Here is a 115,343-nt window from a genome sequence, read left to right as displayed (position 1 = left end):
ACTGATGAATAATTGCTTTTTGTGTTTGAACTAATTCATCTTTTGTAATTTTTCCTTTTTTCATTTCTTCTTGTTGTTCTATAATAATGGATTTTGCTTGTTCATACTTTTCTGGTGCGATTCCACTAAATACAAACAATAGGCCTTTATTACTTTCAAATCGTGATGCAGCATAATAGGCAAGAGAATGTTTTTCACGCACGTTCATAAAGAGTTTGGAATGAGGAAATCCTCCAAAGATTCCATTAAACACTTGCAAAGCTGGGTACTCTTCGTCTTGATACGTCACATTCGTACGATAGCCTAAATGAAGTTTTCCTTGTTGGATCTTTTGTGCCTCCGTTACATGGTTAGGAGTGACTTGAACTGATTTTTCACTCCGTACAATGTCAACTTTTGGTTCGCGGTCAAAAGTGAATAATTGCTTTACATTATTTTCTACATGTGTTGCATCGATATCGCCCACGACGAATACATCAAGACGATCTTCATGAAGCATCTTTTGATAGGATTCAAACAGAGTTTTTGGTGTTACTTTCTCTAAGTCATCTAAGTAGCCATGTGCATGAATTCCAAATGGTTCCTCTTTACACATTTCATCAATCAATCTCATATTGGCATATTGCATCTTTTCATCACGAATAGACTTGATTTTATTTTCAAGTGTTTCTTTTTCTTTTGAAACAATATCTTGATCAAATACTCCATCTATTAATTTTGGGTTATTCGCTACTTCATGTAAAAAATCTAACCCTTTTTGCATTAATTGGTCTTCATCTTTAATAAACTTATCATTCGCAATGTCTAATAAAAAAGTTATGATGTGATTTTCACCTTTTTTGGTACTATTAATAGTAAATTTCGCCCCATAGAGCTCATCTAATTGAAGACGCAACTCCCTTTCAGAAGGGTATTTTTCTGTTCCCTTTTGTAATATGAAAGGTAATAAAGCTCGTTCTGTAACCTGTTCACGAGCTAAAGGTCGAGTGAACTTAAGTGCAATAGTTGCTGTTTTAAACTTTTTTGTCTCAATGGTATGCAAATGGTATGTTTCTAAATCTGTATAACGGTCATGAATCGCTTCCATAAAAAGCCTCCTCTATTATAAAAAAATTAATTAAGAGCTTGTCTGATCCTCTTGTTGTTGCTCAGATAACAATACTTTTCGAGGTTTACTTCCCTCGTAAGGTCCAACAATTCCACGGTCTTCCATTGCATCAATAAGTCTAGCGGCTCTAGTATACCCAATGCGGAACTTACGTTGCAGCATAGATACACTAGCACTTTGCATTCCAACGATTAACTGGACAGCTTCTTCGTACAAATCATCGTCAACTTCTTCTGCAGGTTCATTCGATTCACTTGGAATCATTTCCTCTTGATATTGAGCTTTTTGTTGCTCAATACAAAAGTCTACTACACGTTCAACTTCTTCATCGGATAAAAAAGCACCTTGAATCCGGGTTGGTTTAGAATCCCCTACTGGTAAAAATAACATATCCCCTTTACCAAGCAGCTTCTCCGCTCCGCCGCCATCTAAAATGGTTCGTGAGTCCGTTTGAGACGACACACTAAACGCAATTCTAGAAGGTATATTTGCCTTGATAACACCAGTAATAACATCTACAGATGGTCTTTGTGTAGCAATAATTAAATGGATGCCAGCTGCTCTCGCCATTTGTGCTAACCGAGTGATTGCATCTTCTACTTCATTTGACGCAACCATCATTAAATCAGCTAGCTCATCAATTAGAACAACAATATAAGGTAGATGTGGTTGGTTTTCTTCTTCCGATTCATTGATCCTAGAAATATACTCATTATATCCTTCTATATTTCTTGTGCCTGTATCACTGAATAATTCATATCGTCTTTCCATCTCAGAAACAATTTTCTTTAATGCTTGAGAAGCTTTTTTCGGGTCCGTCACTACAGGCGCTAATAAGTGAGGGATGCCATTATAAACATTTAATTCAACCTTCTTAGGATCAATCATCATCATCTTCACTTCGTGCGGTTTTGCACGTAATAAAATACTCGTAATGATTCCATTTACACAAACACTTTTACCACTACCTGTAGCACCAGCGATCAACATATGTGGCATCTTATTCAATTCAGCACTAATAGCATCCCCAGCTATATCTCGTCCTAAACCAAATAAAAGCTTTGCAGCTGGATTTTGTGTGTTTTGCATGACCTCTCTTAAAGAAACTTGTGCTACCTCAGAATTTGGCACTTCAATACCAATTGCAGACTTCCCTGGTATTGGCGCTTCAATACGGATGTCTCTTGCAGCTAGTGCTAATGCTAAATCATCGTGGAGGTTAACTATTTTACTAACCTTTACACCTACATCTGGATAAACTTCATATTTTGTAACAGCTGGGCCGACGTGGACTTTTGTGACTTTTGCTTTCACGCCAAAACTATGAAACGTTTGTTCTAATTTCTTCACAGTTGTTTGTATTTGTGATTTTTCGTGTTGTTGAGAATGAGTGACAGGGTTCGCTAAAAGATTAAGAGAAGGGAGTCGGTATGATTCATTCTCCACTTCTGTCATTGGAAGTTGCTCTTCCCCACTAGATTCCGCTGCCAGTTCATTCGATTCTGTCTCAGAGATATTTTCCGTCCATTCATTTGTTTCTATTTCTTGATTTGTACCAGCATTATTCTGAAAATCTTCAATTACTGGTTCAATTGGTTCTGGAGATATAGTCTCTGTGTATACTTGTTCCTCGTCTTGCCATGAAGAGCTTTCGTTACTTTCATTAGCCTGCTTAGCTTCTTTTTTAGACAGTCTATTCTCTTTCCATTGATCAAATCGTTCTTTCCACTTTGAAAAGATCCCGCCCAAACCGTTTGATAAAGATTTATCTAATATGAGCATTGTTCCAATGGTTACACCAAACAAAGCTAAAATCTTTGCACCAGCTGAAGATAACAGATAAAAGCTACTTCCGAATAAAACAGCTCCAGTCATCCCAGCACCAATCGCAGGATACTCTAATAAACCGCTTTGGTAATTGTCAAAGTAGTCCCACGTGATCCCAAAAATGGATCGATTATCTGTTTGCCTAACAATATCTTCAAAAACCTGTACGTGTGTAAAAAGTAATACAGATGCTGCAAAGATATAAAAGCCAATCCATCTCCAGGAACGAAAAGCTGGCCAGTCCCTTTTAATCATTAAATGCAATCCTAATGCAAAAATGAATAGACTAGCTACGATATACCAAAATCCAAAAAGCCATTGTAAAACACTGGTCAGTAAATTTGGTATGAACCCATCACCAATTGGCTGGATCCCACTAGAAAAAATTGCTAATAAAATAAACAATAAACCGATTACTTCAAAACGTAGTAACGGATTGCCTGATTTGTTCTTCTGTTTTTTTGTCGTTTTTCTCTTATTTGATTTTCGTTTTTTAGTCGCCATTTAATCACCCCAAAATAAGTGAAGCAGCCAGTAAGCGGCTGCTTTTACTCCAATATTATTATAGCATAGCAATCGGAGCTTTTGGTTAGATTACATATAATAAATTGTTCCTGGTTGTAAATGATTTTTCAAATAATCATTCGGATTCGTCGATGCAATCTGTTCAATGACAAATGCATTTGCTGATTGATCCTTATATAGTTTGACCGAAGCTTGATCAACCTGGACCCAAGAAGATTCGGTAATTTCTTCTTCAAATATTTCTTCTTCAGATAAAGGAGTGTAAAGTATCATGATTAATGCTCCTCCTTAGTCGGTTTTTCTTTAATTAATTCATTAAGCTTGAACATTGCTTCCTTCACGCCACCTACTGCATCTATTAATCCAGAGTCCACCGCTTCTTTCCCAACAACATTGGTACCTATATCTCTAGTCAAGTTACCCCTTGCAAACATTAAATCCTTAAATTTCTCCTCTGAAACATTAGAGTGACTAGTTACAAAATTAATAACACGGTCTTGCATTTTATCCATGTACTCAAACGTCTGAGGTACTCCAATCACAAGCCCTGTCAAACGTATAGGGTGAATGGTCATAGTAGCAGTTTCTGTAATAAATGCGTAGTTAGCGCTTACTGCTATAGGTACCCCGATGGAATGCCCTCCACCCAGCACAATCGACACAGTTGGTTTTGACAATGAAGCAATCATTTCTGAAATTGCTAAACCAGCTTCTACATCTCCCCCGACTGTATTTAATAGTAAGATTACACCTTCAATTTTTGGGTTTTGCTCAATCGCAATTATTTGGGGAATAATATGTTCATACTTCGTGGTCTTATTTTTTGCAGGCAATTGTAAATGCCCTTCTATTTGACCAATAATAGGAAGGATATGAATATTTGATTCAGGGGCTTGGGGTACATTCGTTTGTCCGAGCTGTTTGATCTTCTCCATAATCGAATCATTCACTTGGTCTTGATCCTGATTAGGTTGTTCATTTTTATCTTTATCTTGATTCATGCTTACACCTACCTTTTTCCCGTAGTGTAAGCGTAAATGGTTAAGAATATACAAAAACCCGCGAGTAGTTTCGCGGGCTTGCATTTAAATTGATAATTCACTTTTTAGTACATCTAATTCCTGATGAGAAAGTGGTACTAAAGGTAATCTTACACTGCCTACATTTACTCCTAATTCGTTGAGTGCAGCTTTTACTGGTGCAGGAGAAGGAGCCATGAAGCACGCGTTCATCTTAGGTAATAACTGTCTATGAAGTTTAGATGCTTGTAACACGTCACCATTCACAAAAGATTTGGCCATTTGATTCATGTCATTTCCTAATACATGGGCTGCAACGGAGACAACACCATCAGCCCCCACAGCCATAGCTGGAAGAGTTAAACCATCATCTCCAACATAAAGACTAAAATCATCATCTGTCTTTTCAATAATTTCAGACATCATATCTAGATCTCCACTAGCATCTTTAATAGAAACGATGTTCGGAATTTTAGATAATTGAACAGTAGTCTCTACAGCCATGTTAATAACAGATCTTCCTGGAATATTATATAGCATAACAGGCAAATCAGTAGCTTGAGCTGCTGCTTCGAAATGCTTGTATAAACCTTCTGCATTTGGTTTATTGTAGTATGGTGTTACTAACATAATACCATCAATACCCGTTTTAGAAGCAGCTTTAGTTAATTCAACAGTCGATTGGGTGCTATTACTTCCCGTACCGGCAATGACAGGAATTCTTCCGTTCACTACCTTTACAACATGCTCATAAAGCTGGATTTTTTCTTCTTTTGTTAAAGTTGGTGATTCCCCGGTGGTTCCACCAATTACTAATCCTTCGGTGCCGTTATTGATTAAGTACTCTATTACATTCTCTGTTCGTTTAAAGTCCAATTCATTTTGCTCATTAAACGGCGTAACCATTGCCGTCAAAATGTGGCCGAATTTCATGATAAACGACTCCTTTCCATACTCCTAAATATTTAAAAACGCATCATGCAGTGCATTTACTGCAGCTTCTAATTGATCTTCTTTAACGAGAATCCATATCGTGGTGTGGCTATCTGCTGATTGTAAGATTTGAATGCCATGCTTTGCCAAAGCTGAAACTACTTTAGCAGCAACCCCAGGAACACCTTGAATACCTGCACCGACAGTAGAAACCTTGGCACAGTTTTCATTCGTAACAACTTTATACTGTAATGTCTCAATAATACGTACCGCTTCTTTTACCTTTTCATTAGGTACAGTGAAGGTGATTCCTTCTGTGAATATATTGAAAAAGTCTACAGAAATATGGGCTTTCGCCAATTGCTCTAAAACTTCATGGTGAACTTTTATTGGATCATTTTCAGCAAATACTTGAATTTGGGTAATACCTGCTACGTGAGCAATACCAGTTACTAGACGATCTTGGAATCCCGTATCCATTGTTGAGTTGCGTTTGGAGGTTACTAATGTCCCCAGGTCCTCCGAATAAGTAGACCTAACTCGGAGTGGGATTTTTTCTTGCATCGCAATTTCTACCGCGCGAGGATGTATGACTTTCGAGCCTTGATAAGCCATATGAACAATTTCATTATAAGTCATTATTTGTAAAGTTTTAGCGCCTTTTACGATAGTTGGATCTGCCGTTTTAATTCCATTTACATCTGTAAAAATATCGACAAAATCTGCTTGTAAAGCAGCACCTAACGCAACTGCTGACGTGTCTGATCCTCCACGCCCTAAAGTAGTAATATGACCATCTTCATCTTCCCCTTGAAAACCAGCCACGACTACAACATCATTCGTTTTAAAGTATTTTTCAACTTTTGTAGCATCCACTTTGTTTATTCTTGCATTCGTGTAATCGTTAGTAGTTAAAAAGCCAGCTTCCGAACCAGATAATGCGGTTGCTATGATTCCTTGCTTTTTTAATTCATTAGCAAATACAACAGCCGAAATAATTTCTCCACAGGACATAAGTAAATCCAGTTCGCGATTTGTAATTGCGCTTTCTGGATGTTCTACTAAATCCAATAAAGAATCGGTTGCATAAGGGGCTCCCTTTCTCCCCATTGCCGAAACCACAACAACCACTTGATTACCTTCATTAATAGCTTTTGTGACATGTTTTATTGCATATTCTCTTGAGGAGGCGTCTTTTACAGACGTACCTCCAAATTTTTGTACTAATATCCCCATGTTACACCTCTTCACTTACTCTTCCGAATCATATTCAATCAATGCTTGTGCGATTTGAACTGAGTTCCACGCAGCTCCTTTTAACAAGTTATCAGAAACAACCCATAAATGAAAACCACGTTCATAATCTAGATCTTTTCGAACTCTACCTACAAAAATATCTGTTTTACCTTCGGCTGACAAAGGAGTTGGATACCCTTGATTGACAATATCATCTTCCAACACGACTCCAGGAGCATCTTTTAACACACCCTGAATTTGAGGAACTGTCACAAAGTCCTGGTCTACTTCAATATAAATACTTTCCGCGTGTGAATAAAAGAAAGGTAGTCTCACACAGGTAGCAGATACTTTCAGTTCAGAATTATGCATGATTTTTTTCGTCTCATTAATCATCTTCATCTCTTCAAATGTATAATGATTATCTTCGAAAGTATCAATTTGAGGTAATGCATTAAAGGCAATCGGAAAATGTTTTTTCTCTGATTTTACAGGTAACACCTCACTAAATACAGTTTCTCCGTCTAACATCGCTTGTGTTTGGCTTTTCAGCTCTTCAACTGCATCGTTACCTGCACCAGATACAGATTGATAGGTTGATACAATGATACGATTTAGTCCATACTTTTGTTTTATTGGTTCTAATGCGGCCACCATTTGTATAGTGGAACAGTTAGGGTTTGCAATAATCCCTTTATGATTTTTGATATCTTCTTTATTTACTTCAGGTACAATAAGAGGTACATCCTCATACATTCGAAAAGCACTAGTATTGTCAATTACAACTGCACCACGGTCCACAGCTTCTTGAGCTAATTGCTTGGATACAGACCCTCCTGCAGAAAACAAGGCAATATCAATATTATCAAATGCATCTGGTTTTGCCTCTCTAATTGGAATCTCTGCTCCTTTATAAATAATGGTATTTCCTACGGATCTTCTAGAAGCTAACGGACGTAATTCATCAATTGGGAACTCTACGTGCTCTAACATCTGTAACATTTTTTCTCCTACTGCTCCTGTTGCTCCGACTATTGCTACGTTGTATCTTGATTTTGCTGCCATGTGATTCCCTCCATATATTCCGTTTAGATATACCGCAATTTTATCATAATTTTAAACCCTTCACATTAATTAATCATAGGATCTCAATAAAGGTTGCAACTGTCTTCCTAAAAGTGCTTCTTTAACCGTATCTATAAGAAGTGGCATATGCGCCACTAAAGAAGTTGATTTTAATACAGGATCATCTTGCCCAAACGGAACAAAGTATATATTTTTAGAATGTAATAGTTTTGCTAAATTTTCTGCGTTTAGGCCAAGAGCGTCATTTGTCGAGATAGCCAAAACCACTGGCCGTCTATTTCTTAATGTAGCTTTTGCAGCCATTAATACTGGAGAATCAGTTAAAGCATTCGCAAATTTACTAAGTGAATTCCCTGTTAATGGCGCAATCACCATGCAATCTAAAGGCTTTACTGGACCAAGAGGTTCTGCTTCAGGTATAGTCGTAATTAATTCTTGGTTAGTAATCGTTTTTATCTTTCCTATGTGATCATTTGCTTCTCCAAATTTTGAATCTGTGTGTTGTACCGTATAAGAAACAATTGGTACAACTTCTGCTCCCTCATTTACCAATTCCTCCATTACAGGAAAAGTAGCGTCATACGTACAATGTGAACCAGTCAATCCAAATCCGATGCGTTTTCCTTCTAGCTTCAAGTTTACGATCCCCTTTCTAGAATAAGTTACAAGATAATCGTTTGAATGACTTGAGCTAGGATTTTTCCTGCAGTTTGGGGCGCAACCATACCTGGTAAACCAGGAGCTAAGATTGCTTTCACACCTTTTTTCTTCGCGTATCGATAATCCACCCCACCGGGTTTAGAAGCTAAATCTAATATTAAACAACTCTTAGAAAGGTTGTGGATTACTTCTGGGGTAACAATTCTTGTAGGAATCGTATTAATCAATATATCACACTCACGAACTTCCTCACTGAGTTGCTCTAGTTGTAATGGCTTTGCTCTCGTTTCAAATATACGTGCTAAATCAGTTTCCTTTCTTGCAGCTACGGAAACATTTGCACCTAACCCTTGAAAGGCATTCACTAGAGATTTACCCACTCTACCAAAACCTAATATAGTTACATTAGCATTATGAATTGTAATTGGTGTATATTGAATTGCTAACATAACTGTACCCTCTGCAGTCGGGATTGAATTATAGATTGCAATGTCATCTCGATCAAATAATGCCACTATATTTTCATGAGTGACATCGTTTAGATATTGCGTACGAATACCAGTGAAAATTAACGTATTTTCAGGTAAATCATTTAACCACTCACTACTTACTCTTGGAGACTTTTCAGCATAATGCGCTTCTGCAAACCCGGCCTCATCTAAGCCGGTAATCGGTAATATAACTGCGTCTAATGCTTCTTGGTTTAAGTCTTCTATAGTTACATACTGGACTTCTGATTCTTTTTCTTGGTACTCCTCATAACCAACTGCAAATACGCTTGCATCACTCATCACAAGTTGATGCATCAACTCAATATACCGTGCATCTCCACCAATTACTACAATTGATTTTCCAGTTAACATATTAACACCTGCCTCAGTCATTCAACCATTACATCTTATGTGAATTGGTTTTATAGTGTGAACCGATTTTATTCCTCTTTTCTTATAATTATCATGTCCTCACCGATCACATCAATTTCATGCCACGGGATTGACTGTTCTTTCGTTCCTTTCTTAGAACCTAATAGTGTATAGTCTTGAATAATTACTTTTTCAATCTTTCCGGTTTGTTCATTAATTTCAATATCTGTTTGACCTAGTACACCTAACCTTTTCCCTAAGTCAGCATGAATTAATTCTTTACCTGATAAATCTTTGTATCGCATTTACGCACATCCTCTCTTTAACACATTATATGTTTTTCTCTAGAGTCGAATGATTGTAGTTTAAATACCACTTTGTATCAAACAAAAAGAGACTCGGACAAAAGTGTCTATAGTCATGATAAATCCGAACAATAAAATGCGGTGTGACTAACTCGCTCCTGAAATAGACTGCGCTTTCCGCGGGGAGCTGGTGAGCCTCCTCATGCTAAGCATTCCGGGGTCTCACCTAAGCTCTATTTCCCGCAGGAGTCTTCGTCTATTTCATCCGCTTTAATAACATTGTTCGGATTTACATGCTAGCACTTTAATTTGTCCCAGCCTCTTACTATGCTTAAGTTCTTATGATTCTGTTTTTTCTTCTGCATCTTCTTCTTTAAGAGCAGCTTTTCTTGAAAGGTTTACACGACCTTGATTATCGATTTCTTTTACCTTTACTAACATTTCATCACCGATATTAGCTACATCCGTAACGTTTTTCACATGACCTTCTTCTAATTCACTAATGTGAACTAGACCGTCTTTTCCACTAAATAACTCGACAAAAGCTCCAAATTTTTCAACTCGTTTAACTTTTCCAAGATAAATTTCACCAACTTCAACTTCACGAACAATATCTTGAATGATGTTACGCGCTTTATCAATTTTGTCTCGATCAGGAGAAGAAATAAAGATTTTTCCATTTTGTTCAATGTCAATTTTCACATCTGTTTCTTCAATGATTTTGTTAATCTGTTTACCACTCGGACCAATTACATCTCTTATTTTATCAGGATTGATTGTAAAGGATTCAATTTTTGGAGCATAATCAGATAACTCTTCACGCGGACTACCGATTGTTTCATTCATATGAGCTAAAATATCCATACGGCCTTTCTTCGCCTGCGTTAATGCTTCTTGAAGGATCGCTCTAGATAACCCATCAATTTTTATATCCATTTGTAATGCTGTTACACCGTTTTCAGTACCTGCTACTTTGAAATCCATATCTCCTAAGGCATCTTCCATACCTTGAATATCAGTAAGAACTGTATAATTTTCACCAGATTTCACTAGTCCCATTGCAATACCTGCAACTGGAGATTTAATAGGAACACCTGCATCCATCATTGCCATTGTACCTGCACAAATACTTGCTTGAGAAGTAGAGCCATTCGATTCAAGGATTTCTGAAACCACACGAATCGCATATGGGAATTCTTCTTCTGTTGGCAATATTGGTTCTAGCGCACGTTCACCTAATGCACCATGTCCAATTTCACGACGTCCCGGCCCTCTTACAGGTCCAGTTTCCCCCACACTATAAGAAGGGAAGTTGTAGTGTAGCATAAAGCGTTTTTGCTCAGCTAAATCTATACCATCCAATATCTGCACATCACCTAAAGGACCTAATGTACATACACTTAAAGCCTGAGTTTGTCCACGTGTAAACATAGAAGAACCATGCGTACGTGGTAATACTTTTGTTCTTGAGTTTAATGGGCGGATTTCATCTGCACCACGACCATCTGGACGAATTTTATCTTCTGTAATTAACCTTCTTACTTCGTCTTTTACAATGGTTTCAAGTACACTTTTCACTTGTTTAATCGTAGAAGCATCTACCTCTTGCTCTTCATAAGCAGCAATAACTTCATCTTTCACAGCAGCAATTGCTTCTGCACGTTCTTGTTTATCTACCGTTTGAATTGCTTCAACTAGACGATCCTTTGCAGCTTTAACAACTTCTTGTTCTAAAGTTGCTTCAGGTGTAAATAAAGTGACTTCACGTTTTTGTAATCCAACCTCAGCAACAATTTCCTCTTGAAAAGCAACCAAACGTTTAATCTCTTCATGACCAAACATGATCGCTTCTAACATAATGTCTTCTGGTACTTCACTCGCACCAGCTTCAACCATATTAACAGCGTCTTTTGTTCCTGCTACTGTTAATTCAATATCACTTTCTTTCATTTGTTCAATTGTCGGATTGATTACAAATTCATCATTCACACGACCTACATGAACGCCTGCAATAGGTCCATCAAAAGGAATATCTGAGATACATAGTGCTAAAGAAGAACCAACCATAGCAGTCACATCAGATGGACAGTCTTGATCAACACTCATTACCGTGCTCATAACTTGTACTTCATTACGGAATCCATCAGCAAACAATGGACGTATGGGACGGTCGATCAAACGGGATGTTAGAACTGCTTTGTCGCTTGGCTTACCTTCACGTTTTAAAAATCCACCTGGAATTTTACCTACAGCATATAACTTCTCTTCATAGTTTATTGTAAGTGGGAAAAAGGGTAAATCTTTTGGTTCACTTGAAGCAGTTGCTGCAACTACTACAGATGTATCACCATATCGCATCATTGCAGAACCATTTGCTTGTTTTGCTACTTCTCCAACCTCAACTGTTAACTGTCTACCAGCAACATCAAGGCTAAATGTTTTCATTTCATTTGACATTTATTAAACTACTCCTCTCAAATCTAACGGATTATGTATTCACAATAACTACATAAAATACCACTGTTTATTATTTTAATACTTTTTTATTGAAATGTAAAAAGAACTATGAATAATTTATATAGTGGCGTCAAAGGTTCAGGTCGATATAAAGGAACCGTATAGATACAAAATCTTTCTTTTGTCTTGCAATCAATGAACTTTCTTTTCATATATGGTTCGTTACTACTGACATGAAGGAATACTTAAACCAGTATATAAAGAAAAAAAGCGGGAAAAGTTCCCGCTTTTTCTGCCTTACCTATCGACGTAGACCTAAACGTTTGATTAAGTCACGATAGCGTGTAATATCGTTATTACGTAGGTAGTTAAGTAAGTTACGACGCTTACCTACCATTTTAAATAATCCACGACGTGAATGGTGATCATTTTTGTGTTCACGAAAATGATCATTTAAAGTCGTGATCTCTTCTGTAAGGATAGCTACCTGGACCTCTGGAGAACCAGTGTCATTTTCATGCGTTTTAAATTCATTAATTAATTCATTTTTACGCTCTTTTGTAATTGCCATCCTATTCACCTCCTATAAAATTTATTGTAACCCCTTTTTCCTAGCATTCGTCGGAGTCTCGCTATGCCAAGAATAAGGTTTATCACACAATGTAACGATACATGTTTTTTACTTAGATTGCAAGAGGAAAATTAGCCTATATTAAAATGACTTTTAGCTATAGCTTCATCATCCTGAATCCTTTTTATTAAAGGGTCTACACCTTCAAATTTCAGTTCTTCACGAATATATTTAACGAACTGTACTTGAATAGTATGTCCATAAATTTCTTCATCAAAATTAAATAAATGAACTTCAATAATTGGTTTGGCATGCTCATTTTCAAACGTAGGATTATATCCAACAGATGTCATCCCGTAATAGCTTTTCCCGTTTACCTCAGCAATTGTAGCATAGACACCTATTTTAGGAATTTTTTGCTGACTTGGCACATCAAGATTTGCAGTTTTATATCCAATCTCTCTGCCACGCTTATATCCCTCTACGACTTTACCTGTGATTGCGAAATTTCTACCTAACAAATTTTCTACTTCTGACAAGTCTGCTAAATCAATTTTTTCACGAATAAGCGTCGAACTAATTTTTTCAGTGCCCTCGGTGATTTTATCGACAATAGAATATGTTAGTTCGTCTTGTGTATACAGATCCATATCTTGAATTTTTCCTTTTCCTTTATGACCAAACGCAAAATCATATCCACCTACAACATGCTTCATGTTTAAATTTTTCATAAAGGAATCTACGAACTGTTGAGGTGAGAGCTTAGCTAGACTCTGATCGAATCGAACGACAATCAAATAATCAAGTGAATACTTTTCTAAAATATTTATCTTTTCTTCTAGTGGAGTTAAAATATAATCTTCTAATTGTTGACCTTTAATAATTTCTAAAGGGTGAGGGTCAAATGTCATCACACCAGATTTCAGTTGAAGTAATTTCGCTTGAGAAATAGCTTCATTTATAACTGCTTGATGACCTTTATGCACGCCATCAAAATAACCTACCGCGATACTTGAATGATCTAAATTAGGAAACTTCTCCACTTGTTCTAAATTCAAATAAATTACTTGCATTATTACACCTTCTCTATTACACCAGTACTTTTAAAGGTTTAATTAACCCTGGCTTACTTGGATGTTGTTGGTAAATTGCTAATAATTCTTGGTCTTCACTTTCCATTCTAAAAATCGGTTCTTCCTTTAGTTCTTGTGGACAATCAATCACTCGACCTTGTTGGATAAGAATATAATCTTCTTTTTCGACCACATACTTCGCAATGTGTGGTAAGGCAATAGAAGGAGACTTCAAAATGGAATCAATTTGATCATTGTTCACCAAGTTCTCTAAATCTTGTAAACTAAGCGTATCTTCAGATTCAAATGAACCTGCTTTATTACGAACTAAGCTAGACATATGTGCAGGGTATCCTATTTTTCTACCTAAGTCTACACATAATGTTCTTATATATGTTCCACTAGAGCATGTTACCTGAAGCTGAAAACGAACGTCTTCCTCATCAAGAAACTCCAATTGATCGGAAGTAACATGTAAATCATGGATCGTTACTAGTCTTTCAGGTCGCTCTACCTCAATTCCTTCTCTAGCATACTCATATAATTTCATGCCATCTACTTTCACTGCAGAATACATTGGTGGAATTTGTTTTAATTCACCAACAAACGATGCAGCATGACTGATACACTCTGAGAAACTTAAATCAGATGCTACTTTTTGTGATTTAATTATATCACCACTAGCATCTTCTGTGGTTGTTTGTTTTCCTAGACTAATTTCAGCTGTATATGTCTTAGGTTGACTTGTAATTAATTCTACAACTTTTGTCGCTTTTCCAACACAGATAGGCAATACACCTTCTACATCAGGGTCTAACGTACCTGTATGTCCGACTTTTTTTGTTTTTAACAATTGTCTTACTTGAACAACACAATCATGCGATGTCATGCCTTTTGGCTTCCAAAGTGCTATTACACCATTCATTTGTTCAACCTCCAAATACATCTAAACATATGTAATTCACATAGGAAAAGGATAGACTATGAAGCCTATCCTCCCATGTTCATTATTCATTTCTATTCAAATCATGAATAATACTCTCAATACGATTACCGTATTCAATTGCTTCATCAATTTCAAAAGAAATCTCTGGCGTTTTTCTTAATCGGATTCTATTGCCTATTTCTGATCGAATGAAACCTTTAGATTTTGCCAGTCCAACGAGTGTTTCTTCTTTTTCACGTTCACTACCGTAAATTGAAATATACACTTTTGCTTGTTGGAGATCCCCTGTAACCTTCACTTCCGTTACAGTTACAAAGCCTACTCGAGGATCTTTAATTTTACGAGAAAGAATATCACCTAATTCTTTCTTCATTTGTTCTCCAATTCGATTCGCACGTAAATTGCTCATTATTTTCACCTCGACTATTTAGAGGATTAAAGCCACTCATATTCAACAATAGTAACTTCTAAATCAGTTCTAGAATCAATTAAATCAACTGCCCGTTGCAGCGTTTTCTCGGCCATTGACTGATTCACAGCAACTACTGCCAAACCAAAGGCAGTGCGTTGCCACAAATCATGAAAATCAATTTCTGTCATACTTATATTAAACTTCTGTTGAACTTGATTTAAAGTTTGCTTGATAACCGAACGCTTTGCCTTTAAAGAATGCACATCATATATCATACACTCAACATAGACATATCCGATCATGTGCGTGCTATTTCTTCCATTACAAATGCTTCAATAATATCGCCTTCTTTAATATCGTTGAAGTTCTTAATAGTTATTCCACACTCGTAATTTTGCTGTACTTCTTTAGCATCATCTTTAAAACGCTTAAGCGTATCGATTTCGCCCTCGAATTGTACAACTCCGTTACGAATCACGCGTATTCCTGCATTTCTAGAAATTTTACCATCAATTACATAGCTACCAGCGATTGTACCAATTTTAGATACTTTAAACGTTTCTCTAACTTCAGCTTGCCCAATCACTTTTTCTTCAAATTCAGGATCAAGCATACCCTTCATAGCAGCTTCAATCTCTTCAATTGCTTTATAAATAACACGGTGAAGGCGAATGTCGATCTTCTCCTGATCGGCAGTACGCTTTGCATTATTATCTGGACGAACATTAAATCCGATAACCACAGCATTTGAAGCTGAGGCTAAGATAATGTCAGATTCCGTAATAGCTCCTACACCTGTGTGAATAATATTAATGTTAACGCCTTCTACTTCAATTTTACGAAGAGAGGTGGCAACAGCTTCGACAGAACCTTGTACGTCAGCTTTAACAATAATTTTAATTTCTTTCATTTCGCCTTGCTTAATTTGTTCAAATAAATCTTCCAAGCTAACCTTGCCTGTAGCTTCACGTTGTTCCTCAATGTCTTTTTGTTGACGTAGATCAGCAATTTGTTTTGCTTCTTTTTCGTTTTTAAAGACTAAGAAACGATCTCCTGCCTGTGGAACAGCATTAAAACCGATTACTTCTACTGGCATGGATGGTTCAGCTTCTTTTACACGTTTGCCTAAATCGTCAGACATAGCACGTACTTTACCATACGTATTACCAATTACAAGCGTATCTCCAACTTTTAGCGTACCGTTTTGAACAAGTAGAGTTGCAACACTTCCGCGTCCCTTTTCCAGTTGTGCTTCGATTACAGTACCTGAAGCTGGGCTATCAGGGTTTGCTTTTAATTCTTCTACTTCTGAAACTAGATTAATCATTTCTACTAGATCGTCGATTCCTTCTCCACTTAATGCAGATAAAGGAACAAAAATTGTTTCTCCGCCCCAATCTTCTGGGACCAATTCGTATTCTGTTAATTCTTGCATCACACGGCTAGGGTCTGCACCCTCTTTGTCGACTTTGTTTACCGCAATAATAATTGGTACTTCCGCAGCCTTTGCGTGATTAATCGCTTCTACTGTTTGAGGCATTACACCATCATCGGCAGCAACAACTAAGACGGCAATATCCGTAACTTGTGCACCACGGGAACGCATACTAGTAAATGCAGCGTGACCTGGTGTATCTAAGAAGGTTGTTTTCTTACCATTTTCATTAATTTGGTAAGCACCGATATGCTGTGTGATTCCACCAGCTTCGCCTTCTGTTACTTTCGTCTTCCGAATAGAGTCTAATAAAGTAGTTTTTCCGTGATCGACGTGTCCCATAATTGTCACAACAGCTGGACGAGTAACTAATTTAGCAGGATCTTCTTCATGCATATAGTTTTCTAAATCCGTTTTGTCAACAACCACTTCTTCTTCTACTTCTACCCCATAGTCTTCACATAATAACTCAATTGATTCATTGTCTAATTGTTGGTTAATAGTTGCCATGACACCTAATAACATCAACTTCTTAATAATTTCTGAAGAATCTTTATTTAACTTGTCTGCTAATTCTCCAACAGTTAACGAACCTTGATAAGTAATTTTCTCTGGTGTTTGTGGTTGCTTTTTAGGTCGTTGAGAGTGCTGCTGATTTTTTTGTTGCTTATTATTACTTTGTTGCTTATTGTTCTTACCTTTTTGTTGATTTCTTTGTTGGTTTTTATTTTGATTTGAGTTAGTGTTCTTATTTGAGTTATTCTGGTTTTTATTTTGATTATTTTGGTTAGTGTTTTGATTCTTGTTTTGACTTTGAGCTTTGTTACTATTTTGATTGCTATTAGTATTTTTATTCTGATTCGACTGATTATTTTTAGGTTGCTGTTTAGGCGCTTCTTTTTTTTCTTCTTTTTTACCATGGTAAAATTCATCTAATTGTCTAATCGTATTTTCACTGATCGTTGACATATGATTAGAAATTTCAATATCTAATTCTTCTAATTTCGTAATAACTTGTTTACTCGCTAAATTGTTTTGTTTGGCATATTCATATACGCGCATCTTTTTCATACATTCACCCCCGAATATTAATCCGATAGCAGTTGTTTTAATTTATTAGCAAAACCTTGGTCGGTTATGGCAACTGCAACTCTACCGTCTTTACCAATCGCCTTTGAAAGTGTATGTCGATCTTCAACAACAATATATGGCACTTGGTAACTCGTTGATTTATCTGATAATTTTTTCTTCGTATTATCAGATGCATCACTAGCAATTAATACTAGCTTTGCTTGGTTCTGCCTTACAGCTTCAACGATTGAAGATTCTCCTAGTACAAGTTTATTTGCACGTAGGGCTATTCCTAATAAATTCAAATGAGGCTTATCCTGCATCATTATTTCCTACTTTACTTTCAAGTTCATCATATAACTCATCTGGAACCTGTGTATTTAAATGACGATTTAATGCATTTGTTTTTCGTGCCTTTTTAATAACATCTAGTTCATTGTTTAAATAGGCACCGCGTCCATTCTTTTTACCGCTATCATCAACGAACACTTCTCCGTCTTTATTACGCACAATTCTAATCAATTGTTTTTTAGGAAGCATTTCGCCAGTAACGACGCACTTACGTAAAGGTTGTTTTTTCTTTGCTACCATATAAAATCCCCCTTACTCTTCGTCTAACTCCAGATCAGAGTCAGTAGAAGATGTCTCGAGTTCCCCATCATCATAAGCCTCTGACTCACTCTTGATATCGATTTTCCAACCTGTAAGCTTAGCAGCAAGCCTCGCATTTTGGCCACGCTTTCCAATAGCAAGGGATAACTGATTATCTGGGACAATTACAGTTGTAGCATGGGCTTCTTCATTCACTTTTACCTCAACTACTTTAGATGGGCTAAGAGCATTCGATATATACACGACTGGATCTTCAGAGTAATGAACGATATCGATTTTCTCTCCGTGTAATTCATCTACTACCGTTTGTACTCTTTGGCCACGTTGCCCAACACATGAACCAACTGGATCAATTTCTGGGTCTTCCGCATGTACACTGATTTTCGATCGATCACCAGCTTCGCGTGCTACAGAAATCACTTCTACAATTCCATCATAAATTTCTGGAACTTCTACTTCAAATAATCGCTTTAAAAGACCTGGGTGTGTTCTTGAAACATATACTTGAGGACCTTTACTTGTATTTTCAACTTTTGTCACAAATACTTTGATACGATCGTGAACTTCATATGTTTCATTCGGCATCAATTCATTCATTGGAAGCTTTCCTTCTACTTTTCCTAAATGAATATATAGATAACGATGGTCTTTTCGCTGAACTGTACCAATAATAATCTCTTCTAACCGGTCTGCATAGTCACTGTATATAACGCCTCGTTCCGCTTCTCTAACACGTTGAGTGACTACCTGTTTCGCAGCTTGAGCAGCAATTCGTCCGAAGTTACGTGGAGTTACTTCTTTCTCCACCACATCACCTTCTGCGTATGCAGGGTCAATCTCTCTAGCCTCTTCTAATGAAATTTCAAGATCTTCATCTTCTAGATCTTCAACAACATTAAGTCTAGCAAGAACTCTCATAGAACCATCTTTAGGATCTAAATCTACTCTAACATTCGTTTTCGAATTAAAGTTTTTCTTGTAAGCAGAAACAATTGCAGCATCTAGTGTTTCATATAATACCTCTTTGTCGATACCTTTTTCTTCAGCTAGAACTTCCATTGCTTCAAATAAATCCGTTTTCACCGTTAAAACCTCCCTTTATGAAAATGAAACCGCGATATGGGCGTTTGCAACCTTCTCGTATGGTATAACGATTTCTTTTTCTCTTGTCTTAATTTTTACTATTAAAATTACTTCATCATTCACAAAATCCTTCAAATCACCATAGAATTCTTTCTCACCGTCAATTGGTTCATACGTTTTCACGAAAATATGGGAGCCAGTGAACTTCGTAAAGTCTTCTTTCTTTTTAAGTTTACGCTCTACTCCAGGTGATGATACTTCTAAGTAGTAAGCCTGCTCGATTGGGTCTTCCTCATCTAACTTCTCACTGAGCTTCTCACTTACTTTTTCACAATCCTCAATGTCTACTCCACCATCTTTATCAACGTAGACTCGTAAAAAGTGATTTTTTCCTTCTTTCACAAACTCTACTTCTACTAATTCAAGGCTTAATTCTTCTACGATTGGTTGAACGATCTCTTCAGTTGCATGAACTATCTTTTTGCTCAACGTCAAAGCCTCCTTCTCAACATAGTTTATATAAGTATATAGTTCTTAGATGTTTTTCTATACAAGCGTTTAATTGCAATAAATTGCCCTGCTGAAAAAACCAGCAGGGTTAGGATAAAACGAAAGAGTGGGCTGCCCCACTCTTTTTTCGTAACCGTATCTTTTGCTAATCCAATTCGAAATATACCATAGAAAACCATTAAATGCAAGCCTAGGCATACTAAAATAGGGATAATTGGTTCTGATCCGGTAATCCTTCTAAACAACCTTGGACATCTAAATACTCTAGTACAGTTTTAGAAATCCTACTTCGTTCCCTCAAATCTTCTTTAGATAAGAATTCCCCGTCTTCTCTTGCCTTAACTATATTTAGTGCTGCATTCGTTCCTAATCCATCTACAGCATTAAATGGTGGAATCAGCGAGTTTCCATCAACAATGAATTTTTTCGCATCTGACTTATACAAGTCCACCCTTTGAAACGACATGCCTCGTTCACACATTTCTAACGCAAGTTCTAGTACAGTTAATAAACTTTTCTCTTTCGGCGTAGCATCATTTCCTCTTTCTATAATCGATTCAATTTTCTCTCTCAAAGAGTCGTTTCCTCTAATCATAGTAGGAAGATCAAAATCGTCTGCACGAACAGAAAAATACGCTGCATAAAACTCAATCGGATGATGGACTTTAAAATAAGCAATTCTTACAGCCATAAGAACATATGCTGCAGCGTGTGCTTTTGGAAACATATATTTTATCTTTTTACATGATTCAATGTACCAATTTGGAACACCATGCTTTTTCATTTCTTCGATCCACTCATCTTCTAATCCTTTACCTTTACGGACAAACTCCATTATTTTAAATGCTAAAGATGCTTCTAGCCCTTTATGCATTAAATAAACCATAATGTCGTCACGACAACCGATAACTTCTCCTATTTCACATACCCCATCATTAATTAGTTCTTGTGCATTACCTAACCATACATCGGTACCATGTGAAAGTCCTGAAATAATAACTAATTCTGCAAAGGAAGAAGGCTTCGTATCTTCTAACATCTGCCTTACAAATCGAGTTCCAAACTCTGGCACACCTAATGTACCAGTTTTACAAAGAATTTGTTCCGATTTCACACCTAATGGTTCAGGTCCAGCAAAGATCTTCATAACTTCAGCATCATTAGTTGGGACGTCTAGAGGATCTATACCTGTTAAGTCCTGCAGCATTCGAATAACAGTTGGATCATCATGACCTAAAATATCGAGTTTTAGTAAGTTATCATGAATCGAATGAAAGTCAAAATGAGTTGTTAACCACTCAGATTTTCTGTCATCTGCCGGAAACTGGATAGGGGTAAAATCATAAATATCTTGATCATCAGGAACTACGATTATACCACCTGGGTGTTGACCTGTTGTACGTTTCACACCCGTACACCCTTTTACCAAACGGTCTACTTCAGCTTGACGTTGGGTAATGTTATGATCTTGAGCATAACCTTTCACATACCCAAATGCAGTCTTTTCAGCTACTGTTCCAATCGTACCCGCTCTGTACACTTTATCTTCACCAAAAAGTACCTTTGTATAATTATGGGCAACCGGTTGGTAATCTCCAGAGAAGTTCAAGTCAATATCAGGAACTTTATCTCCTTTAAAACCTAAAAATGTCTCAAACGGGATATCTTGGCCATCACGTCTTAAAGGTATTTCACATGTTTCACACGTTTTCTCATCTAGATCATAACCTGAACCTACAGAGCCATCTGTGAAAAATTCATATGTTTTGCACGAAGGACAAACATAGTGCGGCGGTAGCGGGTTAACTTCTGTAATATCCATCATGGTAGCTACAAAAGAAGATCCCACGGAACCACGTGAACCTACAAGATATCCATCATCTAGTGACTTCTTAACAATTTTTTGTGAAATCAAGTAAATGACGGAGAATCCATTTTCGATGATACTACCAAGTTCACGTTCCAATCTTTTTGTTAGTAATTCAGGTAAATCATCTCCATATATACTTTTAGCTTTGTTATAGCACATATCTGTAATTTCTTGATCGGCACCTTCAATATTCGGAGTGTACAAATCATCCTTAATCGGTTGTAACGTATTAATTTGATCTGAAACCCAGTTACTATTTTGCAGTACTATTTCTTTTGCCTTGGCTTCACCTAGAAAAGCAAATGCTTCTAACATTTCGTTCGTAGTTCGGTAGTATACATCTGGTTGTGTTTGGCGATTTAGAGGATTCCCACTCTGTGAACCAATCAGGATCTTTCGGTAAATTTTTTCATGTGGATCTAAATAATGAACATTACCAGTTGCCACAACAGGCTTATCCAACTTTTCACCAATTTGAACTAGTTTTTTAATCAATTGTTTTATGTGTTCCATGGAATGTGCCGTTTCCTTCTCAATTAAGTGATAGTAATTCGAAGGTGGTTGCACCTCAATATAATCATAGAATTCAGCAACTTTTTCCGCCTCTTCTTCTGACTTCAGCGCAATCGTATCAAACAATTCTCCTTGGTCACATCCAGAACCTATCATTAAACCTTCTCGGTGTTTATTTAATTTCGATCGTGGAATTCTAGGAACCCTGTAAAAGTAATCAATATGCGACATTGATATTAACTTATATAAATTCTTTAGCCCTTCTTGGGTTTGCGCAAGTAATATCGCATGATTTGGTCGAGATCGTTTATATGCATCTCCTTCACCAACGTGACGATTTAGTTCTTGATGGTTCTCAATCCCTTTATTCAATGTGGATTTAATAAAGCTCCACATCAAGTAACCGGTTGCTTCCGCATCATATATTGCGCGGTGATGTTGTGTCAGTTCTATATTTAAATGTTTACATAATGTATTCAGTCGATGATTTTTTAAATCAGGGTATAAGAATCTAGCTAACTCAAGTGTGTCAATTACCGGATTAGTAACTTTGTCTAAATCCATTCGTTTAAAAGCAGCATTTATAAAGCCTATATCAAAACTAGCATTGTGGGCTACTAAGATGTCGTTACCCATCCAATTATTAAATGCACTCATCACTTCTTCAATTTCCGGTGCATCTCGAACCATATCATCTGTAATACCAGTTAAATCAATAGTTGTTTGACTTAGTTTTTGATGAGGGTTTGCAAATTTCTCGAAACGGTCGACAATTTCACCATCTTGTATGCGTACACCAGCTAATTCAATAATTTTATCATAGCTTGCTGATAAACCTGTCGTCTCCACGTCAAAAACGACATATGATCCAGTTGCTAGGTCTACATCCGTTTCGTTATAAGCAATAGGAACCCCATCATCGACAAGATTTGCTTCTAGACCGTAAAGAACCTTGACCCCATGTTTCTTACTTGCATTATAAGCCTCTGGAAAAGCTTGGGCCACACCATGGTCGGTAATCGCAATTGCTTGATGACCAAAGTCTGCTGCCCTCTTAACTAAATCAGGTGCAGAGACTGTCGCATCCATTAAGCTCATTGTAGTATGAGCGTGTAGTTCCACTCTTTTTTCTGATGCATCATCTGTTCTTTTACTAGCCTTTTTTTCATTTAAGTCATTACACATCATGATGAGTTCATTGGAGTAGTTATCTGTTTGAATACTGCCCCGAGCCTTCACCCACATTCCTTCTTTAACTTGAGCAAATTGTGCTTTTTGTTCATCCCCTTTAGAGAACATCTTAATCTGCAAGGAATCAGTATAATCGGTCATACTTACAATCAGCAAGTCTCTACCAGAACGTAGCTCCCTTACATCCACATCAAATACATACCCTTGGATGATCACCCTTTTTTCTTCTTCCAATATGTTATGCATCTCTAATGGCTCTTCTTGGATCATGTTCCCTATTTGTAATGGACCTTTAGGTGCGTCCACTTCATTAACTTTTTCCTTTTCAGCTTGTTCTTTAATAGCTTTTTGTACAAAGTTTTGTTCTTCCATTTTCTTTGTTTCTTGAAAACGCTGTACTTCATCCTCATCAAATGCGATGGACAATTCTATTTGGTATTGCTTTAGGCCATATTTTTGGCAAAACGTTTGAAATAACGGGTCGAGGCGCTTTTTTATCATATTTGCTTCTGCATCATTTCTAGCTTGTAACTGAACTTTCTCCCCAATTAATGAAGGCTTTTGTTCACAAATAAACGCTTTATATGCTGGTAACAAATCATCAACTGAATGGATAAATTGGTGCCAATACAAAGCAAATTGTTCTTCATCCAGTTCTGTAGAATCTGTTTCGACTTCTATTTCCACATTAGCTATGTGGCGAAAAGCATCCTGAAGCTTAGTTTCAAACACCGCTAAAGCATTAAAAGCGAATGGGTTTGAATTATGTATATGAAACTTCCACGTCTTCACTTCTTTTAGAACAGTCAGCTTGGTAAGTAATGTATTTGCAAAATGTTCCTGTACAAGCTCATCAGGTAATTGAATTTGTTGAAGTAGTAAATTCATTTTTTCCTGTTTGTTTAAATCCATACTTACTCCCCCGGTTTATAAGAAGCCCCTGCTTAATTACAAGGGCTTCTACATTTTACTTATTATTGGTTTGTTAAGAACTTTGCAAGGCTCGAAATGTGAATATCATCTTGAAACCCAGTTTTGCGGTTTTTGTACTCCACATATCCTTCTTCAGCACGCTTTCCAAGTGTCACTCGGTGAGTAACTCCTATCAGGTCACTGTCATTAAACTTTACCCCTGCACGTTCTTTTCGGTCGTCATATAGAACGTCATAACCAAGACCATGTAATTTTTCATACAGTTCGTCGGCTATTTTAACATGATCCTCTTTTTTCGCATTTAAATTTAATAAATGTAAATCAAATGGGGCAAGACTATCAGGCCATAATAAACCTTTGTCATCGTGATATTGCTCCACTACTGCAGCAAGTGTACGACTAACACCGATTCCATAACACCCCATGACAAATGAAGCTGATTTACCTTGATCATTTAAAAAGCTTGCACCTAGTCGGTCGGCGTATAGTGTACCTAATTTGAATACATGTCCAACTTCAATGCCTTTAGCGAATTGAATATTACCATTGCCATCTGGCGAAAGGTCGCCTTCTTCAATAAAACGTAAATCAGCATACTGAGAAATGGACAAATCGCGATCTGGATTCACATTTGCATAGTGATACCCATCCTCATTAGCCCCACAAGTTGCATTAACCATGGAAGCTACTGCATTATCGGCAATAACCTCTACTTCTTCAGGTACGTTGATCGGTCCTAATGATCCAAACCCTGCACCCAAAATTTCTCTCGTCTCCTGCTCAGAAGCGAGCTCTACGATTTCTGCTTCATACAGATTTTTTACTTTAATATCATTAATTTCATGATCTCCTCTTGTAACAACTAGTACAAGTTTGTCATCTACTTTAAACGTTATAGCTTTCATACCTTCTGCTAAGGAATGGTTCAATAGATCAGCAACTTCTTGCATTGTTTTAACTCCAGGAGTCTCAACTTTTTGTAGGTCCAGCTCTTCTTCTGTTTTCTTTTCATAAGAAGTAATAACTGGTGCCATTTCCACGTTAGCTGCATAATCCGATTTGTCAGAATAAGCAATGGTATCTTCTCCAACATCGGAAAGCACCATGAATTCATGGGTATCCTTTCCACCCATTGCCCCAGAATCAGCTATAACTGCACGGAAGTTTAACCCACATCGCTCAAAAATTCTAGAGTAAGCATTGTATAAGCGTGTGTAGGCTTCATCTAATGATTCAAAATCTTGATGAAAGGAATAAGCATCCTTCATTAAGAATTCTCTTCCACGTAACAACCCGAAGCGAGGACGTCTTTCGTCTCGATATTTATTTTGAATTTGATATACCGTTAACGGTAATTTTTTATAAGAGTTAACCTCATCACGAATTAAAGAAGTTACTACTTCTTCATGCGTTGCTCCTAAAGCAAAGTCTCGATCATGGCGATCTTTCAAACGCATTAATTCAAGCCCCATCGTATCCCAACGACCGGAAGTTTGCCAAAGTTCAGCAGGTTGTAAGGAAGGCATTTGAATTTCCTGCGCTCCAGCATGGTCCATTTCTTCACGTATAATATTCTCTACTTTACGTAGAACCTTTTTACCAAGTGGTAGAAAGTTATATACACCTGAAGCTAACTTTCGAATATAACCCGCTTTTAAAAGCAAACGGTGACTAGCAATCTCAGCTTCTTTTGGTTCTTCTCGCAATGTTGGTATTAACATATTACTCTGTCTCATTAATTTACTCACCTCATAAACTTAAATCAGATTACATAAAGAGTCGTTCAATATCATTCCAGGTTACTATAATCATTAGTAACATCAATAGTGCAAAGCCAATTAAATGCACAACACCTTCTTTTTGTGGATCTAATGGTTTTCCTCTTATTGCTTCTAAGCCAATAAATATTAACCTACCACCATCCAGTGCTGGTAAAGGTAATAAGTTTACAATACCTAAATTAATACTTAACATCGCAGTCCACATAAAGAAGTTATATATCCCTGTTTGTACGACGTCATCTGTTGCAGAATAAATACCCACTGGACCAGCTAAAGCATCTAAAGATAGTTGACCAGTGACTAATTGACCAACAGCATTAATGATTAAAACCGTTATGTCGTATGTTTGGGTAAATCCATGAATGAATACCTTCGAAGGATCATCTTCAAACATTCTCATTACACCAAGCCTACCAATTGTTTCACCTTGTTCTGTCACAGCCTCTGGAGTCAATGTTGTATTAATCAATTCACCATCTCGATCAATTGTTAATTCTAATGGTTCATCTGGACGTTCTTGAACATAAGTTACTAACCCAATCCAATCGTCAACAGCTTCATTATCAATAGATACAACTTCATCGCCTTCCATTAATTCAGCCTCATCAGCTGGAGACCCATCATTGATTCCACCGATTATAGCTTCATCAACCGGAACACCTTGCATAAAGCCTAATCCAATGAAGATGAAAATAGCTAATAAGAAGTTCATCATTGGGCCTGCAAATACTTGAATCCCTTTTTGTGCAGCCGTTTTAGAAGAAAACTGTCGATCATAAGGTGCGATCATCGTTTCTTTTTCGTCCATTACAAATAGAGCTTTTCTATTTACTTGGAACTTCTTTTTTTCCTCACTGTTAAGCTCATAACAATCAATGGTTAAGTCATGGTCTAAATCAACCTTCTCCACTTCCACTACTTGTGCATTGGGATGCTTATCTTTGTTGTTAACTATTATTTTGTCCACTTCATCTTGCTGATTAAATTCAAGGCCAACATGATGACCTGCCTTTAGTTCTACAATCTCAGGATCTTCACCTGCAACACGAACATATCCGCCTATCGGAAGTAGTCTTACTGTGTACAGTGTTTCATCTTTTCTATAGGAAAAGATCTTTGGACCAAACCCTATAGCAAATTCACGAGCTAACATTCCAGCTCGTTTTGCAAATATCAAATGCCCTAACTCGTGAATAAACACAAGTAGACCAAACATGAAAATAAAAGCAATTATAGTGTTCAATTCTAGCACCTTCCTTTATTTCCGCATACTTCTCACTTTATCTCTTGTAACCTCATCTACTGCTAGAATTGTGTCTAAATCAGGAGATGCAATATTTGAATGTTCTTCTAACTGTTTATAGATGATGGATTCAATATCTAAAAACTCTATTTGATCATTTAAAAATAGTTCGACTGCCACTTCATTCGCAGCATTTAATACCGTAGGCAGAGAACCTCCTTGCTGTCCAGCTTCATAAGCCATCTTCAAACAGGGGAACTGTTCAAAACTTAATTCACTAAAATTCAGTGAACCAAATGATAATAAATCTAAACTATCCGACATATTAAATGACTTGCGCTCTGGATACGTTAGAGCATATTGAATGGGAATGCGCATATCGGGTGTTCCTAGTTGAGCCATTACTCCTCGATCAACAAATTCCACCATAGAATGAATGACACTCTCTCGGTGCATCAGAACATCTATATTCTCATATGGGACATTAAATAACCAATGAGCTTCAATTACTTCTAAACCTTTGTTCATCATAGTAGCAGAATCTATTGTTATCTTTGCACCCATGCTCCAATTAGGATGGTTTAAGGCGTCCTTTTTTCTAACACCTTGCAAATCTGATCGAGAATAATCACGAAAACTTCCCCCAGAGGCAGTTATTATTAATCGTTTTATTTCATCATGACTTTCTCCCCTTAGACATTGATGAATTGCGGCATGCTCACTATCTACTGGTAATAACTCTACTCCATATTTATTTGCTTCATGCATAATGATATGGCCAGCTGTAACAAGCGTTTCTTTGTTTGCAAAAGCAATCTGTTTCTTTGCTCGTATGGCTTCTAAAGTAGGTTGAAGACCCACACTACCTAGTAAAGCATTTACAACAAGATCAACTTCATCATAGGTTACTAATTCATTTAAAGTAGACATCCCAGCATAGACTTTTGGGTTATAAGTCGTCTCTTGTTGAATTCTTTCTTTCGCATTATCGCTTTTCGTAACAATAATTTCTGGTTGCAATTCCTCGATAATAGGTAGGGCACGGTCAACTTGGGTTCCAAAAGCGAAGCCGTATAATTTAAATGTATTCGGATGCTGTTTGATTATATCAATGGTTTGTAACCCAATGGAACCAGTTCCACCTAATAGAACAATATTCTTCATATTTAAGCCCTCATTTTATATAAATTGGATAAAGTGTAAGAATGGTAACATGAAAATCATACTATCGAAACGATCAAGAACTCCTCCGTGTCCAGGTAACAATTGACCTGAGTCCTTCACTTGGTAACTTCGCTTTAGAGCTGATTCAACTAAATCACCGAGTTGTCCTAAAACAGAAGCAATAATCGCAACTATTATCACTACAAACATTGACTCATGGATTGGATAGTTCAATTGAAAAATCACTGCAATTACTACGGCACAAGCAATTCCGCCTACAAAACCTTCAACCGTTTTCTTGGGGCTGATCGCAGGCCATAATTTTCTTTTACCTGTATATTTTCCAAAGAAAAACGCGCCACTATCTGTTAACCATATGATTAATAGAATAAATAAAATATATTCTAAACCGATTTCTCTCGTTGCAAGAAAATAATAAAAACCGATCCCAACATAACCAAGAGATAATAAAATAAAAGCCGCATCTTGAAAAGTAAATTGATTTTTCACGACTACGGAATATGCTAATAATATCAAAATAAGTGCAAAAGCTATTTCAACAGGATTTGTAGGAATTGCTTCTAAAACTCTTGGCTCCATCCAATTAAAATAAAAAATCCATAAAGCTAACATACTAATTATGGCAGGAAATGAAAGAAGCGGGATGTTTTTCATACGAAACAACTCTTTTAATCCAATTGATGCTAATAATGTGATTAGCAAAAATAATGGCCAGCCACCGACAATCAGAAGCGGAATAAAAATTAATAGACCGATAATTGCTGTTATAATTCTAATGATCATTTAAAGACACATCCTATAATCCACCGAACCTTCTCTTTCGATGTTGATATTCTAAAATAGCTTCATCTAATGATGCTTCATCAAAAGCAGGCCAATATCTTTCGGTAAAATAAAACTCGGCATATGCTAACTGCCAAAGCAAGTAATTGCTAAGTCTTTTTTCCCCACTTGTACGAATCATTAATTCTGGTTCAGGAAGATCGTACGTATATAAGTATTTACTAAACAACTCTTCATCAATCTCATCAGTAGAAAGATCTCCATCTTTTACAGAAGTTGAAATTTTTTGTACAGCATCAATTAATTCTTTCCTACTTCCATAATTCAACGCAAAGTTAAGTACTAAACCAGTGTTATTCTTCGTTTTTTCTTTTGCTTGATTAACTGCTTCTTGTGTAAATTCCGGTAAAGATTCAAAATCGCCAATCGTTGTCACTCGCACATTGTTTTCTACTAATTCTGGTAAGTATTGATCTAAAAATCGAGAAGGCAACTTCAAGATAAACTCTACTTCACTTTTAGGTCGTTTCCAGTTTTCTGTGGAAAATGCGTAAAGCGTTAGAGCTTGCACATTTAAGTCAACTGCATGCTTTACTACTTTTTGAATTGTTTTCATTCCTTCACGGTGACCAGCAATTCTTGGAAGCGCTCTTTGTTTCGCCCATCTTCCATTGCCATCCATTATGATCGCTATATGTTTTGGAATATTATCATAATCCAATTCTGATTGTTTTACCTGTTGCGATTTCGACTGAAAAAGCATAGTTATCCCTCACTACCAATGTATGTGATATATAATTTATCTAGTTTATTCATTCTACAATAATCATACTTAAAAATACTAAAAAAAGATAGAAGAAAAATGAAGCTTTCGCTAATCAAGCGAAAGCTAATTCTCTTTTCTTCTATTCTACTATACTCCTGTAATTGCTTGTTCTTTTTGTTCTAAAAGTTGGTCAATTTCTTTGATGTTTTTATCTGTAGACTTTTGTACGGATTCTTGATAATTTCTAGAATCATCTTCTGTGATATCTCCAGATTTTTCTAGTTTCTTTAACTGCTCATTTGCATCTCTACGGATGTTTCTAATTTGTACACGAGCATCTTCTGCATACTTTCGTGTAATCTTAACAAGTTCTTTTCTGCGCTCTTCAGTTAACGCGGGAATATTAATACGAATAATATTTCCGTCATTGTTTGGAGTTAATCCGAGATCAGCTTTTTGAATTCCCTTTTCAATGTCACCCATCGCGGATTTATCAAATGGCGTGATAATTAACATTCTAGCTTCTGGAGCTGAAATGGTAGCTAATTGATTAAGTGGTGTGCTTGCACCATAGTAGTCCACATACACGTTGTCTAATATAGCCGGGTTAGCTCTTCCAGTTCTAACTGTAGAAAGTTGCTTAGAAAAAGCTTCTACTGCTTTCGTCATTTTTTTTTGACAATCTTTTAATACTGCTTCACTCATTCTGATTTCCTCCTAATTAATGTACCAATTTCTTCACCGGTAACTACTCTTTTAATATTACCTTCATCCATAATAGAGAATACTATTAATGCAATATCGTTGTCCATACATAAAGATGATGCTGTTGAATCCATAACACCTAAACCTTGATTTAAAACTTGTAAATAAGATAATTCATTGTATTTAAATGCCTCTTCATTTAAGGTAGGATCATCTGAATAAACGCCGTCTACATTATTTTTAGCCATCAGGATCACATCTGCTTCCACCTCTGCAGCACGTAAGGCAGCAGTAGTATCTGTAGAAAAGTATGGGTTTCCTGTTCCACCTGCAAAAATAACGACACGCTTTTTCTCTAAATGTCTCATGGCCTTCCTACGAATATAAGGTTCAGCAACTTGGCGCATTTCAATTGACGTTTGAACACGTGTTTGAACATCCAAATTCTCTAAACTATCTTGAAGCGCTAAAGAGTTCATTACAGTGGCAAGCATTCCCATATAATCCGCATTCGCTCGGTCCATACCTACTTCACTACCGACTTTTCCACGCCAAATATTTCCCCCACCAACAACAATTGCTATTTCTATTCCAAGATCGTGTATATCTTTAATCTGTTGAGCAATAGATTTAATAAATGCAGGGTCGATTCCATTTCCTTCTTTACCAGCCAATGCTTCTCCACTTAACTTCAATACAATTCTCTTATATTTAGGTGTATTCATAATTACCTCCGCAGAATATGGTGTATGTAAATAACTATTTTTGAAAATAGGGAACACGAGCAGTGTCCCCTACAGATCATTTATTTATTTCTTCACTTGACTCATTACTTCATCAGCAAAGTTTTCTTCACGCTTTTCCATACCTTCGCCAACTTCATAACGGACAAAAGTTTTCACAGATGCGCCTTTTGACTCTAAATAATTTTTAACTTTTTGATCCGGATCTTTTACGAAAGACTGATCTAAAAGACAAATTTCTTCAAAGTATTTTCCTAAGCGACCTTCAACCATTTTTTCTACAATGTTTTCAGGTTTTCCTTCATTCATTGCCTGTTGCTTAAGAACTTCACGCTCTTGTTCAACTACTTCTTGAGATACGTTATCACGAGACAAGTAAGTTGGATTGATTGCTGCTACATGCATAGCAATGTCCTTAGCCACAGCTTCATCTGAAGTACCTTCAACTAAAGATAATACACCGATTTTTCCACCCATATGCATATAAGCACCAAATGCAGCATTATCACCTTTTGTTAAGATTTCAAAACGACGAAGAGAGAGCTTCTCTCCAATCTTTGCAATGTTAGAAGTGATATACTCTTCAATTGTATCTCCTTCCCCATGAAGCTTCTGGCTTAATGCTTCTTCAACATTAGCAGGTTTTTGGTTAAGGATATGAGTTGCTAATTGATCTAGTAAGTTTTTGAACTGATCATTCTTAGCAACAAAGTCAGTTTCTGCATTCACTTCAATTATAACAGCTTCATTTCCTTTAGATACAACGTGAGCTGAACCTTCTGCAGCAATACGGTCTGCCTTTTTAGCAGCTTTAGAAATTCCTTTTTCACGAAGGTAATCAACAGCTTGATCTAAATCTCCATCTGTTTCTTGTAGAGCATTTTTACAATCCATCATTCCAGCGCCAGTTTTTTCGCGCAATTCTTTAACTAATTTAGCAGAAATAGCCATAGTAAAAGTTCCTCCTTATATTAAAACCTTGATATTAATTGCTTTAAAAAGGGTGATAAAAGGCTCACCCTCTTATCACCCGTAACCTTTTTACTCTTTCGTTGCTTCTGTTTCTTCTACAACTTCTTCAGCAACTACTTCTTCAATTACTTCACCCTGTTTAACTTCTAAGATTGCATCCGCAATACTTGTAGTGATTAACTTCACCGCACGGATCGCATCATCGTTTGCAGGAATTACATAGTCAATTTCATCTGGATCACAGTTAGTATCAACCATCGCCACGATAGGGATGTTTAACTTTTGTGCTTCCTTAACTGCAATACGTTCTTTACGAGGGTCTACGATAAACAGAACATCTGGAACGCCTGCCATTTCTTTAACCCCGCCTAAGAACTTCTCTAGACGATCTTTTTCTTTAAGAATCATTACAACTTCTTTTTTAGGAAGTACGTCAAATGTACCGTCTTCTTCCATTCTTTCAATATCTTTCAAACGATTAACACGTTTTTCGATTGTTTGGAAGTTTGTTAATGTTCCACCTAACCAACGCTGGTTAATGTAGTACATACCTGAACGAATAGCCTCTTCCTTAATCGTATCTTGTGCTTGCTTTTTAGTACCTACGAAAAGTACTTTACCACCGTCTTGAGCGACTTCTTTGATAAAGTTGAAAGCCTCGTCCACTTTCTTAACTGTTTTCTGTAAGTCAATAATGTAAATGCCGTTACGTTCTGTGAAGATATATTTACTCATCTTCGGGTTCCAACGACGTGTTTGGTGTCCAAAGTGTACACCTGCTTCTAATAGCTGCTTCATTGAAATAGCTGCCATTTTAATTCCTCCTCGATTGGTTTTATTTTTCCTCCGCTTTAACTCATCAATAAACAAAACTCATATTTAATGAGCACCTCTGTTTATCTCCTTAAGCGTGTGTATTAACACCAAAAGTAAATATACCATATGGCGCTTTTTGTATCAAGTATTATTTACTCAGTTTTTGGTTAAATTTTAAGATTAACTCAACTTCTGTCCGCCCTATATCTAAAGACTTGGCAATTTCATCAATAGTTAAACCTTGATGATGAAGCTGATGGATCTGTGAAGGGGTCGACTGTATTTCTACTTGATCTTCCATATCAAGTGTTGGGGGTTGATATGTAGTACTTTCTCGTTCGGAATATTTATCTTCATGTTCTGCTTTTATAGCTGAAGGAGCCTTCATTGAATAGGGGTTTCTTTTGTTATTCTTTTGCCTTGAAAGTTGATCAGTTTCTGTGATGTTTAATGGCTCTTCTATGGTCCGCTCATTATTAGCTTTAGAATCTAAGGAACTAGAATGTTGCTTCTTTTGCTCGATTTCACTCATCTGTTGTAAAAACTTTTTATTTTCATCTTTTAATTCCAATAAATAAGAATTAAAAATATCTTCAAACTCTTGTATTCTTCGTTCTACATGTTTCTCACCTTTTGGCTTCTCTTTAATCTTTTGATATAAAAAGAAAATAATAATGAAGGTGACACCATGTAAAATCAAATTAAATATTTCCAGTATAATCACCTGCTATCCGGAGAAATCTATTTGCTTCCCTAAGTATGGGTGGTCAATGTCTGTCTGTTTATTACCTTTATCTGTCGAAGATTCTCCTTTATCAAATAATTCATTCGAATTTGCACCGTCTTTATCAACGAGAACATTCTCAGAATTATTGGCTTCAATTACTGCTTTCCGTTTTCGATTAAGTTCATGAATGTGTTCGTCTTGTAATCTATCCTGCATTAATTGACCTCTTTGTTGTAATTGATCTTGAAGTTGGCCGGCATCTTGAGTCCGTGGAAGTGCAACCTGTAATTCAACAGCTTTCCAACTCATAAATACTCATCCTTTCCAACTTATAAAGGGACAATTGAAAAATCGCGATCACGATACACAACAGAAATATAATTGCTTTGTTTTTTGACAACATGTGTATACTTACCAGACACGATTTCAACATTTGGATACATTATACCATTAACGTTCACCTTCACAAAATCTTGAACTGGAGAATCACCCTCACTCTGCAATTGTACAAGCTGGTATTCCTCATCTAACTCAGATAATTCTAATTTTGCCTTCTCTATCGAATGTCTTTGTCTTAAGAGAGTAATTCTTTCTTTACTTGATAAATCTCTCACCTTACTCAATTGTTCTACCTTATTTCCTATAAGCTCCAACTTTTTAATCTGATCGGTAAGTTCTTTCATTCGTTCTTCTACATATGTTTTTTTCTCTAAAACTTTTTTATTTGCACCTAAATAAACAGTTGTCTTCGTACTTAACCTATTACCAATATCTTTTCCCTCTACAAGCTTTCCTGCAGAGATAGATCCACCAATAATATTACCTTTTTGGCAATACACCTTTTCTCTAGCAATAATCTGACTATGTAAAATAGAATTTTGTACAACGACATCTCTGCCAGCTTCTAAAATCCCCTGATTCACATTTCCTACATGTATATCTAAGTTCGCACGTAACCTTCCTTTACCTAATGCAGAAATGCCTTCTTTAATAAAAATAGATCCCCCAGCATCGATGTCTGCTGCTTCAACCAACCCTTTTATCGTAACATCCCCTCTAGCTTTTAATGAAAAACCATCTGGAACGTCCCCTCTAATTACAATAGAACCGTTAAAATCTATATTACCTGTCTTTAAATCTATGTCATCATTTACTTCATAAACAGGCAACACATTAATATCTTTCTCCGTGAGGCTTACCTGTCCACTATCTGTTGCATAAATCGTACGGTCTTCTGGATTATATTTCGTGTTTTCTCCTGTCTTTAACTTAACTTCTTTACCTGGTTTTGCAGGAAGCGATTCGTTATAGATATTCGTGCCAGCAGTTCCCTCTGTAGGCGGTACTATGGTTAATAATCGGTCCCCTACCTCAACTATAGGAATTTTCATCATATCTTTAAAATTAATTGAGTGCTGATAATCATCTACTCTAAATGAGGTTGCAAGGCTTACATGATATTCCACATCGCCATCTTCCCCATCGATCGGCTCACTTCCATGCGCAACTTCAACTTTTTCTTCTAATTCAGTAAAATCTCTACAAAAATAAGCTAATGATTCTTTATGTATACCGTAGATAATCTGCATTTCTTTTAAGTATTCTAAAACATTTTCAATCGTTACAATCGATTTAAGTGTATCGACATCAAACTCGTCCTCTGTCTCTGGTTTTTCTTCAGAATCCTGAGAAGGAACTAGCATCTTCCTTGCTGCGGGACTAAGCTCCAGTGATGCCTGCATTTTATTTTTATTTATATGTAAGATAATTAAGTTGTTTAATTCCATTGACATCACCTTCATATTTTATAGAAGCTAGAAAAATACATTACGTAAGTTCATTTCGTAATCGTGTGATAGCCTTGCTATGAATTTGACTGATTCTTGAAGTAGATAAATCCATAACTTCTCCAATTTCGGTTAAAGTTAATTCTTCTTTGTAAAATAAACTTAAAACCAATTGTTCTTTTTGGTTTAATATTTTCATTTTGGCCAAGATCGCCTGAATGCTCTCCTGTTTTTCGTACGACTGGTCAGGGGTTTCCATTTCCTCATCCCGTATTGTATTTCTTAAGCTTTCACGTTGTTCATCTTCTGTATCACTTGTTTTATCTTCTATTGATAAGACATTCGCAAAAAAAGTGTCTTTTACTACTTCTGCAACTTCCGTTTCGTCCATACTTAAGTATTCAGCAACTTCTTCCAGTGAAGCTTCTCGTTGTAATCTTTGCTCAAGCACTTCAAAGGCTTGTTCGATTGATTTAGACTTATCTCGAACAGACCTTGGAAGCCAGTCTTCTTTCCTTAAACCATCGATGATTGCACCACGAATTCTAAAAGAAGCATATGTATCGAATTTTAAGTCTCTAGATGTATCGAACTTCTCCAACGCATCTACTAATCCCATAAAAGCCAGACTTCTTACATCTTGTACCTCAATGTTTTTTGGTAAATGTGAATATATTCTGCTCACTTGATAATTTACTAATGGCATATAATGCTCGACCAAGAAGTTACCGGCCGCTTGATCCTTTGTTTCCTGCCATTTTTTCCAAGTGGAAGCTAAAGAGGATGAAGTTTCTTTCATTTGTAGAACCCCCATACTTATGATTCATCTTGTTGGTCTGATTGTAACATTGACCTCACTGCTTCAGCAGCTTGTTCTGAATCGATTTCATCTGACTCACTTTGACTTTTGTTGTTTTGCTGATCATTTTTATCATTCGATGTATTTTCCATATCAACGTGCTTCACTTTATATGAATCTTCTTTGTTTCGTAAACTGAAAGTCAATATTTTTCTAAATATAAACATAAAAAGAAAGGAAAAAACAAAAAATAGTAGTGCTTTTACAAGTGCATGACTGGGATCATTAATGGTAATGGATAATAAAAACACATATACACTTGTTGAAGTTGCAATTAAAATGTTCCACCAAATAGATCCAATCATTAGATGTAAGTCACGCCTTCTTTAATTGTCTTAATTTTCAGTTGAAATGAATCCAATAAAAATTCAATTGTTCTACCTTTATTCCCACCAACATCCTCTGATATAATTGGAATCTTTCTATCTTCCAATAATGACCTTACCGCTTCTGTATTTCTATTTCCAATACGCATTAGTTCATTACTGCTTTTCACGTCAAACATTTGGGCTCCTCCAGCCATTTTGGCTTTCAACCTGCTCTCTCTCGCTCCAAGCTCCGTTAAAGAATCTATAAGCAATTGGATACCAGTATCAGCAAATTTTGCGCCATTAAAACTTGTTGTTCGTGACATTGTTGAGTCCGGTAACATTACATGAACAAGCCCAGCAACTTTCTTCCTTTCATCATACAACACCAACCCTATACATGAACCTAACCCAGCGGTCATAATAGTGTTTGGATATTCTACAACATTATAATCTGCAATCCCAACCTTCGTCATGGTAGCCACGCTAGTCATTTGATTGTACCCCTAAAGATTTAAAGATTGTTTCGTATGAAGTTGGGTTTGGTAGTAAAAAGAAATGGCCAGTCATTTCTCTCTCTAATCCTTCAATATCGTGTAATACCGTTTCAATCATAATTGCTTGATCTGTTTCTGTGGAGATTTCAATTAAACCTTGAGTTAGCATAGCTCCTACCATATCTATTGCCACCGTTGGTACAGATTGTATGACTTCGAGTTGAGTAAAGTCAGATAATGCTCTTAAGTATGACCCTGTTAAAATATTACCTAACTCTAAAAAAGCAGAAGCTGCCATCTCATCATGCGATTCCAAAGATGCAGAAGGTGAATCTAACATCATCTGAATAAATAGATCAGCTTCCTCAGGCGCTATTATAAAGAACATACTACCTGGTACATCCCCATCAACTCGAACAAACACAGCAGCTTTCATATCATCTGATCCGCCAACTTCTTCCATCATTTCATCAAAAGATACGATGTTCACTACCGGTACGGTCATTTGAACCGAGCGATTTAATAATTGTGACAAAGAAGTAGCCGCATTACCTGCACCAATGTTACCGATTTCCTTTAATACATCCAATTGAATATTATTTAACTCCTGATGACTCATCACAAATCTCCCATCGATTCTTAAGAACTTTCAACTGTTTCAAGTTTACTAACTTCCTCTTTTGATAGCACTTTATCTAAGTTAAGTAAAATCAATAAACGCTTATCGATTTTCGCAACACCTCGAATATAATCCACGTCAACTGAACCTACAACTTCGGGTGGTGGCTCAATTGCCTCTACCGGTATATCTAACACATCATTTGCCCCATCAACAATCATGCCTACATCTTTATCTTCAATACTTACGATTATCATTCTTGTAGAATCAGTATAATCTGTTAATTCTAATTCAAAACGCTCTCGAAGGTCGATTATTGGAGTAACAATTCCTCGAAGGTTGATCACTCCTCTTACAAAAGTCGGGGCTTTTGGCACCCTAGTAATCTCTTGCATTCGTTCAATTGAACCAACATAAGAAACTGGTACACCATACTCTTCATCTTGTAACTTAAATACGATTACCTTTTCATTCATTACATTTTCTTCAGTCATTGCTTGTCCCTCCTATTTTATAAGTGCGTTACTATCAACAATTAAGGCGACTTCTCCATCCCCTAAGATCGTTGCTCCGGAAATTGCGAAGATGTCTGTTAAATAATTTCCTAATCCTTTTAGAACAATTTCCTGCTGACCGATAAATGAGTCGACAATTAAGCCAGCCATCTGATCGCCTTTTCTTACAATTACTATAGAATAGAATTCATCTTGCTCTTTACCGTTGGAAGGTACTTCAAAAACTTCTTTTAAATCGACTAAAGGTACAATACTACCTCTGAAGTCAATGACTCTCTTATTATGTGCTTTCATAATGTCCGTATCTTTAATAACTGCCGTTTCAATGATTGAAGATAATGGAACAGCATATGTTTCATCTTGAACGATTACTAACATAACTGAAATGATCGATAATGTAAGTGGTAATTGTATAGAGAAAGTTGTACCTTTTCCGTAGACAGAATCAATTTCAATTGACCCACCTAACGATTCAATTGTATTCTTAACAACATCTAACCCTACGCCACGACCAGATATATCAGATATTTCATCTGCTGTTGAAAATCCACTCGCTAGAATTAATTCATTCACTTGACGATCAGTTAAATTCCCAACTTGTTCACTGGTAATCACACCATTTTCTAAAGCTTTCTTAATAACTTTTTCTTGATTAATACCTTGTCCATCGTCTTTGATCTCAACAAACACATGATTACCACTGTGATAAGCTTTTAACAATAGCTGACCAGTTTCAGGTTTTCCAGCTGCTTTTCTCTCTTCAGGCATTTCGATTCCGTGATCAATCCCATTTCGAATTAAATGTACTAATGGATCACCAATTTCATCTATAACGGTACGGTCTAATTCCGTTTCAGCGCCCTCGATCTGTAAGTTTATATCTTTGCCTAACTCTCTAGTAAGTTGCCTAACCATCCGAGGGAATCGATTGAACACTTGGTCGATAGCAACCATTCGCATCGTTAGTATAATATTTTGTAGATCTCCAGAAATGCGGGACATTCTTTCCACAGTCCCTTTTAAGTCATTGTGGTCTAGCTCTTGAGAGATCTGTTCTAATCGTCCTCGATCAATTACTAACTCCTCAAAAAGGTTCATTAGTACATCTAACCGGTCAATATTTACTCTGATTGTTTTATTTCCTGCAGACTTTTTCTTCGTTCCATCTTCACTAGTCTTACTATTTTGATTAATCTCTGCTTCTTCTTCTTGAATTTCAGTTTCTTTTATAGCTTTTTGCTCAACTGTTGGCTGATCAACCATTAATTTGTTGAAGTCTTCAATCTTAACTTCAGAGACTTCGGAAACTTTCATAATCTTAGCTTCTAATTCCTCTTCTGAAATTCCTGTCACAAGTATAACTTCAAAAGACTGATCAAAGTTTTCATCTTCTAATTCACTTACACTTGGTACAGATTTAATTACTTCCCCATTTTGTTCTAATACTTCAAAAACCATATATACTCTTGCTACTTTTAACATACAGTCTTCCGATAGGGTTACTTTTATGTAGTGAACTTGTTGGCCATCTGAAGTAGCTTGGTGAATAACGGTTTCTTCAAATTGATCTACCTTCATTTGATGGTCTACAGGTGACTCAGCCAACGTAGCTGCATTGCTTTCTACCTCAGAAATAGGTTGCTCTCCTGCTTCAATAGCCTGTAATTGAGTTACAACTTTAGAAACATCTTTTTTACCCTCTCCACCATCTGCAATATCCATGATCATTTCTTCTAAATATTCAAGCGATTGTAATAAGACATCTAAAAGGCTAGTACTTACATTTACTTGCTCATGTCTGATTGCATCAAGCACATTTTCCATTTTATGAGTTAAGTCTGCTAAATCCTCATAACCCATTGTGGCTGACATCCCTTTTAAAGTATGAGCAGCTCTAAAGATCTCCTCGACAAGTGATATGTTTGTTGGCTCTTTTTCTAATTCTAATAATTTGTCATTTACAACTTGAAGATTGTCTTTACTTTCATCTATGAATACATCTAAATATTGATTAGTTTCCATATCTATTACCTCCTTCATTAGGTACAGCTTTATTGATATGATCTGCAATTCTATTTATTGATTGAATATCATTTGCTAATCCATTCTCTATAATTGCTTTTGGCATTCCATAGATGACTGCACTCTCTGAAGATTCAGCTATTACATATGTTGATGGATCTTTTTGTATTAAATTCTTCACTCCATCTTTCCCATCGCTCCCCATACCTGTTAACACACTTAAAATTTTGTTCGTTTGTTTTAATTCACTTAAAGAATTAAAGAGTTTGTTAACGGATGGTCGATGCCCATTGATAACATCTTCTTGATCAATATTTACTGCTATGGAGCGTCCTACTTGTTTAAGAGTCATATGATAGTCTCCTGGAGCTATGTATACTACACCATTTTTTGCAATTTCACCATGTACCGCTTCCTTTACTTGTACAGAGGAGAGACGATCTAAACGTTCTGCAAGGGAAGCAGTGAATTTAGCAGGCATATGTTGAACAATAAAAATTGGTGCATTAATATTTTTCGGTAAGTTACTTATAACTTGCTGTAAAGCTTTTGGCCCTCCAGTAGAAACACCGATTGCTACAACTGTCTTCAGATGGTTGAAGTTTGGTTTAACTTCATCTGTAACACGTAGTTGATGACCTTGAGTACGTGGCTTTCTCTCACTTTCCTTCAAATTTGCATTAGTAGCTGCAAGGACTTTTTGATTAATAGTTGCTTCAATTGTTTCAATATCTAATGAAATTGCCCCTGATGGCTTTTGTACAAAATCAACTGCACCTAGCTCTAATGCTTCTATCGTACTTTTGGCGCCTTCAGTCGTTAAACTAGATAACATTACTACAGGTAAGGGGTTTTGCTTCATAATCTGTTCTAGAGCTTCAAGTCCATTTAATACCGGCATTTCAATATCTAATGTTACGACATCTGGCTTCAATTTTCCTACCTTTAATAACCCGTCTTCTCCATTTCTTGCTGTTCCGACTACTTCTAACTGTTCATGTCTATTAATAATGTCACTGATTACTTTACGCATGAAAGCTGAGTCATCGATGATTAACACTTTCTTCATGTTAATCAACCTCTTTTCTTAAAGATTGATGTAAGTTTATTAATAAATGATTGATCCGATTGTGGGATCTCTTCTTTAAGTCTTAAATAATCTAACACTATTTTAAATAGGGTTTTACTTACTGCACTTCTTTGATCAAGTTCAATAAATGGCACTTGTTTTTTTACTGCTTGTGTAACAAAAGGATCATCAGGTAGTGATCCCAGTAAATGGATGTTAAAATCCAAGAATTTATTGATTACTTGTTCTAACTTTTCGTACACAGCTTTCATCTCTTGCTTTGATTCTACTCGATTTACAAGTAAGGAAAGTTTTAATGAATCGACATTTGGACTATGTATCACCATTTGCTTTATTGCAGCATACGCGTCTGTTATGGATGGAGGTTCTGTTGTGGTAACTACAAAACACTCATCTGAAGAATTGATAAATGCCATATGTTCTTCAGTCATCCCAGCACCTAAGTCAAACAAAATATAGTCGTACTTAGAGGTGACATGATCTAATTCTTGAACAAAATAATTATATTTTTCCTCGTTCATATGAAAAAAATCTGTTAATCCTGTACCTGCGGCAACATATGACAAATTATCTGGTCCTTGTTCTATAATATCAGAAATTTGCAATTTTTTCTCTAACATTGTTGTTAAGGAATGGATTGGGTGCACTCCTAAGAGAATATCAACATTTCCCATTCCTATATCTAAGTCAAAGATTAAAACTTTTTTGCCTTGTTTACAAAGACCTAATCCAAAATTCAAAGCGAAATTAGATTTCCCGACTCCCCCTTTACCACTAAAAATCGCAATGGTGTGTGCTTGGTGTTTGTTTACGGGAGGAGCATTTTCTGCATTCACATGTACGCCCTTTTTCATTTTGTTTCTTAATTGGTGAGCTTGGTCATTTACCATAATTGTTCACCAACAATCATTTTGGTGATCGATTCCGCATCCGCATCTTGGATATCTTCTGGAACATCTTGACCGAACGTTATAAAGGAAATTTCAAATTTATGTTTTTTCCAAAGATTTAAAATGGAACCATATTGAATCGTCTCATCCGCTTTTGTAAATATTACTTTCTTTACAGGGAGTTCACTAAATTTTTGGTAAATGTCATCCTGATCTTTTTCTTTAGCTGTTAAAGCTAGGACACAATATAGTTCGTCATTTGTTTCAAAATTGACAAAGGATTTAATTTGTTCCGTATATTCAGGTTTTCTAAAGTTTCTTCCAGCAGAATCTATAAAAACATGATCTTTGTCTTTAAATTTTTCTTTAGCAGCATGAAAATCTTCCGTATTATAGGCAACTTCAACAGGAATATTTAATATTTTTGCATATGTTTTAAGTTGTTCAATCGCTGCGATTCGGTACGTATCCATTGTAATAAAAGCAACACTTTTTCCTTTATTAATAGCCGCATCTGCAGCCAGTTTTGCTACAGTGGTTGTTTTCCCTACACCAGTTGGACCAAACAGATAGATATGTTTCGCTTCGAGATTAAGATCTTTAGGAACACCTGGAGTTATGAAATTTTTAATAAAAGTATGAACATGGCTACGAATATCTTCATCAGTAAGGTTTTTATTTGCTGCATAATATTTTTCTAACAGGTAATCTATTAATTCATCTTGTATATCAGAATTAATACCTTGTTTTTCACATATTTCTACAGCTAGCTGAAGATCGCTTGGTACTCCCGAACTAGAATATGGTCTTTGATTAATCTCTTGCTTTAATGATTTAATCTCGTCTAATAGGTTTTTATTAGCTGTCAGCTGTTGTGCAAACTCTTTATCTTTTGTTTTAGGAGCAGAGTGATTCGTTTCAAAGCTTTTAACTTTTGTTTGTTGACTCTTTTTTCTTTTCGGAACTGGCTGTGGATCTACGGCTGCCAAAACTTCAATTTGCTTTTTTCTAAAAAAGCCTAGTACACCCTTGGTTCTAGCTTCTTTAGAATTCAAGATGACAGCTGATTCTCCAAGTTCTTTTCTTACGTGTTTCATTACTTCAGGCATTGTGTTTGCTGTATACTTTTTAACTTTCATTAGATATTCACCACCCCTGCACTTTCTACTTCAACATCTGGTTCCAGTTCGTTATAAGATAACACGACAACGTCCGTCAGATATCTTCCAATCATTTGTTTCACATACATCCTCACTGCAGGAGAACATAGAATAACTGGAGCAGAATCTTGTCCGAAGGCTTGAGATGCTTGTTTATGAATTATTTCAATTAGTTTTTGTTGTGTTTCTGGGTCCATAGATAAGAAATTCCCATGTTCTGTTTGTTGTACGTTTTCGGCAATCTTCTTTTCTACTTGTGGAGAAAGGGTTACTACTTTCATTTTATAGTCATCAGATGAATACTGCTTCGTAAGTTGGACAGATAAAGACTGACGACAATATTCAGCTAATAAGTCCGTGTCATTGGTCATTTTTCCATAATCAGCTAATGTTTCGAAAATTATTGGAAGATTTCTTACCGAAACTTGTTCATCTAATAGTTTTGCTAATACCTTTTGAATATCTCCAATTGATAACGGTTCAGGAGTCACTTCATCAACTAGGATTGGGTATGTTTCTTTTAAATGGTCAACCAATTGCTGTGTTTCCTGTCGACCCAATAACTTACTAGCATGTTCTTTTATTATTTCCGTGATGTGAGTAGATACAACTGAAGGTGGATCTACTACTGTATATCCTGATAACTCCGCTTCATCTTTCATTTCTTCATTAATCCATTTTGCAGGTAATCCGAATGCAGGCTCTATTGTATCGATTCCTTCAATCGAATCATCATCCATACCTGGGCTCATTGCCAAATAGTGATTCATATAGAGTTCACCTTTTGCTACTTCGTTTCCTTTTATTTTTAATTGGTATTCATTCGGGTTCAATTGAATATTATCTCGAATCCTAACTACTGGTATGACAAGTCCTAGCTCTAATGCAAGCTGTCTTCGGATCATTACGATTCGGTCTAATAAATCTCCACCTTGGTTTGTGTCAGCTATAGGGATTAATGCATAACCAAATTCAAACTCAATAGGATCCATATTTAATAGCTGAACAACATTTTCTGGTGTATTGATTTCTTTTTCTTCTTCCTGCTCTTGTTCTAGATCTTGTTGATCTTCTACTTCTTTGTTTTGCATTCTAGATAAATATAAGCCCCCTACAGTCAAAACACCTGCTAATAATGAGGTTAATAGAAAGTTAATAGGTGTAAACCCAAGGAAGAATATTGTTCCAGCTGCTACATATAGCATTTGTGGATAACGAAACAGTTGTCCTGTTACATCATGGGATAAGTTTCCTTCTGCAGCTACTCTAGTTACTATAATACCTGTAGCAGTAGCTATTAATAGAGCAGGAATCTGAGATACTAATCCATCTCCCACCGTTAATCGTAAAAATACGTCTACTGTTTCAGCTGCACTTAAGCCAAATTGGGTCATTCCAATAATGAAACCAAAGATAATATTAACAAGAACAATAACAATACCAGCGATGGCATCACCTTTTACGAATTTACTGGCACCATCCATAGCACCATAAAAATCTGCTTCATTTTCAATTTTCTCTCGACGTTCTTTTGCTTGTTGTTCTGTAATCATACCAGCATTTAAATCAGCGTCTATACTCATCTGTTTACCAGGCATCGCATCTAAAGTAAATCTTGCTGCAACTTCTGAAACTCTTTCGGCACCTTTTGTAATAACTATAAATTGGATAATAACTAAAATTAAGAAAATAACAAAACCAACAAAAGGATTACCGCCAGTTACAAAATTACCAAAGGTCTCTATAACGCCACCTGCTTCAGCATCAGAAAGAATTGATCTAGTAGTTGAAACGTTTAAACCTAAGCGGAAAAGAGTCAATAGTAATAATAAAGATGGAAAAATAGCAAATTCTAACGCTTCCGTCGTATTCATTGTTACTAGAATTACGAGAAGTGCTAGTGAAATATTTGTTAGTATTAAAATGCTTAATAACCAGCCTGGAAGTGGGATTACTAACATAACAATTATTAAAATAACCCCTAACAGGACAGACAGATCTCTTGCTGACATTTTCAAACCTCATTTCATTCCTTTAAGCTTGCTTTTCCAACTTATAAACATATGCTAATACTTCCGCAACACCTTGATAGAAATCTTCAGGAATTGCCTCACCGATTTCTACTGTTTGATATAACCCACGTGCTAATTGTCTATTTTCCACTTTCATCACGCCGTGCGCCTGTGCCACATCACGAATACGAAAGGCTATGTAATCAACGCCCTTTGCAACCACATAAGGTGCATCGGATTTGGCTTCATCGTATTTAATAGCAATAGAGTAGTGAGTTGGGTTAGTAATTACTACATCAGCAGAAGGAATTTCACTCATCATTCGCTGCTGAGCCATTTGCCTTTGTCTTTCTTTCATTCGAGATTTTATTAAGGGATCTCCTTCAATGTTTTTATGTTCATCTTTCACATCATGCTTTGACATCTTTATGTTTTTTTCATGGTCATAACGCTGGTACAGATAATCAATTACAGAAATTATCATTAACATAATGGAAGCAGCTACCCCAATTAATACAGTTAGTTGGCCAAAAAATGTTATAGATTCTAAAATCGTCTTCTGTGATAACATCATTAATTCGTGTCGATGAATCCATATAATAAAAAAACAAACAGTACCTATAGAGGAAATTTTCAACATAGATTTTAAAAACTCTACTAGAGCTCTAACAGAAAATATCCTTTTAATACCTTTAATCGGGTCAACCTTTTTTAAGTCAAACTTGATTGGTTCCCCTGTGAATAGAAACCCTATCTGTAGGTAATTTGATATCAGTGCTCCAACTATTGCAACTGCCATAATAGGTAGGACAACTTTTAAACCTTCAATTGTCATTTGAAAAAAGACTTGTTGAACATTAGACTCTGTAAGATCCCAATGAATAAATTCAGTAAATGCATATGTATATATCCCCATAAGTGTTTCACCCATGAAGGAACCAAAGACAAATAAAAAGATGAATACAAAGAATAATAGAATAGCAGTATTTACATCTTGGCTTTTTGCAACTTGACCCTTTTTTCTAGAGTCAAGTCGCTTCTTTGGTGTAGCTTGCTCCGTCTTCTCTTGACCTTCATTAAAATATTGTAGATTAAGGCGTAATAGTTCCATATTATGCCCCTCCCATTATTTGCATTAAATCACGCATTGCATAAAACATATATTCAAATAATTGATTAATTAATAATGCAAAGAATCCAAATGAAATAAAGATTACTACAAAACTTACGAAAATCTTCAATGGGAGTCCAACTACAAATACGTTTACTTGTGGAACAGTTCTAGCGATCATACCTAACGCAATATCTACCAAGAATAATGTTCCTACAATTGGAATGGCCATTTGAAAGGCGATTGTAAACATGCTACCCATTGTAATCATCATAAATTCCGGAAATGAATCATCATGAATTGGGATCATATCGTTAAACTCGATGAACTGATAACTGTAAAATATTCCATCGATCAGTAAGTGATGAGCATCTGTTGCAACTAAAAACAGTAATGCAAAAATATAAAAATATTGTCCAACAATTGGACTTTGAATTCCAGTTTGCGGGTCTACCACATTCGCAATTGCAAAGCCCATTTGAAAATCGATAAACCCTCCTGCGATTTGTACAGCTGCAAGTATCACATACGCGACTAAGCCAATTAATAGCCCTACTAGTAATTCTTTTAATAACATTATTATGTATTGACCATCAATTAGTAATGGAGGAATATCTATTGAGAAATACATGATCCAAGCGAGAATCATTACAAACCCAACTCTGTGCATCATAGGGATTGTATGGTAGGAGAAAAAAGGTACAAGCATGAAAAACCCAGCTAAGCGAGCAACGATTAAAAAGAATGCAGGAACTCTAGCAAAATCAATTAATTCTAACATCGTTAACCAACTACATTCGGAATATTGTTAAATATACTAATTGTGAATTCAATCATCCTTTGAAGCATCCACGGACCTAATACGACAATCCCAACAAACACTGCAACAATCTTAGGAATAAATGCTAGTGTCTGTTCTTGTATTTGAGTGGTTGCCTGAAAGATACTAACAGTCAAACCAACAAATAAAGCTATCATTAATAATGGACCTACGACAATTAATATCGTGTATATTCCTCTTTCAGCTAATGCAATTACCATCTCTGGAGTCATTCATACCCTTCTCCCTACGCTATATATAACTTTCTAAAACGGAATGGGTAATTAAATACCACCCATCCACAATCACAAACAATAATACTTTAAACGGAAGCGAAATCATAACTGGCGGTAACATCATCATACCCATGGACATAAGTACACTTGCCACTGCCATATCAATCACCAGAAACGGAATAAATATCATAAAGCCCATTTGGAAAGCCGTTTTTAATTCGCTAATAGCAAAAGCTGGAACAAGTGAAGTGAGTGGAATGTCTTCTAAGCTTTCCGGTGACTCCACTCCAGCATAATCCATAAATAAAGCTAAGTCCTTTTGGCGTGTATGCTCTGCCATAAATTCTTTGAAAGGCATACTCGCTTCTTCATAAGCTTCTTCCAGTTCAATCTCTTCATTGAACAGAGGTTGTAATGCTTGATCATTTACTTCATAAAAAGTAGGTGCCATGATAAAAAAAGTAAGAAACAATGCTAACCCAATCAGTATTTGATTTGGAGGCATTTGCTGTGTTGCTAACGAAGTACGAACGAATGATAAGATTATAATGATCCTCGTGAAACATGTCATAAGGATCAATATACTCGGCGCTAGTGTCAAAACAGTCATTAAAATTAGTAACTGAACTGCTGTTGAAATAGATGCAGGGTCATTTTCTGAGAATAAATTTACAAAATCATTCATCGCTGCGGTCATTCCTATCTTGGTATCGTTTCATCACTCGTTCACGTGTACTCTTCATCGTCTCTAGTTCATTTTTAAATTGTCTCTTAGAATCATCATCTTGATATGGGTTACGATTTCTATTTTGAAAGTTTTGCAATAAGGACTGGAAAGTATTCTGCTGTTTCTGTTGAGGTGCTTCTGATTCTAACATCTTATCAATTGTTTCCTGATCTTCAATCTTCGATAAGAACTGAACATCATCTCCAACGCCCAATAAAAAGTATTCATTACCAACCCGTACCATTTGAGCTGATTTATTTGCGCCAAGGGAAACTCCACCTATATTTTCAAGTGCACGAGATTGTTGATAAATTCTTGTTCGTTTCTGTAAGAATTTAAGAAGAAAATATATTAAAGCAAGAACCAAAACTAACGCTATTATCATTCTCACAAAGTCTAGAAATAAAGAGCGATTCGATTCACCAATAGCCTGTTCTTCATCTTCTTCTGCAGCTGGTAATTGTTCTTCTGCATCTGATTCATCTTCCGAAGTACCAGGCTCACTTTCTTCTTCATCTTGGTCATCTTCTTCTGTATCTTCCTCAAACCAATCAGATACATTTCCGTTATTTGCCAACACTTTTCCCTCTATGGGCATTTGCCAAATACTTATGAATACTATAATCCCTATTACAAGTTTGAATACTTTCATATTTACCTATCCTAACGTAGTTTAACTTAATGCTTTACTAATCGCTTCGATTACCCGATCTGCTTGAAATGGCTTAACAATAAAGTCTTTCGCCCCAGCTTGAATTGCGTCAATTACCATTGCTTGCTGCCCCATAGCAGAACACATGATAATTTTTGCATCAGGGTGCTCCTGTAAGATCTCTTTAAGTGCTGTAATACCGTCCTTTTCAGGCATTGTAATGTCTAAAGTTACTAAGTCAGGCTTTAACTCGTTATATTGCTCTACTGCTTCCTGGCCATTTTCTGCTTCTCCGGCCACTTCGTAATCATTTTTTTCTAAAATATCCTTAATCATCATTCTCATAAAAGCTGCATCATCTACAATTAGTATTCTGTTACTCATCTTAGTTCCCCCGTATTAACGTAGTTTTTTTAGTCGTTCAGATTGGCTTAGTATATCGGATACTCTTACCCCAAAGTTTTCATCAATAACTACTACCTCACCTTTAGCTATTAACTTGTTATTGACTAATATATCAACTGGTTCTCCAGCTAATTTATCTAATTCAACAATCGAACCTGTACTAAGGTCTAATATGTCTTTAATGCTTCTTTTTGATCTACCAAGCTCTACTGATACATTTAATGGAATATCCATTAATAAATCAAGGTTTCTTTTCTCATGTGCTTGTAAGTTTGAAGGTTGCTCAAATTCTGCAAATTGAGCATTTTCTACATTCTCCGCCTCAGACTTTTGAAAATGGGAATTACCCAGTTGCTGTGGGCTTGCATTCTCTGTCCTGTTTGATGCAGAAGTTTCGGTTCGTGTCGGTTCCTTTTTGCTTGGCTCACTAGCTTGCTGAGGGGCTTCTGTTTCTTTAGGTTGAATTTGTTCTTCCTCAGCTGCCGGTTCCTCATTATTAGAATTGATTAATTCATTTACAAAAGCTTTAGTGAAATCAACTGGTAACAATTGCATTATATTTGAATCAATTAATGTTCCAACTTGTAACTGAAAGGACACCTTTGTAAACACTTGTTCATTTGGAACATAATCAACACCTTCGCCGGATGCTACGTCTAGTAATGAGATTTTTGGTGGAGAAATGTCTACTTTCTTATTAAAGACCGAGGACATACTAGTAGCTGCAGATCCCATCATTTGGTTCATTGCTTCTTGAACTGCACTTAGTTGTATTTCTCCAAGCTCGTCATTTGGTGACGTGCCATCTCCTCCAAGCATAAGGTCAGCAATAATTGCGGCATCAGCACTTCTTATCACAAACAAATTACTACCTTCAAACCCATCTGTATAATCAACAGCTACTGCCACATGCGGTGATGGAAAGTTTTCACCAAGTGCACTTTCACTTATAACAGATACAGTTGGAGTCGTTATCTCCACTTTTTGATTTAATAATGAAGACAATGCTGTTGCAGAACTTCCAAATGAAATGTTCCCCAACTCTCCGATAGCATCAATTTCTACATCAGTTAAGTATTCACTTACATCTAAGGAACTTTCATTTTTCTCATCCGTATTTGAGTTATTTGACTCGGAATGGTCTTCTTCTTGCTCATTGCTATCATTCAAAAGGGCATCAATTTCTTCTTGAGATAGCATGTCGTCATTTTTATTCATCGTCTTCCCCCCTAATTTCATCTAGGATTTGAACAGCTAGGCTTTTCTTTCTCTGACCAGGCTGGACATAGAATTTTGGTTCATCATTCACATGTAATGTTAACGGATCATCGATTTTCTGATTTAACATAATTACATCATCATTTGCTAAGTGCATAAGTTCTTCTACTGAAATAGTTGACTCACCGAGAACTGCTGTAGCTTCTACATCCACTTTGACTAGGTTCTTTGATAAATGTTCATAGTCTTCTGGATTACTTTTACTAGATTCATTTTGCATCCAATAATGTACCGATAGTTTTGAAATAATCGGTTCTAAAACCATGTGGGGAATGCAAATATTCATCATTCCACTAGTCTCACCAATAGTCGCGTTCAATGAAACAATAACAACAGTTTCATTCGGTGAGACCATTTGAATAAATTGAGGGTTAATTTCAAATTCTTCTAAAACCATATCAATATCTACCATGGAGGACCAAGCCTCTTCTAATGTTTCAAAAGCTTTTTCGAAACTCCGGGTCATAATACGCGATTCAATTTCTGTTAAATTTTCAATTTTATTTAACCCTGACCCTCTTCCTCCTAATATTCGGTCTAACATTGCATAGGCAAGACTAGGGTTTACTTCATAAAGTAATCTTCCTTCTAATGGTTCAACGGAGAATATGTTTAAAACTGTCCGCTGAGGCATAGAGCGAATAAACTCTTCATAGGGTACTTGATCTACAGAAGCTAATGAAATATTTACATAAGATCTTAATTGACTTGCAAAGAAAGATGTAAGTAACCTTGCAAAATTCTCATGTATACGTGTTAAACCACGAATCTGGTCTTTAGAAAATCGTAAAGCACGTTTAAAATCATAGTCTCTTATTTTTCGCTCTGGCTCGTCTTGTTCTTTAAGTTCTTCTGCATCCATTTCGCCACTTGAAATCGCCGAAAGTAACGCATCAATCTCTCCTTGCGAGAGTACATCTTCAGACAATGATCTCACCTCCTATCCATTTCATTTCTACTTATTGAACTGCTTTTTCAACAATATAAACATCCGTTACCATTCCTTGGTTTAAAATATCATTTAAACTGTCTTGTACTTGTTGTTTTACATACTCTAACTCATTACGAAAATCATCTTCCTGCATTACCGTCAACTCTTGAATAATACGGTCATTTAACTGAAAGAAATCACCTTGTTGTAACTCTTCGCTTGCATCATTGTTGTCTGTAACAATTCGAAATTGTATTCTTACAAAATTCCCATCAGCAAGGTCTGTCGTTATTTCTTCTGTAACAAATGAATTCTCAACCATATCTTCTACTGTACGTTCTCCTTCTTCCATATCACCCGAATCTACAAATAATAATATGACAATTGTAATGACCCCAATAATTGTTAAAGTAATTAGTGCAGTAAGCATGATTTTAATTGGTTTCGTCATTTTGTTCCACTACCTTTGCTTGCAGATCCATTAACCCAATCTGCTTATAATAATTTGTTACGAGATTAATTACTTGATCGACTGGTTCTTTTACAAAATACTTTTTTCCGTTAGAAAGGCTAATCGTTGTATCTGGTAATGCTTGAATCTTTTCTATGTACAAAGCGTTGATTACCATCACTTCATCATCTAATCTAGTCACTTCAATCATAATGAGGCGGGGCTAACCTAAGTCAGCCCCCTACCCTCCTATCGTTTTAAGTTTACTAACTCTTGCAAGATTTCATCTGAAGTTGTAATCACACGCGTGTTTGCCTGGAAACCACGTTGTGAAGTAATCATTTCTGTGAACTCTTCTGCTAAATCAACGTTAGACATTTCTAAGGCACCAGTGTATAATTCGCCACTTCCATCAGCACCTGGGGTAGTGTCTACAGCTTCCCCTGAGTTATTACTAGCTAAAAACATATTGCCGCCAGCTTTCTCAAGACCCTCAGGATTTGAGAATTGAGTGACAGTAACTTGACCTGCCTCTTGTACTGCCCCATCTTCATCAACATAGTTTACTATTCCAGTTGGGGAAATATCGAAACTTTGCGCGTCGTCAGGAATAGTTATATTCGCAACTCCGCCGTCCCCCATCAAATAATAACCAGAAGAGTTAACAATATCACCAGCTTCATCCAAGTAAAAATTACCCGCTCTAGTGTACTGAGGGTTACCTCCACCTTCTTCTGCTACTTTGAACATACCATCTCCTTCAATCGCTAAGTCTAATGGTCGGTTTGTTGTTTGTACGTTACCTTGAGTGTGGATGTTATCAATACTACCTACAGAAGTACCTAGCCCTGTTTGCATTGGATTACGTCCTCCTAATCCATTTGCAGGAGCAGCAGCACCTTGTGAAGTTTGACTCATTAAGTCAGAGAATGTAGTTCTCCCTTTTTTAAAACCAAACGTATTAACATTTGCAATATTATTAGATACCGTATCTAGTTTATTTTGAAACCCGCTCATTCCTGAAATTCCTGTATACATTGAACGTAACATAAATTTTTCATCCTTCCGGAAATTGTATTTTTACTGCTTCAATCGGTCAGCAGTATTTTGGCTTCCTCTCGGTCCAGCCAGTTTATTCTTGCATTAATATAGTTCCATTAATATTAGTAAGTAATTGATTACTAGCTTCTTCTCGATTCATTGCAGTAATAATAGTATTGTTTTTCGTACTAGCAACTAACACTGCATCATCTAAAATAATCGCAGAATCCGTTACACCTTTTTGCTTTGCTTCCATCATACGATCTTCAATCATATTCCATTTGTCTGCTGGGATTTCAATATTTCTCTCATCTAAACGTTTTTGAGCATGTTTACTAACTTTTAATTCCGTTGTCGCAGCATCTTGAAGGAATGATTGGAAGCTTTTAGTTGGTTCAGCTTGTTTCGGTTTTTGCACGGAATGCATAGGTAATGGTTGCTGGTGATGCAGTGGATTGATTTTATGATTCATCTTCTTCCACCTCTTGATCTAAGTTAACCTCACCAATCTGTATAACTTGCGATGCACTGATTTCTTTCCCATTACTTAAGGACACTAAGATATCGTCTCCTTCTTTTCTAACAGAGTCGACTCTGGCCGTACCTTCACCAATCATAGAACCTTGAGAATCTTGCTCCGCATAAGATACGCCTTGTCCAATTAAGTTCGAATATTGTAGGAAGTTAGAATAACTTTGTTGTTGCATGAAACCTTCAATATTAGAAGACATATTCATGGTTTGTTCTAACTGAGAAAAGGTTGCCATTTGTGCCACAAAATCCTTATCATCCATAGGGTCTAAGGGGTCTTGGTTCGTAAGCTGTGTCATAAGTATTTGTAGAAACGAATCACGGTCCAGCTCATTATTTCCTTCTCGTTTCTGAGTGTTATTAGCCAAAAATAAGGAATCATCAACTTTCATATAGCTTTACACCTCCTCTTGGAATAAGTAATCTTTAAAGTTTGTGCTTACCTCTTCCTGTTCATCATCCGCTAATGCTTGTTGCTCTCTGCTTTGCTCATCTTGTTTCTCTTCCTCTGCAGATTGTTGTTTTGTATAATCAGCATTTGACTGATCTACTTGTCTTTCAACTACTACCTGGTTTGGTTGAAACATATGTCTTAGTTGGTTTAAATTACTCTCTACCATTTCTTTTGCAGCATAAGACATAACACTGATCTTAACCATCGTTTGTCCATCCACCTGGGTAAACTGTAAAGACATATTACCTAGGTTAGCTGGTTTCAATTGAATGTTCAGTTGATTCGTACCATTCGTTTTTCCAAATTGAGAAGATTGAATAATTTTTTGTAACTGTTCAATCATCTGTTGCTGACTAGATTGGTTACTACTAGTTCCAACAGAAGGTCTATTGATGTGAATAGTAAACTGCTCTACTTTTGACATTTGATTAGACCATTCCCCTTGATCGGCTCTCACTTGTCCAAACGACATTTGTGAGTTTCGATCTTGTCCATTTACCTGATTCTCATTAAGAATAGAATGAATGGCTTGTCGAATTGTTTTACCATCGGTGCTTTGTCTTCCTTGTAACTGCGAAAGATTCATTTGTTCTTCTTTTACTGCACGAACTTGTTGTAATAACTGTTGCCATTTAGAATCAGCTTGTTGTTGATTTGATTGGCTTGTTTGCATCACTATAGATGCTAGCCTTGCTAAAACTGACTCTGTTTTCTGTTGCATTGAGCTATCTGTGTTTCCATTTGAATTACTTAATACATTTTGAGAAGACTGGCCTGGTAAAACAAACATTGCAATCTCTTCCGGGTTCATTTGATTACTACCTTCTGAACCCGTCTCGATCTGATTGATCAAAGATTCTGTTAGTGCTTTACCTAACACGTTTAATGTTTCATCAAGTCCTAATTCGTTTGACAAGCCCTCAAGTACACTTTCAAGCTTTTGATCATTTAGTTCAGAAAGCTCATTTAAGTTAGATATAAGTGAGTCCAACACGTCATCGGGTATAGCCTCTAACAATTCTTCCCCACTTAATTCGCTCAAAGGACCATCTGTTAATTCTTCAAGTTCACCTACTAATTCTGAAAAAATTTCTTCCAGGTTTTTCATTAATTCTTCTAATGAACCACCCTTATCAGAATCCATTAAAACGTGATTTTTCGATTCACTTGTGTTTGCAAGTAACTCTCCAAACATTGCCTTAGGACTAGTAGAACCTGGTGCAGAATTAGCTTTAGATGGTTGCATTACATTTGAACCTAACGACATAAGCATCATCGCGTTCATATTTTCACCCCCCTTCAATGAAGTAGACTTAATCTACTTCTGATCTTCGAATTAATGCGTTAGAGAAATTCGCAGCTACGCTAGATTCCATACCGCTTAAAATTTCACCACGTTGCTCGTCATTCATTTGTTCTAAGATGTCCAATGCTAATGGTTGCTCCATCTCGACAATAATAGCAGATGCTCTCTCGGCTTCCATTTCCGCATATGACCTAGCTAATCTATCTGTTGCTTCTGACCTACTAAGCCTTCCTTCTTCGTCAGCTTCGAGCTGTTGTTCTAGTACGTTTACTTGTTCAATTAATTCATCAATTTCTTGATCTTTAGAGGTTAGTTGAGACTCTAAATTATCTATGGTTGTCTGTTGATCTTGGACAGTAGCCTCATATTCAGCTACTTCCTGTTCGTTTTGCTCCTCTTCAGGATCAGTAATAAATGATGATATGACTGGCACGTTACTTCCAAAGTCCTGGGCCGCTTTGATTGGGTTTACACCCATAATCGTTGCAACTACCATCATCAATGTAATGGCAAACACAACAGGTATTACAATTACGAACAAAAACCATTGAAGCTTATTCGATTGTTTGTTTGATTTTTCATTAGCCATGTCATCACCCTTGGTTGCTACGAGCATATTGTTGAACTGAGATTTCATCTAGAAAATTAGTTTCCTTATGTAATTCCGCATCTTTCATTTCTTTCTTACGATGTTCTATCAATTTTTCATACTTCTTCACTTCTGTATGAGCAGCTTTAAGTTGTTCTTGTTTCTTTTGCATATTGGTTCGAGCTTGGTGTACTTTAAGTTGCACTTTTTCTTCTTTTGATATTAATGTAGCTTCATAATTATGAAACTGTCTTAGCATTTCAACTTGTAGCCCTTTTTTCATCTTATCTTGCTGGGAAGCAAACAACTCTTCTTTTTCTTTTAATAAATCATAAAGGTCTGTTGCTACGGACTCAAAAAAATCTTGCGCTCGATTATAAGCAACTTGATATTCTTCCATTTCATTTTTCTTTATTTGAAGTAACTTATTTAATGTTTCATACCCATTCATTTTATGAGTCACCACCATTTATTAGATTTTCTAAAGATTCAATGGATTGATTATTTGGTACTGATTCATCCATATTTTGAGAAAGAAATTGCATAATCCTTGGTTGAAATTGAATCGCTTCATCGATTTGTGGTGATGTTCCTTTTTTATATGCACCTATTTGAATTAATTCTTTATTTTCTTCATATGTACTCAGAATCGAACGTAGTCTTCCATTCGCTTGTAAGTGTTCTTTGGTAGATATTTTCTGCATTAGTCGGCTGACTGATTTTAAGATATTTATTGCAGGGTATTGTCCTTGTTCAGCTAGTTCTCTATCTAAAACAAAGTGTCCATCCAATAGTCCTCTTACAGCATCTGCTACAGGTTCATCCATATCATCCCCATCAACTAACACAGTATAAAAAGCTGTAATTGTACCTGAGACACCTGTTCCCGTTCTTTCTAATAATTGAGGTAGTAAAGCAAAAACACTTGGCGTATACCCTTTGGTAGTAGGTGGCTCCCCACTAGCCAACCCTAATTCCCTTTGAGCCATCGCTATTCTTGTTAAAGAGTCCATCATAAGATTTACATGATATCCTAAGTCTCTAAAATATTCACAAATGGCTGTAGCCGTGTAGGCCCCTTTAATTCGCTGTAAAGCAGGTTGGTCAGAAGTTGCAACAATTACGATTGACCTTTTTAACCCTTCTTCACCAAGTTCATGTTCAATAAATTCTCTTACTTCACGGCCACGTTCTCCAAGCAGGGCAACTACATTAAGATCTGCATCACTGTTTTTAGCTAACATGCCTAACAAAGTACTTTTTCCTACACCACTTCCAGCGAAAATCCCCACACGTTGACCCTTTCCAACTGTTAAACAGGTGTCAATCGCCTTGACTCCAGTCGACAATTGTTCGTGAATTGGCTCACGTTCCATCGGGTTAGGTGGCTTTCTCATCGTAGCGTAACTAGCCAACCCAGAAGGCAACTCGCTTTCATCCAGTGGCCGACCAAGACCATTTAAGACAGAACCGATTAACGATTCACTAATCTGTACTGATAAGGGTTTGTTCGTTGACTCTACTAAGCTTCCAGGGCCGATTTGGGTTGTTTGTTCGTAGGGCATTAATAATACATGTTCATTTTGAAAACCTACGACTTCTGCCTGAATGACTGTATTTCTCTTCGCTTGAGGATAAATGTAACAGACATCTCCTAAAGTTACTTCCGGTCCGTTTGATTCAATTAATAGCCCTACGTTTCTATAAACTTTACCGTATTGCTTTATTAAATCAGCTTGTTCAAGCCACTCTAGCACTTCGGTTTGTTCCATGGAAACTACCCCTTTATTAGTTGAAAAAGATGATCTTTAAGTTGTTCAATTCTCGTATCGATTCCAGTGTCGATGCGCCCAAACGTTGAATCAATAAAGCAATCATATTCTTTTAAGTCTTTTTTTGTATAAACAGAAACTGTAGCATGTTCACTCACTATTTCATTTAAAGTCTGTTTGTGTTTGGAAACCATTTCATATGTATGTGGGTGAACATAAATGCTAATTTCAGGCTGATCACTCACTTCTTCAACTGCTTCTTTGATAACATTAACAAAGAGTTCCTTATCGTTAGTTAAGTTTGAATGTATAATTTTTTCAGCTGACTTTATCGCTATTTGTAAAATTTCTTCTTCTGCTTCAACGATCTTTTCTTTAAAACTAATCTCTGTTTTTCTTACAAGTTGATTCATTTGATCAATAACCTGATCATAAGATGCTTCTCCAGCTTTTTCTCCCTTTTTAAAGCCTTCATGAAAGCCTTGCTCAATGGCTACTTGTTTCTTCTCTTTAATTTCTTCTTCAGCTTCTGAGAGTAACTTATGCTTTTCTTGTTGTGCTTCTTTTATAATATCTGTGGCTTTCGTTTGTGCTTGTTTAATTTCATCATTTAAATGAGCAAGTTTCTCTGAAGCTTGGTCGTGTTTATCCTTATCTGTACTTGAAGTGGCAGCTTGCTCTTTTTCAGCATCACTACTTTCTAAAGTCCTCACTTGAATAAATTTGTTCCCAGAAATTTTATTTCTTGAATGAAATAAATTAGACAATGATGTCGTCACCTCCACCACGTGCAATTACAATTTCGCCCATTTCTTCTAAGCGACGTATTGTACCAACAATTCTTGATTGAGCTTCCTCCACATCTTTAAGTCTTACTGGTCCCATAAACTCAATCTCATCTTGAATCGTTTCAGCCATGCGCTGGGACATGTTATTATATAAAACTTCTTTCACTTCATCACTTGCTACCTTGATAGAAAGCATGAGGTCTTCGTTTTCTGTATCACGTATAATTCTTTGAATAGCACGGTTATCAAGGGTCACGATATCTTCAAATACAAACATACGCTTCTTAATGTCTTCTGCCAATTCAGGGTCTTGAATTTCTAAATCGTCTAAAATGGTGCGTTCAGTTGAACGATCTACACTATTCAATATAGCAACAATAGATTCAATGCCACCTGTTTCGTTATAGTCTTGTGTTACTGTTGCAGATAACTTTTTCTCTAGTAAATGCTCAACTTCATTGACAACGTCTGGGGAAGCTGAATCCATAACTGCAATTCTTCTAGCAATATCAGACTGTGTATCCTCTGGTAGTTCGGACAAAATTTGTGATGCCTGTTCTGATTCTAAATAAGAAAGTACAAGCGCAATAGTTTGTGGATGCTCATTTTGTATAAAGTTATATATTTGACCCGCATCTGCTTTCCTTGCAAAATCAAAAGGTCTAACTTGCAAGGAGGTAGTTAACCGGTCGATGATTTTACTTGCCTGTCCTTCACCTAAAGCCTTTTCCAAGACTGTCTTTGCGTAGTTAATACCTCCTTGGGAAATATAGTCTTGCGCTAACGCAATTTGATGAAATTCATCCATGATGTCTTCTTTTTGTACGGAATCAACTTTTTTCACACTTGATATTTCTAATGTGAGATTTTCTATTTCTTCTTCTGTAAGATGTTTATAAACTTCAGCTGACACATCTGGTCCTAATGAGATTAGGAGGGCCGCAGCTTTCTGTTTCCCATTTAATGTGTCTCTTTTTTGTGCAGGCATTTCCTAAACCTCCCTTACTCTTCAGAAATCCATGTACGTAATAACTTTGCGAACTCTTCTGGCTTATCTTTAGCCATTTGTTCAAGCTGTTTACGTCTCACAACAGATTCTGATTGTACTTCTTCCATACTGTAATCTTCTTCATACGTTTCTACTTGTCTCACTGGTTCATCTAAACTTTCTTCATTTCTTTTTCTAAGTACAAAGAAAACGATTAGGACAATAGCGAGTACGAGTAAAGCTAACACAACATATACCCATGTAGAGATTCCACCTGATGGGGAATCGAATTCAGGTGCACCTGAAAACTCTTGGAAAACAATAGAAACATTTTCAGCCTGTTCAGCTGGCTCTGTTTCCCCAGTAACAGACGTTTGAATAATAGAAGTCAAAATAGAATCAATGTCTTCTTCGACGGCAAGTTGTTCTGCATCCGTTAAAGCAATAACTTCTCCATTTTCTTCTACAGTGTTATCAACAGCTACTTGAATTCCTACATCTCTAACTTCATAAGGGCTTTCTACAATATCTCTACGTATCCGGTTAAATTCATTATTAATCGTTTCTCGAACCATTTCATAATCAGATACTTCTTCTCCGTCCAACTCTCCCGGAAGGTCTGCAATATCAGCCTCACCATCAACCAAATTACCGCCATCAGTTCCAGTGTAAGTTTCCGTTATTCGATCAACACTTACTGGTAAACCTTCCATCGTATCCATATCTACTGGTTCAACTAACTCTTCAATTCTATTTTCTTGGGCAAAATCAATGTCAGTTGTTACCGATACAACCACTTTATTTTGACCCATCATCGTACCTAACATTTGCTGAACTCTTCTTTGAATATCTCTTTCGACGTCTTTTCTAATTTCCTGATGTTGCGCATATGTATTACTAGAACTTCCACCTGAGTTTTCCATATCATAATACTGAAAATGTTGATTCATAATCACTATGTTTTCGTTTGGTAAATTAGGTACTGCTTTAGAAACTAGGTGATACAAACTTTGGATTTGACCTTGATCAAAGTTATAACCATAATCTGTATTTAACACTATTGAAGCTGAGGATTCTTCTACCTCATCACCGACGAACACCGTTTCACTAGCTCTATTGATTAAAACATCGGCATCGGCAATCCCTTCAATATTCTGGATTAAAGTAGACAATTCAGTTTGAAGTGCACTTAGCTCAATAATCTGCCTTTCTTCATCCGTCATACCCCATGAAACATTCTCACTGAAAAATGTGTAGTCAATGTTTCCACTGTTTGGAATACCTTGAGCTGCAAAATCAACTAATAAATCATCCGACCTTGCCTCTGGAACTAGAATCGTAGTTCCCCCATCTTCAATTTCGTAGGAAACCCCTTGTGCTTGTAACTCTTCACGAAGTTGACCTGCTTCTTCATGAGAGAGATTACTATATAAAGGAACCATATTTGGTGATAATGCAATTGATGTAATTACAATTATTAATGTGATAACACCTAGGGTTCCTCCTGCTAACATTGATTTTTGGGGGTTTGTGCGGCTAGTCCAAAATTCTGTTATTCGATTTCGATATTGCTGCATTGTTTCATTCATTGTAGTCCCCCGACCTCTAACTTAAATAATCCATATAATAGAAAATACTAGATTTGCATACGCATAACTTCTCTGTATGCCTCAATTGCTTTATTCTGAATCTCAGAAGCAGTTTGAAGTGTCACACTAGCTTTTTGAGAAGTGATCATTACATCGTGCAGATCTGTTGCTTCCCCGCGAATTAATTCCTCTGTTTTCATCGAAGAATCAGCCTGTGTTTGATTCACTTCATTAATAGCATTCTTCAATTCGTTAGCGAAACTAGATTGAGCCTCACTTGCAGTTACATCTTGACTAGGTTGAACCTGATTATGTACTCCTGTTTGAAAAAAGTTTGGATTAATCGTATTCATTTATTCCCCTCCTATCGGCCAATTTCAAGTGACTTCATCAACATGCCTTTTGAAGCATTCAACGCAGTAACATTTGCTTCATACGCACGAGTAGTTGACATCATTTCAATCATCTCTTGTAATGGATCAACATTTGGCATTTGAACATAACCATCATCATTCGCATCCGGATGAGTGGGATTGTAAACTTCTTCAAAAGGTGTTTGATCTTCCACAACCTCTCGTACTCTTACACCTTCACCTGGCGCATGCGAGCGATTCATTGCTTTGTTTAAAAAGGAATTAAATGGAGCATCCTTTGACTCTTGGGATACTAACTTCCTTCTATATGGTTCCCATTCACCATCTTCATTCATCTGAGCTCTTGTAGTGTCAGCATTTGCTATGTTTGAAGAAACGACATCCATTTTAAAACGATTTGCTGTGAGTGCACTACCATTTGTATTCATTCCGTGAAAAATCGTCATATTATCTACCTCCACCTAAAGCAGTTTGTATCGAATTAAATTTGCCATTTACTCGTTCTGTTAATGCTTCATAATAAAGCTGGTTTTTTGCTAACTCATTCATCTGTTTATCCAAATCTACACTGTTACCGTTGTTGTTATATGTAATATCTCTTAATGAACTAATCGCTTTTGAACTTTGGTGATCGGAAAAAGGAATATGTTTAGGATTAGTCCTTGTTGCTTCTATATTTGCTTGAGCTTCATTAAAGAAGTCATTAAAAGAAACTGACTTTGCTTTATAACCAGGAGTATCTACATTGGCAATGTTTTGACCAATAGTTTGATTTTTTGTTGATGCGTAATCCATACCTCTTTGTAGGTTCTGAATTGTATCATCAAATAGCTTCATTACTTCACCTCCACAAATGTTAGTTCTTTTGATACAGGTTATATTACTGAAAAGTTACAAGGATTTTATTATATTATTACATAATTCTTTATTGAATGACATGTTTACTACTAAACTTTTCAGAAAAATTGTCGAATTAAATAGAATGACCTATTTTTTTATAATAAAATTGCAATAGGAAGGAAATTTAAGACTTAATTATTGAAAATATAGATTAAAATTACAATAAATTTATGGAAATAACTGAAATAGAGTTTGTTGCAAAAATAAAAATGAACTAGCATTTGCTAGTTCATTTTTTATTAACAATCCGTAATTGATATTACTTAATGTTTAGTTTCTCTAACTCCAATAAGAATTTATCATTTAGCACTTTAATGTACGTACCTTTCATTCCTAAAGAACGAGATTCGATTACTCCGGCGCTTTCAAGTTTACGTAAAGCATTTACAATAACAGAACGTGTAATTCCAACTCGATCTGCGACTTTACTAGCGACTAAAAGACCTTCTTTTCCGTCTAGTTCATTAAAAATGTGTTCAATTGCTTCTAATTCGCTATAAGATAACGAGTTAATTGCCATTTGTACAACAGCTTTACTTCTTGCTTCTTCCTCAATCTGCTCTGTTTTTTGGTGTAATATCTCCATACCAACAACAGTTGATCCGTATTCAGCTAACAATAGATCATCTTCATCAAAAGACTCTTCTATGCGACTTAATATTAACGTTCCTAATCTTTCCCCTCCACCTATAATTGGTGTTAAAGTAGTTAAACCGTCTTTAAATAGATCTTTATTCTCTACCGGGAAAGCAGTATAATCACTGTTAATATCATGATTGGCTGACGTTTCAGTAATTTTAAACAAGTTATTGGTATATTCATCTGGAAAACGTCTATCTTCTAACATTGTTTTCATTCGGTCATTTTCGATTTCTTGTTTAATAGCGAATCCTAATACCTTACCTTTACGACTTAACACAAAGATGTTTGCACCAATTACATCTCTCAAAGTTGCGGACATGTCATTAAAGTTAACTGCCTTTCCTTGTGTTTTTTGAAGCATTGCATTAATTTCTCTTGTTTTGTCTAATAAACTCATTATTCATCCTCCTAATTTTTTATAAAATATATTCTGATAAATCTTTGTTTTGTGCAATAGAAGCTAATTTATCATCTACATAAGTTTTAGTAATTTCAATGGATTCCATCGTAATGTCAGGAGCTTCAAACGAAAGCTCTTCTAATAGTTTTTCCATGATGGTATGAAGCCTTCTTGCACCAATATTATCAGTATCTTGATTGACGTTGTAAGCAATCTCAGCAATTCTTTCGATTGCCTCCGTTGTAAATGTTAGCTTTATACCTTCTGTTTCTAATAATGCTGTATACTGTTTTAAGATAGCATTTGAAGGTTCTTTAAGAATATTAATAAAGTCTTTGATTTCTAGTTTGTTGAGCTCAACTCTAATTGGGAATCTACCTTGCAACTCTGGAATTAAATCAGAAGGCTTTGCCGTGTGAAAGGCACCTGCAGCAATGAACAACATATAATCTGTTTTTACAGAACCATATTTAGTGACAACTGTAGAACCTTCGACAATTGGTAGAATGTCTCTTTGGACACCTTCTCTAGAAACATTAGCTTGTTGTTGATCTTTTCCACAAACTTTATCAATTTCATCTACGAAAATAATGCCTGACTGTTCAGCTCTTTCAACAGCTTGCTGATGGACTTCATCTTTATCTATCAATTTCTCTGCCTCTATTTGGGTTAATACTTCCCTTGCCTCTTTAACAGGCAATCGTCTTTTCTTCTTGTTCTTTGGCATAAATTGATTAAATGCGTCTTGCATATTCATTCCCATTTGTTCCATACCTGAACCTTGAAGCATATCGAACATAGAAGAAGATTGTTCCTCCACTTCAATAGATACTTTCTGTTCTTCTAACTCACCTAATTCAAGCTTTCGCTTCATTTCAGCTTTTTTATTTTGATGCTGCGTTTCTTCTTCTTTTTCATCTGATTGCTCTGTTGTGTTTTGCTGCTGATTAAACAACATTTCTAGAGGATTTTTTATCTGCTGATTTGATTTCGATTTTTTTCCAGGAACTAATAAATCAACTAAGCGATTATTTGCTTGTTTTCTTGCCTCCTCTTGAACAAGTTCAACTTTTTCCTCGCGAACCATTCTTACACTAGTTTCCACTAAATCCCTCACCATGGATTCTACATCTCTACCTACATACCCTACTTCAGTGAATTTAGTAGCTTCTACTTTTGAAAATGGGGCTCCGACAAGTTTAGCTAACCTTCTAGCTAATTCTGTTTTACCCACACCTGTTGGTCCGATCATTAAAATATTCTTTGGAACAATCTCATCTCTAATTGTCTCAGGAATTTGCATCCTTCTATATCTATTTCTTAATGCGATTGAAAGGGCTCTTTTAGCTTCTGTTTGCCCAATCACATAAGAATTAAGTTGATCAACAATTTGTTTTGGTGTTGCTTTCATACTCATTAACAGCTATCTCCTTTATTACTCTAAAGTTTCTAATACAATTTGATCATTCGTGTATACACAAATTTCACTAGCAACTTCAAGAGCAGCTTTAGCAATCATTTCAGCCGATTGTTCGCTACTATACCTTTTTAAAGCGCGTCCGGCACTAAGTGCGTAATGACCTCCAGATCCAATTGCAAGTATATCATCATCTGGTTCAATTACTTCCCCTGTACCTGAAATTAAAAGCATTTGCTCATGATCCACTACTATTAACATCGCTTCTAGTTGCCTGAGTACTTTATCACTGCGCCACTCTTTAGCTAGTTCTACAGCAGACCTGCTTAAATTACCATTATATTTTTCTAAATTTGCTTCGAATTTTTCAAATAGAGTAAAAGCATCAGCAACAGACCCAGCAAAACCTGCTAGTACATTACCATTAAAAAGCCTTCTCACTTTTTTTGCTTTATGCTTCATAACAACTGCATTACCAAGCGTAACTTGGCCATCTCCACTCATAGCAGCCTCTCCATTGTGCCTAACTGCAAAAATTGTTGTTGCGTGAAACGATTGAGTCAATTATATCACTCTTTCTCTATTAAGCTCTTGGGTGAGCATTTTTATATATATTTTGTAGATAATCTTTGGAGACGTGGGTATATATTTGCGTGGCTGATAAATTTTCATGTCCCAGTAATTCTTGAACAGAGCGTAAATCAGCACCTGCATTTAGTAAATGTGTAGCAAATGTATGCCTTAATTTGTGTGGATGAATAGATGTAGTTATGGCAGCCCGTTTTACCATATCATTTAAGACATAGCGAATCCCCCGATCCGTTATAGGACTTCCACGATTATTTAAAAATAAGTGGTCATGATTTTCCGGGGTTTTACTTAATAGATCTTCTCTACCTTCTTGTCTGTACAAGTTGATGGCTTCGCCTGCAAAAGAACCAAATGGAACAAATCTTTGTTTATTACCTTTTCCGGTAACTAAAATCGTCCCCAAACTATCATCAATATCTTGAACCTTTAATTCCACTAGTTCAGAAACTCTTATACCTGTAGCATAAAGTAGTTCAAGTATCGCTCTATTTCTTTGTCCCAACGAAGTAGATAAACTCGCAGCTTCAAATAGCTTCGTCATTTCTTCTTCGTAAAAGAATTGTGGAATTTTACGATCTTTTTTCGGCATTGACACTTGAGCGATTGGGTTTGAATTAACTTCCTTTTCCTTTTCAAGATAATTAAAAAAACCTCTTAAGCTAGATAACTTTCTAGAAACTGAAACTCTAGACAGTCCTTTATCATATAATGTTGTTAAATATACGCGCATCACTGCATAATTAACATCTTTAAAGCTATCTATACCTTCATTGGTTAAGAATTGAGAAAATTCTTCGATGTCATTCGTGTAATGATAAATCGTGTGTTTGGAAGCGTTACGTTCCACTTGTAGAAACTGTTTAAATGAATTTATAGTCAATATATCAGTCAACAGCACGGCCTCCTAACAAACGATTAAATCTTATCAAACTTTTCAAAATAATTCAACAATTTTAACAAATTCGTCATAATATAAGTGATGACATAAATATGTCAAGGTGTTTTCCTTACCACTCGATAATTTTATAGCAATTAAAATTGTGTGTCAATTTAAATAACTTCACTAATCACATTATTCACAAAACCTTAACAGTTCAAACAATAAAATGTAGAATCTTTTGCCTAGTATCAAATTAAAAAGACGAGTGTAAATTCACTCGCCTTCACAATTATTGTTGAGTTGTTTCTTGGTATTCACATGACGTGCATTTTACTTGTGTCCCTTTTTTCTGCTTTTTCTCTACTAATAAGGAAGAGCATTTTGGACACGGTCGTTCCATTGGTTTATCCCATGAGATAAACTCACACTCTGGATATCGATCACAGCCATAAAACACACGACGTTTTTTACTTTTACGTTCTACAACGTTACCCTCTTTACAAGTAGGGCATTTGACGCCGATTTCTTTAAGAATCGGTTTCGTATTGCGGCAATCTGGAAAATTGGAACAAGCCATGAACTTGCCGTAGCGTCCCATCTTGATAACCATCTCACTACCACACTTATCACAATCTTCTCCAGCTGGCTCATCTCTTACTTCAATCTTTTCTATTTCTGCTTCTGCTTTATCAAGTCTTTTCTCAAAATCTTGATAAAACGTATGAATAACTTTTCTCCACTCTTTTTCCCCGTCTTCTACTAAATCTAAATTATTCTCCATATCAACTGTGAATTTAACATCAATAATTTCAGGAAAATATTCTTCTAATAGATCGAGAACAATCGTACCGAGCTCTGTTGGGATAAAACGTTTATTATCTAATGCTACATAGCCTCTTCGCTGTATCGTATCTAAAGTTGGGGCATACGTAGAAGGACGCCCGATTCCTTTTTCTTCTAATGTACGAACTAACCTGGCTTCCGTATAACGTGGTGGCGGCTGGGTAAAGTGTTGGTTAGGAGTTAATCCTTCCGCTTTTACTTCATCGCCTTCTGCCATTGGAGGAAGTAATTTATGTTCCTCTTTTTTATTCTCATCGTTACCTTCCACGTAAAGTTCCATAAACCCTTTGAATTTAATTTGTGAACCATTCGCTCTAAATTCTACACCATTGTTATCTAAGTGGGCTGTAACAACGTCAAGAACAGCAGGAGCCATTTGACTTGCAACAAAGCGATCCCATATTAACTTATATAGTTTATATTGATCGTTGGAGAGCTTTTGTTTTATTGTTTTAGGATCTTTGTGAACACCCGTTGGACGAATTGCTTCGTGCGCGTCTTGAGAGCGCTCTCCTTGTTTTGATTTTGCCTGTGTTCCTAAATGGTTTTTTCCATAGCGACCTTCAATTAGTTCTGCAGCCTCATTCTTTGCAGTATCTGAAACACGAGTTGAATCGGTACGCATATATGTGATTAAACCAGTAGTCCCATCTTTTCCACCTAAATCAATACCTTCATATAATTGTTGAGCGATCATCATTGTCTTTTTAGCACGGAAGTTAATCTTTCTAAAAGCTTCCTGTTGTAAAGATGACGTAGTAAATGGTAAGGATGGGTTTCTTTTTCTCTCTCTTTTATTCACTTTCGTTACTTTGAATTTGTCTCCAGAAATTCGATTTAAGATTTTGTTCACATCATCTTCTGTAGATAATTCCTGCTTTTTATCATCAACCCCGTAAAATTTAGCTTCAAATTTTTTCTTTTTATGAGTGAATTCACTCGTAATAGACCAGTATTCTTCTGGTTCAAAGTTTCTGATTTCGTTTTCTCGGTCAATTACTAACTTTACAGCAACGGACTGAACTCTTCCTGCGCTTAAGCCTTTTTTAATTTTCTTCCATAGAAGAGGGCTAATATTATAACCTACTAATCGATCTAACACTCTTCTAGCTTGTTGAGCTTGTACTAAACTCATATTAATGGTTCTAGGTTCTTTAAAGGATTCTTTCACTGCATCTTTCGTTATTTCGTTAAATACTACTCTACACGCAGCATCCTCTTCAATATTTAATGTATGAGCTAAATGCCATGCAATTGCTTCCCCTTCACGGTCAGGGTCGGCTGCGAGATAAACTTTTTTTGCTTTTTTTGCAGCTTTCTTTAGGTCATTTAGAACCGGACCTTTTCCGCGTATAGTTATATAACGTGGTTCATAATCATTATCTACGTCTACACCCATTTGACTTTTTGGTAGATCGATCACATGACCCATAGATGCTTTTACTTTATATTTCTTACCTAAATATCTTTCTATCGTCTTAGCTTTAGCTGGTGATTCCACAATTACTAAATAGTCTGACATGCGTCCATTCCTCCTACGAGGTTTAATTTCATTTAAATACTACACATTATAAACATTGTTTTTATCAGTTATTACAAGTAAACATTTTTAATTACATTTCAATTGAACCATTTCTAATAAAAAATTCGCATGAATCTCATTCATTATTAAATACTTCGATACAGTTTGTCAAACACCTTTCTGCCAGGCTTATGAAAATAATCCTATTTTATGTTCATCAGAAGGTAAAAATTAATTCAATTAATTCACCTTTGAGTCGTTTAACTTAGCAGTTGAATCTAACTATTATAAAAGGCTCCTCCACCAATTACCCATATCTTCTGGTGTTGTTATAGGAATGGCGCCGTCGTTCAATAACTTTAAGCATCCTTTAGCTTGTGTTAAAAATATAGAATCTGGTATCACAAATACATCTTTTCCTTGTTCAAGAGCTTGATCGGCAGTAATCATTGTTCCGCTTTTCTCCGTTGCCTCAATGATTAGTGTCGCTTTTGATAGTCCACTAATAATTCGATTTCTTTCTGGAAATTGCCATCTATTTGGAGGGGTTTCAGGTGGGTATTCTGATAATAATAAATGTTTGTTGGCGATGGTGTTGGCATCGTGTATATGACTTTTAGGATAGATGTGGTTCAATCCAGAGCCTAAAACAGCAACAGTGGGGCTCGTATGAGATAGTGCTAATTTATGTGCCATGATATCAATCCCATAGGCTAAACCACTAATAATTGTAACTCTTTCTTCTATTAAAGGTTGAAGGATATAGTTCATTTTTTTAAATGCATGTTCAGATGGCTTTCTAGAACCAATTACGCTAATAGACGGATTTGAAAGTAAGGAAAGATCACCTTGATAGTATAAAATTAAAGGGGGATCAGGTATTAGTTTAAGTTGCGGAGGATAGTTTTTGTGGAACCATGTAACTATGGAATCTTGATTGAAATTGTCATATAAGCTCATTAACTTTCTTCGGTCATGGAGAGATTTATACAAGGTTGAGGCTATATTACTTTTTAATAGAAACAAAGATTGAAGATCGTTAGGAGAGTAGTTCAAGAGGTTTTCAAAAAGTGGGTCAGTTTGAAGATATTTGTGTATTTTTCTTCTCGTAATTCTATGAACATGTAATAAAATATATATTTTAAATGCAGCTTGCTCATTCAAATGAATCTTCACCCCGTTTTAGATAAAATGAAGCTTAGAGATCTAAGAAGACCTCTAAGCTTATTACTGTTATTTATTAATGTGTTTTACATTTGTCGAACAAATCATTATTTTTTAGTACATTAATCATTGTTTCGCCCATTAATGCTGGAGTATCTGCAACTTCAATACCACATTCATTCATAACGCGGATCTTTTCATCTGCAGTTCCTTTACCACCTGAAATAATTGCACCAGCGTGACCCATACGTTTTCCTGGAGGTGCTGTTGCACCACCGATGAATCCTACTACTGGCTTCTTCATATTAGCTTTAACCCATTCTGCTGCTTCTTCTTCAGCAGTACCACCGATTTCACCAATCATCATAACTGCTTCCGTCTCCGGGTCATCGTTAAATGCGTTTAATGCATCAATGAAGTTTGTCCCATTTACTGGGTCTCCACCAATACCAACAGCAGTTGATTGTCCGAATCCTTCTTCAGACAACTGATGAACAGCCTCATAAGTTAAGGTACCAGAACGAGATACTACACCAATATGTCCTTTTTTGTGGATATAACCAGGCATAATTCCAATCTTACATTCGTCTGGAGTAATAACACCAGGGCAGTTTGGTCCAACTAAACGTGTTTTCTTGCCTTCCATATAACGCTTAACTTTAACCATATCTGCAACTGGAATATGCTCTGTAATACAAATTGCAAGATCAAGATTTGCATCTACTGCTTCCATAATTGCATCAGCAGCAAATGGAGCTGGTACATAAATTACGGATGCAGTTGCACCAGTTTCGATTACAGCATCTTGAACTGTATTGAAAACAGGTACACCAGCAATTTCTGTTCCGCCTTTTTTAGGTGTTACACCAGCTACAATTTTTGTTCCATATTCAAGCATTTGTTCTGTGTGGAATTTTGCCGTTCCACCAGTAATACCTTGAACGAGTACTTTTGTGTCTTTGTTAATAAAAACGCTCATTTTCGTCCGTCCTTTCTTATTGTACTAGAGAAACAATTTTTTCTGCGCCGTCTGCCATAGAATCAGCAGCAGTAATATTTAAACCGGATTCGTCTAAAATCTTCTTACCTTGCTCTACATTTGTACCTTCTAAACGAACCACTAGCGGAATTTCAAGACCCATTTGCTTGGTTGCTTCTACAACACCTTCAGCAATTACATCACACTTCATAATTCCTCCGAAGATATTAACTAGAATACCTTTTACATGGTCGTCGGACAAAATGATTTTGAAAGCTTCTGTAACTTTTTCAGCAGTTGCACCGCCCCCAACGTCAAGGAAGTTAGCGGGTTCGCCGCCGTGATGTTTAATAATGTCCATTGTAGACATTGCTAAACCAGCGCCATTAACCATACAACCAATATTACCGTCTAAGGCAATATAGCTTAGATCATGCTTAGAAGCTTCAATTTCTTTTTCATCTTCTTCTTCTAAATCACGTAATTCTACGATGTCTTTTTGACGGAATAGTGCATTATCGTCAAAGTTTAATTTCGCATCCAATGCTAGTACAGAACCGTCACCAGTAGTAACTAACGGATTAATTTCAACGATTGAACAATCTTTTTCCATAAATACATTGTATAAACTCATCATAAATTTAACTGCATTTCCTAGAAGTTCATGTGGAATGTTAATATTAAAAGCAATTCTTCTAGCTTGGAAAGCGGTTAAACCTGATACAGGATCGATCACTTCTTTGAAGATTTTCTCAGGAGTTTCCTCAGCAACTTCTTCAATTTCAGTTCCACCTTCTTCAGATGCCATTAGTACGACACGAGAAGTGGCACGGTCCATTACTAGACCTACGTAGTATTCTTTTTGAATGTCACAGCCTTCTTCTATTAAAAGACGGTTAACAACTTTACCTTCTGGGCCAGTTTGGTGTGTGACAAGTGTTTTACCTAAGATTTCATCAGCGTACTGACGAACTTCGTCTAAATTCTTAGCGATTTTAACGCCACCTGCATTACCACGTCCACCAGCGTGAATCTGTGCTTTCACAACAGTAACGTTAGAACCTAATTCTTTTGCAGCTTCCACTGCTTCATCTACTGAAAAAGCAACTTTGCTATTAGGAACTGCCACGTTGTATTGGCGGAATATTTCTTTCGCTTGATACTCATGAATGTTCATGATCCATCCTCCCATCAAAATGTTATTGCATTAAAAAGTTCATATAAATGTTAAAACCACACGAAGTATATTATACATGAAAATTGTCGGTTTCAAAAGGTAGTACTCGATAAATATCAAAATTTACTTATATTTTTTATCAAGCTGATAAATAAACGCAAACACTTCTGCTACCCCTTGATACAAATCTTCTGGAATTGTTTCATTAATATTCAACTCTCTCATTAAATCTACTAGTGTTTCATCTTCATAGATTGGTATTTCATGGTCGCCTGCTTGGTTCAATATTTCATCAGCAATTAAACCTTGTCCTCTTGCGACAACTTTAGGGGCATCTTCGCTTGCTTCATCAAACCTTAATGCAATTGCCTCTTTTCTATTTGGAGTAAACTTTTTCATGCTCGATAATCAACCCCTTTTGATGTTGGAACAGAAGGATTTTGAAAGGCTGCAGGATTCACCGAATGATTTTTTTGTTCATGAAGTGACTTCACATCAAAGGAAACTAAGTCGTAGTCTTTTGCTTCCAAATTACTTTTCAATGTACCTTCTAATTGGTTACTGATTTGGGCTACTAATTTTGGATTTTCATGATAGATACTTAAACTAACTTCCCCGCGATTGACTTGCATATCTACTACCGTTTCTTGTAATTGAGGCAAATCTAAATAAAACATGACACGGCAGTGCTTTGGATTTATTGTCCCGTCTTTCATTTTCTCCCCTTCGAAATCCATAAACAGGTCTTCGTTTAATCCGAACATCTCTTTTGGCATTTGTGCACTGAACTGCATCCATTCTCGAGCACTGTCTTGTGTGGATAAGTGTGTTGCTTGAAATATTTGATTCATTTGCTGAATAGCATCTTGTAAAGTTGAAGAATTCGATTGACTACTCACTGCTTGTAATAACGTTTGAATATTGGGATAATCCGGCATCTGATTTCTTACCAAATTCGATTCTAAGGCATCAAATTGACTCATATTCATAAACCCTTGCATTTGCTGGACTAACGATTGAACTTGGGAAGCACTACCTGGATTCATTTGTGAAAAGAGCTGGGACCAAAACTGCATTGCCCGTTGATCTTGTCCGCCAGTTTGATTTTGCAAAACTTGACTTAATGCTTGCTGCAATTGCCTACCACTGTCACTGTTCAATAAAGTTGTAACGTCACTCCACTGGCCATTTTGCATAGTGCTAGCTACTCTACTCATCGTTTGTTGATCTCCACTGGAAAGTGTTTGCACCAATTGCTGAAAAGCTGCAGTTTGGGTAGTGTTTTGCATGAAATTTGCTTTATGATTTGTCGGATTCGCAGATTGTTGGCTTGTCTGATTAAGTTGATTCACAAATGACTGTAAGACATTCAACTGTCTATTGTTAACATTTAATTGTTGAGCTTGTAGCTGAGAAATTCCAGTCTGAAGTTGACTTGTTGATATATTAAACGGCAAATTACTTGGAGATGATTGATTATTTCCAGGGGTGAATTGTACCTGATTATTTCTAGCCCAATTGGTCCATTCATTTGACCATTGTTGAAAAGAAACATTTTGATTAACTACTCCAGCACGTTGCAATAACTGGAAAGTTGTTTGTGTTCCTTTTCCTATTTCTTGGAGCACTTGAAAACTGAAATGATGCATAGCTTGTCGCTCCGAATTTCCGCTTGCTGTTAACGTACTTAAGTATTGTGATAGCTGAATCTGTTCAGGAGTTGGTCGCTGAATAGCACTTAATTGCTGACTAATTTGTTGTAAAGATTGTTGAAATTGTTGTGGTCGTTCTAGTCTTTGATGAAGCGCATCATACACCGATTGATTTAATGGTAAATTTCTAGCTAACATTTCTCCTAGTATCGATTGTTGTTGGGTATTTGGATTCCCTCGGGCTAACTGAAGTACATTACTTACGTTTTCTTTGCTGACTGGCAATTGTTCTTTCATAAGATTCGCCAAAACATTTTGTTCCGCTCTACTTGCCTGAAGTTGTGTTACCTTTAGCAATGCTTGTGCAGCATCATTAGGCGTCTGAATCGCTTCATTACTAACCACTTGTAACTGTATGTATGGTGTTGTTTGATTTACTTGCATTAAATAATTTTGATTTGCTTGTAAATTGGTTGTTAACTGCGCAACTAATTGTTGTCCTCCCACTCTTACAGCTGCTTTCTGATCCGGAAAGAACTTCATAACACGGCCAGTTACAACTTGTCCATCTCTAAGCGACAAAGGTGCTTTGCCTATATCATTAATTCGAATTGATTGGAAGGTTTGATTAATTTCCGTTGCGCTCATAAACGTTCCTCCGTTAAAGTTTCATAAATTGTGGTACAGGATTAAAAGATACACGATGATAAGGGGTAACTCCATGACTTTTTAAGCCGTTTAAATGGTTTTTCGTCCCGTACCCCATATTCTTTTTAAAGTCGTAATTTGGATAGGCAGCATCTAATTCTTTCATCATCCGGTCTCTAGTTACTTTCGCTACCACACTCGCAGCAGCGATAGAAACACTTTTCTGATCGCCTTTTATAATTGCTGCTTGAGGGGTATCAAAAACTTCTAATTCCATAGCATCAATTAACAGTAAGTCAGGAGTAACATTTAGATTACGAACAGCTTGTTCCATAGCTAACTTACTAGCTTGGTAAATGTTCACCTGATCAATTTTTTATTATCTACTATACCTACACCAACCGATTTTGCCTGGCTCATTATTTGGGAATAATACGATTCTCGTTTTTGTTCATTTAATTGCTTAGAGTCATTTATACCAATTAACTCAATGTCATTTCCTAATATAACAGCTGCTGCGACAACTGGGCCTGCAAGTGGTCCTCTTCCAACTTCATCTACACCGGCAATAAAACGGTAGCCTTTTCCTTCTGCTTTTGTTTCATAAGACAACATGCGTTGATAATTAAGCTTAGCTTCTTCTAGTTTTGCCATTCTTTGGTCATATTGTTTCAACAACTTTTGAACCCCAGAGCGTTCGTCTTCTCTTAGTGCTTTTAACCATTCTGGATCAACATCTCTACGACTTAGAGTTTCTTTTACTTGAGTAATCGTTTCTCTTTTCACCTGAAAAATCCTCCACTATACTTTATATCGTATTTATTTCATTTTTCTACATAGTTATTTAATCAAAAGTAACTTTCCCTAAATAACCATTACGCAAATCTTGTATAATTAAATCTGCCACTTTTTCATAGTCTACTTCGCCGCCAGCAATTAAACATCCTCGTTTTTTTCCGATATGATCAAACCACCGAACGACATCCTCTTCCTCCATTTTTAAATCATATCGATCAATGAGGTGAGAAGGATATGAGTTTTTGAAGAAATTTAAAACATAAATAGCAATATCATCAAGGTGAAGGATTTGGTCTTTAATAGTACCGATTGCTGCAAGCTTGTATCCTACTTCTTGATCTTCAAATTTTGGCCAAAGTATTCCTGGAGTATCCAGTAAATCAAAAAAGTTAGTCACTTTAATCCATTGTTGTTTCTTTGTTACTCCTGGTTTATCTCCAGTTTCTGCTGTTTTCTTTTTTGCTAAACGATTAATTAAAGTTGATTTACCCACATTCGGAATACCTATTACCATTGCTCTTATCGAACGAGGGTTAACCCCTTTTTCTTCTCGCTTTTCATTTACTTTAACTGATAACTGTTTAGTAAGCTGAATAAATGATTGAATATCATTTTTCTTATTTACATCAATTGCAATCGCTTGATGACCTTGTCCTTCAAAAAAAGAAATCCATTTCTGTGTTTTCTTTTCATCAGCGAGATCTCTTTTCATTAATACGAAAATCCTTCTTTTATCACCAATTACTTCTTGTAACATTGGGTTTTGGCTAGATTCCGGTGCACGCGCGTCTACTAATTCTATGACTACATCAACTTTTTTCAGTTGCTCCTGTACTTCTCTCTTAGCCTTAGCCATATGTCCTGGGTACCATTGTATTGCCATTTATTTCACTCCATCATGTTCTCATATTCTATATCTTACTATTATAATCCATTTGGAACGGTTATTAAAACGACGAGCTAATTCTTTTCCTTCTTGTATATTTCACTAATATGAAAAGCTTCGTAGTTATGTCGTCACTATTGTGCTTCATTATTTAAATGCCATAAAAAAAGCTTGGCATAAATGCCAAGCTTTTTGTTTGAATCTTATTTTCGTTTTTCAGGAATACGTGCTGCTTTTCCACGTAGATGACGTAGATAATAAAGTCTAGCTTGACGTACTTTACCGCGACGACTAACTTCAATCTTATCTACTCTTGGCGAATGTACTGGGAAAGTACGCTCTACACCTACACCGTAAGAAATCTTACGTACTGTAAACGTTTCGCTAATTCCGCCACCACGTCGCTTAATGACAACACCTTCATAAACCTGAATACGTTCACGGTTACCTTCAACAACCTTCACGTGTACCTTAACTGTATCACCAGCACGGAACTCAGGTAAGTCTGTTCTTAATTGATCTTGTGCGACTTGTTCAAGAATTTTTTGCATCTTGCTCACTCCTTCCAAACTAATGTTCTTACTCCAAATACCGAATAGCGGAACATCGTTATCATACTTAAGTCTGTACTTAAGCACTAGATTAATATATCATATTGAAACATTGCACGCAAGGACTTATTCAGATTTGATATCCTCTAGCATTTTCAAATCTTTCTCGGTTAAATACTCAGGATCCAACAAATCAGGCCTTCTTTCAAAGGTTCTTTTTAATGACTGGTATCGTCGCCACTCTTCAATATGTTGGTGGTTCCCAGAGCGGAGGACATCTGGCACTTTAAGGCCTTTGTATTCTTGCGGGCGAGTATAGTGTGGATGTTCTAATAAATGTGTAGAAAAGGAATCTTCACGTGCTGATGATTCATTTCCTAACACTTCAGGGAGTAACCTAACCACACTATCCACAACCACCATTGCTCCTAATTCTCCACCAGTTAAGACATAGTCTCCAATTGAAATTTCATCCGTAACAAGCGATTCTCGAATGCGTTCATCGTACCCCTCGTAATGTCCACAAATAAAGATTAGATGCTCTTCCGTAGCAAGTTCTTCTGCTTTCTTTTGCGTATACGGTTCGCCTTGAGGACACATTAAAATAACTCTAGGTGTTGAGTTTGTAGTACATTTCGCATCTTCTACCGCATCAAAAATAGGTTGTGGTGTAAGTACCATACCTGCACCACCTCCGTAAGGGTAATCATCTACTTTATTATGCTTATTTTCCGTGTATTCTCTAAAATCAATATAATTCACTTGAAAAGCTTCTCGTTCTTGGGCTTTTTTTAAAATCGATGTATTAAAGACACCATGGAACATTTCAGGGAACAATGTTAAAATATCTAACTTCATTAGGAAAGCAACCCTTCCATTTCTTCTATCCAAATTCTTTTTTGATCAATATTAATTTCTTTCACAACGTCTTCTATATATGGAATTAATACCTCTTTAGAATGTCCACGATCAACTACCCATACATCGTTTGCTCCAGGTGCTAGTATTTCTTTAATCACACCAATATATTGACCGCTTTCAAGGTAAACCTCGCATCCTATAATTTCATAATAATAGTAAGCATGTTCTTCTAATTCATGTAACTGCGATTGGTCGACTTGTAATATACTGTTCTTAAAAACTTCGACCTGATTCAAATCTTCATAGCCTTCAAAAGTTAATAAATCAAATTGCTTATGTTTTCTATGGCTACTAACAATTACCTTAACGGGCTCTGTGTTTTCCTTAGAGGTTATAAAAAGAACACTACCTGGTTCAAATCTTTCTTCAAAATCTGTGGAGGAAATGACTCTTACTTCCCCTTTAATACCATGCGTATTAACGATTTTTCCAACATTTAAAAATTGCGGCTCCATATTTTTCACCCACTTATTCGAATGATTTTTCCATCTTCAACAACTATTTCTCTAGCTTGGTCCATGAGTGACCAATCATCTCCGATCGAAATCTCGATTAGTTCTTCTACTTCGTCAATTTTTATTTCGCTACCAATTGGTAAAAGTTCCAATTGTTCCATTTGTGTTTCATACCAACTAACTTGCGTTTTAAATTTATCTTCTTGCTTAACGAACTTTGATTCTACTAACTTAGGGTCAAAATCATGTTGTTTAATTAGTTTCCTTTTTTCAAAAGCCAATTGGTCAATTGAATTAATTGCTTGGTCTTTTTTCTTCTTAAAAGTATCAGCAATATCTGTTTTACTCGTTTCAGTAATCACTTGTTTTACTGCTGTTTTTCTTAAAAGCTTCATGGCAGAACCTCACCTTATCTTTGCATTTACAAAGAATAAATTTAAGTACAAAAAAGGGAAAGGTATCCCCTCTCCCCTTTTACTTACATAATATCCACATAAACCTTTTTATCTGTATTCGAATGCGCAGCATGTACAACTGTACGAACTGCTTTTGCAATTCGGCCATTTTTACCGATTACTTTTCCAACATCGTTTTCATTTACCGTTATATGATAACGAATTTTAGCATCCGTTTCTTCCACTTCTACATGAAGATCTGCTGGGTAATCAATTAATGGCGTAACAATAGTTTCAATTAAGGCTTTCATGCTATCACAAATCCTTATTAGTTATTTTTTGACTCGTGAAATTTCGTCATGATGCCTTCTTTTGAGAAAAGGTTACGTACTGTGTCGCTAGGCTTCGCACCTTTAGTCATCCAGTCTAACGCTTTATCTTCGTTAATAGAAACCTCAGGATTCTCAGATACTGGATTATATGTGCCGATTTGCTCGATAATACGTCCATCACGAGGTGAACGTGAATCTGCTACTACTACACGATAAAATGGATTTCTCTTAGATCCCATTCTTTTTAAACGGATTTTTACTGCCATGTCTTACACCTCCATCAAAATTGCTTATCACAAGTATAGATTGTATCAGAGAGTTTTATGTGTGTAAAGGTTTTTTACATTACATAAAAGGAAAATTCATTCCGCCCTTTTTCCCCTTCTTCTGATTGGTCATTTGTTTCATCATTTTTTTCATTTCTTCAAACTGTTTTAGTAGTCGATTCACCTGCGCTACAGATGTTCCAGAGCCTTGTGCAATTCGCTTTTTTCTACTCGCATTAATCACACTTGGTTCTACTCGTTCTTTCTTTGTCATCGATTGAATAATCGCTTCTACGTGAGATAACTGCTTATCATCAACTTGCATGTTTTTCATGCCTTTCATTTTTCCAGAGCCGGGCATCATGTTCATTAATTCATCAATTGGTCCCATATTTTTAACTTGGTCCATTTGTTCTAGGAAGTCCTCAAATGTAAATGACATCGACTTCATTTTATTTTGCATTTCTTTGGCTTTTTCTTCATCTACTTCTGCTTCAGCTTTTTCGATCAGACTAAATACATCGCCCATTCCTAAAATCCTTGAAGCCATACGGTCAGGATGGAATGCTTCTAATTGGTCTAGTTTTTCACCCATACCAGCGAATTTAATTGGTTTACCAGTTACAGCTCTAATGGATAAAGCTGCACCACCACGTGTATCACCATCTAATTTGGTAAGTACAACGCCAGAGATATCTAACTGTTCATCGAAACTTTCAGCCACATTGACTGCGTCTTGACCCGTCATGGAGTCTACTACTAATAAGATTTCACTAGGGTTCACATCAGATTTAATCTGTTGGAGTTCTCCCATCAAGTTCTCATCAACATGTAATCTACCTGCCGTGTCAATAATTACATAATCTTGGTGGTCTTCTTTTGCCTGTTTAATTGCTTCATTAGCAATGTCAACAGGATTCGCTTCTGTGCCTTTAGAGAATACTGGTAAATCTAATTGTTTTCCTAATGTTTGTAACTGATCAATCGCTGCAGGTCTATAAACATCTGCTGCAACTAACAAAGGTTTACGATTGTGTTGCTTTCTTAAATGATTCGCAAGTTTACCTGTAGTTGTTGTTTTACCTGCACCTTGTAAACCAACCATCATAATAACAGTTGGTGGCTTGTTATTAACTTCAATCTTACTCTGTTCTCCGCCCATTAATTCAGTTAGTTCTTCTTTAACTACCTTAATTACTTGTTGCCCGGGAGTTAAGCTATCCATTACTTCTTGGCCAACAGCTCTTTCTTTAATTCGTTTTATTAAGTCTTTAACTACTTTAAAATTAACGTCTGCTTCTAATAGTGCAAGACGTACCTCTCTGGTCATTTCTTTTACATCTGCTTCTGTCACTTTTCCTTTACCGGTTATTTTTTTTATCGTGCCTTGTAACCGATCGGCTAATCCTTCAAATGCCATTATTGGGACATCCCCCTTACTCTAGGTTTTCCAGTTGATCAATAAGTTGCTTAACTTGATCTATATCATTCGTTTCAATTGCCGCTTTCATCTTTTTAATCATTTGGTTTCGCTCTTGGAAACGTGCATATAAACCTAATTGTTTTTCGTATTCTTCTAACATTGCTTCTGTACGTTTAATATTATCATAAACAGCTTGCCTACTGACATCATATGTTTCTGAAATTTCACCTAAGGAATAATCTTCTAGGTAATACAGATCCATATAATTACGTTGCTTATTCGTTAATAACTGTTGATAGAAATCGAACAGATAATTAACTCGAGTTGTTTTTTCTAACATTCTTGAGGCACTCCTCACTATACAATCAATTATGAATCATCTTCGTTATGCTCAACCATTAAATCACCAAATAACCCATACACAAATTGGTGTGCATTAAATTGTTGAAGATCATTCACTTGTTCACCAAGACCTACATACTTCACTGGTATACCAAGCTCATTTCGGATGGCAAGTACAATCCCGCCACGAGCAGTCCCGTCTAATTTAGTTAAGACTATTCCGGAAACATCGGTAGCTTCCTTGAAAATTTTCGCCTGACTCATTGCATTTTGACCAGTAGTAGCATCTAGCACTAGTAACGTTTCATGTGGTGCATCTGGTACTTCGCGTTCAATAACTTTTTTGACCTTAGAAAGCTCTTTCATGAGGTTCACCTTGTTTTGGAGTCTTCCGGCTGTATCACATAATAATACATCAGCACCTCGTGATTTTGCAGCTTTAATACCATCATATATAACTGCAGCTGGATCACTACCTTCTGAGTGCTTAATGACATCAACGCCAGCTCTTTCGCCCCAAACGCTCAATTGATCAATTGCTCCAGCTCGGAATGTATCCCCCGCAGCAAGCATAACTTTCTTGCCGTCTTGCTTTAATTGATGCGCAAGCTTACCAATTGACGTGGTTTTACCAACACCATTTACACCTACAACTAAAATAATTGATAAATCATTTTCAACTAGGTTTAATTCTTCAATCGATTCTTCGTCTTCATTATAGTAGATGTCTACAAGTTTTTCAGAAATTACTTCTTTCACTTTTTCTGTATCTTTGATATTTTGACGCTTTACTTCCATCTCAAGCTCTTCAATCAAATCCATTACAGTCTGCACACCAACATCAGCACTTATCAAAATTTCTTCCAGTTCCTCAAAAAACTCTTCATCTACTGTACGATATTGTGCCACTAGATCGTTCATTTTCGTTGTGAAGGAGTCACGTGTTTTAGTCAATCCATCTTTGAATTTCTCAGATGCTTGATCAGTTTGTGTGTTTATTTTATCTTTTAACTTTTTAAAGAAGCTCAACGTTCATCTTCCTTTCTTCATTTAAGCAAACTACGTGTGAACCATTTCATCTGTTTCTTCTAGTTTAACAGAGACCATCTTAGAAACCCCTGACTCTTGCATCGTCACACCATACAAGACATCGGCATACTCCATCGTGCCTTTACGGTGAGTTATCACAATGAATTGGGTATTCTTTGAAAACTCTTTTAAATACTGTGCAAACCGCATAACATTTGCTTCGTCTAAAGCTGCTTCTACTTCATCTAGTACACAAAACGGCACAGGACGAACGCGTAAAATTGCAAATAATAATGCAATTGCAGTTAACGCACGTTCTCCTCCTGAAAGCAACCCTAAGTGCTGGAGCTTTTTACCTGGAGGTTGGGCGATAATGTCTACACCTGTTTCTAACAGATCATCTGGGTTTGTCAATTTCAACTCTGCATTGCCCCCACCAAATAATGCTTTAAAAACTGTAACAAATTCTGCTTGTATTTGCGAAAATGTCGAAGTGAATTTCCGAATCATTTCTTCATCCATCTCAGATATCACATCATTTAACGTTTGTTTAGCTTCTAATAGATCCGTTTGCTGTTCGGTTAAAAAGGAGTATCTCTCTTGAATTCTTTCATATTCGTCAATAGACCCAATATTAACTGTTCCTAGTTGATCTATCAAAGTCTTTAGCGTATTTACCTGTTTTTTTGTTGACTCTAAATCTTCTGTTTTACCGAAATCTTGCAATGCTTTTTCATAGGTGATTAAGTATTCATCACTTAACTGTTGCAATCGATTTTCAAGTGCAACATCTAGACGGTTTGCTTGAACTTCATATTTTTGTAATGTTTGTTTCTTTTGCTCCTGCTGCTTTAATTTTTCTTTGTTTTCTCGTTTTAGATCTTCTATTTCTTGTACTAACTCATCTCTACTTTGCTGTGTTTGCTCCATCTCATTGTTTACCTCAGTAAATTTTTCTCGATTAAAATGAAGTTCGTCAGTAAGTTCTTCCATTTTTTCAGCATTAGCTTGTGTCTCTAATAATTGCTCATGTTCTTCTTTTGCTTGCTGGTGCAACTGCTTTTCTTCTTTTAACTTGTCTCTTACTTCATTACGCTTTTCTTTCGTATTTCTCACTTCATTTTCCTGTTCGGTCAATCTTATTTGATAATTATGAAGTTCGGAACGATTTCCTTCTAGTTCTTCTTTATACTTCGATTGATTTTCAGTTAAATCTGATATGTTTCTTTGCAACTCATTTGCTTTATCGTGTTGTTCTTTCAGCACTTTATCAAGTTTCTCATTCTTTGTTTCTAAGTCTTTTAGATCTTCATCAAACTGACTATTTTCTTGGTCATACATTTTTAACTGCTCATTTTTATGATCCAGTTGAACATCTATTCTTTCCATTTCTTGTTCTAGTCTTTGTTTCATACTTTTAGCTTCTTGCAATTGTTCTTCTTTTGAATAGATTTCATCTTCAATGGTTTTACAATCCATTTGCTCTTGTCGAACATTTTCATTGAATTGTATGGTTCGTTCTTCGTAACTTAAAAGCTTTTCTTTCACATCTTCTAGTTCTTTTTCTCTTGTAAATAAAGAGGCTTGGTTCGTTTTTTTCTTAGCCCCTCCACTCATAGATCCACCTGGATTCACCACATCACCATCTACTGTAACGATTCGAAAGCGGTGATTGCTAATCTTAGCCAAATGGTTGGCGCCTTTTAAAGACGTGGCAATTATTACATTACCTAGTAAGTATTTAACAATTGGTTGTAACTTAGCTTCACTTGAAACTAAATCAGAAGCAACTCCAACAAACGATTCTTCTGATTGTAACTTCTCATAAACATCTCGAGAAATGAATTTTTCTTTCACGCTTGTAAGTGGTAGGAAAGTTGCACGGCCGTTATTGGTATCCTTAAGCCATTTAATCGCTTGTCTTGCTGCTTGATCATTTTCAACAATTAAATGCTGAGATTGACCTCCTAAAGCCGTCTCCATTGCTGAGATATACTGTTCCTCTATGGAGATCGATTCTGCCACTGCACCAATTATTCCATCGATTTGATTTTTTTTATTAGCTTGGAGCACTGCTTTTACTCCATAATAATAACCACTATAGGAATCCTTCATATCTTCTAACATATCTTTTTTCTGTTTCAATTGTTCTATAATTCTATATGCTTCTTGAAGTTTATCTTGATTTGACTTTAGTGTGCTACTTTTAGTTTCTAGATCTACTTTTAATTTGTCTACTTCGGTTTGGATCATGTGAAATTGGTTTTCGTCTTTAGAAAGCTCTGATCGTTTTTCCTCTTGTGCTTGTTCCAATTCTTCGCGGTCTTTAACTAACCCTTGAAAACGAAGGTCTAATCGTTCTTTTCGGTGGCTAATTTGTTCGATTTGTTGATTCGTTGACTGTTTTTCATTTTTCTTTGCAGCTTGCTCATTTAGCAAATCTATATATTCTGCTTTAAGTTCCTCAAGCTTTGTCTCAAGTTGATCACCAGAAGCGTCTACTCTCTTTTCAAGTGATTCTATATATTGCTTTGTTTCGTCTCTGTTACCTATATAAAATTGCAATTTAGATTCATAGTCATCTAGGTCAAATTCCAACTGGTCAATCTGGTCCTGATGTGATTGTATTGCGTTTAATAATTTATCCTTGCTTTCATCATAATGTTTCAATCGTTCGGTAAGTACATTTTTCTTACCTTCTGTTTGTTCAATATCTTTCGTCAGTTGCAGTTTATTATCTTGTAGTCGATTCAAGTTTTCATCAATGTGTTGAAGCTGTTTTTGCTGTTCATACACTTGATGTTCTTCTTTTTCTAAATTTGCATCGAGTTCAGTAATTTCTTCTTCTACTTCTTTTGAAGCCTTTAAAGATTCATCCCATTCTAAATGCAAGCTTTCAATTTCAGTCACTAATAAGGCCACTTCATAATGCTTTAATTCTTCTCGCATTTTCAAGTAGCTTTTAGCAGTCTCAGCTTGTTCTTTTAAAGGTGTTAATTGACCTTCAATCTCATGAATAATATCTTCCACTCTATTTAAGTTCTCTTCTGTATCTGTCAATTTCTTTTGGGCATTTACTTTTCTTTGTTTATATTTTAATACTCCCGCAGCTTCTTCAAATATACTTCTACGTTCTTCAGACTTTGAACTAAGGATTTCCTCTACTTTTCCTTGACTAATAATCGAAAATGCTTCTTTTCCAAGTCCAGAGTCCATAAACAATTCGGTAATATCTTTTAGTCTGCATGTTTGCTGATTTATTAAGTATTCACTATCACCTGAACGATATACTCGTCTTGTGATTGCTACTTCTTCATATTCTATCGGGAGTCTTCGATCTTCATTATCCAATACTAAAGTAACATCAGCTACGTTTAATGCTTTTCTAGTATCACTTCCCGCAAAAATGATATCTTCCATTTTTGAACCGCGTAGTGACTTCGCTGATTGTTCTCCTAATACCCAACGGATTGCATCAGTAATATTTGACTTCCCACTACCATTTGGACCTACTACTGCCGTTACGCCTGGCACAAAGTCTACAGCTATCCGTTCAGCAAAGGATTTAAACCCAACTGACTCTAATTTCTTTAAAAACATGTTCACACCTACTTTAATTGTGGAAAGTTACTTAACATTTCAACCTTTTTATTTTATCATAAATTATGAGGACAAAGAAGAATCCATCAAATTAGGAGTGTTGAAATGAACCTTGATCAAGCAACAAACGAAAATTTAGAATATATCATCGATGAACTTGCAAAAGAATTACAAATGCTGAATGCAGCAATTTTGAAGCCTGAAGACTACAGTTTAGACAGTTATCATGATATTAAAGACATTTATGATATGGTCAAAACGAAAGACCAAGTGTCCGTGGCTGAAATGAATGCGATTATCGATGAATTAAAAAGTTACCGCAAAACTTCATAAGTATATGTAGTAAAAAGGCTGGAACAATCAAAGTGGTAGCATGTAAATCCGAACTAAGCTTATGAAAAGCGGATGAAATAGACGAAGACTCCTGCGGGATATAGAGCTCAGGTGAGACCCCGGAATGCGTAGCATGAGGAGGCTCAACGGCTCCCCGCGGAAAGCGTAGTCTATTTCAGGAGCGAGTTAGTCGCACCACATTTCATTGTTCGGGTTATAAGTACATACAGACACTTTTGTTCCAGCCTCTTTTTTTCTATTATTATTAGGTTAACTCTTGAATTGCCTTATTTGCAGCTTCTTGCTCCGCTTCTTTCTTAGATCTTCCTTTGCCTTCACCTAATTTCTGATTGCCTAAATGAACAGAGGCAATAAATGTACGATTATGTGCAGGCCCCACTTCGTCCACTATTTCATAACTGACTGACTTCCCATCTTTTTGCACAAGCTCTTGTAGCTGACTCTTATAATCCATCACATGCGAAAAAGCACCCGGTTCAACATCAGGGAATATGTGGCGTTGAAGAAATTCCAATGCTACATCAAATCCTTGATCTAAGTATAAGGCACCTATAAATGCTTCAAAGACGTCTGCTAATAATGCAGAACGATCTCTTCCTCCTGAAGCTGCCTCTCCTTTTCCTAACAACATATAGGACCTGAAATTTAATTTCTTTGCAAACCGCTCCAAGGATGGTTCACAGACAATATTGGCTCTGAATTTCGTTAATTCCCCTTCACTCATTTCTTTATAATTTCTAAATAAATGTTGAGAAACAGCCAATTCTAATACGGCATCTCCTAAAAATTCAAGCCTTTCGTTGTCTTCTAAATCTTGTTGCGGATGCTCATTCACATATGATGTATGCATAAATGCTTGTTTTAGAAGATGGTCTTGCTCAAAGTTAAATTGTAGTTCCTTTTTTAATTGTTCTGTATTCATATTTTCGCACCTTCTTTATTTAACAATCACAAATAGAAGAAGGATGACAACCAATGTCATCCTCATGTTCTATTACTGGGTGCTGTTTATGTAAGAAACAGCATCACCAACTGTATTAATTTTTTCAGCTTCTTCATCTGAAATTTCCATATCAAATTCATCTTCTAATTCCATAACTAGTTCAACGACATCTAAAGAATCTGCCTCTAAATCATCCTTAAATGAAGCACCTTCTGTTACTTTTGATTCGTCTACATCTAATCGTTCTACGATAATTTCTTTAACGCGATCAAATACGTCTGCCATGTCGCTCACCTCCCTTCAAGAATTGCATTCATTATTATATTACATTACCATTCCACCGTCCACATGAATAGTTTGTCCAGTCACATAATTTGCATCATCAGTAGCTAAAAATCTTACCACCTTTGCAACATCTTCTGGTTCCCCTAATCGGTTCAATGGAATCATATCATACATTTGGTCTTTAGCTTCTTCCGAAAGCCCTTCTGTCATATCTGTTGAAATAAAACCCGGTGCTACAGCATTAACATTAATATTTCTAGCTGCTAATTCTTTTGCAACAGACTTAGTCATACCTATGACACCAGCTTTTGCGGCTACATAATTTACTTGTCCAGGGTTTCCTGTCACACCGACAACGGAGGCTAAGTTAATTATTTTCCCACTTCTTTGTTTCATCATTTGACGAGTAACACCCTTGATACAGTTAAACACGCCTTTTAAGTTGGTATCAATAACTTCATCAAATTCTTCTTCTTTCATACGCATTAATAAATTATCACGTGTAATTCCAGCATTGTTAACTAAAATGTCAACCGAACCGAAAGTATCAACCGTTGTTTTTATTAAATCTTTAACTTCCGTCGAGTCAGCAACATTCGCTTGAATGGAAATAGCGTTATCTCCATTCCCCATAGCTTTAATTTCTTCTACTACTGCATCTGCTTTATCTTTACTACCCGAATAGTTAACAACTACATTTGCCCCTTGTTTACCAAGCTCCATTGCTATCGCTCTACCAATTCCTCTAGAAGCTCCTGTCACAAGGGCGGTTTTACCATTTAACATGAAGAGTCCTCCTTACGTGATTCTAAAAATGTATGATATTGTTCAACATCTTGCAAAGCGTTCACTTGCGCTCTTCTATTAACCTTTTTCACTAACCCTGAAAGCACTTTACCATTTCCAACTTCTAAAAATTGATCAATAGATTGAGCGTTCATATTTTCAAGGGTTTGAGTAAATTGAACAGGTGAGTACAATTGCCTTAATAATAATTCTCTAATTTCTTGTTTATCTTGAACTGGTTTAGCCGTGACATTAGCATACACTGGAACTTTTGCATCTGCTAGTTGTAATTGGTCTAATACACCTTTGAATGCCTCGCTTGCAGGTTCCATTAAACGCGAATGGAATGGTCCACTAACATTTAGTGGTAAGACACGTTTCGCTCCTGCTTCCTTTAATTTAGAAGAAGCTACTTCCACACCGGTTGCAGAACCAGATATGACAATTTGACCTGGACAATTGTAGTTAGCAACATCCACGACATGTCCTGTTTGATTAACTTCTTTTAACGTATTTTCAATCAAATCATCTGAAGCCCCAAGCACCGCTGCCATAGAACCTTCACCAGTAGGCACAGCTTCTTCCATAAGTTTTCCTCGCTTATGAACAGTTGCTAAGGCATCTTCAAAAGAAATTGCTTCTGCAGCGTATAAAGCACTATATTCTCCTAAGCTATGACCAGCAACTACACTCGGGTTAATTCCATCTTGTTTTAATAAATCAACGATTACAGCACTAGTTAAGAATAAAGCAGGTTGAGCATTCTCCGTTTTAGTTAAAGCTTCTTCAGGTCCATTGAATATAATGTCACTTAAAGAATAACCAAGAACTTCATCGGCTTGTTCAAACATACGAGGGACCTGGCTATAGTTATCGTAAAATGACTTTCCCATTCCAACTACTTGAGACCCTTGTCCAGGGAATAAAAATGCTAATTTACTCATTTATGAACCCTGCCTTTCATTTAACTGTTCTACTTCAGCCTCTATTAATTTGACAACATCTTTTTCAACCAAGTGATACGTTTGCTTAATTGCACTAAAGACTGCTTGTGCGTTTGAAGAACCGTGAGCTTTAATAACAGGAGAACGAAGTCCAAATAACCCCGCTCCACCATACTCGGAATAATCCAATTGGTCTTTAATCCCTTTAAGGTCTGATTTCACCATAGCAGCTGCTAGCTTTGTTTTGGTGTTTTTTGTAAATGCACTTTTAAGCATAGAGAACATCGTTAAAGCAGTACCTTCAATAGATTTTAATGCGATGTTACCGCTAAATCCATCTGTTACAACAACATCAGCTACACCGTCTAATAAATCTCTTGCTTCTACATTTCCAATGAAATTGATTGGTGCTTGCTCCATTAGTTCAAATGCTTGTTTTGTAAGTTCTGAACCTTTTTGACTTTCTGTTCCCACATTAAGTAGGCCTACACGAGGGTTACGTATTTCACGTACATTTTCTACGTAAATCGAACCCATAATAGCATATTGTAGTAAGTGCTGTGGTTTAGCATCAACATTAGCCCCTACATCTAAAAGTAAAAAGCCTTTTCCGTCTATAGTAGGTAAAGTCGGACTTAGAGCAGGTCGGTCAATACCACTAATTCTACCCACTTTAAAAAGGCCCGCACTCATCAATGCCCCTGTATTACCTGCAGAGATACAAGCATCTGCCTTTTCTGTTTTAACTGCTTCTGCCATTAACACCATCGAAGCATTTTTCTTTTTGCGAACCACTCTTACTGGTTCGTCTTCATTCTCAATTTTTTCGGTTGTATGGTGAATATTTAATTTTGCAGAATTATTATTCAAAAATGGCTTAATTTTCTCTTCATCACCATATAGGGTAATTTCTAAATCTTTATAATGATCGAGAGCCAATAATGCACCTTTAACGATGGCTTCTGGAGCATGATCTCCTCCCATTGCATCAATTGCGATTTTCATTGCTGGAATCTCCCCTCTCTTCATCTGTAGAACGATACATATAAAAAGTACCTGAAAATACAATTTCTTGTTGGACAGAACTTTCAACGGTGACCACGGTTCGATGGTTTTCCTCTGTACTTATTACCTTCGCCTTTGCAATGACCCGTTCACCTAATTTGACTGGTCTATTGAAACTAATCTCTGAATTTGCCGTTAAAGCCAATTGATCATTTATTACTGCCACCGCTAAAGAATTCGCCTGAGCAAATAAGTGATGTCCTCTTGCTATTTGATTACGTGAGAAAACATGTTCCGTACCGATTTCTAAAAGTGAAATTGCTGATAGATCTAGTTGTAAATCAACTATATCCCCAATCACTTCATCAATAGGTAAAGCTTTAACTGTTTCATCCCATTGTTGTTTTGCAACATATTTAATCCGTTCACGAAGCTCTGGAATAGCTAACTCTAGGCGGTCCAATCGAATGGTTTGAATACTTACTTTAAACCGCTTAGATAATTCTTCGTCTGTTATAAACGGCTCTTCTTCAATCATCTTTTTTAAATTTTCCTGACGTTCTGACTTTTTCAGTTTCATTGCTTACACCATCCGTTTTATGACTAGGTCCTAATAGTAATATATAATACGTTTGTAGAAGATGCAATTATTAATCAAAAATTCGTTCTTGTAAATACGGATCATTTTCAAGCATTTCCTTTATCAGAACATAATTTTTGTCTTTGTTTAATAAGTCTTTTTTCATAATCTCAACTGCATCTTTTCTCGCAACTTCAAGAGCACGATAATCTTCTACCAAATCGGCAACCTTAAACTCCGGTAATCCACTCTGTTTTTTTCCAAAGAAATCACCGGGTCCTCTAATTTTTAAGTCATGCTCAGACAATTCAAACCCATCGTTCGTTTCTGTCATGACTTGCATGCGTTCTTTCCCGTTTTCCGATTTTGGATCAGCTAACAAAATACAATAGCTTTGAGTGTGTCCTCTTCCAACTCGTCCGCGAAGTTGATGTAATTGGGCTAATCCAAACCTTTCTGCATCATAAATAACCATAAGTGAAGCATTTGGTACGTTTACACCAACTTCTATAACAGTTGTAGAAACCAATACTTGAATTTCGTTATTTGCAAATGCGCGCATCATATCGTCTTTCTCATCGGACTTTAATCGTCCATGCATTAGCCCTACTTTAATATGACCTGGCATCCTCTCTCCTAAATCATTATATACATCTACTGCATTTTGAATGTCTAATTGATCAGATTCCTCAATTAATGGACAAATAATATACGATTGATGGCCTTTTTCTGCCTCTTTAACAATAAATTGATGAACACGTTCAAGCATGTTTTCTTTCACCCAATATGTTTCAACTGGCAAACGACCTTTAGGCATTTCATCAATCACTGATACATCCATATCGCCAAATGATGTAATGGATAATGTCCTCGGTATAGGCGTTGCTGTCATAAATAAAACATCAGGTGTTAGTCCTTTATCTCGTAATTGTTTTCTCTGAGCAACGCCAAAACGATGCTGTTCATCCACAATCACAATACCTAATTGATGAAAGTGAGTATCAGGTTGAATTAAAGCATGAGTACCTACTAGTAAATCAATTTCACCGGCCACCAAACGCTCTAAAATAGCCTGTCGCTTTTTCCCTTTTATAGAACCTGTAAGTAATTCTATGTTTAACTGTACTCCAAATATTTCGCTTAGTGATTCTACGTGTTGTTCAGCTAATATTTCTGTCGGCACCATTAGTGCACCTTGTTGACCAGATAATTTTGTTGCGTAAATACCTAAAGCAGCAACAACCGTTTTGCCTGAACCAACATCTCCTTGTAATAGACGATTCATTCGCTGTTCACTGGAGAGGTCTGATAGAATTTCATCATTTACACGTTTTTGGCTTGGGGTTAAATCAAAAGGTAAGGATTTGATAAAGCCAGATACCAACTCATTTGTGAAAACCTTTTTTGAACCCTCCGTTTTTTCTTTTTCAACCTGTCTAATCCATTGCATTTTTAGTTGGAAAAGTAGTAATTCCTCGTAAATAAACCGCCTTTTTGCATGTTTTAAGGCATATTTATTTTCCGGGCGATGCATTGTGTGAATGGCTTCCTGACGCCCAGGTAGTTTGTAATTATGTAAATAATCCGGGGGTAACATTTCTTTTACTTCAGGCAATGCTGCTTTTAAAGAATAAGCAATCATTTTTTTGATCATCGGGTTAGTTAACGAACCCTTCGTTGAATAAACTGGTTCAATGTATTCCGCTTCATCAAATGTTTCCCGGTGAAACTTATGCACCGTTAATTGTAACCTGTGCATATCCCATTTTCCTGTTAAAGTCACTGTTTTACCCATCGTTAATTGATCTTTTAAAAATGCTTGATTGAAAAAAACGGCTTTTACTGCAACTAACCCGACTTGAATCGTACACGTTAATCTATTTTTCTTCTTACCAAAATAGCTAACATGAGGTTCTGTTGCGACTTCACCTTCAATCGATGCGACTTCGTCATGTGCAATTTCTTGTAAGGATTTCAATTCTAAAAAGTCATAACGAAAAGGAAAGTGGAAGAGTAAATCCTCCACTTTCCTAATGTTTAATAATTCAAGTTGTTCTTTCGTTTTCTCACCTACGCTTGGAATTTCACTTACTGATTGTTCTAACACATCGATCACTCACTTCCTAAAGCCGGCCCGAATACTTTTTTAGCTAGTTCTCTACCTGTTGGTGTTGCTGCAAGTCCACCCTCACCAGTTTCCTTTAGAGCAGGAGACATGCTTTGACCGATTTTAAACATCGCTCCAATTACTTCATCACAAGGTATTCTGCTCGTTACCCCAGCTAATGACATATCAGCTGAAACAATCGCTTGCGAGGAGCCCATCGCATTTCTTTTTACACATGGAACTTCCACCAAGCCTGCTACTGGGTCACAAACAAGTCCAAGCATGTTTTTAAGTGTAATTGCCATTGCTTCTGCCGATTGTTGCGGTGTGCCACCAGCTAGTTCTACTGCAGCAGCACTCGCCATTCCTGCTGCTGAACCAACTTCTGCTTGGCAGCCACCAGCCGCGCCTGATATAGAGGCATTGTTTGCTATAACTTGACCAAAAGCACCTGATGTGAATAAGAATCTAATCATCTGATCGCGTGTTGGATTGAGTCTTGGTTTCAATCCGAATAATACGCCAGGAACACAACCTGCACTTCCAGCAGTTGGCGTCGCGCAAATTGTTCCCATCGCAGCATTTACTTCATTTGTTGCAACCGCTTTACTAATAACATCTAATATTAGGTTTCCTGACAGGCTTTCATGTTCCTCCATATATTTACGAAGTAATACCGCGTCTCCACCAGTTAAACCAGAACGAGATTCTACACCTTCCAGTCCTTCTTCTACTGCTTTTTCCATTACATCTAAATTTCTTCCCATTTCTGCAAAAATTTCTTCACGAGGTTTATCCGTTTCCTTTACCTCTTGACGAATCATTACTTCAGAAATAGGGATTCCTTCTGTTTCAGCAAGCTCTATTAATTCACTAACATTTTTAAACATACAAATCACCCCTCTATTGACCTATTCTGAAATCGTAACGACCTGTAATATATGCTCACAATCCTTTAATTCTTCCATAGCTACTTCAGGTATTCTACCGTCTGTTTCAATTACCATCATGGCTTCTTGACCTGCTTCTTTACGTGCAACTTCCATATGACCGATATTGATTTCATATTGCGCTAACACCTTAGTTACAGCTGCAATTGCGCCATAGCGGTCGTTGTGCATAACTAATATTGCAGGGGACTCTCCAGTTAATCGAAGTTCAAAGCCATTCAACTCGGTGATCTCTGCTTTTCCTCCACCAATAGATATACCTACTAATTCAAACTCGCCCGTTTCATCGCCAAGCTTAATTCTTGCTGTGTTTGGATGATCGGAGGACCCTTCCTCTTCAATAAAATCTACTTCCATACCTGCTTCCTTAGCGTAATCAAAAGCTTCTTTTATTCGCTCGTCATACGTATCAAAATTTAATAAGCCACCAACGATTGCCACATCTGTTCCATGACCTTGATATGTTTTAGCGAAAGAACCATACAAATGAACTTTAGCCCATTGTGGAGGTCTTCCGTATAATTGTCTTGCCATTTTACCAATTCTTGCTGCACCAGCAGTATGAGAACTTGATGGACCAATCATTACCGGCCCTATTATGTCAAATACGGATCTGAATTTCATAACAAGCACCACCTTCATCATTCTACTTCCATTTTATCGTGAAATCACTAAAATTCCAACAACTATCGCTTGAAGAACAAACATATTTGATATCAAGTAACGAAATAGCTATAATATTGCATGGGTTTCATACCTGGGAGGGCGAGGGCTATTTTGTAAAGAAGGAGTTTCATGTTAGATAAAAAGCAAAAATGGTCAAACGAAATTATTGCAGGAATCATTGGCTATTTAACCACCGTATACATCGTTGTGGTAAATAGCACCATCTTGAGTGATGCAGGTATTGACCGAGAAGATGCAATGATCGCTACGATCCTTGCAAGCACAGTTGGGTGTTTGTTAATGGGATTCTGGGCAAGAGTTCCAATCATCGTTATTCCTGGAATGGGAGTCAACGCTTTATTTGCCTACTCTATTGTGCAGCAATATGACTTCACCTATTCTCAAGGTTTAGGAGTCGTTATTGTAGCAGGATCGATCTTTTTAATCACAGCTATTACCCCATTGGGTGAAATATTTAAAAAAGCGATTCCCGATGCATTGAAGCATGGAATCACCATTGGGTTAGGCCTTTTTCTAGTATTAATTGGACTTGAAAATGGTAACGTCATTGTAAGTGGAGAGTATTCCATTATCGAATTAGGTGACTTTTCATCACCTGCTGTTATTGTGAGTTTGTTATCGTTATTAGTTGGAATCATTTTATTTATGAAGAATGTACCAGCCAACTTTTTGATTACGATGGTAATTGGAACAGGAATCGCTTATGTGTTCGGTGTCCTTGATACAGAACCAACTTCCATTACAGTTGATGGTGTAAGTGACTTGTTTGTTCTTCCAACCTTTGATCATATGTGGCAAATTACATTCTGGATAGCAGTTTTACCGCTTGCGATTGTTTTAATCTTTGAAAGTATGGGGTTATTACATGGACAGCTAGAAATGCTAGACCAACATGAAAAGTTCAACAAAGCTAATAAAAGTACTGCTATGTCATCTCTGCTTAGTGGGTTTTTCGGTACATCGCCGACAATACCAGCTGCAGAAACAGCGGCAGTGATCACAGCAAAAGCCAAAACAGGTCTGACAAGTGTGGTTATAGGGATTTTATTCTTAGCTACATTCTTTATCATCCCATATATATCGTTAGTGCCAGCAAGCGCTATCAGTCCAATATTAATTATTGTTGGTGTTTTGATGATGCAAAGCATTAAGCACATACAAGTAGATGACCTTACAGAAGCATTCCCTACATTTTTAATTATGTTTATGATTCCATTCACCTATTCTATCGCAGATGGTATGGCGTTTGGCTTTATAGCCTATCCAATTGTTAAAATCTTTGCAAATAGAAAGAGTGAAGTTACTCCGTTGCTATTATTTATCTCTTTCTTGTTCCTATTAGAATTTATTTTTAAAGCAATCATGTAAACGAATTAAAAAACACGCAATTCTTATCCTTGTCTTTACTATTTATAAAGACAAAGACAAGAATTTGCGTGTTTTTTTGGTGGTATTAACAAAAATAATTCGGCCTGGATCAACATCAGGCCGATCAGTTATTATTCAACAGAGAAAATAAAGGAATAAATTGGTTGATTACCTTGATGAACTTCTACTTCTATTTCATCAAAATTCTTTTCAATAAATACTTCTATTTGTTCAACTTCATCTTCTGAGGACTCTTCCCCTTGAAGGATAGTAATAATCTCATCTTCAGAGTCGTCGATTAGATTCTCTAATAACTCATAGATCGCTTTCATTTTATCGGGGTTAACTGCTTTAATCGCCCCATCTAGAATACCCATGAAATTACCTTCTTCAATTTCGCGACCATCAATCTGCGTATTTCTAATTGCATAAGTCACTTGACCAGTTTTAACATCGTCCATAGCTGCCGTCATTGCCTCGTGGTTTGTATGCAAATCAGTGTCAAAGTTAAGTGCTAACATTGCGCTCATTCCTTGAGGCACTGTTTTCGTTGGAACAACTTTTACTTCGCATTCCACTAGGTCTTGTGCTTGTTCAGCAGCCATCACAATGTTTTTGTTGTTTGGTAAAACAAGTACGTTTTCAGCGTGTGCTTCATTAATTGCTTCTACAATATCTTGAGTACTTGGATTCATCGTTTGTCCACCTTCAATAACTATTGCTGCTCCAAGGCTTTCAAACATCTCCTTAATTCCGCTTCCCATTCCAACAGTTACAACTGCAAGTTTCTGTTTCACTTCAGTTTTTTGATTAGGTTGATTTGATTCACGATTTTCACCTATAAGTGAAGTGTGTTGCTCTCGCATATTTTCGATTTTCATATTAATTAAACTACCGTACTTCTGACCAATCGTCATTACTTCTCCTGGGTATTCTGCGTGTATATGTACCTTAACCACATCTTCATCAGATACTACTAATAAAGAATCTCCATGGTTACTTAATTCTTGACGATAAGCTTCTTCATCAAAAGGGTTATCCTTTAATTTATCATTTTCAAATTTAACCATAAACTCCGTGCAGTAGCCAAATTCAATGTCTTCTGTGTCCATAAAGTCTTGATGCATTTTGTGATGTTCCGTGCTAACTAAATCCTCTAGATTAGGTGTTTTCTTTTCAGGGAGTTCTTCGCCTTTTAAAGCACTTAAAAATCCTTCATAAACAGTTACAAGACCTTGTCCACCACTATCAACCACTCCAACTTCTTTTAAAACTGGGAGTAGGTCAGGCGTTCTTTCTAGCGATTCTTTTGCTTCATTTAGGACTTTCTCCATGAAAGGAATCAACTCATCTGTTGTTTTAGCTGCTTCCACACCAAAATTAGCCGCATCTTTTGCTACGGTTAAAATAGTCCCTTCAACTGGTTTCATCACAGCTTTATAAGCCGTTTCCACACCTGCTTGCAATGCATTTGCAAACTCTGTTGTGTTCACTTTTTCGTATTCTTTCACGTGCTTAGAAAATCCGCGGAAAAGTTGAGAAAGAATGACTCCTGAATTACCTCTTGCACCCATTAATAACCCTTTTGCTAGTGCTCCGGAAACCTCTCCAATGTGGTCTTCAGTTAATTTCTCAACTTCCGTAGCACCAGATGTCATCGTTAGGTTCATATTTGTCCCTGTATCTCCATCAGGAACCGGAAATACGTTTAAGCTATCAATCATATCTGATTGGCTTGATAAATGATTTGCTCCTAATAAAACCATCTCAGCAAACCGCTTACCATTTAATTCATGTTTTGACACGTTGCCTTCCTCCTCTAAACTACAAGTCATTATTAATTTGTTACTCGTACCCCGTGAATATATATATTAACGGACACCACATCTAGCCCTACCATCTTCTTCAGAGCATATTTAACTTGATTTTGAACATTATGAGCTACTTCTGAAACTTTTGTGCCATAGCTTACGATGATATACATATCAATCATTAGATCATCGTCTTCTTGCCTTACAACCACACCTTTAGTGAAATTCTCCTTACCTAATATTTCCGATAAGCCATCTTTTATTTGTTTTCTAGAAGCCATTCCTACAATTCCATAGCATTCCATTGCAGCTCCGCCAGCAATAGTTGATACTACTTCTTTGGTTATCGACACGTTTCCATATTGATTATGAAATTCAATCGTCATAATGATCCTCCTCGTAACTAGCTATAACTATGGATATTTTACTACAACCATTCACATTTTAAAAGGTTATCGGTAGAAGTTCTGGCTGTCAAGATAAAATTCTTGATAGAAATGCACTTGTTAGGATTGAAATGCTATTTACCATATGATAAAGTATAAAAGTATCTAAATTAAGAGATTAAGATTAAGCAGGAGGGATTACTAATGGCTCGTAAATGCCAAGTTACTGGACGTAAAACATCTACTGGTAACCATCGTTCTCACGCAATGAACGCTAATAAACGTAAATGGAAATCTAACGTACAAAAAGTGCGTATTATGGTAGACGGTAAACCAAAGCGTGTTTATGTTTCTACACGTGCTCTAAAATCTGGTAAAGTAGAACGCGTATAATTAGTTTTCTGTTACACATGCACGTATAAAAAGCTGTCTCGTAAGTTAAATAACTTACGAGACAGCTTTTTAATTTTGTGCTATTTACTAAACATCCCCATAAAAGCACGAACCATTCCACCCAGAAACTTTGGAAGCTTGATCGTATAGAATTTCATCTTCCCCCTCCTAGAAAAAACCTATCAGTATTCAAATGAGTCTAAATTAATTTATTGCTCAATCTCGACTCTTTATAACTAATAGTATGCCACTAGAAAATGAATAAGTACCATTTTTTCCTGTCCACTCATTTGAGATGGTTAAAGATGACCCAAAAACGATATCTTTAGAAGACAAATCATACTTCAAGTCTTTCACTGTAAAATTAGCAACAAGTTCTGTCATGGAAAGGAATGATATATACGAAAAACGTGGGTCAAACTTAATTATGTGCGTTCCCGGATGTTTAAGTGTAAGTTCGTTATCCTTGTTACAAATCCAAGATTCTATACTATTTTGATCGAATTGATGAGTAAGTTGCATATTCATCCAAGCATGGTCCAACCTTCCGCCAGTTGCACCAAAAATATATACAAGTGAAGGCTCTAAATCTATAACATAAGAAATAGCTAATTCTAGGTCTGTCTGATCCTTTTCAACAGCAACTTTTTTTACAACATCTGTTTGTCTTTTAATCCGATTAAATTCAGCTTGAGTTACTGAATCAAAGTCCCCGATTGCGACCTCAAGCGATTGGTCAGAATCTAAAATATATAAGCAACCCTCATCCACTCCAACCCAAGTAGTAACCGTCTTATAAGCATTTAAATCCGGTAATTCTTCTTTAGGTCCTCCGGCAACAATTCCGATTGTAGTCATTTTCTTACTCCGACTGAGAGCTTTCACGAATCTGTTCAATAGCCTTTATACGATCTTCCTTATTAAAAATAGCACTTCCTGCTACAAGCACATCAGCTCCTGCCTCGACACATAAAGCAGCTGTCGATTCATTCACGCCTCCATCAATTTCAATCTCAAAATCAAATCCAAATTCATCTCTTATTTCTGCCAATTTCTCAATCTTCGAAATAGCGGAATGGATGAACGACTGACCACCAAATCCAGGGTTAACTGTCATAATTAATACAAGATCTATATCTTGCAATATCGGTTCAATGGATTCTACCGGAGTTGCAGGATTAATTACTACACCCGGCTTCGCTCCCTCGTTTCTAATCAATTGAATGACACGATGTAAATGTGGACAAGCTTCTTGGTGCACAGTAATTATATCTGCGCCAGCTTTAACAAAAGCAGGTATATAGTTCTCAGGGTTTTCTATCATTAAATGTACATCTAACGGCAAGTCAGTTACTGGCCGTATCGCATCTACAATTAATGGACCAATTGTTATATTTGGAACAAAATGACCATCCATCACATCTACATGGATATAATCAACGTTACTTTCGACTGCTTTAATTTCTTCACCTAATTTAGAAAAATCAGCTGATAAGATCGAAGGTGCTATTTTAACCATTATTAATACCTCGGCTTTCTATTTTTTATTTCTTCGTGAAACAATTGATAATGTTTATACCGAAAAGATTCTATTTCCCCTGTTTCTAATGCATCTTTTACAGCACATTTTGGTTCATTAATATGGAAACAACCTCTAAATTTACAATGTTCAGAGATTCTCTCAAATTCGATGAATGTTTCTCTTAACTCCTCGAGAGTTAGTTCTGCAAAATCTAACGAACTAAAACCAGGGGTATCTACAATAAAGCCACCTAGTAATTGATATAGTTCCACATGTCTAGTGGTATGCTTTCCTCTACCTAAACTTTTAGAAATATCCGCCGTTTCAATATTTAGGTCTGGTTCGATCCGGTTTAAAAGGGTAGATTTTCCTACCCCTGATTGTCCAGCAATTACACAAACTCTGTTTTTTACAATAGACTCCAGTGATTGTACTAACAAATCAGGTTCGGTTGAAGTTTCAATAACTTGATATCCAATCTTTTCATATGCATCTTTATAATAGTTTGCATGCTCGGAAATTTTAGAAGATGCCAGGTCTTTTTTCGTAAACAATATTACCGGCTCAATTCTTTTCGATTCTGCTAAAACGAGAAAACGATCAAGTAAAATAGGGTTTAATTCAGGCTCTGTAATTGACTGTACAATTAGAGCATGATCTATGTTTGCAACAGGAGGTCTAACTAATTCATTCGTTCGCTCTAGAACATGCTGAATCATCCCTGTAGAAGCTTGGGGGCTATCTAAATCTAGTTCTACAATATCTCCTACAAGTGGTGTAACTTGCTTCTTGCGGAAAAGACCCCTTCCTTTACAGCGAATAATTCGGTCATCTAGTTGTACATCATAAAAACCGCTTAGAGCACGAATGATTTTTCCTTTTAACATGCATGCAACCCCTTCATTAATCGTAATCAATCGTTTCTTGTTGGTACACTTCCCCATCTCTTAATACGCGATAGGAAGCAGATTCTTCTGGTTCAATTGTTACTTCAAAAGTATACGTTGTATCTTCAAAGATCGTATCTTCGAAGGCAGGCTCGTTCATGTCATTTTCCATATCATCAATAAAGATTTGAACTTCTTGGCCCTGTGGTTCGCTTTCTTCGGATTCTTCTTCAGATTCTTCCTCGGAGTCTTCATCTGATTCTTCATCCTCTGCGGTATCTTCGTCTAAGTCATCGTTGTATTCAACTGTTAAAGAGATTTCACGTGTTTGTGGTTGAAGGTCGGGGCCTTCCGACACATAAATAGTTACATTCTCGCCTTCTTGTAACTCCGTATTAGGACTAGGGTTTTGTCTAATGATTCTGCCTTCAGGTACTTCATCTGAATTCTCCTCATTTATGGACAAAGTTAGATTATTATCTCTAATATACTCTTGTACCGCTTCTAAAGACCAACCTGCAAAAGAGGATAAACTAACCGTTGGTGGTCCTAAACTAACATCAAAAATAACTCTTGTTTCTTCAGGAATGATTTCCTCACCCGGGTCCGGTTGAACTTGTCCGATGATTTCTCCTTCAGGTCGGTCAGATTCTCTTCCATAGGAAATAACTTCTCTATATCCGTTTGATTCTAAATAACGACGTGTTTCTTCAAAATCACTTCCAATATAATCTGGAAATTCAATTTTCTCTTGACCCAAACTAGTGACAAGAGTAACTAATGACCCTTCCTTTACTGAAGAATTAGCTCTAGGACTAGATCTTAGAACATATCCTTCTTCCATTTCGTCAGAGAATACAGAATCCCTTTCCACTTCAAGGCCTAGGTTAGATAGCTCCGTCACAGCTTCTTCATATGTATACCCTTCCATATCAGGAACTGTTACATCGTTAGGCATAAATAACCCCGGCAATACAAATAACGCTATCACAATCGAAGCGATTGCAAGTATAATACCTGAAGTAACAAAAGCAATCCACTTCTTAGACTTCTTAGGTGGACGGTCTTCTTTATTATGTTTATTCATTAGCAGCGTTTCCTCTTTATTCGTAGAGGTGAATTGTGCTTGATCTTTAATTGCAGGGATTGCCTTGGTTTCTTCCCCTACTTCCACAGGAGGTACGTATCTTGCCTCATCACTGCGATCAGCGTGTAAAACCGTTTGTAAATCCGCTTCTAACTCATCTATCGTCTGATAACGATGTAAAGGGTTCTTCACCGTTGATTTTAAAACCACGTTTTCTACACTTTGAGGAATACTTTCATCAAAACTTCTGACAAAAGGTGTGTCTGTTTGCATATGCTTTAAAGCAACCGAAACAGCAGATTCACCAGAAAAAGGCATTCTTCCAGTAAGCAATTCATAAAAAACTATACCTAAGGAGTATATATCTGACTTCTTAGTAGCTACTCCTCCACGGGCTTGTTCAGGCGATAGGTAATGAACACTCCCCATTACATCATTCGTTTTCGTAAATGAAGTGGAGCTTAAAGCTCTAGCAATTCCAAAATCGGTAATCTTAACTGCTCCGGTTTGGTTCATTAAGATATTTTGTGGTTTGATATCTCGGTGAATGATTCCGTTATCATGGGCATGGTTAATCGCATCCGTAAGTTGAAGCATTATTGCAACTGCTTCTTGAGTCGAAACAGATCCTTTATGATGGATATATTCCTTCAGTGTCATCCCGTCAATATATTCCATCACCATGTAATAGGTTTCATCTTCTTTTCCAACGTCAAATATATTTACTATATGGTCATTGGACAAACTAATTGCTGATTCAGCTTCTCTTCTGAACCTTTCAATAAACTCTGCATTATTAGAGTACTCTGGTTTCAGAACTTTCAAGGCAACCTCTCGATTTAAAATTAAATCTTCCCCAAGGTAAACATTGGCCATTCCTCCGCCACCTATGTAACGAATGATCTTATAACGTTCATTTAGCACAGTACCTAAAATCATAAGGTGTCACCTTCATTTTCCTCAGAAGCAAAATTAACTAAAGCGACCGTTATATTATCTTCTCCTCCACGATGGTTTGCCTGGTAAAGAAGGTTTTGGACTTTTTCTTCATCCGTTTCGAAGTTTTGATACGTCGAAAGCAGATCAGAATCTGATAATTTATTCGTCAATCCATCTGTACAAAGCACACATACTGCTCCTGTTTGCCATACAAAGGTTGTAGTATCTACCTTTATAGTTTGGTCGGTACCAATTGCTCTAGTTAATATATTTTTCCTTGGATGCTCTTCTGCTTCTTCCTTGGTAATTTGTCCTTGTAAAACAAGTTCATTAACAAAGGAATGATCTTCTGTAATTTGTTCGATCGTTTCATCCGTAATATAATACAGCCGACTGTCGCCGATATGTGAAACAACAACAAAACGGTCAATAACAATCATAGCAAGTAGTGTCGTGCCCATTCCTGAACACTCTTGATTATTTTTAGAGTATGTTAAAATCGTCTCATTAACTTTTGCAAATGCATTTTCCAGCCATTCCTTAGCTAAGATTACATCTGTAAAAGAAGTTGAATTTTCCCACATTTGCTGTAGACCTTCTACCGCTAATTTACTAGCTACATCCCCTGAGTTATGTCCTCCCATTCCATCTGCAACTACAGCTAATAATTGATTCGATTGATTATGAAACACACCACCATAATCTTCATTAGCCTTGCGAACCTTTCCTTGATCCGTTCGAAAAACTGCATGCATGAAACGTTGCACCTCACTTTAGGTAATTATTATTTATCTTACTTCTTCTTTTGCAATCTTGTAATAAAAAATCCATCTGCATCAAAATCTTGCGGGAAGATTTGTATTCCATATTCCGAAATCCCAATTAATTCCTTACACACACTAGGTAACTCTTCAAAAAAGGATGGGTCCACTTCTACTTGTTCTTCATTTACAAGCTGCTTAATCTGTTCTTCATTTTCTTGTTTATTAACCGTACATGTGCTATAAACTATTTTACCATGTTGTTTCATTAATGGAAGTACAGCTTGTAATAAATCTTGTTGTACAATTGCTAAGCCGTCTAAATCCGATTTATGCTTATTGTATTTTATATCAGGTTTACTTCTCAATACTCCTAAGCCAGAACAAGGCGCGTCTAATAAGATCCGGTCGAAAGTTTCCTTATCATACGTTTCATGAAGTTTTCTTGCGTCAAGTGCACTTGCTTGGATGGATGATAACCCTAGTTCATCAGCCTTTTCAGAAACTAGTTTGATTTTTTTAGCGTGCAAGTCATGGGCATGTATGGTTCCTTTATCGTTCATCTTTTCTGCTATATGAGTAGTTTTACCACCGGGGGCACTGCATGAATCTAATACCGTATCAGTTTCTTCTAATCCCATCATTTCTGTAACTAGCATGGATGTTTCATCTTGAATCGAGAAATGATTTGGAAAATAGGAGCTGTATATCACATTTCCTTTTGTTACAATGAGCCCTTGATCAGATAAATTAGACTGTTTTGTTTCAATACCTTCTTCAAGAAGTAACTCTTGCATCGTTTCTCTTGACTGCTTTAATATATTTACTCGGATGGATACATTTTTGTGCCTAATATTCGAATGGCACATTTCCTCCGTCAAGTCAAAACCGTATTGCTCCGACCACATTCGTACTAACCAAAAAGGATGACTAGTAGCGATCGATAGTTTTTCTAATTGGTTATCAATGTTATCTAGAGATGGAACTCCTTTTCGTTGCATACTTCTTAATACGCCATTTACGAAACCACTAATACCTTTATGCCCTTTTCGTTTAGATATAGTGACAGCTTCGTTTATTACAGCGTGATCAGGAACGCGATCCAAATACTCCATCTGATAAACAGACATCCTTAATAACCAGCGAACCCAACGGTCTAGCTTTTTATTTGTTATAAATGGTTCCAAATAAAAATCAAGAGTGTATTGGTGCTGCAGTGTTCCATAAACTAACTCAGTAAGAAGCCCTTTGTCATTTTGCTTCAAATCATTTTTAATCACAGCTTGGTTTAGAATAATATGACTAAAGCCACCCTGTTCTCCAACTTGAACTAATATTTTTAATGTTATTTCCCTTACAGTCGCTTGACTCATACTCTCACCCTAACTGTTCCCCAATTTGAAAATACTCCTTGGAACCTCTTAAGAAATCTTTTGCTAACATTCTTTTTTTGCCAGAGGGTTGGATTTCAATTAATTTTATTAATTTTTGATCTCCCGTAGCAACTAAGATCCCGTCTTCTTCAATCGACACAATCGTTCCCCCTTTTTCCGAGGTAGTCGCTGAAGTCTTTTCCACCCACCATAGTTTTAAAGTTTGGTCTTGATACGTCGTATATGCAACTGGCCATGGATGAAGCCCTCTGACATGGTTGTAAATATGTTGTTGTGAATCATTCCAGTTTACCATTTCCTGTTCACGTGTAATATTTTTTGCGTACGTAACGAAAGATTCATTTTGTTGAACTGGCGAAATTTCTTTAGAGAATAGTTTAGGTAATACTTTCAACAATAAATCAGAACCAGCCTGAGATAATTTATCATGTACGGATCCGACGTGATCCTTCTCTTCTATAGGAACGGTTACTTGTTCAATAACATCACCTGCATCGAGTGCCTTAACCATATACATAATAGATACACCTGTTTTATCTTTTCCATCTATTATAGCGTAATGAATAGGAGCTCCTCCCCTATATTCTGGTAGTAAGGAAGCGTGCACATTAATACAACCATATGGTGGATGCGTCAAGATTGCCTCAGGTAAAATTTGGCCATAGGCAGCTGTAATGATAAGGTCTGGTTCGTAAGATAATATTGCTTCATAATCCTCCCTGATTTTTTCAGGCTGAAGCACTGGTAGGTCATAATCTAAAGCGCATGACTTTACAGGGGAAGGTGTGAGTTTTCTTTTTCTTCCCTTAGGTCGATCTGGCTGGGTAACTACTGCCACTACGTGAAAGTCTGAGTCTATTAAATTCTTTAAAATAGGGACACTAAAGTCTGGTGTTCCCATAAAAACGATACGTTTACTCATATATTTACTTCCTTTACATAAAATAATTAGGTTCAAAATCAATTGTAATTTGAATTTCATTTTGATTGATTTGTTTCTGAAAATGTTTTAATACTTCTCGGAGTGCTAAATCAACTTCTCGTTTTTCTTTATATTTAATCATACATTGGTACCTGTAGCGATTTTTAATTCGTAGCATTGGTGACGGAGAAGGCCCTAATAAAATAGCTTCTTTGGACAAATTACCACCTAAAATATTGGCAATTTGTTGAGAAACCTCAACCACTTTCACGTGATTTTCATGATTTATATTCACAAGCACCATAAAATAATATGGCGGATATCCAAACCGTTTTCTAAGTTGCATTTCTTTATGAAAAAAAGCTTCGTAATCATAGTCTTTTGCAAGCGTGACAGAATAGTGTTCTGGTGTATACGTTTGTATAACTACTTCCCCTGGTAATTCATGTCTCCCAGCGCGCCCACTTACTTGAGTTAATAATTGAAAAGAATTTTCCGATGCTCTAAAATCCGGAAGATGGAGCATAGAGTCCGCTGCAATTACCCCTACTAGAGTAACATTCTCAAAATCTAACCCTTTTGCAATCATCTGTGTACCTAATAGTATATCCGCTTCTTTATTCGCAAATCGATCAAGCAGTTTTTCATGGGACCCTTTCCTACTTGTAGTATCAACATCCATTCGAATGACTCTTGCTTGTTCAAATTGTACTTTTAAAGCTTCTTCTACTTTCTGTGTCCCTGTTCCGAAGAAGCGAATGGCATCACTTTGACAAGATGGGCATTGTTTCGGCATAGGGCGTTCTGCTGCACAGTAATGACATTTTAATAAATTTTTTGTTTGATGATAGGTCATGGATATATCACAATTTTCACATTGAATTGTTTCTCCACATTCTCTACACATCACAAATGTAGAATATCCTCGTCGATTAAGCATCAATACTACTTGCTCATTTCGCTCTAAACGTTTATTAATCTGCTCGGTTAAGCTTTCAGAGAATATAGAGCGATTTCCAGCCTCTAACTCTTTACGCATATCTACGATTTCCATGTCAGGTAATGCTCTATTATTCACTCTGTTAGAAAGAGAAAGAAGTTGATAAACCCCTTTAAGAGAGCGAGCGTAAGTTTCTAAAGTGGGTGTAGCACTGCCGAGTACAACTGGGCAATTATGGTATTCACCACGGTATTTTGCAACTTCTCTAGCATGATATTTTGGATAGTCTTCTTGTTTATAAGTGTTTTCATGTTCTTCATCAATAATTATAATTCCAAGTTTTTTAAAAGGAGCAAAAACTGCTGAACGTGCACCAACCACCACTTTTACTTCTTGCCGATGAATTTTTCTCCATTCATCGTATTTTTCTCCCACAGATAAGCCACTATGCAATACTGCAACGTCATCACCAAACCTGGACTTAAATCGATTGACCATTTGAGGTGTGAGAGAAATTTCTGGCACTAATACGATCGCTTCTTCCTCTTTATTTAAAACGCGCTGAATAGACTGTAGGTATACTTCAGTCTTACCACTCCCTGTAACACCATGCAATAAGAACATTTGGTGTTTTTCATCTTCAATGGACTGATGAATAGGCTGAATAACTTCTTGTTGTTGCTTCGTTAATGATAATGGAGTAGTTTTCTCAAACTTTTTTTGGAATGGGTCTCTATATACTTCTTTCTCTTCCTTACGTACAATTCCTTTTTTTAAAAGGGAGTTAACGGTTGCGCGAGTTGTATTCATCTTATTTAATAAAGTATTTAGCTTTACAGGTGCATCTTGGTCTATTAAATATTCCAATATTTGCGTCTGTTTCTTAGCGCGTTTCCCCATATCCTCTATGGTTTCTAAAGCAGCTTGTTCTGTGATATTCAGGTCGATATATGTATTCGTCTTAACTTTTTCTTTCCCTTTGACTACATACTTTACCTCTACCATCTGTTGATCAATCATTTGTTTAACTTCTTTTACAGGTATAGTACTTTGTTCAAGGTCTTCAAAAGGAAAGACTTCTCTACCTTGAGCTACTTGTTGCCATGCTTCTGGGTATTCATCGATCTCATCTAAAAGCCATAATTCCTTTTCATAAGAAGCTTTAAAGGCAGCAGGTAACATCGCTTGCAGTGCTGAAACTCGAAAACATAAAGTTTCTTCTTGTAACCACTTTGAAAGGGAGATTAATTCTTTCGTTAAAAGTGGCGTAACATCCATTACTGATTCAATAGGTTTTAGTTTGTTGTGATCGCTATTGCTTGAGAGCCCCACAACAAAACCCATTACCTTACGAGGTCCAAATGGAATGATGACACGCACTCCAGGTTTCACAATTGTCGATAACTCTTCTGGTATTTCGTAGTCAAAAATGGAATCAATTGCGCTTGATGCAACGTCTACAACGATATTGGCTATTTTCACAAACGTTCACCTTTCAGTTGTTCAGAAATAAAAAGTAAAATTTCTTCAGATATTTGTTTCTTCGAAGCAGTTGGAATAACTTTTTCTTTCCCGTCATTGGTTATAAGGTGAACAGCATTTTCATCCGATTTAAATCCGCTTGTTGGTTCACTAATATCATTAATTGCAATTAAGTCTAAGTTTTTCTTAACTAATTTTTCTTTACCATAATGTACTAAATCACTTGTCTCTGCTGCGAATCCTACTAAATACTGAGATGTCTTACTTTCACCTAATGTTTTCAAAATATCTTGGGTTCTCTCCATTTCAATTGAGAGATCCCCCTCTTTCTTTTTCAACTTATCCTTTAAACTTTCTTTAGGACGATAATCTGCAACAGCCGCCGCTTTGATAATAATATCTTGGAAAGAATAATGGTCCATTACTGCTTGGTACATTTCTTCAGCAGATGTAGTATAGATTGTCTCAACACCTGATACTTGTTTTAATTCTACAGGACCACTTATTAAAGTAACTTCTGCACCAAGTTCCTTTGATACTTCTGCAAGCGCATATCCCATTTTGCCGGAGGAACGATTAGTAAAATATCTGACTGCATCAACACTTTCAATTGTTGGCCCCGCAGTTATTAAAATTTTCTTACCTTTTAATGGTTGCTGTTTAAAAAAATCCTTCTCAATCACGCGTATAATATTCTCGGGTTCTTCTAATCTGCCTTTTCCTACATATCCGCAGGCCAAATAACCATCCCCAGGCTCAATAAAACGATAACCATACTGTTCAAGTGTTTGCAGGTTTTCTTTCACTGCAGGATGGTCATACATATGAACATTCATAGCAGGTGCAACATAAACTGGAGCTGTAGTTGCAAGAAGTGTGGTTGACAACATATCATCTGCTAAACCATTTGCAACCTTCCCGAGTAAGTTGGCTGTCGCAGGTGCAAGAATAACTAAGTCTGCCCAATCAGCTAAATCGATATGTGCTACCTTTTGAGGATTTTTTTCATCAAAAGCATCTGTATAGACTGGATTTCTTGATAAAGCTTGAAAAGTTAAAGGTTGTACAAATGCGGTAGATCCCTCTGTCATCACTACTTTCACTTCTGCCCCTTGTTGAACAAGTTTACTTGTTAGTGCACAAGCCTTATAAGCCGCAATTCCACCGGATACACCTAGTAATATCTTTTTATTAGTCAACATGATTACGCCTCCGATTAATCATTTCACGCCTCTTGTTTTGGGTTTGTCATTATAATAGCATTCTTTTTCCTTGTAGAAAAAAACAACCCGTCACCAGGTTGTTTTTTCTCACATGCTCATTAGTCTAATTGTTCGACGTTCTCAAGACCTGCTACATTTAATTTGTCATCAATAATTTCCTCTAACGCAATACCTACGTTTTTACTTGACTTATATTTCTCAAGTAAGTAGTTTTCTTCTTCATGAATTTCTCTTGCACGCTTGGCAGCAGTAATAACTATAGCGTATTTTGAATCGATTTTTGTCAAGAGATTGTCTACTGATGGTTCAAGAATCATATCAAATCACTCCCTAGTGCTATTTTATATTGTTTGGAAATTCTTTCTCTTTTACAATGTTCACTCGTAACAATTGCTTGAATACGATCTACTGCTAACTGCACTTGATCATTAACCACTACATAATCATATGCATCCATCATATCAATTTCTTTTTTAGCTTCTAATAATCGATTTCGAACTAAATCTTCTGATTCAGTTCCTCTATTAATAATTCTGTTTTTTAATTCTTCTAAACTTGGAGGGAATAAAAATATAAATACACCCTCTGGGAAGTTATCTTTTACTTGTAAAGCCCCTTGAACTTCAATCTCTAAAAAGACATCTTTTCCTTGATTTAAAGTTTCTTGGACATACGCTTTAGGTGTTCCATAATAATTCCCTACATATTCAGCATACTCGATAAATTCATCTTGTTCAATCATTGTACTTACTTCCTCTTTAGATTTAAAGAAGTAATCTACACCATTAACTTCCCCTTCTCGAGGATTTCTAGTTGTTACTGAAATGGAGTATTGCAGTTCTGGGTCTTGTTCGAATAAAGTTTTTCTTACAGTTCCTTTGCCGACCCCGGAAGGACCTGAGAGTATAAATAAAATTCCTTTTTCGCCTTTCACTACAGTTCCTCCTAGTTATCGATGTTCATATCTTCATTTACCACTCGCTGTCCAACCGTTTCTGGCTGTACTGCTGATAAAATAACGTGGTCGCTATCTGTTACAATGACAGCTCTTGTTCGTCTTCCATATGTAGCGTCTACTAACTTATTTTTATCACGGGCGACCGTAATAATTCGTTTAATCGGGGCTGATTCGGGTGACACAATCGAGATAATTCTATTGGCTGATACAACATTACCAAACCCGATATTAATTAATTTCAAGTTCATTTATTATTCCCCTAACTATTGATTATTAATATTCTATACAAATGATAAAAACTTCCCATTGCATAGCAATAAGTCTATTATAGTCTAAATACCTTCATTAACTCAAATATTATTCTATATTTTGCACTTGTTCTTTTACTTTCTCTATTTCACTCTTTAATGCTACCGTAATCTCACTAATTTGTTCATGAAAAGATTTAGACCCAATTGTGTTGGTCTCTCTTAATAGTTCTTGCGTAAGAAAGTCTAGTCGTCTACCTATTGCTGACTCTGTTTCAAGCAGATTCTCCATTTGTTTCAGATGAGACTCAAGACGTATGATTTCTTCACTAATATCCCCTTTATCAACAAGATGGGCAACTTCTTGTGCAAGTCTATTCTCATCTACACCATCAGAACCTGCAAGCTCCTTGACTCTTTCAGATAGTTTTTCATGATACAGATTTTTTAATTGAGGTTGTTGATCGGTAAGTTTCTTTACATAAGAATACATGAAACTTAAACGATTTAAAACATCTGTATATAATGATTCCCCTTCATCTTTACGCATTTTTAAGGCACGCTGAAGCGTTTCACGCAAAGTCTTTACAATGAGATCTTTTAAATGAGGGTCAATGGATTTTTCCGTCTCGGTTATCCATATTCCTTCCATTGTAATTAATTGATTTATATTTAAATCCCCGGTGACAGTAGTGTTCGCTTTAATTGATTCCACGTGCTCCAAATATTGATTTAACAAACTCCAATTAACTTTTACTTCTTCACCATGCATTGCTTCCCCAACTAATTTAATGTCTATTTCTATACGACCACGATAAAAGAACTCTTTAATACAAGACTTTATTTCGTCTTCAAATGCATATAATTGCCTTGGAATTCTAAATAAATAGTCTAGGTAACGATGATTAACCGTCCGAACTTCAACTTCGACTGTTGTTTCCTTATATGTATTTGTAGATTGACCATATCCTGTCATGCTATTAACCATATAACCACTACCCTTACCAATAGATAATCCTTATATTCTTTTTCTATTGTCGCACTATAAGTAACTTGATTTCAATACATAGCCTTACAACCTATCATCATTTAAATGCTTCATGCTATACTATCAATGAATGAGGTGATGAACATGCCATTTGATGGAATAGTAACTCGGGCAGTAACAGAAGAACTTAATACACTACTTACTGGTGGTAGAATACAGAAGATTTATCAACCAACAGACAGTGAGATTATTATTACAGTAAGAAATAAAGGAAAAAATCATTCTTTATTGATATCTAACCACGCAACTTATGCAAGGACCCATTTAACCAGCCAAAAATTCACAAACCCTAAAGAGCCTCCGATGTATTGTATGGTTTTACGTAAATACTTAGCATCTGGTTATGTAGAAAAGGTAGAACAAGTAGAAATGGAGCGAATCATTCACTTGTCTGTTAGAAGTAAAGATGAAATTGGCGATGAAAATAACAAGAAGCTAATTATTGAAATCATGGGTAAACACAGTAATGCAATATTAGTCGACCCAGAACGTAACGTGATTTTAGACAGCTTAAAACATATCAGCCCTGCTCAAAATAGACACCGCTCAATTTTACCTGGGCAAACATATGTCGCACCACCTGAACAAGGCAAATTCAATCCGGTTGAACTTGAACCCTCTACCTTTATAAAAAAATTGGATTTTAATCAAGGGAAAATGGGCAAGCAAATGTTGAATCTATTAATGGGTTGTTCTCCTATTGTGACGAATAATCTAGCTGAACAAGCATATCTTGGATCCGAATCGACATATAAAGAGGTTTTCGAAAAGTTTCAATCACAACTAATAAACCATGACTATCAACCTTCGATTATAAAAGGTGATAAAGAAGATTTTCACGTAATTCCATTTTCAAATTCACAAGACGCAAAGCATTTTGACACCGTAAATGAAATGTTAGACACTTTTTACTATGGCAAGGCTGAAAGAGATCGCATTAAGAATCAAACGTATGATTTAATGCGCATGCTTAAAAATGAACGAGACAAGAATGAACGTAAAATAAAAAAGCAATTAACGACACTTAAAAAAGCCGAAAAAGCTGATGAATACCAGAAAAAAGGTGAGCTTTTAACAGCCCATATGCATTTAGTAAACCATGGAGATTCCAAAGTGGAAGTGATGGATTATTATGATCCCAATCAAAATAACTTAAGCATCGATCTCAATCCGAATAAAACACCCAGCGAAAATGCACAAAGCTATTTCAAACAATATCAAAAACTTAAGAAATCTAAACAAGTAGTAGAAGTAGAAATTGAAAAAGCCAAAAAAGAAATCGAATATTTAGAACGCATCATACAACAATTAGAACAGGCAAGAGAAGTTGATGTAGCAGATATTCGCGAAGAGTTAGAAGAAGAAGGGTATGTCAAACAAAAACAGAAGGGATCGAAAAAGAAGAAGAAAAAGATGCTCTCTCCTGATTATTATACGTCAACAGATGGTACAGAAATTATTGTTGGTAGAAATAATAAACAAAATGAGTTTGTCACCACAAGATTAGCTAATAAAGAAGACTATTGGCTTCACGCAAAAGATATACCTGGTTCTCATGTGCTGATTCGGTCAAATAAACCTTCTGAAGAAACGATTTTAGAAGCAGCTATGATTGGGGCTTACTATAGCAAAGCAAAATTATCTGCTTCTGTGCCAGTAGATTACACATTAGTGAAACATGTGAAGAAGCCAAACGGAGCAAAGCCTGGTTATGTTATTTATGAGCAACAACAAACGGTATTCGTCACGCCAGACGGAGATAAAATTGAAGCACTTCACAAAAAGGATACGACACAATAAACAGCATAGAATAATTGAGGCTGGGACAATTTCTTTTGTCCCAGCCTCTTTCTATATTGAAATGATTATAATTACAACTCATCTCTCCACTTAACTAACGTTTTTACTTGTTCACTGGATAAATGATTAGATCCCTGCATTTCTTTTAAAATATCATCAAAGCTAAGAAGTGTATGTAACGGAATTTGTGCTTCTTTGAAATTATATTTACTTTTTCGTAAACCGTAAGTGAAAATAGCCAGTATTCCTACTGCCTCTCCACCTTCATCTTCAACAGCATGCGCTGCTTGCAAAGAACTACCACCTGTAGAGATCAAATCCTCGATGACGAGTACCTTCTGACCTTCTTTTAGCAAGCCTTCTATCAAATTCTTTTTCCCGTGTGATTTCGGCTTGGAACGAACATAAATCATTGGAACGTCTAACGCTTCTGCAAGCCAAGCTGCATGTGGGATTCCTGCAGTTGCACATCCAGCGATGACATCTACTTCTATTTCTTCTTCCTTTATTTTTTGGATAAACATTTTCAAGACTATTTTTCTGACTTCCGGATATGAAATAATTAGTCGGTTATCACAGTAAACAGGTGATTGTATCCCGGAGGCCCATGTGAATGGAAAATCGTCCTTAATTTGTAATGCTTCCATCTTAAGTAACAAGTTAGCGAGTGTTGATTCTGTCATCTATTCCCACTCCTTTAGAATTTGTTGATAAGCTTCAGCTGGATTACTAGCTTTAGTTACAGCTCTTCCTACGACTATATAATCAGTACCTTTTGTCTTCGCTAAGGAGGGGGTGGCAATTCTTTCTTGATCATCAGAAGCATCGTTTTGCAACCTGATTCCAGGAGTGATCGTTTCAAAAAATATTCCATTTATTTCTTTCACTAACGGAACTTCTTGAACGGCACAGACAACCCCATCGGCTCCTGCAGCTGCACTTGATTTTGCATAATGAGCTACCACTTGTTCCATCTCCCTTTCAATCAATAACTCATTTCTCAGCATAGAATTACTTGTAGAAGTTAATTGTGTGACCGTATACAGTTTGGTTGTATTAGCTCCCCCCTGTAATAACCCTTCTTTAGCACCTGCGATCATGTGCTTACCACCTGCAGCATGCACATTAATTATATCTACATGAAAAGATGCGAGTTGTTTCATGGCTTGTTGAACAGTAGTAGGGATATCGTGCAACTTCAAATCTAAAAAGATCGGATGGTTATTTTCTTTTAAGTAATTAATCACTTGAGTTCCACCAGCATAAAAGAGCTCCATTCCAACTTTTACTGGTATACCATGCATTTTGTAACTTTCAATAAAGGCTTTTGTTTTCTCAAAACTTGGAAAATCTAGTGCGACATAGGCTAATTTAGACATCGTGAGTTTCGAACCTCCTTTATGGATTGGAATCCGTATTTCATTAAGGTTTGAGGCAGCTCATCAATGATTTCTTTACAGATCATTGGATTTTGAAAGTTTGCCGTTCCTACTGCTACTGCATCTGCGCCAGCTAAAAGCATTTCAAGTACATCCTCACTACTTGCTACCCCTCCCATTCCTATAATAGGTAGGTTAACCCGGTTTCTAACTTCATTTATCATGCGGATTGCAATTGGTTTAATTGCGGGTCCTGATAGTCCGCCCGTACGATTAGAAATAATCGGCTGTTTTGTATGCAAATCTATACGCATACCAGTTAATGTATTAATCATAGATATACCATCAGCCCCTGCTTGTTCGACCGCTTCTGCAATTTCACCGATATCAGAAACATTTGGCGATAATTTAACAAATATAGGTTTATTCGTAGCTTGTTTAACTAAGCTTGTTAAATCAGCTGCTTGACGAGGGTCCGTACCAAATTGAACGCCACCCTCTTTTACATTTGGACATGAAATATTTAGTTCCAACGCATCCACCCGGTCTACTTCATTCAAAAGCTTTGCTACGTGAACA

120 protein-coding genes and 1 pseudogene (2 of these 121 only partly in view) are annotated in these 115,343 nt (G+C 36.4%); 4 read left to right on the top strand and 117 right to left on the bottom strand.

Going from position 1 to position 115,343, the window contains the following annotated elements:
- From yfmF to smc, 89 genes and pseudogenes are all read right to left on the bottom strand, one after another.
- Positions 1-1,087, bottom strand: the 5' portion of a protein-coding gene (gene yfmF / locus G532_RS0101770) for an EF-P 5-aminopentanol modification-associated protein YfmF (protein WP_027963247.1). Its footprint begins 203 nt before the window's first position; the window shows 1,087 of its 1,290 coding nt (coding positions 1-1,087); it begins with the start codon at positions 1,085-1,087; its stop codon lies beyond the left edge, outside the window.
- A 30-nt stretch (positions 1,088-1,117) separates the two neighbouring features.
- Positions 1,118-3,439, bottom strand: coding sequence for an FtsK/SpoIIIE family DNA translocase (locus G532_RS0101765; RefSeq protein WP_027963246.1), 2,322 nt, complete (start codon positions 3,437-3,439; stop codon positions 1,118-1,120).
- 90 nt (positions 3,440-3,529) lie between these two features.
- A complete protein-coding gene (locus G532_RS0101760) occupies positions 3,530-3,733 on the bottom strand; it encodes a YlzJ-like family protein (protein WP_027963245.1) in 204 nt (67 codons plus the stop codon).
- Positions 3,734-3,735: 2 nt separating this feature from the next.
- Positions 3,736-4,461: a ClpP family protease gene (locus tag G532_RS0101755; RefSeq protein ID WP_027963244.1), complete on the bottom strand. Its 726-nt coding sequence runs from the start codon at positions 4,459-4,461 to the stop codon at positions 3,736-3,738.
- 84 nt (positions 4,462-4,545) lie between these two features.
- The gene (dapA, locus tag G532_RS0101750; protein WP_027963243.1) at positions 4,546-5,412 is read right to left on the bottom strand and encodes a 4-hydroxy-tetrahydrodipicolinate synthase; all 867 of its coding nucleotides are present in this window, start codon (positions 5,410-5,412) and stop codon (positions 4,546-4,548) included.
- A 24-nt stretch (positions 5,413-5,436) separates the two neighbouring features.
- The gene (gene dapG / locus G532_RS0101745; RefSeq protein ID WP_027963242.1) at positions 5,437-6,648 is read right to left on the bottom strand and encodes an aspartate kinase; all 1,212 of its coding nucleotides are present in this window, start codon (positions 6,646-6,648) and stop codon (positions 5,437-5,439) included.
- Positions 6,649-6,663: 15 nt separating this feature from the next.
- Positions 6,664-7,713, bottom strand: a complete 1,050-nt coding sequence (locus tag G532_RS0101740; RefSeq protein ID WP_027963241.1) for an aspartate-semialdehyde dehydrogenase — start codon at positions 7,711-7,713, stop codon at positions 6,664-6,666.
- 69 nt (positions 7,714-7,782) lie between these two features.
- Positions 7,783-8,370 (bottom strand): dipicolinate synthase subunit B, encoded by a 588-nt coding sequence (locus tag G532_RS0101735; RefSeq protein ID WP_027963240.1) that lies wholly within the window; start codon positions 8,368-8,370, stop codon positions 7,783-7,785.
- Between the two features lie 26 nt (positions 8,371-8,396).
- On the bottom strand, positions 8,397-9,257 hold the full coding sequence (dpaA, locus tag G532_RS0101730) for a dipicolinic acid synthetase subunit A (RefSeq protein ID WP_027963239.1): 861 nt from the start codon (positions 9,255-9,257) through the stop codon (positions 8,397-8,399).
- 68 nt (positions 9,258-9,325) lie between these two features.
- On the bottom strand, positions 9,326-9,562 hold the full coding sequence (locus G532_RS0101725) for a YlmC/YmxH family sporulation protein (RefSeq protein ID WP_027963238.1): 237 nt from the start codon (positions 9,560-9,562) through the stop codon (positions 9,326-9,328).
- A 339-nt stretch (positions 9,563-9,901) separates the two neighbouring features.
- Positions 9,902-12,019: a polyribonucleotide nucleotidyltransferase gene (gene pnp, locus G532_RS0101720; RefSeq protein WP_027963237.1), complete on the bottom strand. Its 2,118-nt coding sequence runs from the start codon at positions 12,017-12,019 to the stop codon at positions 9,902-9,904.
- 301 nt (positions 12,020-12,320) lie between these two features.
- The gene (gene rpsO, locus G532_RS0101715; protein ID WP_027963236.1) at positions 12,321-12,590 is read right to left on the bottom strand and encodes a 30S ribosomal protein S15; all 270 of its coding nucleotides are present in this window, start codon (positions 12,588-12,590) and stop codon (positions 12,321-12,323) included.
- A gap of 131 nt (positions 12,591-12,721) precedes the next feature.
- Entirely contained in the window at positions 12,722-13,663 is a 942-nt protein-coding gene (locus tag G532_RS0101710) for a bifunctional riboflavin kinase/FAD synthetase (protein WP_027963235.1), read from the bottom strand.
- Positions 13,664-13,679: 16 nt separating this feature from the next.
- A complete protein-coding gene (truB, locus tag G532_RS0101705; RefSeq protein ID WP_027963234.1) occupies positions 13,680-14,588 on the bottom strand; it encodes a tRNA pseudouridine(55) synthase TruB in 909 nt (302 codons plus the stop codon).
- A gap of 82 nt (positions 14,589-14,670) precedes the next feature.
- Complete coding sequence (gene rbfA, locus G532_RS0101700; RefSeq protein WP_027963233.1) at positions 14,671-15,018, bottom strand: 30S ribosome-binding factor RbfA; 348 nt, start codon at positions 15,016-15,018, stop codon at positions 14,671-14,673.
- Between the two features lie 26 nt (positions 15,019-15,044).
- Entirely contained in the window at positions 15,045-15,323 is a 279-nt protein-coding gene (locus G532_RS0101695) for a DUF503 domain-containing protein (RefSeq protein ID WP_027963232.1), read from the bottom strand.
- On the bottom strand, positions 15,320-17,527 hold the full coding sequence (gene infB / locus G532_RS0101690; protein ID WP_027963231.1) for a translation initiation factor IF-2: 2,208 nt from the start codon (positions 17,525-17,527) through the stop codon (positions 15,320-15,322). Before infB ends, G532_RS0101695 begins: the two co-directional genes overlap by 4 nt.
- Before the next feature lie 17 nt (positions 17,528-17,544).
- Positions 17,545-17,850: a YlxQ family RNA-binding protein gene (locus tag G532_RS0101685; protein ID WP_342662637.1), complete on the bottom strand. Its 306-nt coding sequence runs from the start codon at positions 17,848-17,850 to the stop codon at positions 17,545-17,547.
- Positions 17,840-18,118, bottom strand: coding sequence for an RNase P modulator RnpM (gene rnpM / locus G532_RS0101680; RefSeq protein WP_027963229.1), 279 nt, complete (start codon positions 18,116-18,118; stop codon positions 17,840-17,842). Before rnpM ends, G532_RS0101685 begins: the two co-directional genes overlap by 11 nt.
- Before the next feature lie 12 nt (positions 18,119-18,130).
- Entirely contained in the window at positions 18,131-19,222 is a 1,092-nt protein-coding gene (gene nusA, locus G532_RS0101675) for a transcription termination factor NusA (protein ID WP_027963228.1), read from the bottom strand.
- Positions 19,223-19,237: 15 nt separating this feature from the next.
- On the bottom strand, positions 19,238-19,711 hold the full coding sequence (gene rimP, locus G532_RS0101670; RefSeq protein ID WP_027963227.1) for a ribosome maturation factor RimP: 474 nt from the start codon (positions 19,709-19,711) through the stop codon (positions 19,238-19,240).
- Between the two features lie 220 nt (positions 19,712-19,931).
- A complete protein-coding gene (locus G532_RS0101665) occupies positions 19,932-24,218 on the bottom strand; it encodes a PolC-type DNA polymerase III (RefSeq protein ID WP_027963226.1) in 4,287 nt (1,428 codons plus the stop codon).
- Between the two features lie 62 nt (positions 24,219-24,280).
- Positions 24,281-25,975 carry a proline--tRNA ligase gene (locus G532_RS0101660; protein ID WP_027963225.1) on the bottom strand — a complete coding sequence of 565 codons (1,695 nt, stop codon included), beginning with the start codon at positions 25,973-25,975 and terminating at the stop codon, positions 24,281-24,283.
- A gap of 31 nt (positions 25,976-26,006) precedes the next feature.
- Positions 26,007-27,263 (bottom strand): RIP metalloprotease RseP, encoded by a 1,257-nt coding sequence (gene rseP / locus G532_RS0101655; RefSeq protein WP_027963224.1) that lies wholly within the window; start codon positions 27,261-27,263, stop codon positions 26,007-26,009.
- A 15-nt stretch (positions 27,264-27,278) separates the two neighbouring features.
- Positions 27,279-28,427: a 1-deoxy-D-xylulose-5-phosphate reductoisomerase gene (gene dxr / locus G532_RS0101650; RefSeq protein ID WP_027963223.1), complete on the bottom strand. Its 1,149-nt coding sequence runs from the start codon at positions 28,425-28,427 to the stop codon at positions 27,279-27,281.
- A gap of 15 nt (positions 28,428-28,442) precedes the next feature.
- Complete coding sequence (locus G532_RS0101645; RefSeq protein ID WP_027963222.1) at positions 28,443-29,231, bottom strand: phosphatidate cytidylyltransferase; 789 nt, start codon at positions 29,229-29,231, stop codon at positions 28,443-28,445.
- A 13-nt stretch (positions 29,232-29,244) separates the two neighbouring features.
- Positions 29,245-29,994, bottom strand: a complete 750-nt coding sequence (locus G532_RS0101640; protein WP_027963221.1) for an undecaprenyl pyrophosphate synthase — start codon at positions 29,992-29,994, stop codon at positions 29,245-29,247.
- Positions 29,995-30,144: 150 nt separating this feature from the next.
- On the bottom strand, positions 30,145-30,702 hold the full coding sequence (frr, locus tag G532_RS0101635; protein ID WP_027963220.1) for a ribosome recycling factor: 558 nt from the start codon (positions 30,700-30,702) through the stop codon (positions 30,145-30,147).
- On the bottom strand, positions 30,699-31,427 hold the full coding sequence (gene pyrH, locus G532_RS0101630; RefSeq protein WP_027963219.1) for a UMP kinase: 729 nt from the start codon (positions 31,425-31,427) through the stop codon (positions 30,699-30,701). Before pyrH ends, frr begins: the two co-directional genes overlap by 4 nt.
- A gap of 84 nt (positions 31,428-31,511) precedes the next feature.
- On the bottom strand, positions 31,512-32,396 hold the full coding sequence (gene tsf / locus G532_RS0101625; RefSeq protein WP_027963218.1) for a translation elongation factor Ts: 885 nt from the start codon (positions 32,394-32,396) through the stop codon (positions 31,512-31,514).
- A gap of 90 nt (positions 32,397-32,486) precedes the next feature.
- A complete protein-coding gene (rpsB, locus tag G532_RS0101620) occupies positions 32,487-33,230 on the bottom strand; it encodes a 30S ribosomal protein S2 (RefSeq protein WP_027963217.1) in 744 nt (247 codons plus the stop codon).
- 151 nt (positions 33,231-33,381) lie between these two features.
- Entirely contained in the window at positions 33,382-33,933 is a 552-nt protein-coding gene (locus G532_RS0101615) for a DUF6115 domain-containing protein (protein ID WP_027963216.1), read from the bottom strand.
- A gap of 27 nt (positions 33,934-33,960) precedes the next feature.
- A complete protein-coding gene (locus tag G532_RS0101610; RefSeq protein ID WP_027963215.1) occupies positions 33,961-34,269 on the bottom strand; it encodes a hypothetical protein in 309 nt (102 codons plus the stop codon).
- 20 nt (positions 34,270-34,289) lie between these two features.
- Positions 34,290-35,747: a flagellar assembly protein A gene (locus G532_RS0101605; RefSeq protein WP_027963214.1), complete on the bottom strand. Its 1,458-nt coding sequence runs from the start codon at positions 35,745-35,747 to the stop codon at positions 34,290-34,292.
- 40 nt (positions 35,748-35,787) lie between these two features.
- Complete coding sequence (locus G532_RS0101600) at positions 35,788-36,546, bottom strand: FliA/WhiG family RNA polymerase sigma factor (protein ID WP_027963213.1); 759 nt, start codon at positions 36,544-36,546, stop codon at positions 35,788-35,790.
- Between the two features lie 17 nt (positions 36,547-36,563).
- Complete coding sequence (locus G532_RS0101595; protein ID WP_027963212.1) at positions 36,564-36,911, bottom strand: hypothetical protein; 348 nt, start codon at positions 36,909-36,911, stop codon at positions 36,564-36,566.
- Positions 36,911-37,408 (bottom strand): chemotaxis protein CheD, encoded by a 498-nt coding sequence (locus G532_RS0101590; RefSeq protein ID WP_027963211.1) that lies wholly within the window; start codon positions 37,406-37,408, stop codon positions 36,911-36,913. The genes G532_RS0101595 and G532_RS0101590 overlap by 1 nt, the downstream gene beginning before the upstream one ends.
- On the bottom strand, positions 37,401-38,030 hold the full coding sequence (locus G532_RS0101585; RefSeq protein ID WP_027963210.1) for a chemotaxis protein CheC: 630 nt from the start codon (positions 38,028-38,030) through the stop codon (positions 37,401-37,403). Before G532_RS0101585 ends, G532_RS0101590 begins: the two co-directional genes overlap by 8 nt.
- A gap of 20 nt (positions 38,031-38,050) precedes the next feature.
- Positions 38,051-38,524, bottom strand: coding sequence for a chemotaxis protein CheW (locus G532_RS0101580; RefSeq protein WP_027963209.1), 474 nt, complete (start codon positions 38,522-38,524; stop codon positions 38,051-38,053).
- 12 nt (positions 38,525-38,536) lie between these two features.
- Entirely contained in the window at positions 38,537-40,567 is a 2,031-nt protein-coding gene (locus G532_RS0101575) for a chemotaxis protein CheA (protein ID WP_027963208.1), read from the bottom strand.
- Entirely contained in the window at positions 40,557-41,636 is a 1,080-nt protein-coding gene (locus tag G532_RS0101570; RefSeq protein WP_035512348.1) for a protein-glutamate methylesterase/protein-glutamine glutaminase, read from the bottom strand. The genes G532_RS0101575 and G532_RS0101570 overlap by 11 nt, the downstream gene beginning before the upstream one ends.
- 5 nt (positions 41,637-41,641) lie before the next feature.
- Complete coding sequence (locus G532_RS0101565; RefSeq protein ID WP_027963206.1) at positions 41,642-42,547, bottom strand: MinD/ParA family protein; 906 nt, start codon at positions 42,545-42,547, stop codon at positions 41,642-41,644.
- Positions 42,541-43,686, bottom strand: coding sequence for a flagellar biosynthesis GTPase FlhF (flhF, locus tag G532_RS0101560; protein WP_027963205.1), 1,146 nt, complete (start codon positions 43,684-43,686; stop codon positions 42,541-42,543). The genes G532_RS0101565 and flhF overlap by 7 nt, the downstream gene beginning before the upstream one ends.
- Entirely contained in the window at positions 43,686-45,719 is a 2,034-nt protein-coding gene (gene flhA / locus G532_RS0101555) for a flagellar biosynthesis protein FlhA (protein WP_027963204.1), read from the bottom strand. Before flhA ends, flhF begins: the two co-directional genes overlap by 1 nt.
- 22 nt (positions 45,720-45,741) lie before the next feature.
- Positions 45,742-46,830: a flagellar biosynthesis protein FlhB gene (flhB, locus tag G532_RS0101550; protein WP_027963203.1), complete on the bottom strand. Its 1,089-nt coding sequence runs from the start codon at positions 46,828-46,830 to the stop codon at positions 45,742-45,744.
- Position 46,831: 1 nt separating this feature from the next.
- Entirely contained in the window at positions 46,832-47,611 is a 780-nt protein-coding gene (gene fliR / locus G532_RS0101545) for a flagellar biosynthetic protein FliR (protein ID WP_027963202.1), read from the bottom strand.
- A gap of 2 nt (positions 47,612-47,613) precedes the next feature.
- Positions 47,614-47,883, bottom strand: coding sequence for a flagellar biosynthesis protein FliQ (fliQ, locus tag G532_RS0101540; RefSeq protein ID WP_027963201.1), 270 nt, complete (start codon positions 47,881-47,883; stop codon positions 47,614-47,616).
- Between the two features lie 19 nt (positions 47,884-47,902).
- The gene (gene fliP, locus G532_RS0101535; protein ID WP_027963200.1) at positions 47,903-48,571 is read right to left on the bottom strand and encodes a flagellar type III secretion system pore protein FliP; all 669 of its coding nucleotides are present in this window, start codon (positions 48,569-48,571) and stop codon (positions 47,903-47,905) included.
- Positions 48,564-49,190, bottom strand: coding sequence for a flagellar biosynthetic protein FliO (locus G532_RS15550; RefSeq protein ID WP_169513890.1), 627 nt, complete (start codon positions 49,188-49,190; stop codon positions 48,564-48,566). Before G532_RS15550 ends, fliP begins: the two co-directional genes overlap by 8 nt.
- Positions 49,191-49,286: 96 nt before the next feature.
- A complete protein-coding gene (locus G532_RS0101525) occupies positions 49,287-49,649 on the bottom strand; it encodes a response regulator (RefSeq protein ID WP_027963198.1) in 363 nt (120 codons plus the stop codon).
- Positions 49,650-49,664: 15 nt separating this feature from the next.
- Positions 49,665-50,888 carry a flagellar motor switch phosphatase FliY gene (gene fliY / locus G532_RS0101520; RefSeq protein WP_027963197.1) on the bottom strand — a complete coding sequence of 408 codons (1,224 nt, stop codon included), beginning with the start codon at positions 50,886-50,888 and terminating at the stop codon, positions 49,665-49,667.
- Complete coding sequence (gene fliM / locus G532_RS0101515; protein ID WP_027963196.1) at positions 50,881-51,876, bottom strand: flagellar motor switch protein FliM; 996 nt, start codon at positions 51,874-51,876, stop codon at positions 50,881-50,883. The genes fliY and fliM overlap by 8 nt, the downstream gene beginning before the upstream one ends.
- Positions 51,877-51,907: 31 nt before the next feature.
- Entirely contained in the window at positions 51,908-52,330 is a 423-nt protein-coding gene (locus tag G532_RS0101510; RefSeq protein WP_027963195.1) for a flagellar basal body-associated FliL family protein, read from the bottom strand.
- Positions 52,314-52,541, bottom strand: coding sequence for a flagellar FlbD family protein (locus G532_RS0101505; RefSeq protein WP_027963194.1), 228 nt, complete (start codon positions 52,539-52,541; stop codon positions 52,314-52,316). Before G532_RS0101505 ends, G532_RS0101510 begins: the two co-directional genes overlap by 17 nt.
- A gap of 38 nt (positions 52,542-52,579) precedes the next feature.
- Complete coding sequence (gene flgG, locus G532_RS0101500; RefSeq protein ID WP_027963193.1) at positions 52,580-53,380, bottom strand: flagellar basal body rod protein FlgG; 801 nt, start codon at positions 53,378-53,380, stop codon at positions 52,580-52,582.
- Between the two features lie 82 nt (positions 53,381-53,462).
- Positions 53,463-53,843 carry a TIGR02530 family flagellar biosynthesis protein gene (locus G532_RS0101495; protein ID WP_027963192.1) on the bottom strand — a complete coding sequence of 127 codons (381 nt, stop codon included), beginning with the start codon at positions 53,841-53,843 and terminating at the stop codon, positions 53,463-53,465.
- Positions 53,833-54,294, bottom strand: coding sequence for a flagellar hook assembly protein FlgD (flgD, locus tag G532_RS0101490; RefSeq protein ID WP_027963191.1), 462 nt, complete (start codon positions 54,292-54,294; stop codon positions 53,833-53,835). The genes G532_RS0101495 and flgD overlap by 11 nt, the downstream gene beginning before the upstream one ends.
- A gap of 6 nt (positions 54,295-54,300) precedes the next feature.
- Positions 54,301-55,641: a flagellar hook-length control protein FliK gene (locus G532_RS0101485; RefSeq protein WP_027963190.1), complete on the bottom strand. Its 1,341-nt coding sequence runs from the start codon at positions 55,639-55,641 to the stop codon at positions 54,301-54,303.
- 28 nt (positions 55,642-55,669) lie between these two features.
- The gene (locus G532_RS0101480; RefSeq protein ID WP_027963189.1) at positions 55,670-56,251 is read right to left on the bottom strand and encodes a hypothetical protein; all 582 of its coding nucleotides are present in this window, start codon (positions 56,249-56,251) and stop codon (positions 55,670-55,672) included.
- Between the two features lie 4 nt (positions 56,252-56,255).
- On the bottom strand, positions 56,256-56,702 hold the full coding sequence (gene fliJ / locus G532_RS0101475; RefSeq protein ID WP_035512347.1) for a flagellar export protein FliJ: 447 nt from the start codon (positions 56,700-56,702) through the stop codon (positions 56,256-56,258).
- 1 nt (position 56,703) lies between these two features.
- Positions 56,704-58,023 (bottom strand): flagellar protein export ATPase FliI, encoded by a 1,320-nt coding sequence (gene fliI / locus G532_RS0101470; protein ID WP_027963187.1) that lies wholly within the window; start codon positions 58,021-58,023, stop codon positions 56,704-56,706.
- A gap of 5 nt (positions 58,024-58,028) precedes the next feature.
- Positions 58,029-58,790: a flagellar assembly protein FliH gene (gene fliH / locus G532_RS0101465; RefSeq protein WP_027963186.1), complete on the bottom strand. Its 762-nt coding sequence runs from the start codon at positions 58,788-58,790 to the stop codon at positions 58,029-58,031.
- Positions 58,783-59,799, bottom strand: a complete 1,017-nt coding sequence (fliG, locus tag G532_RS0101460) for a flagellar motor switch protein FliG (protein ID WP_027963185.1) — start codon at positions 59,797-59,799, stop codon at positions 58,783-58,785. The genes fliH and fliG overlap by 8 nt, the downstream gene beginning before the upstream one ends.
- A 14-nt stretch (positions 59,800-59,813) precedes the next feature.
- Positions 59,814-61,388, bottom strand: a complete 1,575-nt coding sequence (gene fliF, locus G532_RS0101455) for a flagellar basal-body MS-ring/collar protein FliF (RefSeq protein WP_027963184.1) — start codon at positions 61,386-61,388, stop codon at positions 59,814-59,816.
- Between the two features lie 47 nt (positions 61,389-61,435).
- On the bottom strand, positions 61,436-61,741 hold the full coding sequence (gene fliE, locus G532_RS0101450) for a flagellar hook-basal body complex protein FliE (protein WP_027963183.1): 306 nt from the start codon (positions 61,739-61,741) through the stop codon (positions 61,436-61,438).
- Between the two features lie 11 nt (positions 61,742-61,752).
- Positions 61,753-62,208 carry a flagellar basal body rod protein FlgC gene (gene flgC, locus G532_RS0101445; protein WP_027963182.1) on the bottom strand — a complete coding sequence of 152 codons (456 nt, stop codon included), beginning with the start codon at positions 62,206-62,208 and terminating at the stop codon, positions 61,753-61,755.
- A gap of 1 nt (position 62,209) precedes the next feature.
- A complete protein-coding gene (flgB, locus tag G532_RS0101440; RefSeq protein ID WP_027963181.1) occupies positions 62,210-62,599 on the bottom strand; it encodes a flagellar basal body rod protein FlgB in 390 nt (129 codons plus the stop codon).
- A gap of 322 nt (positions 62,600-62,921) precedes the next feature.
- Complete coding sequence (gene codY, locus G532_RS0101435) at positions 62,922-63,701, bottom strand: GTP-sensing pleiotropic transcriptional regulator CodY (protein ID WP_027963180.1); 780 nt, start codon at positions 63,699-63,701, stop codon at positions 62,922-62,924.
- Positions 63,702-63,720: 19 nt separating this feature from the next.
- Positions 63,721-65,121, bottom strand: a complete 1,401-nt coding sequence (hslU, locus tag G532_RS0101430) for an ATP-dependent protease ATPase subunit HslU (RefSeq protein WP_027963179.1) — start codon at positions 65,119-65,121, stop codon at positions 63,721-63,723.
- An 18-nt stretch (positions 65,122-65,139) separates the two neighbouring features.
- Positions 65,140-65,685 carry an ATP-dependent protease subunit HslV gene (gene hslV, locus G532_RS0101425; protein WP_027963178.1) on the bottom strand — a complete coding sequence of 182 codons (546 nt, stop codon included), beginning with the start codon at positions 65,683-65,685 and terminating at the stop codon, positions 65,140-65,142.
- Between the two features lie 19 nt (positions 65,686-65,704).
- Complete coding sequence (gene xerC / locus G532_RS0101420; protein ID WP_084500493.1) at positions 65,705-66,607, bottom strand: tyrosine recombinase XerC; 903 nt, start codon at positions 66,605-66,607, stop codon at positions 65,705-65,707.
- A gap of 274 nt (positions 66,608-66,881) precedes the next feature.
- The gene (gene topA, locus G532_RS0101415) at positions 66,882-68,957 is read right to left on the bottom strand and encodes a type I DNA topoisomerase (RefSeq protein ID WP_027963176.1); all 2,076 of its coding nucleotides are present in this window, start codon (positions 68,955-68,957) and stop codon (positions 66,882-66,884) included.
- Between the two features lie 285 nt (positions 68,958-69,242).
- A complete protein-coding gene (gene dprA / locus G532_RS0101410; protein ID WP_027963175.1) occupies positions 69,243-70,121 on the bottom strand; it encodes a DNA-processing protein DprA in 879 nt (292 codons plus the stop codon).
- Between the two features lie 76 nt (positions 70,122-70,197).
- Positions 70,198-71,100, bottom strand: coding sequence for a succinate--CoA ligase subunit alpha (gene sucD / locus G532_RS0101405; RefSeq protein ID WP_027963174.1), 903 nt, complete (start codon positions 71,098-71,100; stop codon positions 70,198-70,200).
- 16 nt (positions 71,101-71,116) lie between these two features.
- Complete coding sequence (gene sucC, locus G532_RS0101400) at positions 71,117-72,277, bottom strand: ADP-forming succinate--CoA ligase subunit beta (protein ID WP_027963173.1); 1,161 nt, start codon at positions 72,275-72,277, stop codon at positions 71,117-71,119.
- 123 nt (positions 72,278-72,400) lie between these two features.
- On the bottom strand, positions 72,401-72,676 hold the full coding sequence (locus G532_RS0101395) for an EscU/YscU/HrcU family type III secretion system export apparatus switch protein (protein ID WP_027963172.1): 276 nt from the start codon (positions 72,674-72,676) through the stop codon (positions 72,401-72,403).
- Positions 72,673-74,577 (bottom strand): hypothetical protein, encoded by a 1,905-nt coding sequence (locus G532_RS0101390; protein WP_027963171.1) that lies wholly within the window; start codon positions 74,575-74,577, stop codon positions 72,673-72,675. Before G532_RS0101390 ends, G532_RS0101395 begins: the two co-directional genes overlap by 4 nt.
- Positions 74,578-74,590: 13 nt before the next feature.
- Positions 74,591-75,363 (bottom strand): annotated as a pseudogene (locus G532_RS14555) (ribonuclease HII).
- Between the two features lie 58 nt (positions 75,364-75,421).
- Positions 75,422-76,258, bottom strand: coding sequence for a ribosome biogenesis GTPase YlqF (gene ylqF / locus G532_RS0101380; RefSeq protein ID WP_027963170.1), 837 nt, complete (start codon positions 76,256-76,258; stop codon positions 75,422-75,424).
- A 206-nt stretch (positions 76,259-76,464) separates the two neighbouring features.
- The gene (rplS, locus tag G532_RS0101375; RefSeq protein ID WP_027963169.1) at positions 76,465-76,812 is read right to left on the bottom strand and encodes a 50S ribosomal protein L19; all 348 of its coding nucleotides are present in this window, start codon (positions 76,810-76,812) and stop codon (positions 76,465-76,467) included.
- Between the two features lie 126 nt (positions 76,813-76,938).
- Entirely contained in the window at positions 76,939-77,670 is a 732-nt protein-coding gene (trmD, locus tag G532_RS0101370) for a tRNA (guanosine(37)-N1)-methyltransferase TrmD (RefSeq protein ID WP_027963168.1), read from the bottom strand.
- Positions 77,670-78,188, bottom strand: a complete 519-nt coding sequence (gene rimM, locus G532_RS0101365; protein ID WP_027963167.1) for a ribosome maturation factor RimM — start codon at positions 78,186-78,188, stop codon at positions 77,670-77,672. Before rimM ends, trmD begins: the two co-directional genes overlap by 1 nt.
- Before the next feature lie 5 nt (positions 78,189-78,193).
- A complete protein-coding gene (locus G532_RS0101360; RefSeq protein ID WP_027963166.1) occupies positions 78,194-78,583 on the bottom strand; it encodes a YlqD family protein in 390 nt (129 codons plus the stop codon).
- An 83-nt stretch (positions 78,584-78,666) separates the two neighbouring features.
- Positions 78,667-78,894 carry a KH domain-containing protein gene (locus G532_RS0101355; protein ID WP_027963165.1) on the bottom strand — a complete coding sequence of 76 codons (228 nt, stop codon included), beginning with the start codon at positions 78,892-78,894 and terminating at the stop codon, positions 78,667-78,669.
- 17 nt (positions 78,895-78,911) lie between these two features.
- Positions 78,912-79,181: a 30S ribosomal protein S16 gene (rpsP, locus tag G532_RS0101350; RefSeq protein WP_027963164.1), complete on the bottom strand. Its 270-nt coding sequence runs from the start codon at positions 79,179-79,181 to the stop codon at positions 78,912-78,914.
- A 79-nt stretch (positions 79,182-79,260) separates the two neighbouring features.
- Entirely contained in the window at positions 79,261-80,601 is a 1,341-nt protein-coding gene (gene ffh / locus G532_RS0101345) for a signal recognition particle protein (RefSeq protein ID WP_027963163.1), read from the bottom strand.
- Positions 80,602-80,617: 16 nt separating this feature from the next.
- Positions 80,618-80,944, bottom strand: coding sequence for a putative DNA-binding protein (locus G532_RS0101340; protein ID WP_027963162.1), 327 nt, complete (start codon positions 80,942-80,944; stop codon positions 80,618-80,620).
- A gap of 29 nt (positions 80,945-80,973) precedes the next feature.
- On the bottom strand, positions 80,974-81,975 hold the full coding sequence (gene ftsY, locus G532_RS0101335) for a signal recognition particle-docking protein FtsY (RefSeq protein WP_027963161.1): 1,002 nt from the start codon (positions 81,973-81,975) through the stop codon (positions 80,974-80,976).
- Positions 81,976-82,005: 30 nt separating this feature from the next.
- On the bottom strand, positions 82,006-85,575 hold the full coding sequence (gene smc, locus G532_RS0101330; protein ID WP_027963160.1) for a chromosome segregation protein SMC: 3,570 nt from the start codon (positions 85,573-85,575) through the stop codon (positions 82,006-82,008).
- A gap of 105 nt (positions 85,576-85,680) precedes the next feature.
- Between smc and G532_RS0101320 the strand changes: the two genes are divergently transcribed.
- Positions 85,681-85,908, top strand: coding sequence for a DUF1128 domain-containing protein (locus G532_RS0101320; protein WP_027963159.1), 228 nt, complete (start codon positions 85,681-85,683; stop codon positions 85,906-85,908).
- A gap of 265 nt (positions 85,909-86,173) precedes the next feature.
- On the opposite strand, the gene rnc is transcribed toward G532_RS0101320, so the two are convergent.
- From rnc to sdaAB, 9 genes are all read right to left on the bottom strand, one after another.
- The gene (gene rnc, locus G532_RS14550; RefSeq protein ID WP_035512346.1) at positions 86,174-86,851 is read right to left on the bottom strand and encodes a ribonuclease III; all 678 of its coding nucleotides are present in this window, start codon (positions 86,849-86,851) and stop codon (positions 86,174-86,176) included.
- Positions 86,852-86,923: 72 nt separating this feature from the next.
- Positions 86,924-87,157, bottom strand: coding sequence for an acyl carrier protein (locus G532_RS0101310; protein ID WP_027963158.1), 234 nt, complete (start codon positions 87,155-87,157; stop codon positions 86,924-86,926).
- 39 nt (positions 87,158-87,196) lie between these two features.
- Entirely contained in the window at positions 87,197-87,943 is a 747-nt protein-coding gene (gene fabG / locus G532_RS0101305) for a 3-oxoacyl-[acyl-carrier-protein] reductase (RefSeq protein WP_027963157.1), read from the bottom strand.
- Positions 87,937-88,887 carry an ACP S-malonyltransferase gene (fabD, locus tag G532_RS0101300; RefSeq protein WP_027963156.1) on the bottom strand — a complete coding sequence of 317 codons (951 nt, stop codon included), beginning with the start codon at positions 88,885-88,887 and terminating at the stop codon, positions 87,937-87,939. The genes fabG and fabD overlap by 7 nt, the downstream gene beginning before the upstream one ends.
- The gene (gene plsX, locus G532_RS0101295) at positions 88,888-89,892 is read right to left on the bottom strand and encodes a phosphate acyltransferase PlsX (protein ID WP_027963155.1); all 1,005 of its coding nucleotides are present in this window, start codon (positions 89,890-89,892) and stop codon (positions 88,888-88,890) included.
- The gene (gene fapR, locus G532_RS0101290) at positions 89,876-90,472 is read right to left on the bottom strand and encodes a transcription factor FapR (RefSeq protein ID WP_027963154.1); all 597 of its coding nucleotides are present in this window, start codon (positions 90,470-90,472) and stop codon (positions 89,876-89,878) included. Before fapR ends, plsX begins: the two co-directional genes overlap by 17 nt.
- A gap of 70 nt (positions 90,473-90,542) precedes the next feature.
- Entirely contained in the window at positions 90,543-92,579 is a 2,037-nt protein-coding gene (gene recG / locus G532_RS0101285; RefSeq protein WP_035512409.1) for an ATP-dependent DNA helicase RecG, read from the bottom strand.
- 5 nt (positions 92,580-92,584) lie between these two features.
- Entirely contained in the window at positions 92,585-93,469 is an 885-nt protein-coding gene (gene sdaAA, locus G532_RS0101280) for an L-serine ammonia-lyase, iron-sulfur-dependent, subunit alpha (protein ID WP_027963152.1), read from the bottom strand.
- 21 nt (positions 93,470-93,490) lie between these two features.
- Positions 93,491-94,153 (bottom strand): L-serine ammonia-lyase, iron-sulfur-dependent subunit beta, encoded by a 663-nt coding sequence (gene sdaAB / locus G532_RS0101275; RefSeq protein WP_027963151.1) that lies wholly within the window; start codon positions 94,151-94,153, stop codon positions 93,491-93,493.
- Positions 94,154-94,324: 171 nt separating this feature from the next.
- Here sdaAB and G532_RS0101270 point away from each other — a divergent pair, with 171 nt between their 5' ends.
- On the top strand, positions 94,325-95,584 hold the full coding sequence (locus G532_RS0101270) for an NCS2 family permease (RefSeq protein WP_027963150.1): 1,260 nt from the start codon (positions 94,325-94,327) through the stop codon (positions 95,582-95,584).
- A gap of 131 nt (positions 95,585-95,715) precedes the next feature.
- Here G532_RS0101270 and G532_RS0101265 read toward each other — a convergent pair whose 3' ends face one another.
- Both G532_RS0101265 and G532_RS0101260 read right to left on the bottom strand, forming a co-directional pair.
- Positions 95,716-97,389 carry a DAK2 domain-containing protein gene (locus tag G532_RS0101265; protein ID WP_027963149.1) on the bottom strand — a complete coding sequence of 558 codons (1,674 nt, stop codon included), beginning with the start codon at positions 97,387-97,389 and terminating at the stop codon, positions 95,716-95,718.
- Between the two features lie 32 nt (positions 97,390-97,421).
- Positions 97,422-97,781: an Asp23/Gls24 family envelope stress response protein gene (locus G532_RS0101260; protein ID WP_027963148.1), complete on the bottom strand. Its 360-nt coding sequence runs from the start codon at positions 97,779-97,781 to the stop codon at positions 97,422-97,424.
- 204 nt (positions 97,782-97,985) lie between these two features.
- Between G532_RS0101260 and rpmB the strand changes: the two genes are divergently transcribed.
- Entirely contained in the window at positions 97,986-98,174 is a 189-nt protein-coding gene (gene rpmB, locus G532_RS0101255; protein WP_027963147.1) for a 50S ribosomal protein L28, read from the top strand.
- 80 nt (positions 98,175-98,254) lie between these two features.
- On the opposite strand, the gene spoVM is transcribed toward rpmB, so the two are convergent.
- The 14 genes from spoVM to G532_RS0101190 all read right to left on the bottom strand — a co-directional run bounded on the left by spoVM (position 98,255) and on the right by G532_RS0101190 (position 111,525).
- Positions 98,255-98,332: a stage V sporulation protein SpoVM gene (gene spoVM / locus G532_RS15760; protein WP_084500491.1), complete on the bottom strand. Its 78-nt coding sequence runs from the start codon at positions 98,330-98,332 to the stop codon at positions 98,255-98,257.
- A gap of 58 nt (positions 98,333-98,390) precedes the next feature.
- Complete coding sequence (locus G532_RS0101250) at positions 98,391-99,032, bottom strand: thiamine diphosphokinase (protein ID WP_027963146.1); 642 nt, start codon at positions 99,030-99,032, stop codon at positions 98,391-98,393.
- 4 nt (positions 99,033-99,036) lie between these two features.
- Positions 99,037-99,693: a ribulose-phosphate 3-epimerase gene (gene rpe / locus G532_RS0101245; protein ID WP_027963145.1), complete on the bottom strand. Its 657-nt coding sequence runs from the start codon at positions 99,691-99,693 to the stop codon at positions 99,037-99,039.
- A 2-nt stretch (positions 99,694-99,695) separates the two neighbouring features.
- Positions 99,696-100,583, bottom strand: coding sequence for a ribosome small subunit-dependent GTPase A (gene rsgA / locus G532_RS0101240; protein WP_027963144.1), 888 nt, complete (start codon positions 100,581-100,583; stop codon positions 99,696-99,698).
- Positions 100,584-100,599: 16 nt separating this feature from the next.
- Complete coding sequence (gene pknB, locus G532_RS0101235; RefSeq protein WP_027963143.1) at positions 100,600-102,609, bottom strand: Stk1 family PASTA domain-containing Ser/Thr kinase; 2,010 nt, start codon at positions 102,607-102,609, stop codon at positions 100,600-100,602.
- The gene (locus G532_RS0101230) at positions 102,606-103,364 is read right to left on the bottom strand and encodes a Stp1/IreP family PP2C-type Ser/Thr phosphatase (RefSeq protein WP_027963142.1); all 759 of its coding nucleotides are present in this window, start codon (positions 103,362-103,364) and stop codon (positions 102,606-102,608) included. The genes pknB and G532_RS0101230 overlap by 4 nt, the downstream gene beginning before the upstream one ends.
- A 38-nt stretch (positions 103,365-103,402) precedes the next feature.
- Positions 103,403-104,743: a 16S rRNA (cytosine(967)-C(5))-methyltransferase RsmB gene (rsmB, locus tag G532_RS0101225; RefSeq protein ID WP_027963141.1), complete on the bottom strand. Its 1,341-nt coding sequence runs from the start codon at positions 104,741-104,743 to the stop codon at positions 103,403-103,405.
- A gap of 4 nt (positions 104,744-104,747) precedes the next feature.
- Positions 104,748-105,686 carry a methionyl-tRNA formyltransferase gene (gene fmt, locus G532_RS0101220; RefSeq protein WP_027963140.1) on the bottom strand — a complete coding sequence of 313 codons (939 nt, stop codon included), beginning with the start codon at positions 105,684-105,686 and terminating at the stop codon, positions 104,748-104,750.
- Between the two features lie 13 nt (positions 105,687-105,699).
- Positions 105,700-108,108 (bottom strand): primosomal protein N', encoded by a 2,409-nt coding sequence (priA, locus tag G532_RS0101215; RefSeq protein ID WP_027963139.1) that lies wholly within the window; start codon positions 108,106-108,108, stop codon positions 105,700-105,702.
- Positions 108,105-109,310, bottom strand: coding sequence for a bifunctional phosphopantothenoylcysteine decarboxylase/phosphopantothenate--cysteine ligase CoaBC (gene coaBC / locus G532_RS0101210; protein WP_027963138.1), 1,206 nt, complete (start codon positions 109,308-109,310; stop codon positions 108,105-108,107). The genes priA and coaBC overlap by 4 nt, the downstream gene beginning before the upstream one ends.
- Positions 109,311-109,429: 119 nt before the next feature.
- The gene (gene rpoZ / locus G532_RS0101205) at positions 109,430-109,648 is read right to left on the bottom strand and encodes a DNA-directed RNA polymerase subunit omega (RefSeq protein ID WP_027963137.1); all 219 of its coding nucleotides are present in this window, start codon (positions 109,646-109,648) and stop codon (positions 109,430-109,432) included.
- Positions 109,645-110,265: a guanylate kinase gene (gene gmk, locus G532_RS0101200; protein ID WP_027963136.1), complete on the bottom strand. Its 621-nt coding sequence runs from the start codon at positions 110,263-110,265 to the stop codon at positions 109,645-109,647. Before gmk ends, rpoZ begins: the two co-directional genes overlap by 4 nt.
- A gap of 11 nt (positions 110,266-110,276) precedes the next feature.
- A complete protein-coding gene (gene remA, locus G532_RS0101195) occupies positions 110,277-110,537 on the bottom strand; it encodes an extracellular matrix/biofilm regulator RemA (RefSeq protein ID WP_027963135.1) in 261 nt (86 codons plus the stop codon).
- A gap of 109 nt (positions 110,538-110,646) precedes the next feature.
- On the bottom strand, positions 110,647-111,525 hold the full coding sequence (locus tag G532_RS0101190; RefSeq protein ID WP_027963134.1) for a YicC/YloC family endoribonuclease: 879 nt from the start codon (positions 111,523-111,525) through the stop codon (positions 110,647-110,649).
- A gap of 144 nt (positions 111,526-111,669) precedes the next feature.
- Between G532_RS0101190 and G532_RS0101185 the strand changes: the two genes are divergently transcribed.
- Positions 111,670-113,385: an Rqc2 family fibronectin-binding protein gene (locus G532_RS0101185; protein ID WP_027963133.1), complete on the top strand. Its 1,716-nt coding sequence runs from the start codon at positions 111,670-111,672 to the stop codon at positions 113,383-113,385.
- Between the two features lie 71 nt (positions 113,386-113,456).
- Here the strand turns inward: G532_RS0101185 and pyrE are convergent, their stop codons facing one another.
- The 3 genes in view from pyrE to G532_RS0101170 are tightly spaced (each overlapping or abutting the next) and all read right to left on the bottom strand, a layout consistent with a single transcriptional unit that may run on beyond the window.
- Positions 113,457-114,068, bottom strand: coding sequence for an orotate phosphoribosyltransferase (gene pyrE, locus G532_RS0101180; protein ID WP_027963132.1), 612 nt, complete (start codon positions 114,066-114,068; stop codon positions 113,457-113,459).
- Positions 114,069-114,764 carry an orotidine-5'-phosphate decarboxylase gene (gene pyrF, locus G532_RS0101175; protein ID WP_027963131.1) on the bottom strand — a complete coding sequence of 232 codons (696 nt, stop codon included), beginning with the start codon at positions 114,762-114,764 and terminating at the stop codon, positions 114,069-114,071. It abuts the gene before it with no gap.
- Positions 114,752-115,343, bottom strand: partial view of a dihydroorotate dehydrogenase gene (locus G532_RS0101170; RefSeq protein WP_027963130.1) — the 3' portion only. Its footprint extends 320 nt past the window's final position; 592 of the gene's 912 nt are visible here — the last part of the coding sequence; the start codon falls outside the window, past its right edge — the gene reads right to left on this strand; the stop codon is at positions 114,752-114,754. Before G532_RS0101170 ends, pyrF begins: the two co-directional genes overlap by 13 nt.

The organism is Halalkalibacillus halophilus DSM 18494 (assembly GCF_000423105.1).
GTDB lineage: Bacteria > Bacillota > Bacilli > Bacillales > Alkalibacillaceae > Halalkalibacillus > Halalkalibacillus halophilus.
The sequence above is the reverse complement of the archived record's forward strand: the minus strand, read 5'-3'. Positions and strand labels throughout refer to the sequence as shown.

Coding starts and splice junctions, on each gene's coding strand:
- G532_RS0101765 (WP_027963246.1), bottom strand. CDS start 3,439: ATGGCGACTAAAAAACGAAAATCAAATAAGAGAAAAACGACAAAAAAA.
- G532_RS0101760 (WP_027963245.1), bottom strand. CDS start 3,733: ATGATACTTTACACTCCTTTATCTGAAGAAGAAATATTTGAAGAAGAA.
- G532_RS0101755 (WP_027963244.1), bottom strand. CDS start 4,461: ATGAATCAAGATAAAGATAAAAATGAACAACCTAATCAGGATCAAGAC.
- dapA (WP_027963243.1), bottom strand. CDS start 5,412: ATGAAATTCGGCCACATTTTGACGGCAATGGTTACGCCGTTTAATGAG.
- dapG (WP_027963242.1), bottom strand. CDS start 6,648: ATGGGGATATTAGTACAAAAATTTGGAGGTACGTCTGTAAAAGACGCC.
- G532_RS0101740 (WP_027963241.1), bottom strand. CDS start 7,713: ATGGCAGCAAAATCAAGATACAACGTAGCAATAGTCGGAGCAACAGGA.
- dpaA (WP_027963239.1), bottom strand. CDS start 9,257: ATGTTAACTGGAAAATCAATTGTAGTAATTGGTGGAGATGCACGGTAT.
- G532_RS0101725 (WP_027963238.1), bottom strand. CDS start 9,562: ATGCGATACAAAGATTTATCAGGTAAAGAATTAATTCATGCTGACTTA.
- pnp (WP_027963237.1), bottom strand. CDS start 12,019: ATGTCAAATGAAATGAAAACATTTAGCCTTGATGTTGCTGGTAGACAG.
- rpsO (WP_027963236.1), bottom strand. CDS start 12,590: ATGGCAATTACAAAAGAGCGTAAAAATGAATTAATTAATGAATTTAAA.
- G532_RS0101710 (WP_027963235.1), bottom strand. CDS start 13,663: ATGCAAGTAATTTATTTGAATTTAGAACAAGTGGAGAAGTTTCCTAAT.
- truB (WP_027963234.1), bottom strand. CDS start 14,588: ATGAATGGTGTAATAGCACTTTGGAAGCCAAAAGGCATGACATCGCAT.
- rbfA (WP_027963233.1), bottom strand. CDS start 15,018: ATGAGCAATTTACGTGCGAATCGAATTGGAGAACAAATGAAGAAAGAA.
- G532_RS0101695 (WP_027963232.1), bottom strand. CDS start 15,323: ATGATCGGATATGTCTATGTTGAGTGTATGATATATGATGTGCATTCT.
- infB (WP_027963231.1), bottom strand. CDS start 17,527: ATGAAAAAGATGCGCGTATATGAATATGCCAAACAAAACAATTTAGCG.
- G532_RS0101685 (WP_342662637.1), bottom strand. CDS start 17,850: ATGCAGGATAAGCCTCATTTGAATTTATTAGGAATAGCCCTACGTGCA.
- rnpM (WP_027963229.1), bottom strand. CDS start 18,118: ATGGTAGCAAAGAAAAAACAACCTTTACGTAAGTGCGTCGTTACTGGC.
- G532_RS0101665 (WP_027963226.1), bottom strand. CDS start 24,218: ATGGATTTAAACAAACAGGAAAAAATGAATTTACTACTTCAACAAATT.
- G532_RS0101660 (WP_027963225.1), bottom strand. CDS start 25,975: ATGAGACAGAGTAATATGTTAATACCAACATTGCGAGAAGAACCAAAA.
- dxr (WP_027963223.1), bottom strand. CDS start 28,427: ATGAAGAATATTGTTCTATTAGGTGGAACTGGTTCCATTGGGTTACAA.
- G532_RS0101645 (WP_027963222.1), bottom strand. CDS start 29,231: ATGATCATTAGAATTATAACAGCAATTATCGGTCTATTAATTTTTATT.
- G532_RS0101640 (WP_027963221.1), bottom strand. CDS start 29,994: ATGCTTTTTCAGTCGAAATCGCAACAGGTAAAACAATCAGAATTGGAT.
- frr (WP_027963220.1), bottom strand. CDS start 30,702: ATGAGTGAAGCAGTATTAAAAGATTGTCAAAAAAAAATGACGAAAGCA.
- pyrH (WP_027963219.1), bottom strand. CDS start 31,427: ATGAATACACCTAAATATAAGAGAATTGTATTGAAGTTAAGTGGAGAA.
- tsf (WP_027963218.1), bottom strand. CDS start 32,396: ATGGCTATTTCTGCTAAATTAGTTAAAGAATTGCGCGAAAAAACTGGC.
- rpsB (WP_027963217.1), bottom strand. CDS start 33,230: ATGGCAGCTATTTCAATGAAGCAGCTATTAGAAGCAGGTGTACACTTT.
- G532_RS0101610 (WP_027963215.1), bottom strand. CDS start 34,269: ATGAGTTGGAAAGCTGTTGAATTACAGGTTGCACTTCCACGGACTCAA.
- G532_RS0101605 (WP_027963214.1), bottom strand. CDS start 35,747: ATGGAATTAAACAACTTAATTATCTTACATATAAATAAAAATAAAATG.
- G532_RS0101600 (WP_027963213.1), bottom strand. CDS start 36,546: ATGAAAGAAACTTCATCCTCTTTAGCTTCCACTTGGAAAAAATGGCAG.
- G532_RS0101595 (WP_027963212.1), bottom strand. CDS start 36,911: ATGATTGGATCTATTTGGTGGAACATTTTAATTGCAACTTCAACAAGT.
- G532_RS0101590 (WP_027963211.1), bottom strand. CDS start 37,408: ATGACTAGCGTGGCTACCATGACGAAGGTTGGGATTGCAGATTATAAT.
- G532_RS0101585 (WP_027963210.1), bottom strand. CDS start 38,030: ATGAGTCATCAGGAGTTAAATAATATTCAATTGGATGTATTAAAGGAA.
- G532_RS0101580 (WP_027963209.1), bottom strand. CDS start 38,524: ATGACTGAAGAAAATGTAATGAATGAAAAGGTAATCGTATTTAAGTTA.
- G532_RS0101575 (WP_027963208.1), bottom strand. CDS start 40,567: ATGGAAACTAATCAATATTTAGATGTATTCATAGATGAAAGTAAAGAC.
- G532_RS0101570 (WP_035512348.1), bottom strand. CDS start 41,636: ATGAAGAAAGTGTTAATCATCGATGACTCAGCTTTCATGCGTAAAGTA.
- G532_RS0101565 (WP_027963206.1), bottom strand. CDS start 42,547: ATGGTAAATGACCAAGCTCACCAATTAAGAAACAAAATGAAAAAGGGC.
- flhF (WP_027963205.1), bottom strand. CDS start 43,686: ATGAAAGTTAAAAAGTATACAGCAAACACAATGCCTGAAGTAATGAAA.
- flhA (WP_027963204.1), bottom strand. CDS start 45,719: ATGTCAGCAAGAGATCTGTCTGTCCTGTTAGGGGTTATTTTAATAATT.
- flhB (WP_027963203.1), bottom strand. CDS start 46,830: ATGGAACTATTACGCCTTAATCTACAATATTTTAATGAAGGTCAAGAG.
- fliR (WP_027963202.1), bottom strand. CDS start 47,611: ATGTTAGAATTAATTGATTTTGCTAGAGTTCCTGCATTCTTTTTAATC.
- fliQ (WP_027963201.1), bottom strand. CDS start 47,883: ATGACTCCAGAGATGGTAATTGCATTAGCTGAAAGAGGAATATACACG.
- fliP (WP_027963200.1), bottom strand. CDS start 48,571: ATGAATGATTTTGTAAATTTATTCTCAGAAAATGACCCTGCATCTATT.
- G532_RS0101525 (WP_027963198.1), bottom strand. CDS start 49,649: ATGAGTAACAGAATACTAATTGTAGATGATGCAGCTTTTATGAGAATG.
- fliY (WP_027963197.1), bottom strand. CDS start 50,888: ATGAATAAAAATGACGACATGCTATCTCAAGAAGAAATTGATGCCCTT.
- G532_RS0101510 (WP_027963195.1), bottom strand. CDS start 52,330: ATGACGAAACCAATTAAAATCATGCTTACTGCACTAATTACTTTAACA.
- G532_RS0101505 (WP_027963194.1), bottom strand. CDS start 52,541: ATGATTGAAGTGACTAGATTAGATGATGAAGTGATGGTAATCAACGCT.
- flgG (WP_027963193.1), bottom strand. CDS start 53,380: ATGTTACGTTCAATGTATACAGGAATTTCAGGAATGAGCGGGTTTCAA.
- G532_RS0101495 (WP_027963192.1), bottom strand. CDS start 53,843: ATGAATCATAAAATCAATCCACTGCATCACCAGCAACCATTACCTATG.
- flgD (WP_027963191.1), bottom strand. CDS start 54,294: ATGAAAGTTGATGATTCCTTATTTTTGGCTAATAACACTCAGAAACGA.
- G532_RS0101485 (WP_027963190.1), bottom strand. CDS start 55,641: ATGAACGCGATGATGCTTATGTCGTTAGGTTCAAATGTAATGCAACCA.
- G532_RS0101480 (WP_027963189.1), bottom strand. CDS start 56,251: ATGGCTAATGAAAAATCAAACAAACAATCGAATAAGCTTCAATGGTTT.
- fliJ (WP_035512347.1), bottom strand. CDS start 56,702: ATGAATGGGTATGAAACATTAAATAAGTTACTTCAAATAAAGAAAAAT.
- fliI (WP_027963187.1), bottom strand. CDS start 58,023: ATGGAACAAACCGAAGTGCTAGAGTGGCTTGAACAAGCTGATTTAATA.
- fliG (WP_027963185.1), bottom strand. CDS start 59,799: ATGCCTGCACAAAAAAGAGACACATTAAATGGGAAACAGAAAGCTGCG.
- fliF (WP_027963184.1), bottom strand. CDS start 61,388: ATGAATGAAACAATGCAGCAATATCGAAATCGAATAACAGAATTTTGG.
- fliE (WP_027963183.1), bottom strand. CDS start 61,741: ATGAATACGATTAATCCAAACTTTTTTCAAACAGGAGTACATAATCAG.
- flgC (WP_027963182.1), bottom strand. CDS start 62,208: ATGACGATTTTTCACGGAATGAATACAAATGGTAGTGCACTCACAGCA.
- flgB (WP_027963181.1), bottom strand. CDS start 62,599: ATGAAGCTATTTGATGATACAATTCAGAACCTACAAAGAGGTATGGAT.
- codY (WP_027963180.1), bottom strand. CDS start 63,701: ATGAGTTTATTAGACAAAACAAGAGAAATTAATGCAATGCTTCAAAAA.
- hslU (WP_027963179.1), bottom strand. CDS start 65,121: ATGAGTATGAAAGCAACACCAAAACAAATTGTTGATCAACTTAATTCT.
- topA (WP_027963176.1), bottom strand. CDS start 68,957: ATGTCAGACTATTTAGTAATTGTGGAATCACCAGCTAAAGCTAAGACG.
- sucD (WP_027963174.1), bottom strand. CDS start 71,100: ATGAGCGTTTTTATTAACAAAGACACAAAAGTACTCGTTCAAGGTATT.
- sucC (WP_027963173.1), bottom strand. CDS start 72,277: ATGAACATTCATGAGTATCAAGCGAAAGAAATATTCCGCCAATACAAC.
- G532_RS0101395 (WP_027963172.1), bottom strand. CDS start 72,676: ATGAAAAAGTTTACTCCAAATAGAAAAGAGGCAATTGCATTAAGGTTT.
- G532_RS0101390 (WP_027963171.1), bottom strand. CDS start 74,577: ATGAGCGCAACGGAAATTAATCAAACCTTCCAATCAATTCGAATTAAT.
- ylqF (WP_027963170.1), bottom strand. CDS start 76,258: ATGGCAATACAATGGTACCCAGGACATATGGCTAAGGCTAAGAGAGAA.
- rplS (WP_027963169.1), bottom strand. CDS start 76,812: ATGCAAAAAATTCTTGAACAAGTCGCACAAGATCAATTAAGAACAGAC.
- trmD (WP_027963168.1), bottom strand. CDS start 77,670: ATGAAGTTAGATATTTTAACATTGTTCCCTGAAATGTTCCATGGTGTC.
- rimM (WP_027963167.1), bottom strand. CDS start 78,188: ATGGAGCCGCAATTTTTAAATGTTGGAAAAATCGTTAATACGCATGGT.
- G532_RS0101360 (WP_027963166.1), bottom strand. CDS start 78,583: ATGAAGCTTTTAAGAAAAACAGCAGTAAAACAAGTGATTACTGAAACG.
- G532_RS0101355 (WP_027963165.1), bottom strand. CDS start 78,894: ATGAAAGCCTTAATTGAAACTATTGTTACGCCATTAATTGATTACCCA.
- rpsP (WP_027963164.1), bottom strand. CDS start 79,181: ATGGCAGTAAAAATCCGTTTAAAAAGAATGGGATCTAAGAGAAATCCA.
- ffh (WP_027963163.1), bottom strand. CDS start 80,601: ATGGCATTTGAAGGATTAGCCGATCGGTTACAAGGCACGATAAAAAAA.
- G532_RS0101340 (WP_027963162.1), bottom strand. CDS start 80,944: ATGTTAGAAAAAACAACTCGAGTTAATTATCTGTTCGATTTCTATCAA.
- smc (WP_027963160.1), bottom strand. CDS start 85,575: ATGTTTTTAAAGAAATTAGAGTCAGTTGGGTTTAAATCCTTTGCTGAA.
- G532_RS0101320 (WP_027963159.1), top strand. CDS start 85,681: ATGAACCTTGATCAAGCAACAAACGAAAATTTAGAATATATCATCGAT.
- rnc (WP_035512346.1), bottom strand. CDS start 86,851: ATGAATACAGAACAATTAAAAAAGGAACTACAATTTAACTTTGAGCAA.
- G532_RS0101310 (WP_027963158.1), bottom strand. CDS start 87,157: ATGGCAGACGTATTTGATCGCGTTAAAGAAATTATCGTAGAACGATTA.
- fabG (WP_027963157.1), bottom strand. CDS start 87,943: ATGTTAAATGGTAAAACCGCCCTTGTGACAGGAGCTTCTAGAGGAATT.
- fabD (WP_027963156.1), bottom strand. CDS start 88,887: ATGAGTAAATTAGCATTTTTATTCCCTGGACAAGGGTCTCAAGTAGTT.
- plsX (WP_027963155.1), bottom strand. CDS start 89,892: ATGAAAATCGCAATTGATGCAATGGGAGGAGATCATGCTCCAGAAGCC.
- fapR (WP_027963154.1), bottom strand. CDS start 90,472: ATGAAACTGAAAAAGTCAGAACGTCAGGAAAATTTAAAAAAGATGATT.
- sdaAA (WP_027963152.1), bottom strand. CDS start 93,469: ATGTTTAAAAATGTTAGTGAATTAATAGAGCTTGCTGAAACAGAAGGA.
- sdaAB (WP_027963151.1), bottom strand. CDS start 94,153: ATGAAATTCAGATCCGTATTTGACATAATAGGGCCGGTAATGATTGGT.
- G532_RS0101270 (WP_027963150.1), top strand. CDS start 94,325: ATGTTAGATAAAAAGCAAAAATGGTCAAACGAAATTATTGCAGGAATC.
- G532_RS0101260 (WP_027963148.1), bottom strand. CDS start 97,781: ATGACGATTGAATTTCATAATCAATATGGAAACGTGTCGATAACCAAA.
- rpmB (WP_027963147.1), top strand. CDS start 97,986: ATGGCTCGTAAATGCCAAGTTACTGGACGTAAAACATCTACTGGTAAC.
- spoVM (WP_084500491.1), bottom strand. CDS start 98,332: ATGAAATTCTATACGATCAAGCTTCCAAAGTTTCTGGGTGGAATGGTT.
- G532_RS0101250 (WP_027963146.1), bottom strand. CDS start 99,032: ATGACTACAATCGGAATTGTTGCCGGAGGACCTAAAGAAGAATTACCG.
- rpe (WP_027963145.1), bottom strand. CDS start 99,693: ATGGTTAAAATAGCACCTTCGATCTTATCAGCTGATTTTTCTAAATTA.
- rsgA (WP_027963144.1), bottom strand. CDS start 100,583: ATGTTAAAAGGAAAAATCATTCGTGCTCTAAGCGGTTTTTATGATGTA.
- pknB (WP_027963143.1), bottom strand. CDS start 102,609: ATGATTTTAGGTACTGTGCTAAATGAACGTTATAAGATCATTCGTTAC.
- G532_RS0101230 (WP_027963142.1), bottom strand. CDS start 103,364: ATGCATGCAGTTTTTCGAACGGATCAAGGAAAGGTTCGCAAGGCTAAT.
- rsmB (WP_027963141.1), bottom strand. CDS start 104,743: ATGAGTCAAGCGACTGTAAGGGAAATAACATTAAAAATATTAGTTCAA.
- fmt (WP_027963140.1), bottom strand. CDS start 105,686: ATGAGTAAACGTATCGTTTTTATGGGAACACCAGACTTTAGTGTCCCT.
- coaBC (WP_027963138.1), bottom strand. CDS start 109,310: ATGTTGACTAATAAAAAGATATTACTAGGTGTATCCGGTGGAATTGCG.
- rpoZ (WP_027963137.1), bottom strand. CDS start 109,648: ATGATTCTTGAACCATCAGTAGACAATCTCTTGACAAAAATCGATTCA.
- remA (WP_027963135.1), bottom strand. CDS start 110,537: ATGAACTTGAAATTAATTAATATCGGGTTTGGTAATGTTGTATCAGCC.
- G532_RS0101190 (WP_027963134.1), bottom strand. CDS start 111,525: ATGGTTAATAGCATGACAGGATATGGTCAATCTACAAATACATATAAG.
- G532_RS0101185 (WP_027963133.1), top strand. CDS start 111,670: ATGCCATTTGATGGAATAGTAACTCGGGCAGTAACAGAAGAACTTAAT.
- pyrE (WP_027963132.1), bottom strand. CDS start 114,068: ATGACAGAATCAACACTCGCTAACTTGTTACTTAAGATGGAAGCATTA.
- pyrF (WP_027963131.1), bottom strand. CDS start 114,764: ATGTCTAAATTAGCCTATGTCGCACTAGATTTTCCAAGTTTTGAGAAA.